This is a genomic window from Sphingobacterium prati, assembly GCF_013167215.1.
Classification (GTDB): Bacteria; Bacteroidota; Bacteroidia; order Sphingobacteriales; family Sphingobacteriaceae; genus Sphingobacterium; species Sphingobacterium prati.
Map to the genome: position 1 here is coordinate 1 of NZ_JABJWY010000033.1, position 87,541 is coordinate 87,541.

The 87,541-nt window shown below is 43.1% G+C and carries 63 protein-coding genes; 32 read left to right on the forward strand and 31 right to left on the reverse strand.

Translation table 11 applies throughout. The annotated features are described in order from the left end of the window. Positions 1–787: 787 nt before the first annotated feature. From lepB to HPC41_RS09695, 6 genes are all read right to left on the reverse strand, one after another. Positions 788–2,365 carry a signal peptidase I gene (gene lepB / locus HPC41_RS09670; RefSeq protein ID WP_172393818.1) on the reverse strand — a complete coding sequence of 526 codons (1,578 nt, stop codon included), beginning with the start codon at positions 2,363–2,365 and terminating at the stop codon, positions 788–790. Positions 2,366–2,400: 35 nt separating this feature from the next. Then, the gene (locus HPC41_RS09675; RefSeq protein WP_172393819.1) at positions 2,401–3,135 is read right to left on the reverse strand and encodes a hypothetical protein; all 735 of its coding nucleotides are present in this window, start codon (positions 3,133–3,135) and stop codon (positions 2,401–2,403) included. 297 nt (positions 3,136–3,432) lie between these two features. After that, positions 3,433–3,906, reverse strand: coding sequence for an LIC11966 family surface protein (locus HPC41_RS09680; protein ID WP_172393820.1), 474 nt, complete (start codon positions 3,904–3,906; stop codon positions 3,433–3,435). Between the two features lie 459 nt (positions 3,907–4,365). Next, the gene (locus tag HPC41_RS09685; protein WP_172393821.1) at positions 4,366–4,815 is read right to left on the reverse strand and encodes a PepSY-like domain-containing protein; all 450 of its coding nucleotides are present in this window, start codon (positions 4,813–4,815) and stop codon (positions 4,366–4,368) included. A 65-nt stretch (positions 4,816–4,880) separates the two neighbouring features. Continuing rightward, positions 4,881–6,167 carry a sensor histidine kinase gene (locus HPC41_RS09690; protein ID WP_172393822.1) on the reverse strand — a complete coding sequence of 429 codons (1,287 nt, stop codon included), beginning with the start codon at positions 6,165–6,167 and terminating at the stop codon, positions 4,881–4,883. Further along, on the reverse strand, positions 6,164–6,841 hold the full coding sequence (locus HPC41_RS09695) for a response regulator transcription factor (RefSeq protein ID WP_172393823.1): 678 nt from the start codon (positions 6,839–6,841) through the stop codon (positions 6,164–6,166). Before HPC41_RS09695 ends, HPC41_RS09690 begins: the two co-directional genes overlap by 4 nt. A gap of 234 nt (positions 6,842–7,075) precedes the next feature. Here HPC41_RS09695 and HPC41_RS09700 point away from each other — a divergent pair, with 234 nt between their 5' ends. Both HPC41_RS09700 and HPC41_RS09705 read left to right on the forward strand, forming a co-directional pair. Continuing rightward, positions 7,076–7,936 carry a helix-turn-helix domain-containing protein gene (locus HPC41_RS09700; RefSeq protein WP_172393824.1) on the forward strand — a complete coding sequence of 287 codons (861 nt, stop codon included), beginning with the start codon at positions 7,076–7,078 and terminating at the stop codon, positions 7,934–7,936. A gap of 114 nt (positions 7,937–8,050) precedes the next feature. Next, positions 8,051–9,400 (forward strand): amidohydrolase, encoded by a 1,350-nt coding sequence (locus tag HPC41_RS09705; protein WP_172393825.1) that lies wholly within the window; start codon positions 8,051–8,053, stop codon positions 9,398–9,400. Positions 9,401–9,601: 201 nt separating this feature from the next. Here the strand turns inward: HPC41_RS09705 and HPC41_RS09710 are convergent, their stop codons facing one another. Further along, on the reverse strand, positions 9,602–10,636 hold the full coding sequence (locus HPC41_RS09710) for an acyltransferase family protein (RefSeq protein ID WP_172393826.1): 1,035 nt from the start codon (positions 10,634–10,636) through the stop codon (positions 9,602–9,604). 210 nt (positions 10,637–10,846) lie between these two features. Here HPC41_RS09710 and HPC41_RS09715 point away from each other — a divergent pair, with 210 nt between their 5' ends. Genes HPC41_RS09715 through HPC41_RS09725 form a run of 3 tightly spaced genes read left to right on the forward strand, consistent with a single transcriptional unit; the run spans position 10,847 to position 13,569 of the window. Beyond that, entirely contained in the window at positions 10,847–11,365 is a 519-nt protein-coding gene (locus HPC41_RS09715) for a peptidoglycan-binding protein LysM (protein ID WP_172393827.1), read from the forward strand. Positions 11,366–11,390: 25 nt separating this feature from the next. Beyond that, a complete protein-coding gene (locus HPC41_RS09720; RefSeq protein WP_172393828.1) occupies positions 11,391–12,191 on the forward strand; it encodes a fimbrial biogenesis chaperone in 801 nt (266 codons plus the stop codon). Next, positions 12,166–13,569: a hypothetical protein gene (locus tag HPC41_RS09725; protein ID WP_172393829.1), complete on the forward strand. Its 1,404-nt coding sequence runs from the start codon at positions 12,166–12,168 to the stop codon at positions 13,567–13,569. The genes HPC41_RS09720 and HPC41_RS09725 overlap by 26 nt, the downstream gene beginning before the upstream one ends. Here HPC41_RS09725 and HPC41_RS09730 read toward each other — a convergent pair. The 7 genes from HPC41_RS09730 to HPC41_RS09760 all read right to left on the reverse strand — a co-directional run bounded on the left by HPC41_RS09730 (position 13,566) and on the right by HPC41_RS09760 (position 23,128). Beyond that, a complete protein-coding gene (locus HPC41_RS09730; protein ID WP_172393830.1) occupies positions 13,566–16,397 on the reverse strand; it encodes a hypothetical protein in 2,832 nt (943 codons plus the stop codon). The two genes, HPC41_RS09725 and HPC41_RS09730, sit on opposite strands and share 4 nt — an antisense overlap. A gap of 85 nt (positions 16,398–16,482) precedes the next feature. Beyond that, positions 16,483–17,085 (reverse strand): LuxR C-terminal-related transcriptional regulator, encoded by a 603-nt coding sequence (locus tag HPC41_RS09735; RefSeq protein ID WP_172393831.1) that lies wholly within the window; start codon positions 17,083–17,085, stop codon positions 16,483–16,485. A gap of 450 nt (positions 17,086–17,535) precedes the next feature. Then, entirely contained in the window at positions 17,536–18,396 is an 861-nt protein-coding gene (gene rfbA, locus HPC41_RS09740) for a glucose-1-phosphate thymidylyltransferase RfbA (protein ID WP_172393832.1), read from the reverse strand. Positions 18,397–18,419: 23 nt separating this feature from the next. Then, positions 18,420–19,277 carry a dTDP-4-dehydrorhamnose reductase gene (gene rfbD / locus HPC41_RS09745; RefSeq protein WP_172393833.1) on the reverse strand — a complete coding sequence of 286 codons (858 nt, stop codon included), beginning with the start codon at positions 19,275–19,277 and terminating at the stop codon, positions 18,420–18,422. An 80-nt stretch (positions 19,278–19,357) separates the two neighbouring features. Beyond that, positions 19,358–19,912, reverse strand: coding sequence for a dTDP-4-dehydrorhamnose 3,5-epimerase (rfbC, locus tag HPC41_RS09750; RefSeq protein ID WP_172393834.1), 555 nt, complete (start codon positions 19,910–19,912; stop codon positions 19,358–19,360). A 2-nt stretch (positions 19,913–19,914) separates the two neighbouring features. Beyond that, positions 19,915–20,970: a dTDP-glucose 4,6-dehydratase gene (gene rfbB, locus HPC41_RS09755; RefSeq protein WP_172393835.1), complete on the reverse strand. Its 1,056-nt coding sequence runs from the start codon at positions 20,968–20,970 to the stop codon at positions 19,915–19,917. Positions 20,971–21,151: 181 nt separating this feature from the next. After that, a complete protein-coding gene (locus HPC41_RS09760) occupies positions 21,152–23,128 on the reverse strand; it encodes a polysaccharide biosynthesis protein (RefSeq protein WP_246250563.1) in 1,977 nt (658 codons plus the stop codon). 393 nt (positions 23,129–23,521) lie between these two features. Between HPC41_RS09760 and HPC41_RS09765 the strand changes: the two genes are divergently transcribed. Next, the gene (locus HPC41_RS09765; protein ID WP_172393836.1) at positions 23,522–24,319 is read left to right on the forward strand and encodes a tyrosine-protein phosphatase; all 798 of its coding nucleotides are present in this window, start codon (positions 23,522–23,524) and stop codon (positions 24,317–24,319) included. A 150-nt stretch (positions 24,320–24,469) separates the two neighbouring features. Here the strand turns inward: HPC41_RS09765 and HPC41_RS09770 are convergent, their stop codons facing one another. Together HPC41_RS09770 and HPC41_RS09775 are read right to left on the reverse strand one after the other, a co-directional pair. Then, entirely contained in the window at positions 24,470–25,975 is a 1,506-nt protein-coding gene (locus HPC41_RS09770) for a FimB/Mfa2 family fimbrial subunit (RefSeq protein WP_172393837.1), read from the reverse strand. 43 nt (positions 25,976–26,018) lie between these two features. Next, positions 26,019–26,192, reverse strand: a complete 174-nt coding sequence (locus HPC41_RS09775; RefSeq protein WP_172393838.1) for a hypothetical protein — start codon at positions 26,190–26,192, stop codon at positions 26,019–26,021. A 1,199-nt stretch (positions 26,193–27,391) separates the two neighbouring features. On the opposite strand from HPC41_RS09775, the gene HPC41_RS09780 reads away from it, so the two are divergent. The 3 genes from HPC41_RS09780 to HPC41_RS09790 all read left to right on the forward strand — a co-directional run bounded on the left by HPC41_RS09780 (position 27,392) and on the right by HPC41_RS09790 (position 30,569). Beyond that, a complete protein-coding gene (locus HPC41_RS09780) occupies positions 27,392–27,538 on the forward strand; it encodes a hypothetical protein (RefSeq protein ID WP_172393839.1) in 147 nt (48 codons plus the stop codon). Between the two features lie 36 nt (positions 27,539–27,574). Continuing rightward, positions 27,575–29,521, forward strand: a complete 1,947-nt coding sequence (locus HPC41_RS09785) for a fimbrillin family protein (RefSeq protein ID WP_172393840.1) — start codon at positions 27,575–27,577, stop codon at positions 29,519–29,521. A gap of 427 nt (positions 29,522–29,948) precedes the next feature. Beyond that, positions 29,949–30,569: a helix-turn-helix domain-containing protein gene (locus HPC41_RS09790; RefSeq protein ID WP_172393841.1), complete on the forward strand. Its 621-nt coding sequence runs from the start codon at positions 29,949–29,951 to the stop codon at positions 30,567–30,569. Positions 30,570–30,708: 139 nt separating this feature from the next. On the opposite strand, the gene HPC41_RS09795 is transcribed toward HPC41_RS09790, so the two are convergent. Both HPC41_RS09795 and HPC41_RS09800 read right to left on the reverse strand, forming a co-directional pair. Further along, complete coding sequence (locus HPC41_RS09795) at positions 30,709–31,428, reverse strand: helix-turn-helix domain-containing protein (protein ID WP_172393842.1); 720 nt, start codon at positions 31,426–31,428, stop codon at positions 30,709–30,711. A 97-nt stretch (positions 31,429–31,525) separates the two neighbouring features. After that, positions 31,526–31,972 carry a response regulator gene (locus HPC41_RS09800; protein ID WP_172393843.1) on the reverse strand — a complete coding sequence of 149 codons (447 nt, stop codon included), beginning with the start codon at positions 31,970–31,972 and terminating at the stop codon, positions 31,526–31,528. Positions 31,973–32,496: 524 nt separating this feature from the next. Here HPC41_RS09800 and HPC41_RS09805 point away from each other — a divergent pair. Next, positions 32,497–33,744, forward strand: a complete 1,248-nt coding sequence (locus HPC41_RS09805; protein WP_172393844.1) for a tyrosine-type recombinase/integrase — start codon at positions 32,497–32,499, stop codon at positions 33,742–33,744. Between the two features lie 180 nt (positions 33,745–33,924). Here the strand turns inward: HPC41_RS09805 and HPC41_RS09810 are convergent, their stop codons facing one another. Genes HPC41_RS09810 through HPC41_RS09820 form a run of 3 tightly spaced genes read right to left on the reverse strand, consistent with a single transcriptional unit; the run spans position 33,925 to position 37,086 of the window. After that, a complete protein-coding gene (locus HPC41_RS09810) occupies positions 33,925–34,713 on the reverse strand; it encodes an HAEPLYID family protein (protein WP_172393845.1) in 789 nt (262 codons plus the stop codon). Between the two features lie 57 nt (positions 34,714–34,770). Next, positions 34,771–35,949: a C1 family peptidase gene (locus tag HPC41_RS09815; protein WP_172393846.1), complete on the reverse strand. Its 1,179-nt coding sequence runs from the start codon at positions 35,947–35,949 to the stop codon at positions 34,771–34,773. Positions 35,950–35,958: 9 nt separating this feature from the next. Then, entirely contained in the window at positions 35,959–37,086 is a 1,128-nt protein-coding gene (locus HPC41_RS09820; protein WP_216660721.1) for an acyltransferase family protein, read from the reverse strand. Between the two features lie 299 nt (positions 37,087–37,385). Here HPC41_RS09820 and HPC41_RS09825 point away from each other — a divergent pair, with 299 nt between their 5' ends. Then, positions 37,386–39,710, forward strand: a complete 2,325-nt coding sequence (locus HPC41_RS09825) for a TonB-dependent receptor (RefSeq protein WP_172393847.1) — start codon at positions 37,386–37,388, stop codon at positions 39,708–39,710. Between the two features lie 5 nt (positions 39,711–39,715). Next, on the forward strand, positions 39,716–40,498 hold the full coding sequence (locus HPC41_RS09830) for a DUF4249 domain-containing protein (RefSeq protein WP_172393848.1): 783 nt from the start codon (positions 39,716–39,718) through the stop codon (positions 40,496–40,498). Positions 40,499–40,522: 24 nt separating this feature from the next. Here the strand turns inward: HPC41_RS09830 and HPC41_RS09835 are convergent, their stop codons facing one another. Continuing rightward, entirely contained in the window at positions 40,523–41,593 is a 1,071-nt protein-coding gene (locus HPC41_RS09835) for an endonuclease/exonuclease/phosphatase family protein (protein WP_172393849.1), read from the reverse strand. Between the two features lie 90 nt (positions 41,594–41,683). Beyond that, the gene (locus HPC41_RS09840; protein WP_172393850.1) at positions 41,684–42,763 is read right to left on the reverse strand and encodes a mechanosensitive ion channel family protein; all 1,080 of its coding nucleotides are present in this window, start codon (positions 42,761–42,763) and stop codon (positions 41,684–41,686) included. A 308-nt stretch (positions 42,764–43,071) separates the two neighbouring features. Here HPC41_RS09840 and porL point away from each other — a divergent pair, with 308 nt between their 5' ends. The 7 genes from porL to HPC41_RS09875 all read left to right on the forward strand — a co-directional run bounded on the left by porL (position 43,072) and on the right by HPC41_RS09875 (position 53,944). Then, the gene (porL, locus tag HPC41_RS09845; protein ID WP_172393851.1) at positions 43,072–43,881 is read left to right on the forward strand and encodes a type IX secretion system motor protein PorL/GldL; all 810 of its coding nucleotides are present in this window, start codon (positions 43,072–43,074) and stop codon (positions 43,879–43,881) included. 30 nt (positions 43,882–43,911) lie between these two features. Then, complete coding sequence (porM, locus tag HPC41_RS09850) at positions 43,912–45,447, forward strand: type IX secretion system motor protein PorM/GldM (RefSeq protein WP_172393852.1); 1,536 nt, start codon at positions 43,912–43,914, stop codon at positions 45,445–45,447. Positions 45,448–45,719: 272 nt separating this feature from the next. Continuing rightward, positions 45,720–48,914, forward strand: coding sequence for a SusC/RagA family TonB-linked outer membrane protein (locus HPC41_RS09855; protein ID WP_172393853.1), 3,195 nt, complete (start codon positions 45,720–45,722; stop codon positions 48,912–48,914). Positions 48,915–48,925: 11 nt separating this feature from the next. Then, entirely contained in the window at positions 48,926–50,785 is a 1,860-nt protein-coding gene (locus HPC41_RS09860) for a RagB/SusD family nutrient uptake outer membrane protein (RefSeq protein ID WP_172393854.1), read from the forward strand. A 2-nt stretch (positions 50,786–50,787) separates the two neighbouring features. After that, positions 50,788–51,759, forward strand: coding sequence for a hypothetical protein (locus tag HPC41_RS09865; RefSeq protein ID WP_172393855.1), 972 nt, complete (start codon positions 50,788–50,790; stop codon positions 51,757–51,759). Positions 51,760–51,951: 192 nt separating this feature from the next. Next, a complete protein-coding gene (locus HPC41_RS09870; protein ID WP_172393856.1) occupies positions 51,952–53,112 on the forward strand; it encodes a homing endonuclease associated repeat-containing protein in 1,161 nt (386 codons plus the stop codon). A gap of 163 nt (positions 53,113–53,275) precedes the next feature. Beyond that, a complete protein-coding gene (locus tag HPC41_RS09875) occupies positions 53,276–53,944 on the forward strand; it encodes a hypothetical protein (RefSeq protein ID WP_172393857.1) in 669 nt (222 codons plus the stop codon). A gap of 33 nt (positions 53,945–53,977) precedes the next feature. Here HPC41_RS09875 and HPC41_RS09880 read toward each other — a convergent pair whose 3' ends face one another. After that, positions 53,978–58,033 carry a hybrid sensor histidine kinase/response regulator transcription factor gene (locus HPC41_RS09880; protein ID WP_172393858.1) on the reverse strand — a complete coding sequence of 1,352 codons (4,056 nt, stop codon included), beginning with the start codon at positions 58,031–58,033 and terminating at the stop codon, positions 53,978–53,980. A gap of 294 nt (positions 58,034–58,327) precedes the next feature. On the opposite strand from HPC41_RS09880, the gene HPC41_RS09885 reads away from it, so the two are divergent. The 6 genes from HPC41_RS09885 (at position 58,328) to HPC41_RS09910 (ending at position 69,003) form a co-directional block, all read left to right on the forward strand. Continuing rightward, positions 58,328–59,443, forward strand: a complete 1,116-nt coding sequence (locus tag HPC41_RS09885) for a glycoside hydrolase family 88/105 protein (protein WP_172393859.1) — start codon at positions 58,328–58,330, stop codon at positions 59,441–59,443. Positions 59,444–59,453: 10 nt separating this feature from the next. Further along, positions 59,454–60,695, forward strand: coding sequence for a DUF2264 domain-containing protein (locus tag HPC41_RS09890; RefSeq protein ID WP_172393860.1), 1,242 nt, complete (start codon positions 59,454–59,456; stop codon positions 60,693–60,695). A 131-nt stretch (positions 60,696–60,826) separates the two neighbouring features. Next, the gene (locus HPC41_RS09895; RefSeq protein ID WP_172393861.1) at positions 60,827–62,161 is read left to right on the forward strand and encodes a BNR repeat-containing protein; all 1,335 of its coding nucleotides are present in this window, start codon (positions 60,827–60,829) and stop codon (positions 62,159–62,161) included. Continuing rightward, the gene (locus tag HPC41_RS09900) at positions 62,158–64,167 is read left to right on the forward strand and encodes a DUF2264 domain-containing protein (RefSeq protein WP_172393862.1); all 2,010 of its coding nucleotides are present in this window, start codon (positions 62,158–62,160) and stop codon (positions 64,165–64,167) included. Before HPC41_RS09895 ends, HPC41_RS09900 begins: the two co-directional genes overlap by 4 nt. Positions 64,168–64,275: 108 nt before the next feature. Further along, positions 64,276–67,284, forward strand: a complete 3,009-nt coding sequence (locus HPC41_RS09905; protein WP_172393863.1) for a SusC/RagA family TonB-linked outer membrane protein — start codon at positions 64,276–64,278, stop codon at positions 67,282–67,284. A gap of 18 nt (positions 67,285–67,302) precedes the next feature. Further along, positions 67,303–69,003, forward strand: a complete 1,701-nt coding sequence (locus tag HPC41_RS09910) for a RagB/SusD family nutrient uptake outer membrane protein (RefSeq protein WP_172393864.1) — start codon at positions 67,303–67,305, stop codon at positions 69,001–69,003. Between the two features lie 234 nt (positions 69,004–69,237). Here the strand turns inward: HPC41_RS09910 and HPC41_RS09915 are convergent, their stop codons facing one another. The 3 genes from HPC41_RS09915 to HPC41_RS09925 form a co-directional block, all read right to left on the reverse strand. Continuing rightward, positions 69,238–70,338 (reverse strand): PAS domain-containing sensor histidine kinase, encoded by a 1,101-nt coding sequence (locus HPC41_RS09915; protein WP_172393865.1) that lies wholly within the window; start codon positions 70,336–70,338, stop codon positions 69,238–69,240. Between the two features lie 306 nt (positions 70,339–70,644). Further along, positions 70,645–72,327 (reverse strand): RagB/SusD family nutrient uptake outer membrane protein, encoded by a 1,683-nt coding sequence (locus tag HPC41_RS09920; RefSeq protein ID WP_172393866.1) that lies wholly within the window; start codon positions 72,325–72,327, stop codon positions 70,645–70,647. Positions 72,328–72,338: 11 nt separating this feature from the next. Further along, positions 72,339–75,317 (reverse strand): SusC/RagA family TonB-linked outer membrane protein, encoded by a 2,979-nt coding sequence (locus HPC41_RS09925; RefSeq protein WP_172393867.1) that lies wholly within the window; start codon positions 75,315–75,317, stop codon positions 72,339–72,341. Between the two features lie 363 nt (positions 75,318–75,680). Here HPC41_RS09925 and HPC41_RS09930 point away from each other — a divergent pair, with 363 nt between their 5' ends. From HPC41_RS09930 to panD, 3 genes are read left to right on the forward strand one after another with little or no spacing between them, the layout of a single operon-like run. Further along, entirely contained in the window at positions 75,681–76,649 is a 969-nt protein-coding gene (locus HPC41_RS09930; protein WP_172393868.1) for a PLP-dependent cysteine synthase family protein, read from the forward strand. Continuing rightward, on the forward strand, positions 76,642–77,709 hold the full coding sequence (locus HPC41_RS09935; RefSeq protein ID WP_172393869.1) for a DUF6695 family protein: 1,068 nt from the start codon (positions 76,642–76,644) through the stop codon (positions 77,707–77,709). The genes HPC41_RS09930 and HPC41_RS09935 overlap by 8 nt, the downstream gene beginning before the upstream one ends. A gap of 1 nt (position 77,710) precedes the next feature. After that, positions 77,711–78,079 (forward strand): aspartate 1-decarboxylase, encoded by a 369-nt coding sequence (gene panD / locus HPC41_RS09940; protein ID WP_172393870.1) that lies wholly within the window; start codon positions 77,711–77,713, stop codon positions 78,077–78,079. Between the two features lie 270 nt (positions 78,080–78,349). Here panD and HPC41_RS09945 read toward each other — a convergent pair whose 3' ends face one another. The 3 genes from HPC41_RS09945 to HPC41_RS09955 form a co-directional block, all read right to left on the reverse strand. Next, complete coding sequence (locus HPC41_RS09945) at positions 78,350–78,703, reverse strand: helix-turn-helix transcriptional regulator (protein ID WP_172393871.1); 354 nt, start codon at positions 78,701–78,703, stop codon at positions 78,350–78,352. A 747-nt stretch (positions 78,704–79,450) separates the two neighbouring features. Continuing rightward, positions 79,451–79,615 (reverse strand): hypothetical protein, encoded by a 165-nt coding sequence (locus HPC41_RS09950; protein WP_172393872.1) that lies wholly within the window; start codon positions 79,613–79,615, stop codon positions 79,451–79,453. Positions 79,616–79,671: 56 nt separating this feature from the next. Continuing rightward, positions 79,672–81,234, reverse strand: coding sequence for a hypothetical protein (locus HPC41_RS09955; RefSeq protein ID WP_172393873.1), 1,563 nt, complete (start codon positions 81,232–81,234; stop codon positions 79,672–79,674). Between the two features lie 642 nt (positions 81,235–81,876). On the opposite strand from HPC41_RS09955, the gene HPC41_RS09960 reads away from it, so the two are divergent. The 4 genes from HPC41_RS09960 to HPC41_RS09975 all read left to right on the forward strand — a co-directional run bounded on the left by HPC41_RS09960 (position 81,877) and on the right by HPC41_RS09975 (position 85,727). Then, complete coding sequence (locus HPC41_RS09960; protein WP_172393874.1) at positions 81,877–82,068, forward strand: hypothetical protein; 192 nt, start codon at positions 81,877–81,879, stop codon at positions 82,066–82,068. A 17-nt stretch (positions 82,069–82,085) separates the two neighbouring features. Then, positions 82,086–83,837: a hypothetical protein gene (locus HPC41_RS09965; protein ID WP_172393875.1), complete on the forward strand. Its 1,752-nt coding sequence runs from the start codon at positions 82,086–82,088 to the stop codon at positions 83,835–83,837. A gap of 227 nt (positions 83,838–84,064) precedes the next feature. Next, positions 84,065–84,670: a hypothetical protein gene (locus HPC41_RS09970; RefSeq protein WP_172393876.1), complete on the forward strand. Its 606-nt coding sequence runs from the start codon at positions 84,065–84,067 to the stop codon at positions 84,668–84,670. 58 nt (positions 84,671–84,728) lie between these two features. Further along, a complete protein-coding gene (locus tag HPC41_RS09975) occupies positions 84,729–85,727 on the forward strand; it encodes an OmpA family protein (protein ID WP_172393877.1) in 999 nt (332 codons plus the stop codon). A 55-nt stretch (positions 85,728–85,782) separates the two neighbouring features. On the opposite strand, the gene HPC41_RS09980 is transcribed toward HPC41_RS09975, so the two are convergent. After that, positions 85,783–87,099 carry a L,D-transpeptidase gene (locus HPC41_RS09980; protein ID WP_172393878.1) on the reverse strand — a complete coding sequence of 439 codons (1,317 nt, stop codon included), beginning with the start codon at positions 87,097–87,099 and terminating at the stop codon, positions 85,783–85,785. Positions 87,100–87,541: the final 442 nt, after the last annotated feature.

Here is an 87,541-nt window from a genome sequence, read left to right on the forward strand (position 1 = left end):
AATACCCTATACTTAAAATGGTGGCTTGATAGTCTAAAGGGCATGGTAGAACGATTGCTAGACATCACTTGTCTCAAGGACTATTTCGCATCTGGATTTTTCGTTGCCTTCAAATGAAGTTCATAGCTATACTCCCCTGGTTTAAAACGAATGTTTAATTTAACACATTGATCATAAGTTAATACTTCATATACGTTGGCGGGTCGCAATTTTTAGTATAAGCATAATCTATCGACTGAATCCATTTGGAGTGAATCCGATTAACAATTGATACCATTGATTGCGTATCCCAATACAATCTGGAAATCTCACCTACACATGGTCTTAGACACCGCTGTATCTGTCATTGTTATTTTATATGCGAAAGCGGCAAAGTCTTAAGGAAATCGTTACCAGCTGGGCTTCTATCAAATGCATTACCAGGAAAATGTGCACCATTTTTATCATATACTTTGAGAGCAATCTGATTTGGCTTGCATTTCAAATGCACTGGTTTGATTACTTGAAGTTGCAGTTTTTGCGCTATTTTTAATAAAAACCGTTACGCCAGCCAGTGGCCGGTTATTGTTTAAGATCTTTCCTGTTATCTTCGATTGCACAAAAGATAGTTGGAATAGCATTCGGCTAAACAGAAGCGGGATTATTAATATATCAAAACTACTATTGCAAGCTAAACAACACTTATGCCAACGCAATCGATTGTATTTTATTAAGTAACATTATGGTAAATTTATAGATCGATCCTCAATGTCAATTCACAGAACCAACTGTCGAGGGGTTCTCTCCCTTAATTTATACCCTTAAAAATTCGGTTCCACCGTATTTTAGAAAACCCTTTTCCATCTGTATTCCAGCTCATCCAGGTAAATAGGGCTTTACCGACAATATGGTCTTCGGGAACAAATCCCCAGTCTCTTGCATCGAGGGAATTGTGCCTATTATCTCCCATCATCCAATAGTAATCCATTTTAAACGTATAGGAATCTGACTTGCTCCCATTCAGATATATACCGTCCGCTCTCTTCTCTAAGCGGTTATTCTCATAAACACGGATAGCACGCTCATAAAGGGGCCAGGTTTGAGCGTTTAACGCTACTCTCATCCCTTTCTTTGGAATCACAAAAGGCCCAAAATTGTCGTAATTCCATTTATACTGTGGATCATTCGGAAATGTATTGGCCTCGGGTTCCCTCGCTTTGCGAATGTTCATCTGCATAGATTTGACGTTAGACCATGATTTGACCATGTCAACTTGCTCTTGTGTCAGAAACACGAGATAGACAGCAGGCTGGATTTGACTTATTTCTATGCCCATGTCTTTCATCCGTTGTTCATCCAGACCAGTCTCATCCGTTGTCACGATATAATCCATCTGGCTTTCCGGCGCAACAAACCCAGGCCGATCGTTGACGTACAATACAGCTTCCCGCATGCTTATTTTATCACCAGGCATGCCGACACAACGTTTGATCAAATGCTCCCGCTTGTCTACCGGACGTGTCTCAATCGTAAATTGTTGATGAACGGCCTCATAACCCATCGAGCGCACCAGATCGTAATAAGGTTGATCTTGATTCTCTACCGCAACAGTGTCTCCCGCAGGCGCATTAAATACGATGACATCATTCCGTTTAATCTCTTGAAAACCCGGCAACCGTTTGTAAGGAATTTTGATCAGCTCCGAAAACGCTTTTCCGCCTATAACAGGCATGGTGTGATGTGCAAAAGGAAAGGCAATGGGTGTATTTGGAATACGTGGTCCATAATTCAGCTTACTGACGAATAGATAGTCACCGATCAAAAGCGATTGTTGCATTGAACCTGAAGGGATCATAAAAGCTTCCAGCAAGAAACCGCGGATCAGCGTTGCGGCAACCGTCGCAAAGACAATGGCATCCGCCCACTCGCGAACCATGGATTTTTTATACGGATACTTGGTCTTAAATTCATTATACGATTCGTGCAGCAGTACCAGCCGATCATCTTTTGTCAATTCCTTATTTTCGGCAGTTGCTGTTTTCAACTTTTTTGCATACAGTCCATTCAGAAACTGGACATTCTTATCCCGTCCCCACAGTGGCAGCACAATAAATGGCAGTAATACCGCAGCACAGTTTTCCCAAAACCGCCTTTTGCCAAAACAATGGATGAAGTCAAGATACAGATTATAGAAAACAAAGACATTCACAATCGGAATGATCAACAATACAATATACCAAACAGGTCGATTGGTCATCTGTCCTTGGATCCATTGACTATAAATCGGTATGATACCCTCCCAGCCATGACGCCCAGCTTTTTCGAACAATAACCAAAAACCGTAGGCTGCGATAAAAGCCAGTATAATAAAAATAATAAGTACCATATTTTCTTTTTTATCGAAATGAGAATAGATAAATGTTAATAGATAAACAGTCTGGATTGGTCCGAAGGAGATTCTTTTGCCTGCTGTAGCTCATTATATCGCATAATGTATTTAATAAATACATCATAATTATACTTTTGCTCTTTTTCAAATTCAGCAAGTAACGCTGGCTCATCGCTGATTAACTGCGTGAAGGTAATCTGTCTTTTCTTTTTAGCATTGCTAAATAGGCCATTATTGTTGCTATTGATTTCAGCGACCTCGCCAGTCCCCTTTTTCAGTGCATATGCATATTTATTCTTATTAACCATTATAGTTGGCATCATTCCAGCACCACCGCCACTAACATTTACTGCGGCACCGCCACTAAATTTTAGTTCTGAAACATAATAGGCCATTATTTCACCATCGGCGAGCACTTCCGCAAAAGTTGGATCCTGATCTGTTCCCTTCTGTATGCGATACATTTTTGGGCTTGTTCCGGGGACCACTTCCAATCCTTTTTCTACATAGGATGGCGCATATACTTTCTTTTTGGTCTGCCAGTACGCACGGTACACCTGGTCAGGTGTAAAAGTCAACTTTTCTTTTTGTTGATTTTCAAATTTAAGTTTACGGTCTTTAACAGAAGAGATCTTCCCGTAAAGCGTATCAGCATTCATCAATATCAAATAATCTAACTTCTTTAGATCCCCCTGTGCCCAGAGCAATGTCGTTGAGAAAAAAAAACACAACATGAAAGCACTTGATAAAACCAATACAATTTTCATTACTTAATAATATATTAAATCATTCTTCGCCTGAATAGGGATTCTCCAAACCCATTCACAGGCATGATGGCACTCCCGCAACTATTCATGTATCGATCACACAGAGCAGGGCTTACATCAGCTTTTATTGCATAAATCTACATAAAAATACATATACAATGAAAAGTCCCTCAGCTTTAACATTTCATTTACATCTTTTTTATTTCTCTAGTTCCAAGCGAACCTGACTATTCCCCATAAAAAAAGAAGCCGTATCAAAATATGATACGACTCCTTTGATTATTAATGATATGGCGTTTATCCCTTATATTTACCTTCAAATTCGGTAGAGGCTTTGTTGACCCCATTACTCATATTTTCGAAGGCTTTGTTAATGTTGTCAAGCAGAGTTGATTCAGTAGCTGCATCAGGAGTCTTGCTTTTGCGCAACTCTATCAGCTTCGGATAATCTTCGGTTACGATTTTTTTATAACCATTGAGCCCATCAAGCACTGCTTTTTGGAAGCTTGCATCGCCTTTAAAATCACCGAGTTCCTCTACTTTTTTGATATCGTCGTGCAAGGATTTTTCCCAATCCGTACGGACCTGCTCAGCCTTGGCATAGTCAGAAGCATTCATGGCTGCATTCATGTCCGTAATATGCTTTTCACTTCCATTGATGACCGTAATAATTGAATTGTTATATGCTGCAGGATCTTTCGTTCCTGAGCCACAACTTGACATCGTTAGCACCGCTACAGTTAGGATGCCTGTAATTAATTGTTTGATCATTGTTGTTCTATTTAAAGTTTATTTGTACACTTTGTTATAAAAGTTCTTTTCTATCCATTCCTGATCAATCCGGAATGAACCGTATCAATTCAGCTTTAAATGACTTATCCAAAGATAGTTGAGCTTACAGTTTTTTTCAATCACTGATTTCAGGGATTTTATTGTCTCCAATTAACTTGCGGCTCAATTGCTTCTAAAATCTCTTTGCTGCTGTTTAACGGCTTAATTTCAATACATAATTCAAACTGTTCATGAAGAGACGCACGATTTCACGCTTCTATTTACTGTAAATTTACCCCTATCATCACAACAAAGATTACGCGAGAAGAATCTAACTTACAGACTACGCAACTCAATTTGCGCGATAAGACGTTCTTTAAAGGCAATCTATTAACAGAAAAAGCACCTTGCCAGTTCTGCTGACAAGATGCTTTTTCTAATCTAAACGAGCTATCTATCTTAATCTCTTCTTTTTCCCAAGATATTTCCTTGCGGATCGACAACAAGTTTCCATTCATCCGTACGACTTTTTATCTCGAATGCATATGTAACCTTTTGTTCCTCGGTGATTTTTTTCACATCTTCTATGCGATAGCCCGGAAAGTCCTTTTTCATTTTGATAATCACCTCTTTTGGCAAATCATTTTTGGCCAGTTCCTCTTTATGGCGCACAATTTTGCCGTTATTTTGAATCCAGACTTCATGGTCGGTTCCGAATAGGCCAGTTTCAAATTCAGCTTCATACAATCCCGCTTTCAATTCCCAATCTACCGCTTTAGCTTTTGGGAACTTCTGCTGCAAACTATTGACCACAACAGCTGGCACCTGATTTTGTGGAATATCCTGAGCAAAAGCTCCAATTGTTGAAAGTGCAAGGATACATGCACTTAATATCATGTTACGTTTCATATCTTTATTATCTTTAGTGTATTACAAAGTAAAGCTTTGATTCTGTAAAGATTTGGGAATGAAAGTTATACTTGGCGAAAATTTATTTTAAATGTATGCTGACTATCAGCATAATTGTATGAAATCGAAAATCCATATAGATTACAGATTGCTTGCACGATCGCGAGCCCTAGCCCAGAGCCTTTGGAGGAGGTATCCGATTTATAAAACCTTGAAAATACTTGCTCCGCATCCAAGGCCCCCTGTAAGCTTGTATTCGCTACCGCAAGTGAGTTTTCAGTGATCGCGATATTTACTTCTCCACCTTCTTTATTATGGAATAAGGCATTACGAATCAAATTAGATACGATGATATTGGCCAATGAACTATCTAATCGCAGGTTCAACTCCTGATGTTGATGAACCTTGATCACGATATTTTTAAATGCCGCAATCTCTTCAAGTTCATCGACGGCATGTGTCACCAGTTTATTGAGCGAAAGATCCTCGTTATTTAAGTACTGCCTATTCTCGATCTTGGTAAGCAACAATAGTGATTTATTCAAACGCACCAGTCTTTCTGCCGTGTTCAACACCTCTGCAATAGCATTTGACTGCTCAGGCTGCAAGCCTTCTGTTTCGGCCACCATTTCCAGTTTATTGATCATGATCGCCAAAGGAGTCTGCAGTTCATGTGAGGCATTCCCAATAAATTGCTTCTGTTGTTCGTACGTTTCCTCATTGTGGCGGATTAACGTACTTACAGCAAGCTGCAAATCCTTAAATTCCTGAATATTGGTATCCATAGCGGGTTTATCATCCGATTTTCCAAGGCGAAATTTTGTAAGCTGATCCAAAAAGCGATACAAAGGGCTCCATAATCGCTCAATAACCACTTTATTGAGCGAGACAATACTGACGACCAAAAGGATAAATAGAATGACAACAGAATAGAACAAGTTTTTGATCAGGTCACTTTCCTCAATCGTGGAATTGATTATCGAAAGCTCGTAATAATGTCCTTTATGCTCAAACGCTGTCGTCAGCATACGCACAGGTTCCAATTCGGGTTCAGGATCGTCATCATCCTGCATAAGCAGCATGGTATCTTTGTAGACATTCTGCATTTTGATCGCCTGTTCTTCGGAAATCTCACGTACCTTATAATTGTTCACCCCAAATTCCAAATCTGGGGATACAATCGTCTCAGAAGCCAATTCCTGAATAATTAAGCGCTTTTGATTCTCAAGTTCCTCATCGATATTATCATGGATCACCTCCAGCATAAATAAGTAAAAGATGGTCGACCACAGCGCAATGACGACCAGTACGGAAATAGAGAGATATTTGAGCGTCTGATTGGCTAATTTCATTTTTCAACAAGTTTATATCCTATTCCATAGACCGCCTCAAAATCCACATCTGCCTGTTTTGTCAAGAATTTCTTCCGTAAATTCTTTATCTGGGAATAGATAAAATCGAGGTTATCTGCCTGGTCCGTATTATCGCCCCAGACATGCTCTGCCAGCGCATTCTTACTGACAAGACGGTTCTTATTCAGTAAAAAGTAATGGAGGATGTCAAATTCTTTTCGATTCAGTGCGACCAATTCACCCGCAATCGAAAGCGACCGTTCATTCAGGTCAAGTACGATATTTCCCATATCCAATGTATTTTTGCCATCCTGTTGCTTTCTCCGCAACACAGCTTTAATACGAGCATTTAACTCTGCAATATGGAAAGGCTTGGTCAGGTAGTCATCCGCTCCAAGTTCCAGTCCCCGTAGCTTGTCATCCAAGGAATCCTTTGCGGAGATAATAATTACATTATCCGATTTGCCTTCCTTTTTTAGCAAATCCAGCACCTCTAGCCCACTCCCGCCCGGAAGCATAATATCCAGTAAAATACAATCGTAATTATATACCGAAACTTTATCCAGTGCCGATCTAAAGTCGTTTGCTGTCTCTATGATATAGCCTTCTTTGACAAGAGAGTCTTTCACGATTTCCCTTAATTCCGCCTCATCTTCGATTACAAGTACTTTCATTGGACAATTATTTTTTTAAATCAGATTTCACCCCTTTTCCCTACTTCAATTCTTCGCTATGCGTTACAAATGTATTCCGAATTTAGTAAAGAATTAGGAAAATGACTATTGTTAATTGCTGACAGTGAGACAGCGGGAATTGAATAACTGATCTATTTGACTATTACCTGAAATTTTAACCTATTGTCTAAAATGCTATCGGCTTTTCGTATTTTAGGTCTGACATATGCTACTATGGATAAACGAAATGCTAATAGTTGGGCGCCTAACATTGGACTGGACGGTTTCCGCAAAGAACAGACCGCGGGGCGCGAAGAACTTCTCTTCAATGAATTACATGGCGAAAGACTGATAGACAAGCCACATAAGCACGATTTTTTTATTATCAATTTATTTGATACAGCTTCCGGTACACATACAATTGATTCTATTGATTATACCATCAAAGATCATCAGATACATGTGTTATTCCCCGGCCAGATGCACAAATGGCATATCCATGCTGGTACAATTGGCTACCAATTGATGATCGAACGGTCATTTTTTGAGCATTTTGCGCCCTTTTTTCGTTTTTCCTTCACCAATTACCAAAACCATCCCGTGATTGATCTCACCAAAGAGGCGTTCCTACAGTTGCATTATGAATTTGAATCTATAAAAAAAGAATTGGAACGGGAGCATTCATTAATTCCTTTGATTACTGCACGTGCCGGAGTAATCGCCGCCATTGTCAGCCGGGAAGCAGAGCATGTATTTACCGAATTCAAAGTCTATCAATCCGTTCCCCGCCTTGCCAAATTCAACATGCTGATAGATGAATTTTTCAGAGAACAAAAACAAGTTGCTTTTTATGCGGAAAAACTTCACATCTCACCCAACTACCTCAATATTCTGTGTAAAAAATATTTGAAAATATCTGCCACCCAGCTTATTCATCAACGGATTTGTATTGAGGCAAAGCGTCTTCTCCAAAGCTCCGAATCATCCATTAAAGAAATTACATTTGAATTAGGTTTCGCAGATCAAGCCTATTTTTCTAATTTCTTTAAGCAACAGACCGGTGTAAGTCCAAGTGATTTTAGGGAAAAAAGATAAATCGCACAAGAAATAGCAGAAATTACCCAGTATTATTAAAGCTTTCAGTAGTTACTTTTGCAAAGGCCAGTCCATTTTATGGATCGCCTAGATCGCAACGTAAATAGGAATAAAATGAAACCAATAGCCCTTTCGCGCAAAGAATTTATACGTAACTCCGCTCTGGCACTTGCCGGAACAACATTGATCCCAAACATGCTTGTTGCAGAAGAGCGAAACGAACTTGCCTCTCATGAGCTGTTGGTTGGGCATCAAGGCAAAAAAAGTTATACCCTAAAGAATGTTTTATTAGAAACAAGCTTTGAATATGATGAAAATGGCAGTGTCATCGCGACAAAAACGGGTCTTTTCGCGGTGCAGATTGAAGCCGGAAAAATCAAAAAAATCGGACCCAATAGTACCGATGCGAACGCCATAGACGCGAAGGGAAGACTGATGCTTCCATCGTTTAGCGATATGCATATCCACCTAGACAAGACATTTTATGGCGAAAAATGGCAGGCTGTGCGCCGAGGTGCAGGTGGTGTCAAAGGCATGATTGCACTCGAGCAGCAGATCCTTCCTGAGCTGTTAAAAAATTCAACCTATAAAGCTGAAAAGCTGATAGAATTACTTCAATCCAAGGGGACAGCCTTTGCACGCAGCCACGTCAATATAGAGCCTACGTCTAAGTTAGATTCACTACACCACCTCCAACTTGCACTGGAAAATAAGAAAAATAGTTTCGGGGCCGAACTGGTTGCCTTCCCACAACATGGGGTATACTATACAGATTCCGTACCCTATCTTAAAGAAGCCGCGAAAACCAATATTAATTTTATCGGCGGCGTGGATCCTTTTACCATTGATGGTGCCATTGAGAAAACAATGGATTTCACCGTTCAATTGGCATTGGATCACAACAAAGGTATCGATATCCATTTACATGAGTCTGGTGAGTCCGGACTGAAAACAGTCGAGTACCTGATCAAAAAAGTAAATGAGAACCCCGCATTGAAAGGCAAAACCTACCTCAGTCATTGCTTTGTTCTGGCAAGACTGGAGAAAGCCAAACAACAGGAAATCGCAGAACAACTTGGTGCAGCACAGATCGGTATTGTTTCGACCATTCCTTTCGCCGGACTGATTATGCCTATTCCAACACTTCTGGAAAACAAAGTCACTGTGATGACCGGAAACGATAGTATTGTTGATCACTGGAATACATTCGGGTCAGGAAGTGTCCTGCAAAAAGCCAATCTGGCTGCCCAGGTATATGGACAGGTTACGGAGTATGGCCTATCACGTATGCTAAAACTAGCAACAGCAGGACCGATTCCATTGGACGACAAAGGGCAACAGCAATGGCCAAAACCTGGCGACGACGCAAACATCGTTCTCATCGATGCAAGTTGTTCGGCAGAAGCAATTTCACGGATTTCGCCAGTCGGATCTCTTATCTATCAAGGAAATATTGTCTACTAGGCTTCTGACAAACGAAGTACAGTAAAACAGACTTTTTTAATACAATGGCATTCAATTGCTTTTTCTAAGCTTTTGATTGCCATTGTGAAAACGTTGTGATGAATCAAAGGAAAATAACACCCCAACATTCTACCATGAAGAACAAAAAAGCTCAAGGTAAAAAGTGATGAGCTGATTGAAATTAGTATGTGATGGATTTCATCATCGTTTAAAGAGCCTCATTACACGTGGCTCTACCCACTCGCTCAAGATATAGGCAACAGCAAGCATTGACAGTGTAACTGCAGAAACAAGTACATATTTATTTAAATAGCCATGAAGTTGATTGAAAACGATGAATCCGATATGCTGATGAATGAGGTATAAAGGATAGGTCAGCATCCCAATTTTAATAAATTTGGGCGAGTTGAGGCATTGTAGCTTTTTGCAGGAAACAAGCAACATGAGGATATAAAATACAACGATGGTACCCCCAATAATATAGGGTGAAAAATCGCTATGAAAGGTCCTTGCCAACCAATGAATCCGGCCAATTGCCCCATCAATGGATAAATAGAGGCACCAAGGCAATAAAATCAAATGCTTTAACGCAGGTCCATGAATAAAAATTTGGCAAAACACCATTCCTGCGATAAAATAAGCACTCCAATCCAGAATAAAAAAGTGATGGATGGTATCATAGCTTGTTGAGGGGCCAACAAACAGACGCAAGCTCGACAAAAGTAGCCAAAAGTAGATCAGATAGTCTAGACTGAATTGTTTGAATCGGTTTATAATAAGAAATACCGCAATAATAAGATAAAATTTTAATTCAACATAGAGAGACCAATAGGCACCGTCAATATTCCCATGACCGAGGAACTCCTGCATCATGGTCAAGTTGGCTAAGAGCTGCTCGAAGCTGACAAGATAACGTGGTGCTCCAAAAAAATAAGTTACCACAAACGTGATAACTAAACAGGTCCAATACATTGGATACAGTCTTTTAAACCGAGAATAGCAAAATTTGGGCAGTGAGCGATGTTTTATGGAAAAGGCGATCACAAAACCGCTGATAATAAAAAAGAGGTCTACGCCAAGATAGCCATATTTGAAATATTCGCCAATTTCATCAAAACGTAAAAGCGACATATTACCCGCTTTGTACCCCCGATACAAATAATGGTAGAGCAATACAGCCGATGCCGCTATAAAGCGAAACAGATCGATTTGATAGATTCTTTTTGTCTGGGACATTTGAGCGCAAATATAGGCTGTTTCATTTACAGTTTCAGGTAAAGTCGTAAGAATGCTTTAAATGCTATCGTCTTCATGGCGAAATTGCTGCTAGGTTTGAAACCTAAAATATCCATCGAATTTATAACATCATTATGTGACTGTTACCCTATTGCCAATCAACACCAACCTTGCTAAATTTATGTTATACTAGTAAAAAACGAGGAAATTATGAGAAAGAACCTACTAATAGTCTTCATTGCCATCGCCGCCATATGCTTTGGTCATCACACGAAAGCTCAGACGGCTACTTCAGCTCCGGTCACTGTCAACATCAATTTGACAGACGCCATCTCGATAACGCTGGGGGCAACTCCAACTGTTGATTTTGTCTACGATGACGCTGCCGATTATGCTGCTTCTAAAACTGTCACAAAAGCGAGCCATTTCACAGTGGTCAGCAATAGGGCTTACGATATCACAGTCGCTGCGACCGCGGCATTTGCACCTGCCGGAGGTCCTGCGTTAAGCATCGTTACTGTCAATGTGGACCCTACAACTGCCAATGGCGGAACTTTGGTGGCTAATGTCCCGCTAAGTACCACGGCTGCTGCTTTGGTCAACGGCGCGACAGCCTCTACTGGAGCGGTATATAATGTTGATTACACTATTCCGGATGCTGCGCCATTATTGGACCTTCCGGCCGCCGCTTATAGCACGACCGTTACATATACAGCAACACAGTTATAAGATCCGATCAAAAATATTGTCATTGGTGAGATATTATCTAGCGATACTATTTACTTACATATGCAATACCCTAGCCATAGGTCAGGGTATTGCAGTTTCCCCTTCGCGCATATTTTTTACAGGTGCAGCAGGACAGACAACTAGTCAGGCGATCACATTCAGCAATACCTCGGCCAACGAATTTTATTTTGTAGCAAATATCAAAGATTGGGATCGTGATTCATTGGGGTTAAAACGGTACTATCCAACAGCTAATAAGCCCACGTCCAATGCTTCCTGGCTTTCCCTCTCGGATAATACTGTACGTTTAGCCCCAGGAGAAACCAAAAGCATTAATCTTACGATGACAGTTCCCCGCAGCGAACCAAGTCAATTGACCAATAGCATGTTATTTTTTACGCAAGTCAAGGAACAGAAAAAAGATCTCGCGCAGGGTCTGAACGTGAACGTATTGCTTGAGGTCGGCATCCAAATTTACCATACTCCGACCGGTTTAAGACCGGGCGATCTAGAATTTCTAGCATTTGAGGATAGGGGGATTATTAAAAACACGAATGGAATCGCTGTTCGTCGCATGGATGTAAAAGTCAAAAATACGGGCCAGATAAATAAAGATGCGTATGTCCGTTTTGAGTTGACCAATACCCAAACAGGAGAAGAAATACCAATTAAAGCTATTGCAATCGCGATGCTTCCCGAAGCCGAGCAATGGGTGCAGGTCGATCTCCCAGAGAAACTCTCCCCCGCTCCTTACCTCGCGGTTGCTATACTCGATGCCGGCAGCCAATATGATTTAAAAATTGCAGAGAAAGAGATTAAATATTAACTTGGCAATCCTATCGCTTGGCCTAGGTCTATGTGTTGATAATGCAGTGGCCCAGGTTATCATTTCGTTGCCTCAAGCAAATATTCAAAGTAGGGCCGACTACAACCAAATCTTTAATGTTGGCCAGTATACCAGCGTACTTACCTTATTGCCAACGTTTCGGGTTAAGGCCAATACCACGAGTTTTAGCAGCACCACAGGGGTCAGTGTCCCGCTCAGCATCGCTCATATTAAACTGAATTCAATTGGTAGTCTATCCTTACTCGGGACTAGCAGTGAAGTCACCCTATCGGTTAACAACGGAAATTTATATAGCTCGCTGGCGACGGTCTCTTCCGGAGCCATTACGGCCAACGTCCGTTTATCTTCCGGGAGCCAAACCTGGATTGCAGGAACTTATGATAGCAATCTGAGCTTTTCCACACAGGGTGTGTTGGCCGGTTCCATTACACCAACGACACTGCCTTTTAGCATTAGTGTTCCCGGGTTTATCAGTCCTCCAGCTCAGGTAGGTACGACAAGTATTCTGGTCAACAACCTAAGCTTTTATCGCTCTGTTAATGGCATCAGCACGGCGAAAGTAATTCCTTTGACAACGACGGTACCCTATATTCCCAGTTTAAAGACTACAAACACACAGTTTAGCTTCAACACAACTTTACCCTACAACACCTTGCCTACCGCTCCAGTTTCGGCGGTAAACGCTACATTAACAGGCATATCCACTGCTACCAATATCGCTTTATCTACGACCGACCAAGCAATGACCAATACGACGGGGATTGCAGTACCTTCCAATAATACGCAATCGCTAACAGCGAGCTACAGTATCAGTGCCAGCCAGTTGAAAACGAGCTTTATCCAAGCCGGCACCTATTCCGTCCCATTGGCTCACACCTGGAGTAAGTTGGCTACCGCATATCCCACAGGCACACTACAGGCACAAAGCAGTGGAAACCTTGAAATTGTCGTGAGTGATCTAGCCGAATTGGTTGCCAGCCAACAGGCCGTCAGCCTGGATTTCGGTACCACCGCCGATTATAAAAATGGCGTAAGCAAAGATATGCCTACTCACCTTCGTATCAGTAAGACAACACCCTATAATCTTTATGTACGTGCTTCCACCGCCTCCTTTATATCAGGTACAAACAGTATTCCCCTGAATGCGCTTCGTATTGGTCCCATGGCTAATCAGACAGGCATGAATACCATCACACTTTCCACAACTGCACAGCAGCTTATCCAAAGTGCGGATCCAGTAATCGACCGCAACCTCAATATACGTTACAGTATACCTGCGTCTGAGACCAGCAAACTTCTCAACAAGCCCGCAGGTACTTATTCTGCAACTATCGTCTTTAGCTTTGTAGCCCCCTAAAATCGCTTGATCCCAATCTTACGGCGTTCGTCCCTGTATCTAAAATGAGGAATTTCAGTTGTCTCACCTTCTTTCACTTCAATCTCACAACTTGGGTTTTCGATTGAAAATGACATTCCTTCAGTAACAACAGCAAGCTTGTAGTGCCCGGTTGGCAGATAAATCACATAATTTCCGTCTTCATTCGTTAATGTGCTGTATTCTTTACCTTGTAGGTCCCTTGCAATAATACGTATACCGCCAAGCTGAGGTGTTGTTTCCAGGTATTTATTTGTCACTGATTTTATGCGACCTTTTAAGGAACGGGTTATGATCAGTGGAATTTCCAGGGACTGATTCTTTGTCAGTACGACACTGATCGTGCCGCGAGAGACCCAGCCCCGGTTGTTTTCTACCTGAATACTATACGGTCCGGGATCCATATCAACAAACTTTACTCTTCCCCTGTCATCCGTCACCGCCGCCTCCTTTCCTATCTTAACCAATACCGATCTAGCCGGGGATTCATCGTTGTCCCGTACCCCATTGCTGTTGCGGTCTTCAAAAAAGAGCAATTGCAGCTTATGTCCCCGTCGACCTCCCCTACGCCCAAAGTTCTTTTCTATACCCAGCCGCAACTGCCTATTATTAAAAGCATAACTGGACGTCATATTTTGGTTAAGTTGAGGATCTGTTACCATAGCAAATACTAAATCTCCCCTAATCAATGTATAATAAAGATCAGCAGTAAGATTCCAGCCATTTTTCATTTGCCAACGTGCATTGCCTGTAACAGAAAAGTTATTGCTGCGCGAGAACCCGTAATAACTATACATGGTCGCAATCTGAACCTGCAGCCTGTTTTCAACCAGATTGAGCTGTGAGCTCGGTCCGAAGGAATATATCCTGTATTTGCCATTACCTGATGACGCCAATAAATCACTCAAGTAAAATGGATTGACCTGAATAAACGTATTAAAACCAACCCAGCGGTTGTTATAATTGCCTGTTATACGTAGCGAGTGAAAAGGAGCAATTGGTCTGTTTGATGTATTTCTATACGTATAACCGTAATCGGTCTGTATTGAAAAACGATGTGCAGCTGTAAAAAAATTCAGATCACCAACCATTCTAATGGAGCTTGACTTCCAGTTCACCTGCGAGTCCGAGAGTCCGAACCAATCCTGATAGGTACCCCGTTGTTCCATAAAATAGGGCCGAAGATCAAGCTGCAATTTTTCTTTTCCCGTATGGTAGCCAAACTCATAGATCTGAATACGGTTGGCATTATTAAAATAGTAATCCCGATCACCAGGTAGATATTTTGGATCATTATCCATATAACTTGCCCGGACGGATATACTTTTATTATTTTTCAACAATTTACTGATGCGTGTATCCGATTGTATCAATCCCCGACGTAAGCCCACGTAATATGGCGTACTATAATAGTTGATGCTGCTTATCTGATAGCGGTCATCGGCATAGTTATAGTTAAATCCTAACGCGCCAGCCATTTTTGCTGTCCCCTTTTGGAGTCGTTCCACACTGTATCCGCCCTCTATCCAAAGTTGTTGTTTGGGCCCGAGCTTCATAAATCCCTTACCGCTGATCAGGTCACTGTTCACAGCACGGTAGTCACTGTTCGTATGGAGGTAGCTTAAGCTACTTTCCTGGGGCAGATCCGAACGAAAGGTATATTTGGCGCCGATGATTTTCCCGCGGCTAAGCAAACTATTCATCTGGTTGATAAGCATATAACTATTTTCAACAGCATAAAGACTGATCGATCGTTCCTTATCCAATTTATAGCTTGCTTTTGCTCCGCGGCCGTTGATCGGCTGATCCAGATTTTCATAGATATTACCGATTTTGACTCCCCAGTCCTTCGCCTGATAATCTATGTACGTATCGTACACATTCAAAGCCTTTTGTTTTTGATAGTAATCCGTATTCAAGCGATAATTCAGCCTACGTCCTTTGGCCAGATCCATTTCGCCAAATGCCTGAGCCTGATAGATGGACATATCTTGTCCCATATTGAGGTAGCGCAAAGCAAGCAGATTATTGTAGGGAAGATTCTGTAGATCCAAGTCAGCTCCAAAACGCTTTACACTACCTACCGTCATCATACGGACCCTATTATTGGCCACGACCTTTCCGCCAGCTTCAATAGCTTGTAAAATTAAATCTACGTCTATCGCTGTTTTTTTTGAACGCATCGTTGCCGTGAAAGACAAGAGCGATTGTCCACCTGCCGCCAACGTTACAGGCAAAGTTTCCCCCCTTATTTCCAACTCGCCCGGCAAATTTGGGAAACGCACCTGAATGGTAAGCGGCACCAAACCAATATTGACTGCCCGCACCAGAAATTGTACCTGTCCCGTTGATTGATCAATGTAATACTCAGGCAGTTCGGTTTGCAAAAGTAAGGACTGCTCCTCATTTAGCCGCGTAGAGAAGGATTGTGGGGGCTGTATCTTTACAGTTGGATCGTCTGATTGAAACTCAATCGTAAATATCTGGTTACCTTTGACAATTGTACGACGATCGGCCATATATTTTAATGGAAAGCTTTTGGTTTCCTTAGCCATTAACGTAATCGATTGTGGTAATTTTATCAAGCCCAGCAGCGCAGGCGTATTATTAGCCCTCGGCTTTAGTTCAATTGTTTTATCGCTGTGATTTGTGATAACCAATTTATTAGCAAACGTTTTGGAAACAGCAATTGAGATTGTGTCGCGATCAAATTTAAAGGCAATATCGTACTGTTGCTGACTTTTCGCTTCGGATAACAAAACAGCAAAATAAAAAAGAAACAGGAAAATCCAGCGGCTTCTTATTGGCATATCATACGATTCAACTATCCATAAAAATCAGGCTTAATTCCGTGAGATAAAAATATACATCGTCACATTTTCATGTAACAAAATGTTAAGCAGTCAGTTGTGCAATCAGCTCCCCTTTGCTATTGATTTGAAGCTTTCGATAGATACGTTTTATGTAAATACGTACCGTATCCAATGAAATGGTATATTTTTGAGCAATCATTTTATAGCTCAATCCTTCTATAATTCCGTTTGCTACCTGAAGCTCCCGAGCAGTGAGCATATCCACGTATTTTTTTGAACTGAAGCTTTGATCAATCAGTGCTCTATTCACTCCTGGGCTCACAAAAGAGCCATCATTCAACGTAATACTGATCGCCGAAAGGAGTGAATTCATACAAGTTTGCTTTAACAAATAGCCCACAGCACCATGTCTAAAGCAAGCACGTACAGTCTTCACATCACAGATATTGGTCAATATCACAATATCTGTATTAGGAAAAATAGTTTTTACATGTTCGACAATTAATGGCTCCTGGTGTTCAATATCCATAATGATTACATCTGGAGCTACGGCGGCCTGGTCAATACGCTCTTTGCCCATCTCAAAAAGGACCTTAACTTTATGCATCGGCCCTTTTTCTTGAAGTACGCCTAAGGTAATCTGCCGTGCCTGTTCATTACTATCAATTATCCCTACAGTAATCATGCTTGTTATTATTTCGTGTAATAATCGGTCCTACTTCACTTATAGTTAGGTTACATTTTATTTCCACCGCAATTTCAGGCTTAATCGTACCATTATTAAAAAATGACAACCTCTATTTTATCAATCTACTTAAAGACAACTATTAAAAAACAATTGTTTTTAAAAAATAAAATTTTATCATAATTTAGTGTATTTTTTCCATAATATAGCATATATAACCTTATTAATGAAAATCATCTAAAGCTTCAGGAGGTATGCTGTTTATAAATTGAATTAATAAAATATGATGAAGGGAATAATATTATGTGCTGTGATTAATTACCTATTCGCAGACATGGGGTATATAAACAATGGCGTATATAAACAACAGCTTGGAGATGTTAATTATATACGCCCTGGATTTTAATAAAAAGGGTCGTTACGGTTTAGTGATTATAACGGAGAAAAATCTTATTTAACAATACGCTTCAGGTATTCACCATATCCTGACTTGCACAAAGGCTCCGCAATGGCATCCAGCTGCTCCCGGCTGATGTATCCCATACGATAAGCCACTTCCTCGATCGCGCCGATTTTCATTCCTTGGCGTTCTTCGATAACCTGTACAAATTGAGCGGCCTGCATCAATGACTGTATCGTGCCCGTATCCAACCAGGCAGTCCCCCGATCAAAAATCCCTACTTTTAGTTTCCCTTGACTTAAATATGCCTTGTTGATATCCGTAATCTCCAGTTCCCCCCGTGCCGAAGGTTCGATACTTTTCGCTATTCCAACGACAGCATTATCGTAAAAATAAATTCCCGGAACAGCATAGCTGGATTTTGGTTGGAGTGGTTTTTCTTCAATGGATACCACCCTTTTGCTTGCGTCAAATTCCACTACCCCATAGCGTTCGGGATCATGTACCGGATAAGCGAATACCACACCACCGTCAGGATCCGCGCAAGATTGCAGCAGTTTTGATAAGCCCGAGCCATAGAAAATATTATCGCCCAGAATAAGTGCTACTTTATCATCAGCAATAAACTCTTCGCCCAATATAAAAGCCTGTGCTAGCCCATCCGGGCTTGGCTGCTCCTTGTATTCAAACCGACAGCCCAATTGGGAGCCGTCTCCCAACAACTTTCTAAAGTTGGGCAAATCCTGTGGAGTCGATATAATCAATATCTCGCGAATACCCGCCAACATCAGCGTAGATAGCGGATAGTATATCATTGGTTTATCGTATACAGGCATTAATTGCTTACTCACGGCAAGCGTTAAAGGGTGTAAACGGGTTCCAGATCCTCCGGCCAATATAATTCCTTTCATTCGTATTAAGTATTAGCGATATTTTAGTTTTTAATTTCCTCTGCCAACATGTCCCCAAGACTTGTCTTCCAGTTTGGTACAGCTACATCAAAGGCTGCTTTAATTTTCGATTTGTCAAGCAGTGAATACTTTGGCCGTTGTGCTGGGGTTGGATAAGCAGACGTGGGAATTGGTCTTACCTGACAGTCAAATGAACGGAAATCCCGTATTGCTACAGCAAAGTCATACCAAGATATTTCCCCTTCATTGCTGTAGTTATAAATACCAGCTTTCCAAACCGGTGTATCAGCAATTTTTAAAATCGCGAGCGCCAGATCTTTTGCATAGGTTGGGCTACCAATCTGATCATTGATCACACTGATCTCATCACGTTCGGCCATGAGGCGACACATGGTCTTGACAAAATTCTTTCCATAAGCAGAGTATACCCAGGATGTCCGGATAATAATTGCCTCTGGACACCATTTTTGAATCGCCTTCTCTCCTGCGAGCTTGGTCTGTCCATAGACATTGATTGGCGCCGTAGCTGCATCCTCCGTTAGTGGAACAGCAGAATCACCATCAAACACATAATCGGTCGAAAGAGCAATCAGCTTTGCCCCATGTACATGACAATATAGCGCAATCTCTTCGCAGGCTAAATGATTGACCACATTAGCTGTTTCAGCATCTTCCTCCGCCTTATCCACGGCGGTATAAGCGCCAGTATGAATTATTAAATCAGGCTGATACATGGCCAAAATATCCTGAATCAGGAGAATCTGATCCAATGGTAATTGCTTACGATCCAGAAAATAACACTCCATTTCAGTGTCATTCATCAATAAATCATATAACTCGGACCCTAATTGTCCAGAAGCACCTGTAATGACAATTTTCATCAATATCTTTTTATGGTGGAAGCAATATGGTCTGCTTATAGTTCCAATGAGGCCTTAAGCAGGTCAAGCGCGCTATTTTATTATTTCAATTTATCAGATAATGCGGCGAAGCTTTGTGCCTCTTTATCCTTTTCTGACAAAATCATTTGATCTACCGGAATTTGCCAGTCAATCGCCAATTCAGCATCTAAAGGGTGTACACCATCCTCCGCTTCTTTGCTATAATTATTATCACATTTATAAGAGAATACCGCCTGCTCAGACAATACAGAGAAACCATGCAAAAATCCGCGTGGAATAAACATTTGCTTTTTATTATCGGAAGAAAGTTCCACGGCGACATGCTGTCCATAGGTCGGTGAATTCGGCCGAACATCTACAGCCACATCCAGCACACGGCCTTCGAGTACACGCACCAGTTTTGCCTGCGCATGCTCACCAGCTTGCATATGCAGCCCCCTGACAACAGCAAATTGGGATTTCGACTGATTATCCTGTACAAAATGAGGATTATGCCCCAATATCGCAGCCAATTTATTTTCATTATAAGACTCAAAGAAATAGCCTCTATCATCTTCAAACACGGCCGGTTCTAAAATAAAACAACCCGACAGTTTCGTTTCTGTATATTTCATATTTAAGCGCCGTTATATTGGTTGTCATAATAATGCTGATAATCACCGGAAGTCACATGATCCAGCCATTCCTGATTGGACAAAAACCAATCTATTGTCAGCGATAATCCCTCTTCAAATGTCACCAATGGTCTCCAGCCCAGCTCAGTATTTATTTTACTTGCATCAATCGCGTAGCGTAAATCATGACCGGGACGATCTTTGACAAAAGTAATCAGGGAAGCAGCTGTACCATCCTCCCTGCCTAATTTAGCATCCATCTGTCGGCAAAGTTCTTTGATCAAGTCAATATTCTGCCATTCATTAAAGCCACCTATATTGTAAGAATCACCATTTTTACCTTCATGAAAAACCAAGTCTATCGCTTTTGCATGATCGATCACAAAAAGCCAGTCCCGGGTATATTTTCCGTCACCATACACCGGCAATGGTTTATTATTTAAAATATTGTGAATACACAGTGGAATCAGCTTCTCAGGAAAATGATTGGGGCCGTAATTATTGGAACAATTGGTTAAGACAATCGGTAAGCCATAGGTATCGTGATAGGCCCGTACAAAATGGTCCGAACTTGCCTTGGAGGCCGAGTAGGGTGAATGCGGATCATATTTGGTATCCTCTGTAAAAAAGCCAGATTCGCCCAAGGCACCAAATACCTCATCCGTAGAAACATGGTGAAAACGTTTTCCCTCTAAATTATCCTTCCAGATTGCCCGGGCGGCATTTAACAAGTTTACGGTTCCAATTACATTGGTCAGGACAAATGCTGAAGGGTCTGCAATGGAACGGTCTACATGCGATTCCGCGGCTAAATGAATGATCCCGTCAGGTTGATATTGTTCGAATACCGAAGTTATCGCCGCCTGATCGGTAATATCCGCTTTGACAAAGCTGTAATTTGGACGATCCTCGATATCTTTCAAATTTTCAAGGTTGCCCGCATACGTCAGGGCATCCAGATTAATAACCTGATAATGCGGATATTTAGTAACAAACTCACGAACGACATGGGATCCAATAAACCCAGCCCCGCCAGTGATTAAGATTTTTTTATTCATATAATGTGCTTTTGACGGAAACCTTTTGCGTTAATCAGTCTAAATTATTTACTAAGAATTCGCTAAAATTAGCTTGATTTTTGCGAATTGGCAAGTTTTAAACGATGGAGAATGCATAATAAACGCAAAAATCCCATCAAGGGACTTTTGCGAAATAAATAGGGGTAAATTTTTGAGCCCCTTAAGCCTTTTTGACGATTGAATAAACAGGGACCTCGTCTACAAATTCCTGTTCGATCGCGTTGTCCAATGTCTCGTATTCCGAATTCTGAGATTTAAACTCCGGAACGATCCGTTTCATCGCAGCAACCAGGTCCATAAAATTGGGCAAATGCTGATCAGCATCTACAATTTGTTGACAGACAGCATTGATTCGCTCCGCTTTTAGGATCAAATCATCATGTCTTACTTTTGCGATCATGATTTTCGGATGATGCGTTTTGACGGTATTCTCGTTATTCGCCAACAGTTCCTCGTAGATCTTTTCGCCCGGGCGCAGGCCAACAATTTTGATATCAATATCTTCCGGATAGCGGTAACCTTTCAATTTGATCATCCGTTTTGCCAGGTCCATTATTTTAACCGACTTGCCCATATCGAAGACAAAAATCTCGCCGCCTTTCCCCATGACGCCGGCTTCCTGCACCAGCTGGCAAGCTTCAGGAATCGTCATAAAGAAACGTGTAATTTCAGGATGAGTCAGGGTCAGCGGGCCGCCGTTTGCCATTTGTTTTTCAAAGAGTGGTATGACGGAGCCATTAGAGCCGAGTACATTTCCAAAACGGGTAATGATAAAACTTGTTTCAGACCTACCGCTGCAGCTGCTTACGTAAATTTCAGCCATCCGTTTGGTGGCCCCCATCACATTGGTAGGGTTTACGGCCTTATCTGTCGAAACCATGACCATTTTCTTTGTACCATGCTGTATACAAAGATCGGCGATATTCTTACTTCCAAGCACATTTGTCTGAATGGATTCATACGGATTTGCCTCCATCAATGGCACATGTTTATATGCAGCCGCATGAAATACAAGCTCCGGTTTATACTGTGCAAATATATTCTGCATAAAGGCATAGTTGCGTACATCTCCGACAATACAATGGAGATGATCAGGCTGTGTTGCCTTGATCGACTGTTGGATATCATAGAGTGCAGACTCTGCCTGATCCACCAGAATCAATTTTTTATAATGGCGTCTTGCGATCTGACGGGCCAGTTCCGAACCAATTGAGCCTGCGGCACCGGTAATAAGAACCACTTTGTCCTTCATCTCCTCTTCAATCTCCGGATGGTCCAATTTAATTGGCTTACGACCAAGCAAATCCTCAATTTTTAATGGTCGGATCTCTCGCTTGACACCGGAGTTGAGCAAGATGCGGGCCGAAGGCATAATTTTAAGCTCGAGTCCAATGTTTTGAAACCAGTCAGACACATACTGTAGCCGCTCGGGATCATTATTTTCGACAGCAATAATGACCTGCGTAATTTGACATTTCTCAACAAATTCCTTCGTAATTTCTGTAATATCTCTAATTTTCAATCCCGCAAGCCGCTTGCCGATGCGTGATATCTTGTCCTCTACAAAGGCGACCACTTGGAATTTGATCCTTGGATCCTCCTTTAATAGGGAGAAAGCCACCAGCCCTGGGCGTGAAGCACCAAAGATCAGTACATTTTCGACTTTCCGTGCTGGCAAAAAAAGATACTCGTAGATGGTACGGTACACGACGCGCGCCCCTACCATTGTCACAATCAGGATACAAGCCTGCATGGTCAATATCCCGTATGACAGACGGAGAAAATCCTCTAGGGCTGTTCCTTTATCGACGGTAGCCTTGATAATAAAAGTAAATAGCATCAGCAGCAAATAGGCAGATGCAACAGTTTTAAAGATCTTGATTGTATCCCGTATTCCTGTCTGGCGAACGATACCTTTAAATGTATTGTAAAACAAGAACATAAGTAAATATACCGGCAACACCACTACCAGCTTTTTTAACATTAAAGAAACGTCAAAGACGCCCTTGAAATTATTGATGACATAATTTGAAAACACATAACTTGCAAATACAAACCACATATCGATCAATAGAATGACCCATCGTGGATTATCTTTACGCAAACGCTTTCTTAAATCCAATAGAGATCCCATCATAGCTTTCTTCCCTTTTCTTGTCGTTTATTGTTAATTATGCTGCATCCATATTTATATTGGACACAACAGCTATGGCCTTTTCGCATTTCATATAGAAAAGACCAAGATACTTAAAATTTAACAATGCTTTGTCCATTTAATTTAGATTTAAACAACAATAAGCATTGACTATATTATCAGCATACCATCGTGGACTAAGCAACTATTATACCGAAGTTGTTACAATCATCCATAAAATTTAAAAATTACAAACTCAAAAGTCATTCGATTGTATTATACTTGAATTAAACTTTTACCTGTCCACAGCATCTATTTCCCTTCAACATTAAAACTGGCATATTGTTTGTAAACATTTGGAAAGAAAGTAAATACCATGTACTTGAATTATATATTATGAATTTTTTGACCAATTTATTCAAACATAAAAAGTCATCATCCGTTAGACCTTTGGCGCAATTGGAATTTCTCGAAGTGGATATGCACAACCACCTTTTGCCCGGAATTGACGACGGAAGTAGTTCGGTAAAAAATTCGATCAATTATATTCAAGCATTACAACGGTTGGGGTTGAAGAAGTTTATCTGCACGCCACATATTATGGCCGGTGTACATCCAAATAACAAATCAACTATTGAAGAAGCACAGGTTGCTCTAGTTAAGGGATTAAAAGATAGCGGCAACGAAACCCCTATTTTTGCCGCGGCCGAACACATGATTGATGATGGCCTAAGCGCACTTATCCAACAAGACGAACTTTGTGTAATGCCCGGCGGTTATGTGCTAATCGAGATGTCCTATTTATCCGAATCCAAAGCCCTCTTTCATACTATTTTAGAGATTCAAAATCTCGGATACAAACCAATTCTTGCACATCCTGAACGTTACGGTTATTACCACAATAATTTTAATATCTATAAACAGATTAAGGATGCAGGCTGCCTATTACAACTCAATTTACTTTCCCTAAGTCGGTATTATGGAGTAGATACCAAAGCCATTGCAATGACCTTATTAAAATCAGGCATGTATGATTTTGTAGGAACGGACTTGCATCATGAACGTCATCTTGAAGCACTGCAGAAAATTGTAGAAAAATACCCAATTCGCGAAATGTTAAAGACCTCTCCCATCTTAAACCAAAGTTTGTCAGACTATTTCGACAATAGCAAATCACAGGGAATAGCTGGTTAAAAATAACTTACTGTCCTATTTTGTGTCCAACAAAGGAAAGATGACAGACCGTGAATACAAGAAATTGCATAAAAAACGCATTCCCCAAGCCGGGGAATGCGTTTCCATTAAATTTATGATCCAAATAAAATAGCTTTGATATTCAGCATGCTAGTTTCTTACACAACGGATCTGAAAAGCCTTTTCCTTGCTATCCACGCCCGATGCCGTACTAGGTTTATTGTATCCACCAAATTGCAAACTAACCGCCGTAGACATATCAGCGTCAGTAGAAATATTAGTTGACGTCCAATAAGGAGTTGTTCCACCTATGATTGACGGAAAGAATATGGATGCACTTGGATTAGCAGACATTGCCTGCAAATCGGTAGATCCATAGAAAACCCCTTCCACTCCGTTGTACTTATACTGCCAGTCAGTGGCCGCACCCGATGTCGCAAGCAATATGTTATATTCCGCTTGCGAAGGTGTCCGCCATTCGGCACTGACCAATTTACAAGGGTCTCTCTCTACTTTGTAATCAAGCATATCGTGATAAGTAGGCGCAACACCTGCTCCCTCCGGAGTCAGCCAGTTATAATACCAATTGTTACCTAATTGATTTGGAGCCGCAAAACTATATTTACCATTAGTGTACTGCAAGTTTCCAGGGGCCCAAATATATCCGCCACCATTTATACCACCCAATGGTGCCTTTAGTTTAAATTCCAATACATATTTTACGCCAGGTCTTAAGTTCCAATTACCGCTTGATATCGTTCTAGCTGCACTTCCACCAATAGAAACACCTGATAAAGAAATTTTTCCACTTGTTGTTGCCGCTGTAGCGATGAAAGTAGAATCCGAGTTGATGACAGTTCCATTTGTATTTTTCAAGTTGAATACTACTGGGCTTACGCTACCCTTATGAGTAAGTGCACTAGTCGCCAAATTCACATCTACAGCTGCATTAGAAGGTTCAATTGTTGCACCCGAAATACTGCTCACTGTTCCTATAGCTGAAGCGTCAAACTTCAATGTCACCTGTGTAAACAAGTGCTCTAAGTCAGCGTTCAATATATTCTGGCCATCTTTTACTTCAAAGACCACCTGATCAAGCATAAAGTCCTGATCAGCAGTCAGACCTTCAAAATTCACTTCACTCAATGTTGTACCGACAGCGATTGACGGTAGCGTTTTATTCGAACCCGACGCATAGATTACAAATGTGTATTTTCCTTTTTCAATGGCGAAATCCTGCACAGCATTCCCTTGGGTAAATGATTTAGTCTCTTTGTATCCACCTGCTGCGTCAAAAATTGCCACATAATAAATAGTCCCTTGTTTCAAGGTCTTTTGATCGGTACCTGTGGAAACAGTTGCCGCACGATTTGACGCTTTCAGCCCCGAAGCAGGCGCCAACTCAGCCGTTAAGGTTGCGACCAATGTATATTGATTATCAAAAGGAATCTCTAAAGTTTGCGTCGATGATGCGTACGTACGACCCACCGAAGCCGCTTTAGCAGGGTCAGTCTTTGCGAAAGCTTCACCAATATTCAAACGTACGGTTGTACCTTCAGATATCACAGCTTGTGTGTTATCCTTACTACATGAAGAGACAAATAATAGCAATGCAAGCATAGAAGCCAACCCAGATTTTATTGTAAACATTTTCATAAATGATTGTTTATTACACAAATTAATTAAACTACCTATAATACTACCACTCTACATCCTGACTTTGTGTCTCCGTCTGCCAAGATTCGGTCACCGAACTATTTACGGAACCAGCTGCAACGCTATATTCCAGTTCAACATGTTGCGTGTTCATGCAAGGAGATTCATAAGGTAATCGGCCATTTAGATTAGCCAAGTTTTCTTTGTTCGTTTTCATTTTTTATCTATTTAAAATACTCTAAGGCAATACTAAGTTCGTGTAACTATCACACGTCACATAAAAGACATTATTCAATTGATATAAAGACTTTTATAGCACAATAATATGACACTCCCTTATCAGAAGTTGCACGAAAGTAGAGAATATTTGAAAGGAGCCGAAGTAAATGAGGTGGTGTTTATTTTTCTGTAGCTATAGCACTACAAGTACACCCAAGAGGGATATTTTCGATGACATTCTCATGAAGATTAACACAAATATGGGCGCCAAACATACAACGAGAAGAAGTGACGATTGCTTTTTAATGTTTTTGAAGCGCAGTCAACCTTTTGGCTAAATACATATCATATGACTGGAATTGAAAAAGCTAATTAATTGCTTAAACAATTTAATTACAATATAATACAGAATTGCAAAACGAAAAAACAAACCAAATCAAAAACAGATATATTTTTTTTTAATAAGACAAATACAAAAAATGGTTATTATTTATCAATAAATTGTATATAGAAAACCACCAAAACATTCTACCAAGGATAGAATGGAATATTATTAAGAAATTAGCTATCACCTACACTATTACATCGCAATATAACGAAACATAAAAAACAAAACCTCCTCATCAAAATTGGCTCCTCAAAAACTACCTGTTCAAACATCTTAATTATAAAACAAATAATCATTAAAAAAATCATTAGCAGCTAAAACAAAACCCAAAGAACTTTGTTTAAGCCTAAGACTATTGTAAATAATAGTTTTGTAAAACTGATCAATAATTGCACATATTTTATATTAAAAGACAGCTATACGTTAATTATGAAATAATACAGAAATGAAAAGAAAATACATTTAAATATCAAGCGAATTTTATATAAAAAAATAATTTACAATTTTTTTTTGCACAAGTTGATATTTAGTCGTAATATTACAATTCGAATGGGATAAGTGTAGTTAGCCGAATATAGAAAAGAATATAGACATATATAATTTACATTACATTAACAGAAGTATAACATCAAAGTTGACACAGCGGTAACACAAAATTTTGTCTGTACGCAGAGACAAACAGTTTACCAAAACGTCAATTTTTAAATTTTAACAATGAAGTATTAAATTGTCCATTAAATTTTAAACCCCACGTTCGCAAAGCGTGGAATTATCCAAATAATATTATCATGAATAAGAACGCAAAAAAAATGTACGTTGCTCCGTCCATCAAGGAGAACGTAATCGAGCTTGAGCAAGGCATTGCTGCAGGCTCTCAAGCACAACCAGGCGCGACTCCACAATCAGGCGGCTGGGGAGCTGGAACGGATGAAACCAACAACGGTGAAGGATCTTAGGAAGTATTGTAATTATTAACAACAAGAAAAGCACAAATGAAATTTCTACAAAAAAAGGGAGCTCACTGGGTTGTTGCAATGGCAATACTTGCGCTACCGGCTACGTTAATAACGAGCTGCTCCAAAGATTCGAAAACAGAAATTGTTGACACAAAAAGCGACAAATTAACCATCGCCGTTGGTGGAATTAAAACAAACAACGACGAGGGAGTAAAGCGCATGGGCGTTTCCTCTTCCAATAAAACTGCACAGCCAAAAATTTATTCTTTTTCTGATGTTGACATGGCGGTTTCTACGGATAATACTGTTCCGGTAAAAACTACCAGTGCTAACGCCGCACGAGCAAACGGTACAGCTGCTGATGCTGCGCCTGGCGTTACAGAGAATATGGAACAAGACACTAAATATGTCGTGTACATTTACTCTGGAAGCACATTGGTTGCAGCTAAAGAATTGCAATCTGGCATAGCAGGTACTATTGAAGGACTTGATCCAGCTGGCTCCTACACCTGGGTAGCACTCTCTTACAATTCAAAGGATGATGCACCATCGTTAACCCCTGCTAGCGGAGCAATTTCACTTCCACAAAATAAGGATGTTCTATATGCTTCCGGAACGGTCGATTTAGCAACCAGCTCGAACATTAATATCCTTTTCAATCATGCGTTTTCACGCATTGGCATTGAATTAAACACTATCGGTGTTTTCGGTAATATCACTGGAGAACCGGTTTTATCTGTGTCAGGATTGAATTTAGCAACAGGTAGTATTGATCTACTGACTGGTGCGGTTACTGCAGGTGCAACATTTGCGCCAACACTAAGCTACGCTGATTTTAAAAATGTTGATCCATTGTATAACGATTCTAAAATTGCTTATGTGTATACAGCATCTGTTGCCACACAAAATGCGATTCAAGTAAGTCTAAAAGACTTGGATATTAGCCACGTGGATGGAAGCTTAGCTCGTCGATATTTTACAACGGCTACAAATTTTAATTTCACTGTTTCGCCAGAATTAGGCAAGAGCCATCACCTACTGTTAAATGTGGTCGAATCACCTTTGGTTACTAATTATGGCGGACGCCAAGTAAAATGGGGCCGTTCAAACTTATTTTACAGAGGTAACAATGGCGGAGGACGCAATTATGCTTTTTATGCAAATAATCAGCTAACTGCAAAAGCTAACGGGTATTTCGCATTTGGAAGTGTCGTGCCTGGACAATTTGCAACAACGACGACTAATAATGGAGATCCTTGCGCACTGGTATATCCTGCAGGTCTTTGGAAGCAACCAGCCAAGGCTGATTTCGCTAATATGGTACGCGGAGATATTAAAGCCGATGAACTTACAGGTGCATTAGGAGGGTTGGGCCAAGTAGTTGATGCTACAGGGTTAACCGGACTTGTAAATATCATTACAAATTTGTTGGGCAATGTCACTTCCGTCTTGGTTAATACACAAGCGCCAAATTCATCACTTGCACCAACTTCCCCTTATAACTTTGGGCAATACACACTTGCATCTGGTGCTAACGGTGCTCCAACAGCTGGTAACTCAAACGCTTTCGGTGATGTAAACAGTGCATCGAACAGATTGCGCTTTTATTATAACGGCCAAATCTCTAATGTAAATGTATTGCCTCTACTTGGCAACGGTGGTTTAGCTAATTTAGGCCTTAACGATATTAGTGTAGATATCGCTAATTTCCAAGTTGTTAATCTAAATCTTCCTCTTTTGGATAGTTATGGCAGAACAACTGCATTGTGGACAAATGAACAAGGTGCAAATATCCTTGGTTTAGCTGGCACAGGTACTTGGGCTTACAATGGAAATGCAGGCAGGTCATTCTCTTTGTTGGGATTAGGTTCCAGATTCCACATGGCAAATAACACGGGTGAACTATTAAACGGTGTAAGCGTATTGGGCGCTAATGTATTGAGCACTTCATTTAAAAACGTTCGTTGCGTACGCGCAAACTAAAAATAAACTGATATTTTTCAGTAATACTATTTCTAAGCGGCTAGATTTTATCTAGCCGCTTTTCTATTGTAGCTTATTCCCTACGAATCATTTTTTTCACATTTTTTAACACGATTATCGTCAATTTTCACACGGAAAGTTCCAATTATATTTTCTACTTTTGGAACATCAAGTCATTTTTTTTGCGTTCGACTTGATAATATTATTGGATAAAATGGAACGAAGGCGTTCGTTCCATTATTTTTTTTATTACTGATAATCAATTTGTTAGTACTAAAATCACTCTACCTAATGCCAGTCTCTGTACAATAAGAAGCTGACGATTTTTACCCAAAACACTTCTTAAAACATTGCTGACCAGCATTCAATCGTGGTGATCGTACAACAATTGAGCAGCTGCGCTACAGCATATCATTTATAGAATATTATGGGAAAAGTTAAAGACAATGCACTTGCTACATTGATTTCATCACGGATTACGGAGATTATGAATCAGAGCGGGCTTTCACTCAACGGGCTGGCCAGCTTCTCTGGGTTAACTGCAGGACCGCTTCGCAGCCATTACAATAAGACCCTTACGATCACTGTCGAACATGTTGCAAAAATATGTCAGCCTTTTTCCATCCCTCTTCCAGATTTTTTCAATCCTGAAATAGTACTCGTTATCGATATTGACAACGTTCCGGGCTTAAGCACGTTTAAGGAAACAACTTTCTCCCAAGAACAAAACCATCTATTAAAACATAAAATCGAACCAATCAGTGAATCTGTCAATGAAGATCTGAGACGCCAACGCGAGCTGATCGCCCATGTCGTGTATGCATCCGATTATTTTACTGAGCCCAAAACACTTGAACAGATGGCCGATGATTTCCAGGAAAATTATAATATAAATTTCAGCACCGAAAGGATCTATAGCTTGCTGCGGAAATATGTGGGCGGTGAAGTATTGCAACGCAAGCCTTTGCCAAGACCCAAATGTAAGGGTAGCATAAGCAGAAGACCCTTTTTATATTTTAAGTCAACTGTCGAAACCCAAAATCTATAAAATTTATTTCATCATAACTCGGCAACTGCGCTTTCCCTAAGATCAAGACTCTCCCCTACTATCTAAAACTCAAACGGCAAAAAAACTAACAGCTGACGCGATTCGCAGATCATAACCGAGCGTTATTTGCTAAAAAAATTCATTGCATCCGAAACACGCGAGGAATATGGCCCGTCTGTTTCTTGACAAAATTTCGGAAGTTGGACTCGTCATTAAATCCCATTTCATAGGATATCTGTGAAATAGACAAATTTGTATGTTTAATATACCGTACAGCTTGCTGTACCAAAACAGCTAAAATCATCGATTTTGCCGTTTTTCCAGTCGTTGCCAAACAGGCTTCCGTCAGTCTGCGCGCAGTGACGTGAAGTTGATCTGCATAAAACTGTACATGTGTATATTCTTTACAATATTTATGAACTAAAATCGAAAACTGATTTACCAAACCAATATCGGTAGCGCTCTTCAGTTGTAACTTACTATCAGCAGCAGCCTCATGATACGCATCCAATAAAAGTGATTCCACACAATGATGTGCAACAAGTTCAAATACACGGTCGCTCTGCATACGTGCCCGGCTAAGACGATCCACAATCAACTGGTTAAAAGCATCTTCTCCAAAACTAGCATCACCATACAACAGCGGGAACTCCCCAAAAAACAAGGGTGAATTAATGGTGGCCGCATCCTCAACCGAGCGTTCATAAAATGCAGCAGTAAAACAAATAGCATAGCCTTTACCCGCGTTTGTATTCGAAAGCTCAATGTATCTACCGGGACCTATAAAAATCATTTGGTCGTTCGTTAGATGATATTTTTCTGCGTCAATCCGCACATTAATCGGCTCAAAAGCCTTCATGATTGTGAAAAAATTTTGTTCGTTTTGTTCAATAGTTCGATCCACAAAGTTTCGAAAACTGAACAGTTGGAAGCCAACAGATGTTATATTGCCAAATTTACTGAGAGGTGTCATGCTGAGTTATTGAAATATTCTTTTTAACAATTGAAGGGCTGTTATATTGTCTCCCTTTTTTATCATAGCTGCCAATTACCTGCAACATATATTCAGGATTGCATTTTGAAAATACCTGCACTGCTCCGCTCCGCCTGAAATCATGTATTTCGATCAAACTCTCCGTTGCCGTGTATCCAAATATGTTAATGGTAGGAAACCGGCGGCTTACTTCACCAGCCGCACTTATCCCATTCATAACAGGCATATGTAAATCTAGTATGCAGGCTTGGGGAAGTACTTCACAGGAATCAAGATACTGCAACAATTCATTCCCGTTATTCGCTAAAAATTGCAAATCAAACAGATCGAATTGCTTTGAAAGCAGCGCAATAATTTTCTGTTGCAGTTTGCTGTCATCCGCAAAAACCAATTTTATCTTATTTTCCATGTACGCTTAGTTGCTGTTTGAGTTTGTAGAACACAGTTCTTAATCACTTCAGATCACGAGGGAAGCCGTTTCGCCCCTGTCGATCTATTATTGTTACAATTCTTTTGCATTCTTTTTTTGAGGGACTCTGGAAAAATATTACTCAAACAATTCTCCAATTCGACAAGTATTATGTCAACTTTCGGCTGAATATAATTTTGCTTGACTTTCATTATGTTGGTATTTATTAATTTTCCAAACGTTTTTTTAATAAGCGCTTGAGCTTAAATTATTAGTCTAATTCAGACTAGAAAAAAAATCTTCTCAACTGATTTTCAAATAGATAATTTTTAAACAATTTTGTCCAACGCTCATACAGTTACTAACCGCACCTTTTTTTAATTCTGCAGTGATTTTTAACGCAATCGTTTGCACGCTTTTAAAATAAAAATGATATATTTGATTAAGTGGAATTGTAGTCTGAATTAGACTAATTCGCGTATACTATTATCTTTATACTCAGATAATACTAAAAAGTATAAGCGATGACATTCAATTTTACCTTATTGAGTATGGGGTCAACTTCCTTAATAGCCCTAAAATTTATTGATGAACAACAAAAAGAGTTCACTATAAAAACCTCATTAAAGATCAATCCTGGCAAATGGAATACAGATAAACAGCGTCCAGAAAACATTTACCTAAAAATCTTTAAAAAGCTTAATGCGAAATTAGATTCCATCAAAATCGGCGTATCAAATTACCTAAAGGAGGTCGCCTCTAAACAACGTAAATTCTCCCTAAATGTTTTAACCCGGCTTATAAAAAAATGCTGTATTTTAAGCGAAAAACTATTTGCAGAAGGAAGCCTACTGGAAGCTACTCATAATTTTATTCAAAGCCGTCTACACCTCATATCCGGCAATACACATAGGCGCTACAACGTCTTTTTTAGCATGTTAAGACGTTTTGAAGGTTTTCAGCAAAAACACCTGATGATCAATGAAGTCAATAGCAACTTTGTGAAAGACTTCATTAAATTTGGAGAGCTAGAGGCTTATAGCAGTAGCACAATCTATCGCACTATTTATTTTGTCCGGACAATCCTTAACTTTTTAGAAAAGAGAGGAATACGCACATTCGTCTATGAACTTGAACTCCCTAAAGTAAAAAAACATAACCGTGTCATTAGTCTCACGGAGGATGAGCTCATCCGTATCAAAGAAACCGAAGTTCCATCACAACTGAAAGCGGCCAAAGACTGGTTGGTCATTAGCTGTTACACAGGCCAACGGGTTTCGGATTTTATGAATTTCAACCTCGATATGATGGAAATTCTCGATGGAAAACCCTGTCTATCATTTACACAGCAGAAAACGCAAAAGACAATTTTGCTTCCCCTCCATCCGACAGCTATACATATCATGTCGGATAATGGGAACAATTTTCCATCAAAACTTTCGGCCCAAAAATATAACGAACAGATTAAAGAGATAGCCCGTTTGGCTGGCATCAATAGCCTGATAAAAGTGCGCACAAGAACCGGTTTTAGATCGACCGAAAAACTCATCCAAAAATGGGAGGCTATTACCAGCCACATTGGCCGACGTAGTTTTGCTTCGAATTTTTATGGAAAAATACCCACGCCATTGCTTATGCAAGCAACTGGACATAGTACCGAACTTATGTTTCAACGTTATATCAGCAATACGGATACCGAACGCACCCGTTCGTTGGGGGCTTATCTTGATGAGGTTTACAAGAGTAAGTTTTTAGTCAAAAAAAAATGCTGATCACATTCACACAGCAAGAATTAAAAAAGCTATTTTAGGTAAAAAATACCGTTTTGCTTTTTCATAATTAGGAAGCATAATAAATCACTTTCTAAAAACAAGTTGCAAAAACAATTAAAACACATTGTAGTAATAAAATGCGTTCTACGGCCAATGATCATACTGCGGAACTTAGCACATTTACAACTGGTAAATCAAACGAAAAAATGAACTTATTGAATTTTCTTTTATCCCAACCGGAAACCCAATAGCCATACCGATAGCCAACTTATCGGTTAAGCCCAATTTCACCTGGGGACGAAGTGTTGTTTCCAGCCCCCCAGAGGCAATTTCCTGGTTGATTTCTAATCCTATAAAATGGTCGGTCTGTGGCAAGGTATAATGAAAGGAGGTATTGATCTGCCAATTCACTTCCGTTTTATGCGATTTATACCGATAGGCGATTTCTGGGCCGGAATAAATTAAGGTATGCCAGTTGCTATGCCAACTTTTTGCAGCCACGAAAAAAGGATTAAATGCTGTACCCCCTGCTACAAAATTAAAAATCTGCGTATAACCGACCGCTAAAGTTGTTGCATGTTTCTTGGACACAAAAAAGGAATACTGCGATGATAACCTCAACCGTTCGATCTCATTGCCGGAGGAAACATTGGCCATTTGACTTTTTGAATAAGCAAAGTCTGTTTCCACTTCCAAGCCCAGACGATCTATCGGCGCAAACTCATATTCCAATAAATAGCCGTATTCATCCATGTTCGGCATTTTTTTTATATCTGCTCCGATGTTAAACTCCTTTTCACCCTTCCTGGCCCCCAAGTCACGAACGAGATCATTATACAATGGTTCGGCATGGTGCACCTTATCCGGCAAGGGTTTAATTTCCTGCGCATTGACTGCATCTGTAAGAAATAAAATTCCAATCAATAAAAATATTCCAAATAGTCGTTTCGCGTGATTTTCATAGCTCATACGACAAATCACCTACACAATTATGGAAACATTTGGGAATTTCTAGGCAGTAGTCTTCTAAATTTTTAGCCTAGCTCGCAAGAGTGGGTTGAGTGCATCTTTATGCAGCATCAACGTAATCGTCTTGTACTTGACAAATTCTTTAGTGACATACATATACCCTCTAAACTCGTTGGCTTTACCCCAGGAATTTTTAGCAAGGTAGTATTCCTTCCCATGCTGATCTTTGGCAAGTCCAACGATATGCATGGCATGATCGTCTGTAGTACTCCAATTGTCGAAAGCTTGTTGCCTTTCCTCGGCCGTAACCTTCTTTTCAGCCGTTGGTCTTACAAACATGGTCTTTCTTTCTTCGTTCGACATGTTGTCAAATGGTTTTTCGGGAACATATGCAATTCCATAAGGCCAGGAGAATCCTTTTTCAGAAACATCCGTGGTCCAGGCGACCGTATACCCATGCTGCAATGCCCGATCAATAATGTCCGGTAGATCTTGCATGGGCACATTATAAAAGCTATCGAATGACCAGTTGTCCGGTACCATCAGCACAAATGGCTTATCATAGGGCTGATCTGTTACAGAAGCAAATCCAATGTAATTCTCCGGGTCAATGCCAATCACCTGATCGGCAAATGTGCGTGCCGTATAGGCTTTGCCCTTAAATTCAAATTCTTCGGGTACTTCCCCAAGATGTGCATCGAGCGTGCTACTGTAGGCTTGTTCCCAGTTGGGCTTTAACGGCCTGGTTTTGACCAGTACCTTGAGCATGGCATTGAGCATGGGGGTCATTTTCTTAAAATCATTGTAAGTTTGATTGCCCCGCAGGCCGGAATAAGCAGACCTGGGCATCGCACCGTACTTACGGAATACATTCAATACATCACGCAATTGTCCCCCTTCACCCATCGTCAGTCCCCCATGGAGGCGTACAAAGTTATGGGCTTTATCCAAATAGGCCTGCCGCGCAGTATACACCTGTGAGAGCTCCACGGGCTCTTTTCCCATCCGGATCATCTCCGACTCCAAAAATGAATTGCCGGTATATGACCAACAGGTATTCGACGCCCCCTGCTGCTTCACCGAAGTACAGCCCAGGTTGATAATAGCTGTAAACACATATTCCGTTTTGATCCGCTTGTACTTATTTTTATGGAGCATCTTGCGTCCATACATCACAAAGATTGCCCCAATAACCAATACAAAAATAATAACGACAAGCCTTTTATATTTTTTCATAATCTCCTATTAACGTCCACCACTGATGATTGCTGTAAACCGGGGCCAAAACTGCTTTGATAAGCTGTAAATCAACAAGCCCAATACAATAATGATAACCGGGCTGGCAAAATATAAAAATAGCAATAGCGCCTCAGATTGTGGGCGAAGTACCTTAAATAAAAATTTGATAACAAAGACTAAAGGTAATCGATGGTATGCGAATATAAAGAAACTGCTATTGGCTAAAAATGCGTTTGTAGCCCATCGTTCTTGGTCTATAAAATGAGCAGATACAGATACTACGGTAACAAGGCCTACAATAATTCCGGCACAGTATAAATCGGCCCACCAGCTTTGACCAAGAAAAAAAAGCTGTGCCACTACGAGCAGGACATATAGCGGTACAACGATCCCTAACATCGGCCGCATACTAATGACAAAATTTTTTGTGTTGATGCTAAAATAAGCCCCCGCGGTGAAAAAAAAGAAAGAGACGGTACTCAGCCCAGGCAAATAAAAAAAAGGATTACATACCCAGAGCAGGCCAAGTATAATGACCGCATACGTGCCTAACTTTTTGATCAGGAAATAGACAACCGGAGAAAAGAGCACCACCACCATCAAGTCACGGATAAACCAAAATGGCGAATTAATGGGCAGGGATTTATTCAAATGTGGGTTAACTTTAGAGGTATCCCAGAAGGACCATAACCAATCCATTAGACTATAATCCAATATTAGTTTATTTCTTCCAGAAACTAGGCTGCCTGATAGAAATGTTTGCGCAAGCAAAAGGAATATGATCACCAAGAGATTCCAGAAAATATAGGGGACCAAAAGCGATCGGACACGATTTTTTAATTTTTGCAAATAAATTTCTGTGGAAAAACCAGCGGTTTTATAAAAAAACAGGAACCCTGAAATAAAAAAGAAAAGTGGTACGCAGACCTCAAAAATAACTTTCGAAAACAAGAAAAAAACAGAAGAGAAAATGGGATAATCCCTAAAGCTGATCTGTTTTGCTCCGGCCATAACAATATCAGAAAAATCAGTATGGATAAATACCACACCCACAATCAGGGGAAAGCGCAAAAAATCAATGGTCATTGACTGCAGCTTATCTTCAGGCATTTTAAAATGATAATCTTTATCCATTAGTTAGATTTACAATATGAATTAGCGCCATTAAATTACACATTTATACGTAAATATCCCACACATTGTTTTTAATCCTACAGAACGATCTCATACATTAAGTTAACTTAACGCTTTAATAACAGGTTTCGAACAATATTTAATGTAGCAAAAGCGTTACATATTAACTAAACCAGCGAAAAAAATGAAACAATTATCAGTACAGCAGTGTTTAAACTACAGCAACAAATATTAACACAAGATTAATATAAAGTGCTTCATTCATTTATAAAAAAGATCATCCCAGACCAGTACTAAAAATGAGCTCAATCATTCCGTATATTTTTTCCCTCACTATTGTACTATCCCCTTTACTCGTTTCGGCACAGCAAACATTTTTAAGCGGTACTATCCGCGATGCCATGACCGGAAAGCCACTGAACGGAGCCATTATTAAAAGGGCTAAGGACAGCATCGGTACGACCACCAACCCACAGGGACATTATCACATCATGTTGCCCAAGGGCGTTCAGCAGTTAACGGTCAGTTACATCGGCTATCAGCAACAGACCGTTACGATAGAATTGCAGCAAGACCTTGCTAAGGACTTTGCATTAAAGCCCTTAGCCAACCGAATAGATGAGGTGGTTGTATCGGCCAAAGAAAAGGGCGAAGCCATCGACGACCCGCAGATGAGTACAGTTCATCTCAACATGAAAGATATTAAGGATGTCCCCGTACTTTTTGGAGAGAAAGACCTCGTCAAGACCATACAGCTATTACCAGGTGTACAAAGTGGTGGCGAAGGGTCTACCAGTTTCCATGTACGTGGTGGAGACGGCGGGCAAAATTTAATCTTGCTGGATCAGGCCACCGTATATAATGCCTCACATCTGCTTGGTTTTTTCTCCACCTTTAATTCCGATGCTATTAAGGATGTACAACTCTACAAGGGCGGTATACCAGCACAGTTTGGTGGACGCATATCTTCTGTATTAGACATTTCCATGTTGGATGGCAACAAAGAACGTTTTTCCGGTGAGGGTGGACTAGGGATTATTGCTTCCCGGCTCAAACTTGAGGGGCCAATTGCACAAGATAAGAGCTCCTTTCTATTCAGTGCTCGCCGCTCCTATGCGGATTCGTTTTTAAAACTGGCCAAAAGTAAAGATATGGACAACAATAGCCTGTATTTCTATGATTTGAATGCCAAGCTCAGTTTTAATCTGGGCAAGAAAACCAACCTCTACTTATCGGGCTATCATGGCAAAGACAAGTTAAAGTATAGCGACCTATTTAATATCGCTTGGGGCAATACCACGGCAACGGCACGGTTGCACCACCAATTCAGTGAAAAAATATCCAGCAACACTTCCCTTATTTACAGTGGTTTCCATTATCAGGCAGGTGTCTCCAGCGAACAGATCGATTTCCAGGTCGCGTCCAAAATCCGCAATGTCAATGCCAAGCAGGATTTTTCCTACTATGCGAATGCCAATAATACCATCCGACTGGGCATAGGCGCCTTGGCACAAGCTATCCGCCCAGCCAATCTTTCTTCCGATGAAAATCAGTCCGTCAATCCGACAGCGATTGAAAGTCAGCGTGGTGTCGATCTAGGCGGCTATGTATCCCATGAATGGAAGCCTACCGCAGGCCTTTCTATACACTATGGCATTCATGTCCATGATTTTATGGTCCTGGGCAAACGGACTTTCTATCAGTTTGACAAGAATGGCAACCCTATTTCCGAAAAACGGGATAACAGCCAGATTGCTAAACATTACATTAATTTAGAACCGCGCCTGTCTGCCAGTCTGATGCTTGATGAACGTAGCAGTCTTAAAGTCTCTTACAACCGCATCGTGCAGAACCTCCACCAGCTGACCAATACCACGGCAAGCCTTCCTACTGATCAGTATGTACTGAGTAGTCTCAACATTAAACCACAACGTGTGGACCAAGCTGTCTTAGGCTATTTTCGTACTTCCACCAATAAACAATATGACTTTTCGGTCGAGGCCTATTATAAACGCCTGGGCAATCAAATTGATGTGCGCAATGGCGCCACCTTGCAGGCCAATGCCCACTTTGAGGGAGAGCTGCTCTATGGCATCGGCCGGGCGTATGGACTGGAAGGCTACCTCCGCAAAAATAGCGGCCGCCTCAAGGGCTGGATCAGCTATACCCTATCCAAAAGCCGACGTAAGTTTAACGGCATCAACGAAGGGAAATGGTTCAATGCACGTCAGGACCGTACGCACGATCTTGCCATTGTAGCCAATTACGCACTGTCAAAAAGCTGGACACTCAGCGGCACATTTGTATTTAATACCGGAAATGCTGTTACCTTTCCAAGCGGGAAATACCTTGTCAATGGCAAATCAGTGTTTTACTATACTGAGCGAAATGGTTACCGCATGCCAGACTATCACCGCTTGGATTTATCAGCAACATATGACCCACATAAGACCAGCAAACGTTTTCATTCAAGCTGGACAATTGGCGTATACAATGCTTACAACCGCAAAAATGCCTATACCATTGACTTTCGGGAGAACGAGCACAATCCGAATCTGACCGAAGCTTACAAGATTGTATTATTCGGGATTATTCCCTCCGTCACCTGGAACTTTAAATTTTAAACAGCATGAATACTAGACAATATCTCCTTCTTTTCGGTCTCTCGCTGCTAATTTCATCCTGCGAGGAAAAAATGGACCTCGATCTCAACGAGGCCGCGGCACGTGTAGTCATTGATGCCCAGCTTTCTGATGCGAGTGCCGTTCAGCGCATCCGGATTTCACGGTCGGTCGGATTTGATGATCCCGTCAATACTTCGGGGATCAAAGGGGCAACAGTTTCCGTCAAAGACAATGAAAATAGAAGCTATTCCTTTCAATACGAGAAGGACGGTTATTACATCCATCGTAACTTTAAGCCCATGGCAGACCGGCGGTATACACTGGTGGCAAACGTGCAAAAAACGCTATATACATCTACCTGTCAGATGCCAGCCTATGTTGCCGTGGAATCCAGCGGCATTTCGGAGAAAAATATCGCTGGAGAAAACTATTTTTTTGCGACTTTGACCTTCCAGGATCCGGCCAAGGTCTCTAATTATTATATCTATACACTATCCATCAATGGCGGACCTTTTCGTTTTGCAAGAGCCGAGTCAGACCAGTTTAACGATGGGCTCAAAGTGACACACTATATCGCCGATCTGGATACAGACCTATCCCGCGGTGACAATGTCATTGTACGCCGCTACTGCGTAGACGAGAAAACTTACCAATATTGGAATGAATACCAAAACAACAACCTCAGCAATGCTGCGCCAAGCAATCCGAAATCCAATATCTCCAACAATGCACTGGGTTACTTCTCCGTTGCACCGGTAAAAGAGTATCCGTTCAAGATCGGGCAATAATGAAGAAAAACTTGCATCAAGAAGCTATTCGCGATTATCACTCTCTTCCTGACGACCTTCGTTAATAAGCTCGTCCACTTCAGCCATTTCACCCTGTTCGAGCTGTTCGATATCTTCGGCCTGTTCGTCCGAATAACGGTCAATAAAAAAGGTACAGCCCATCGGGAAATGGTCCGAACCTACCGACGGATAAATACACAACTTATCGATAAATACATTGGGGCTATGAAACAGCAAATCCAGGGGAACCCGAAAAAACCAATAGTTAGCATGGAAGGTCGATAAGATTCCCCGCCCAATGCGGGCATCAATCAGTTTACTGGTTTTCTTAAACAGGATAGAAGATCTGGCCCAAGCCACGTTGTTAAAGTCGCCCGTCACTACCACAGGCATTTTATAATCGCGTACACGTTTTGCAACGCTGAGCAGGTCACCATCCCGTTCTTTGGAATTCTCTTCCTCCGTCGGGCTCGGTGGCGGCGGATGTACAGCAAAAAAGATAAAACGATGACCATCCGCGGTTTCAAGTTGTGCCTCTATACTCGGGATATCCTCTGCCACGAAATAATGCACCTGACTTTTATTGACCTGCAATTTGGTATAGAAATGCATACCATATGTGTTATCTAAGGTAACCTTAATAACATTGGGGTAATCGGATTCCAATACGCGCAAAGCCTCCTCCCAGGCCGCGTCACTTTCCATTGTCAGAAAGATCTGCGGTTGTTCTTTCCGGATCAGATCGACAAAGCGGCTATATTCTTTATTGAACTGCAACACATTGCAGGATATAATTTTAATGCTATCCGAAGCATCTTTCCCTTTTTGATACTTTTCTTTGCGCCAAAACTTGGTATAGCGCACCAGGATGAATACATGATAACCGATCAGCAGCACCTGCGCAATCTGAATGCTCCAGATCCAGGGTGATTCTGCGACGAGGTAAAACCCCCAGGCCAACACCGGAACCTGAAAAACCAAAAGCTGTAGTTTGACAAACTCGGCCACACGAAACACCCAATGCTGGCTCCGGATAAACGGTAACAGACTGAGGACGATCAATAATCCTGATAAAATAAGAAAGAAAATTTGCATATAAATTTCAAAAGTGCACTACAAAGATATTGCTTAGGCAAGATATTTCCGTATCTAATAATTGATGGCGGAAAGATCCAATAAAGCTTGTTATGTTTTGGCTTCTTTTGCAGTAAAATCTACCCGCGTTTTGGACAACGCATCCGGAAAATAGTTTCGGATATACGCGATCATCTGTTCACGTATGTAACAGCGTAAGTCAAAAGCTTGCCCCGAATTGCGGCAACTCATCAGGCAACGAATTTCCATGGTATGCTCCTTAAGATCAGTAACCTGCAGTACATTTACTTTACCATCCCATAGGGGATGTCCAGTGAGCAAATCCGTCAGCTTGTCCCGAAGCTGCTGCACGGGGATGGTAAAATCGGTGTAGATAAAAACTGTTCCCAATATCTCGGCCGTTGTCCGGGTCCAGTTCTGAAAAGGCTTCTCGATAAAATAGGTAATTGGCAGTACCAAACGTCTTTTGTCCCATATATTCACCACCACATAGGTGAGATTAATTTCTTCTACCTTTCCCCATTCCCCTTCCACCACCAGCACATCATCCATCCGTATCGGCTGGGTGAAAGCAATCTGAAAACCGGCCAATAGATTGCCCAGCGATTTCTGAGCCGCAAAACCAATGATAATACCGCCCACACCGACACCGGTCAACAGCCCCGCACCGATCTTTTGCATGCTTTCAAAACTCAATAAAACAATCGCCAGTGCGACCACAATAATGATGGTCACCACCACTTTACGGATAAAAACAATCTGCGTTCTGACCTTCCGCTCCCGTAAGTTATTCTCTTTGTTGACATCAAACCGATGGTACAGATAATCTTCAAATACTTTGATGGTCTGAATCAAAGCCAAGGCAAAAAAGCTGACCAACAATATCTCGTTGATTTTGGTCACCACCTGTAATGTTCTCGCATTAAAATGCGCAAAAGGAAGTAAACTGTTAAAGACCAGCAATGGAATAAAAATACTCAATATCCTGTTGAATCGGCGAATAAATGAGCGAAACAGGGAATAAGAAGACTGCTCGATCGCCTGCCTTCGCAACAAGGGTATAAACAACATTTTTATGAGAATACCAATCAAGAATGAAAACAGGATTAATGCCATATTCCAGAGCCACGCAGGCCAATTCTGTGAAAGTTGGATTAATGCTTCAGTCATAACGCTATTTTTCTATTGCACTACATTTAAATTACTACTATGTATAACTGTTGGGCAACGGTAACGTTTGCTTTATTTTGAGAAAATACCATTTGCTATCACAAGTGGATCAGCAAAGGAAGTAAAATTTACATCAAGATTCATCTTTGGTATATTTTTTGAACAAAGCTGGTCGTTTCAACTAGACACTAAATCCGCTTGCGATATACGGCAGGTATATACTATTAAACAGACAAATCCGTTTTATACAAAAAAATGAACTAAAACTATCCAAAAATAGAATTAAACCAAACACACACATAACAACTATGAGCAAGAAAAAAGACAATTCAAGATGGCTGAATGTGGCCATATCCTGGGGTGCGAGTATCGTCATTATCGGCGTATTGTTCAAGATCCTCCACATTGGCGGCAGCACTGCCAATTACATGATCGGTATCGGACTTGGTGTTGAGGCACTCCTCTTCTTTCTGATGGGTTTCAATCCCCCACCACCGGAGCCTGACTGGAGCCGGGTCTATCCTGAATTGGACGATAATTTCAATGGTGAGCTTCCTGTTCGTGGTAAAACAGTGGTCGCACCCGCAGGGCCATCCGCTACCGCCGCCCTCGACAAAATGTTTGCCGATGCCCATATTGAGCCTGCAAGCATCGAAAACCTCGGCCGTGGATTACGTGATTTCAGCGAAAAAGTATCTGCTATTAACAAATTGTCGGATGTCTCGCTGGCGACAGACGAATTCACACAAAAATTGCGGACGGCAACCTCCAAATTTGACAACTTAAGTTTAGCCTTTGAAAAAGCGTCACAAAACCTTGTAGCGATGTCCAACACCTCCGGTGATACGGCGAGCTACCACGATCAGGTAAAAAACCTGACCAGCAACCTTGGTCAACTGAACGCTATGTATGAGCGCGAGTTACGCGATTCCGCTTCTCACCTGCAGTCCATGAATAAGTTTTATGAGAACTTAAGCTATACCATGCAAAACTTCAACGAATCGCTGGATGATTCCAAAGCGTTTAAAGAAGAAGTGGGCAAATTGGCTAAAAATCTGAACGCTTTAAATGCTATCTACGGCAATATGCTCAGCGCCATGAATCAGCCACGTGTATAATTTACTCTTGTATCACTTAAATTAAGAAAAATGGCATTAGGAAGAGAAACGCCAAGACAGCGGATGATCGGCATCCTCTATCTGGTCTTGCTTGCTTTATTGGCACTCAATGTACCGGATTCCATCTTGGATGCATTCAAAAATATCAACAATAGTCTCGAAACATCTAAGTCAAATGTCAACACCGCTGTGCAGCAGCTATTCACGGCATTTGAAAACACCAAATTAAAGGAAGAACCCGCGAGGGCCAAGCCTATTTACGATAAGGCTAAAAAAGCACAGGCCATTATCGGTGAGCTTGATAAATATATCCTCTCCCTGAAAGAAGAGTTGGCCAAACAAGGCGGTGGCTATGATGAAGAAAAGGGAGATCTGGTCAAAAGGGAAAATGAAGATATCTCCCCCAACTTGATGATCAACGAGAAAAAGGGAACCCTTCTCAAGGATAAGATTAATGATACGCGTGCGAAGCTATTGGCGCTATTAACACCCCAAGAACAAAAAATGGTTTCCTTTTCACTGGAAGCCAAGAATCCCGAAAAGTCAGTGAATGGCAAAAAATCTTGGGAAGAGATTAATTTCGGTAGTGGCACCCCATTGACCGCGGCAATGACCATCCTGACAAAAATCCAGACCGATGCCAAAAATGCAGAATCAGATGTCGTTAAGATTATTCTGGGCAAAATGGATCAGGCCGTAGTCAATCTCGATAAGTTTGCCGCTGTAGCCGTCGCACCGACCTCCTATCTGGTCCAAGGCCAACCTTACAAGGCCGAAGTCTTTTTGACAGCTTCCGATTCGAAATCCGAACCAGCGATTACCGTCAATGGATCAGCCCTACAGATTGTAGATGGTAAAGGTGTTTATTCCGTACCGACAAACCGCGAGGGTATTTTCTCTTGGACAGGGGTCATTAAAGTTAAACAGACTGACGGTTCCTATAAGGAATACCGTACACCACAACAGACCTACCAGGTGGCCCGTCCTTCGGCGGTGGTATCACCTGATAAAATGAATGTACTCTATATCGGTGTCAATAACCCGATTTCGGTTTCGGCTCCAGGCACGCCTACCGATAAAGTCCGTGTGAGCATGAGTGGCGGTAGCATATCCAGTGCCGGTGGTGGCAAATATAATGTGCGCGTAAGTTCACCGGGTACTGCCCGTATTGCCGTATCCGCCGAAGTGGCACCAGGCAAAACACAGACCTTGAGTTCGACCGAATTCCGTGTCAAAAGAATTCCAGATCCGATTGCCAAATTTGCAGGAAAGACAGGCGGCTCTATGGCTACTGTAGCCCTAAAAGCCCAAAATGCATTATTTGCGAAACTAGATAACTTCGATTTTGACGCCACCTTTAAAGTAACCAAGTTTACGATGATCATTGCCAAACCACGCGCAGATGCGATTGTACTATCCACCTCAGGCGGTCAGTTAAGTTCGAGCATGTCCTCAGCCCTGAAAGGTATAGTTCCGGGCACACGCGTCATTTTCGACAATATCGTTGCCGTTGGTCCTGATGGGACTTCCAGGCAGCTCAATGCTGTGGCATTGACAGCGAATTAATCAAAGCACCCTACCCTACCTTAATACATCAGGCCTTCTCCTTCATTGGAGAAGGCCTTTTTTTGGCACCTCACCAACAGTTCAGGACAGTTGAATAAAAATTTATTTTCATTATTGCACCATAAGCCTCTTATAAACGTATATCTCAGCACTACAGTCCTATCATTAGACCCATCGGTGTACCATACAGCAGGAGAGGCATTCGAATGACCAATTATTTTAAGCCGTAACGCCAATTTTATAAGACCTATTGTAAACATAACCATATACGCATGAATAATCGATTATTGACAAAATCACTTCTGAAAAGTAGTATTAAGTTGCTTTGTCCTTTGATGGCGCTCTCCCCCATCGCACTTTACGCCCACAGTTTCACCGAAAGACCTATTTTATTGACCACTAAGTATGCCGGTATAACAGGTCGTGTGCTCGACCCCGAAGGTAAACCTGTCTACGGTGCGACCATTCTGGTCAAAGGCAGTAAAGCCGGGGTCAAGACTGGCGAGGATGGGGTATTCCATATCAATCTCCCTGCCGACAATCAGGTCATTATTGTCAGCTACATTGGCTTTAAAGTACAGGAGATAGACATGACCGGAAGAACAAGCATCACGATCCGCCTTGAATCCAACACAAGTATCGATGAAGTCGTCGTGGTAGGCTATGGCACAAAAAAACGTGGTGAGGTACTGGGCGCCGTGGCTTCGGTCGATCCCAAAGAAATCCAGGATATTCCCGCAGCAAATATTGCTGCAGCACTACGTGACCGTGTCGCAGGCTTAGGTGTGAGTGAATCGTCCGGTCGACCAGGAGCAGCAGTTACCTTAAATGTCCGGAATGCCTTTGCTTCAGATCAGGCAAAATTACAGGGTGTTACCAATGAACCCCTATATGTTATCGATGGAATCATCTCTACTTCGGATGTATTTGAAAACCTCGACGCCTCCATGGTCGAAAATATATCGATCTTAAAAGATGCTTCAGCAGCTATTTATGGGGCTTCGGGTGCAAAGGGAGTTATTCTTGTCACCACCAAAAGGGGACAAGTCGGCAAGACCCAATTGAGCTATAACGGTTATATCGGTATCTCAGATGCCACCGTCAAACCCAAAATGCTCTCGGCCTATCAGCATGCCAAATTATTGAACGAAAGCTACGCCCTGAACAATGCGCAGCCCACTTCTTTCTTTTCGGATGAAGACCTCGCCTACCTCAAAACCAATCCCTACAAAAGCTGGTATGATGAACTGTGGAAATCCTCCAAAATGGAACGGCATAATCTATCTATTTCCGGGGGAAGTGAAAAAGTCACCTTTTTTGCCGGCGGCAGTTACCAAAAAGAAGATGGCAATTATGCTGGCATGAACCAGCAAAAATACTCTTTTCGATCCGGCTTCAATGCCGAAATCATCGATGGACTGAAAGCAGATGTAGCTTTTAACGTCAATAATACCAAAACCAACAGCCAAAATAGCCTGTCTGATGACCGAGACCAAAATTTCTACCAAACCCTGATTACCACCCCACAATGGGTACCTATTCAGATCGATGGTCTGCCCGTCAACTTTAATAACATCAACGCCAATAGCAACACCAATCCATTGGCCATTATTAATTCAGGTTATTATCAAAAGCAGAACAATTCAAACTATAGCATCAATGCCTCGCTAAATTATGCTCCGAAGGCCTTGAAAGGCTTTAATGCACGTATCCAGGTGTCACATTCCGGCACATCATCCAGTGGTCAGGAATACCTTCCGGCCTACGACCTATACGACTTTGTACGTTGGGGCAATAACAACTTGCTCTATACCAATACCGTCAATACCACCTTTCGTATGGATGGCAACAAAACAAAAATTGCTCCCTCACTGGGCAAGGGAAGCAGTTATCAGGGTAATCTCGTGTTACAATATGCCAATAGCTTCGGCGATCACAATATAGCTGTGCTGCTTGGCGCGGAGCAGTCAGCATCCAACTCCGAGGGATTATCGGCCTATTGGACCAACCAACAGCTATTGAATCTGGATGAATATTGGGCTTTCGACCAATCTACTTTTACCAATAATGGGCGCAACATTGAAGAAGCCGTAAAACGTTCTGTCTTTGGCCGCTTCAATTATGACTATAAGAAAAAATACCTCGTGGAGGTGATCACCCGCCTGGACGCATCCTCGCGTTTTGCCAAGGGCAATATCTGGGGCTTGTTTCCCACAGTCGCGACAGGCTGGGTAGTCAGCGAAGAAAACTTCTTTAAAGACCTGAACTACATCAGCTATCTTAAGGTGCGGGCCAATTACGGGCTTGTGGGCGAGGACCGTGTGACGGCGCGATTGTGGCAGGACCGCTTTAGTGTAGACCTGGTCAATACGGGTTACCTCTATGGCGAAACACCAGTGGCCTCCCTCAACCCGACCATCATTGCCAATCCGGATATCTCCTGGGAAAAGCACCGCACGTTTAACTTTGGTATTGAATCGCGCTGGTTTGATAATAAATTGAGCTTCGGATTCGAGTATTACTTCCGCGATTCTTACGATGTATTTGACAAAGGTAATGATGAAAACTTCCCCATGTATGCCGGATTCAAAGCGCCCGTCGTGAATTATCAAAAACGAAAAGGCTGGGGCACCGAGTTCTCCCTGGGTTACCAAAATACATTTTCCAACGGGCTTAAGCTATCCACCAACATGAACTTTGGCTACTCGGGCAGCTATACCACGCAGATGTACTTCAATAAATTCCAGCTATATGATTTCTCCTATCCCGACTGGAAGGTCGAAATGGGTACCGACTCCCGCAAATACAATACCGGCAATTATGGACTGATCTATGTGGATATGCTGCGTACACAACAGGATGTCGATAATTTTCTGGCTAAAAACCCCAACTATACCATCGACGGGAAAGTGCCACAGGTCGGCTGGACAGTATACGAAGATACCAATGGCGACGGAAAAATTACCGAGAAAGATCTCACCCCCATGTTTGAGAATACATCGCCTATTTTCTCTACGGGTGTTACCATCGGTTTAGCCTATAAATCTTTTTCACTGAACACCAACTTCCGTGCAGTTTTTGGCGGCAAAGCGTTTTATGAATCACAGGCTATGACTGCCCCTACCGATAAAGTCAATGTACCCAGCTTTTGGGAAGACCATTGGTCATTGGAGAATCCCGATGGCAGATTCCCCCGTTACGATGATGCGGCCATGATGAGAAAATGGAACTCAACATTCTGGGCGAAGGACGGGACGACGATCCGGATCAACAATATGGTGTTTAACTGGAGTGTACCCAAAAATTTTACCGATAAGATCAATGTACGTTCACTCAAGCTGATGCTATCCGGCAATAACCTATGGACGATCGTAGCCCCCTTTAAACACCGCGATCCCTATTCCTCATCCTTATACAACTATCCGACCATCCGGACGATATCCTTTGGTTTAAACTTTGGCATTTAACATACAAAGACATGAAAAGACATTTTAATTATATCATAGCCCTACTGATGGCATCCAGTACCGTCCTTATGACCCAAAGCTGTAAAGATGATTTTTTTGAGCTGGTCGATCACGGCGGTCTTGATGCCCGTATCTGGGACAACGAAGGCGCAATAGAATTCTATTTAGCAGGCACTTACGCCATGATTATGCCAACCCATCCCCATGAGATCACCCCCAATGACATGCAGATGCACTATGCCAGTGACGAAAACTATTTCTCGGGAACCAATGGCCCTAGCAAAAAAGTATTGGGATTAAGCGGTGAAATTACGCTCAATGATGTCAAATACATTGCAAGCAAATACCAGGGTACCAATGTGGGTGACAACCGTTATTTTGACATCGCCCGTTGCAACAATGCCATTGCCTATATCCCGACAGGCACACTGACCACTGATGTAAAGAAAAAATTTTTAGGTCAGTTTTATGCATTACGGGCCATGGTTTATTTTGAGCTCACCCGGCTGTACGGTGGTGTACCGTTGGTTCTTGACCCTCAAAACCCCGATAACCTGAAACTGGAAGGCCGAGCGTCGGCCAAGGCATGTTTTGGGCAGATCATAAACGATCTGGATTCGGCAATGGTCAATCTTGACGGTGTGTCGTGGGACGACGCCACAGGCCGCGGAAAAATAACAAAAGTCGCGGCAGCAGCGCTGAAAGCCAAAGCACTACTGTATTGGGCGAGCCCGCAGTTCAACCCTACGGATAACCCTACACACCCCTATGAGGCGCAACGCTGGGAAACAGCCCTGCAGGCCAGCAAAGAGGCCTATGAGCTATGCAAAGCCGCCGGCCGTGCGCTGTTGCCCAATTATAACGAGATCTTTCTAAAAGAAGGCATTGCAAATACTGAGGCCGTGATTGTCCGTTCCTACTCAGCGGCATCACCAAAGCGGTTCACGGTTGTTGAGCGCGCTTCACGCCCTGCATCCGAGGGCGGATCACCTGCAGATTATTATGTACCTACGACCCTATTGCTAGGCGCCTACCCCATGCAGGACGGCACCCCGGCCAACAGCAGCAATACAAGCTATGACGATGCACTATTTTGGAAAAACCGCGATCCCAGATTTAAACATACCATTGTTTATAACGGTGCCGAATGGCCTTTAAGTGGTAAGACGGGACGAAAACAATGGAATTACAGCAACGCCGCGGATGAATCCTCCATTAAATCTTTTTATTGTAAGAAATTTGTCAATCCGGCACTTTCGTCAGCAGCTGTTGGAATTGCCAACGATATGGGCGGCAATGGCATGGACTGGATCGAAATCCGTTTTGCTGAGGTGATGTTGGATTATGCTGAATCAGCCAACGAAACGGGCAATCTCTCCCTTGCCAAGGAGCTTGTCCGCAGCATTCGCCAGCGCGCCGGAATACAACAGGGAAACTTTGACTATGGCTTATCGCTGGCATCCAACAAAGAGCAGATGCGTGATCTTATGATGAACGAGCGGCAGATTGAATTTGCATTTGAAGGCAAACGCTATCATGACCTACGCCGGACACGGCGTATGCATACCTTACAGGGAACTATCCAGACCTATTTATTCGAAACAAAATCCGATGCTGCAAAAACGCACCTCGAATCGGAAAACGCGGCCGGTATTCGCCATCGGGAAAGCCTGGATATGAACAACCGCGATACGGTACTCACCTATTTTAAATATCCTTACAACCTGCGTGCAGAGAGTTCCAATGGCGCCTTTGCCTTCCGTGACTATTATTATTTCTATCCCCTTCCCAATACCTTTATGAACTCCTCCCCTTTGTTGGAGCAGACTATCGGTTATGAAGGCGGTACATTTGACCCATTAAATGATTAGTTATGAACCGTTCCTATTTAACAGCTATTCTACCTCATTATTTACAGATGAAAGCACATTACTTATTCGTTGTGCTCCTATTGAGCACATTACTTTGCTGTAAACGTGAAGGTGACAATATTTTCAATTTATTTGAAGATGTCTCCGTCACACTTCATATGGAAAACGAACACAATATCGGTACCTATAAGGATGTTGCCGTGGGCGACTCCATCTTCGTTGATTTTACCATCAGCTCCAAATCCAAAGACATGCATCAGGTCTGGATCTTTTATAATGGAGCAGGTGCCGCTGTCCTAAAAATACCTTTAGGCGAAACAGAAAAAAGAAGTTTTCGCTATGTATACAAGATCCGGGCTGATAAAGTCGGCGAGAGCACCTTCCGGATTATGGCCGTTGATAAAGAGGGCGTATTTATGGGAGATGGCTACACCTCTGTCACCTACAACGTGCTGTCCGATTATGTTCATCTCAACAACCGTGTGCTTTATATGCCTGATAGCGTAAACCGGAGCAGCGCTTGCTTTATTGATCTGGTAGAAGGTAAAACCTATACCTATGCTGAGGCCAAACTGCATCCGGAGAAAATAGACCTGGGTATGTACCGGACGTATACTGTGGAATCCAACGGAAATCTAACCTTTAAATACAACATCTATTCCCTTCAGGCCAGTCCCATACCATTTGGTGCCTTTGATTTTACCGACCTCGCAGGCAAAGGCCGCGCGACCTATTTTTCAGGCATCCAAAACAATCAGACAAGTGCATTTTTAAATACATTGACCTCCGGCGAAGTCATAAAAAATAATGCAATCTCGCGTAAAACCACTAATCTCAAATTAGACGACCTGAAGGTGGGAAGCCTGTTTTACTTCAAGACACCAGACGAAAAATATGGCGTCGTTATTGTCAATGCCCTGAGTGGTTTTGACAACAACCGTTACCTGAACATTAGTATCAAGCGTCAAAATTAAAGCTGATCCCTTTTTCCCTTAATAACTGGGGTACCACAGCGCTGTGTGTACCCCTTTCTTTTTATTGATGTGTCAACAGAATTCTTTGATCAGAACAACGGTTCGCCGATTTTGCTGTTATAGCGAAAATTATTATCTTTAATCGAATTTATCACAGCCAGGATAAACCAATACTATAGCTAATTTTAAGAAATGCAAGAAGAGCTTATTGAAAATGCCTTTTCTAAAGTCCGTGAATTTTACAGCAAACATGGCCGAACTCCAGTCCGCCGTGAAATGGAACAAGTCAATACCATAGCACGCCGCTATTTCGGTTCTTGGAACAATTTTATCAAAACGGCTGGGCTCAAACCCAATGTAAATAAAACAAAAGCTGAAGTGGAGACCGAGCTGTTCGCGCTCATAAAGGAGTTTTACCACACGCACGGACGCATTCCCATGCGCCGGGAATTTTCAGCAAAGTCAACCAGTATAAACAAGTATTTCGGATCGTGGAACAAGTTTATTGCCGCCGGAGGCTTTGAACCAAATGACCGCCGAATACCTTCCATTGGGAAGCTAAAAAATTCACTGGTTAAATTTTATATCAAACATGGACGGTCTCCCGCGATTTCAGATTGTATCAGCAAGAATGGCCTCTACAATCCACTATCCTATTACAGGCATTTTAATGTCAACAGCTGGGCTGATGTACTGGAACATGTGAAGTTAAAATCACATTTTCGGGTTACCACAATGACAGCATCTGAAGCTAAAGAAAAAGTGATCAAGCTGATCAAAAAGCATCGCATCAAATATTATAAAGATTACGAGCGGCTAAAGCCTGCCAATTACCCATCGAGCTGGTATCTCAAGGAAAAATTTGGCTGGAACAACCTCTGTTATCTTGCCGGCACGAAAATCCCCGTGACCAAATTCAGCATTAAAGATTATTACCTCAGTCTAGCAAGGGAACTCGGGAGAACACCGACGACGAAAGAACTGGAAGCCAAAATGGGTGTCACTTCCGGCGCTATGACCTGGAAAACCGGCCAGCGTTTAAATCATTTTATCCAATCTTTCGGCCAGACACCGGCCAATAGTACACCAGCGCGTTGCAAGCTCAGTAAAAAACAGCTGGCCGAAATCTATAAAGCCAAAAGTATCGAGCATGGTTATCCAAAAGGAATGCCCCGTGGTAAACTGAAACAACTTACCGGATACTCCAGGGAGGTATACGAATACCGCTTTTTCTCCATGAATGGCTTAAGGCTCTTCTGCGGGTTTCAATTGAATAAAAGAGGTAGTAAACAATATACTGAAGAACAATTACGTGAACTATTGAAAAAGCCAAAGCATGCCAAGAAACGGTAAAACGCCCACTCAGACTATACAACATTAACCGATTAAGCGCTATCTATCAGTATTTTATATAAAATGTTTTTAATTCAAAATAGTTAACAGAAATATATTATCTTTATATTAATATTTTCTTTACATTACTCAATAGTAGACCTATTTTATTAACATGCTATTTATGAAACAAATCCAAAAACACGAACTTTCGAAAGCGGTATCACAGCGTATTGATGAGATACTAAGCCTGACTAAACTTCCAATTCAGGAACTGTCCAATTTAACGGATATCAATCCCCGTTCATTAAATGGTTATCATTGGGGAACGCTCCCCATTAGCCTGGAGTCCGCGCTAAAAATTTGCGCGGCGCTATCACTTGACCTAAATACGTTCTGTGACTTTGACAAAAAGCTAAGTTTAAAAAAGCAACGATTTACGGTCAAAACTGCTGCAAAAAAGGAAAAAACCGAAAAACCATTGGATAAAAAAGCGGAGGCACTCCAACTCCAACAACGAGAAAAGAAGGAGAAGGATAGACAACTTCGCGACCAAATAATCACGCTTGTCCGCAGCAGCGATTATTTTCTATATCCCCGCACTCTGCCACAGATGGTCCTGGATTTTTCCAAAAATTATCAACTAAACGTAACCGAACAAAGGTTGCAAGCCATCCTGCAACGCTGCATAGCAGATGGGAGCATAAAAAGACAAACAACCCCATGGGATTATGGTATAGGTTACTATTTACCGAAACGCACTTGGGTCTATTTTAAAAATAAAAAAGATCTTGTAAATGATCCTAAGAAGATTTTTGGCTATGACTGGATCCGCAATAGCATCGTAGTATAGCAAACCATCGCGTGGAATAGCCCAATTTCCGTACTAAGGAGCCACTTTATGTGCATTTTTCTGAAACTCACTCGGTGTCATGCCAAATACTGCCTTGAAGCAAGTGGCAAAGTAGCGCGGATCCGTAAATCCGGTTTCATACGCGACTTCACTTACGGTGATCGACTTGTCCCGTTCCATCAATAAACAAGCATGTTTCAGCCTAATATTCTTGATAAACTCACTTGGGGAGATATTCAATAATACTTTTGTCTTTCTATACAAAGTGGACTTGGATAACCCAAGCAGGTCACCAAGCCGGAGTACATCAAATTGGTCATCGGCCAAATGTTGTTCAATGACGGTGACCATCTTCTGAATAAACTTTTCGTCCAGCGGCGTATAATCCAGCGCAGCAATATTGATCTGTGTATTGTTGTGAAAACTCAACTGTTTGCATCGCTTATTGATGATAAAGCTCTGGATCTTTGCTTCCAGCACCTTGATCTCAAAGGGTTTGCTGATGTAACCGTCCGCACCAGCCTGATAGCATTCGATACGATCTTCCAGACTACTTTTGGCGGTCAACAGCAGCACCGGAATATGATTATATTCGGCATTGGACTTGATGGCCCTGCACAAACTCAGCCCATCCATTTCGGGCATCATAATATCGCTGACGACGATGTCTATTTCCTCCTGCTGAATTTTTTCCAGCCCCTGTCTTCCATGTCCGGCCAGGTGCACATGATAGTTTCTGGAAAGGATATTGAACATGGTACTGCTCAGTTCTTCATTATCTTCTACAAGGAGCAGCCGAAGCTTGTTTTCTACTGTATCAGTATCTGGTATAACTGCATCTCCTTGCGCTGCTCCAAATGCGCTGTCCTGCAGGGAAGTGGAAAACGATCCATCGATAATCTGCATATCCTGATCGGCGTAGTAACTTCTGTTTACAGGTATGGCCACAGTAAACGTACTTCCCTGCTGCAGTATGCTTTCGACCGCAATATAACCATGATGAATATCGATGAGCTGCTTACTGACAGACAACCCTATCCCATTGCTTTCCACATGATTTGGGGACTTATTTGCATAAAAAGGGGTAAATATTTTTTCCAATTCTTCCGGGCGAATACCTTCGCCATTATCGCGCACAAAAATATAAAGAAAGTCATTACCTTTCTTCGGGGCAACATAATAAGACAGTGATACCGTTCCGCCGGGCATTGTATACTTAAATGCATTGGAAAGCAGGTTAAACAAGACTTTGTCCAATTTATCTTCATCATAGAAAACCGCAGCAGGGCATTCGCCATGCACAATTTCAAATTGTATATTTTTCTTTTTGGCAATGGGACTGAAATAAGCCCGCCCAAGCCGTTCCACAAAAGTGGGAAAATGAGCCTGACTGACCTGCAGTTTAATTGTATTGTGTTCTATTTTCCTGAAGTCGAGGATCTGCTGAAGCAGCCTCTTGAGACGGCTGAGGTTGAGCCGCATATTGTCAAACTGCGCCAGGTTATTTCTAGTCGTCATCTGTACATCATCCACCAGACAGGAGATAATCGTGAGCGGTGTCAGCAAATCATGGGATACATTGGTAAAATAGCTCAATTTGGACTGGGTCAGTTCGTCGGTTTTTTCTTTCTCTATCTGAGCGACTTTCAGGTCGCTACGCAGCCGGATGCGATTGAAGGAATAATTGATGAAAAAGAATAATACTGCTCCCACGATCAATGCATAACATACATAGGCAAGATTGCTCTCATAGAATGCTGGTATTTTTGTGATTTCAACAGCTGTAATGTCGTTGTTCCATTGATTATGGAGGTCGGTAGCTTTCACCAGAAAACGGTAACTTCCCTTACCCAAGTTATTATAGGTAGCAAATAAGCGGTCTCTGGGTGCCATGATCCAGTCCTTATCTACACCCTCCAGTTTGTACATATACCGGATCTTGTCGTGCTGTGTAAACGGCAGGGCCGAAAAGGATATCTCCAAATTTTGGTCTTCTGGCGCTAGGGTCAGCTGACGGAAATGCTGGTTAAACTTTTTACCCTTGGCTGCTAAAATCAACGACTTATTATTCACTTTGACATCTGCGATAAGTACCTTTTCTTTAAAGTTGCTGATCGTACTGTGATCGTCGACCCGTACCACACCATTATATCCACCAAAAAAAACAGCATGGCGTTTATCGTCAGCCGCAAACGCCCGTTTGGAGAACATGTTAACCTGTAGGCTATCAGAGGCCGAAAATTCAATAACATCTTTATTTAAAGGATTGATTTTATACAAATTACGCGTAGTCGAAAGCCAGGTATAATTGCGCAGGCAGACTATATCGAGTATTTGATTTTTACCGAAAAGGGCGGTGTTGGCAATTTCTTCGCCCATCTTGCTGGCGGTCCGATAGCATACCAGCCGGTTGCTTTTGGTGCCGATCCAAAGGTTTCCGTACCGATCGATGTCCATTGTTTCGATCTGGTCTGTCTTTAAGCCAGGTGTTTCCTTGCCAAGGTGTAGTGTTACCGACTGGCGCTCTTTATCGCGCAGGTAATATATTCCATTACTTTTTGTCGCTATCCAGATACCATGGTGATTGTCTTCGGCTATACTGATGGGTTCATCATGAATACTTGTCACCTGCTGGAGTCGTTCCATATGTGGCTTTTTACACAACAGCCCTTGGCTGGTGGCTACCCAAACGTATTGCGCGCTGTCTTTATAGAAAAACGAAGGTATCCCGCTGTGCGACAGTTGTTGCTGCAATTCAATTTTGTGCGACAATAGGATACCGTTTTGCGTGCGCTTAAATACGTTGATGGATGCTTCATAAGCGGAGCCTACCCACAACTGGTCTTGCACATCGATGGCCGCGGTCACTGCGCGTATCGAAATGAGATCCTTATAGGTGGAATTACTGTATGTGCTTAGGCCATTGCGGTCCAGCTGAAGACTTCCAAAGCCCAGACGTTCCAGGTTAAACCAGAGCGTTCCTTGCGGGTCATGATAAAGCATCTTGAGATTAGGTGTAATACTGTAGTTTTCTTTGATCTGGTTGAAGGCATAGCTTCTGATCAAAGGTCTGTCGAAATGCAGCAAGGACATCCCTTCCCCGCCAACAGCCAACCACAAGGTGCCGTTTCGATCGGCATAAATGTCGTTAAAGATATTCGTCGTATGATTGAAATAAGCCGATAGATCAACTTCCTCCAGGCGGTCACCGTTATACCGCAACGTCGAGATCCCCGAAAAGGACAATACCCATATATAATGACGGAGGGGATCCTGCATCACATTGTAAAACAAATCTTCCTTGTCAACCTGGCGCCGTTTATTCTTTATTTTGATTTCCTGATACGGATTGTTGGCTCGCTCGGGATGGAAGAGGTAGAGGCCGTCCCCCCAGGTACAGATCCATCGCTGTCCCCTGTCGTCCTGCATCAGCTTAAAAGGCGCATTACGTGCTCCAATCCGTGGGTAAGCTTTCAGCTTACGTTTGCCCGGAGCTAATTGAAATAGCCCCTGGTTCCAGACGCCAATCCAGATATTGCGTTCGTTATCTTCAAAAATCGTGTTGACCGTCAGCCCGCGCATATTTCGATCGAGGATCGTCCTGAGCTGATTATCTGACATCGGGTTGAGATTTTTATCATAGATAAATAACCCATCATCCGTGGCGATCCAAAGACGCTGGTGATGATCCACCAATAGGCTATGAATGCGCACCTGTTCCAACCGTCTGTCTTTGAGCGGGGTAATCATATAATCTCGCTTATCGAGGATATAGACACCTTCCTCGCCGCCTAATACCAGGTTGTGCCCATAAACGGCCATGGTCCGTATATTTTGGTCGGCGGCGGCTTTTCCCTCGGCATTTTTCAGCTTAAAGTTAAGAACATTATAAGCATCAAAACGGCTAAGCCCTTGAGTAGATGCAAACCAGATATAACCTTCTGCATCTTGTATGGTCTGATTAACGGTCAAGGATGGAAGTTCATAATTTTTAGCCATAGGGTTGAGGGCCATCTGCTGACCATAAGCCGATACAGCGGCAAAAATAGACAAGTAAAGTAAAATGAAAATTTGCGTTATACGTCCCATAGTCCCTCCGTTACCGCACTGGTTAAAATATTGGTTATCCTCCTGTTTAAAGATAAGGAATGTTTTGGATAGAATATATGTTTATTTTACATTTATACTTTCAGTTGTTCGCCATGCCAGTCAGTTCAGTTTATCGGTAACCGCGATACAGAATAACGCTTCTCGTTCATCAGGGACGGAAAAATGATCCGATTTTAGGTCATGAATAACCTTATTTTAAACATCGGCTGCCCACATAAAAAGTAGCTTTGTTTTTCTCGAAAAGAGATCACAGACATTTTTAAATCTAACAACATGCGTAGCTATTTTATTCTATGTTTATTCCTTATTGGGCAGCTGTCTTTCGCGCAGGACATCAAACAAAAGGCTGTACTTGACCAGCTCAATCTTGTCAATACGTACTGGCAGTCACAGCACAGGCCACAGGTATGGGCTTTCTGGGATCAGGCGGCCTATCATACCGGCAATATGGCCCTGTATCAGATCCAGCCGTCCAAAACCTATTTGAACTATACAGAAGATTGGGCCGAATTCAATTCCTGGAAAGGGGCAAAATCTAATGATAAGTCAAACTGGAAATATAGCTACGGTGAAACCGACGACCATGTCCTTTTCGGCGATTGGCAAATCTGTTTCCAGGTGTATATTGATCTTTACAATTTATCGCCCAAACCGCATAAGATCGCCCGTGCCAAGGAGGTCATGAATTATCAGATCCATACCGCCAATAACGATTATTGGTGGTGGGCGGATGGCCTGTATATGGTGATGCCCGTCATGACCAAAATGTTTAAGCTGACCAAAGACTCTTTATATCTGCACAAGTTATCCACTTATTTGTCCTACGCCGATAGCATCATGTATGACAAAACAGAAAAACTCTATTACCGTGATGCAAAATATGTGTATCCGAAACATAAAACCACATCGGGCAAAAAAGATTTTTGGGCCCGGGGCGATGGATGGGTATTTGCCGGGCTGGCCAAAGTGCTGCAGGAGCTGCCCCCCGACTCACCTCATTATGCCGATTACAAAACCCGGTTTGTAGAAATGGCCGCTGCCATCACCGCTTGCCAGCAGCCTGAGGGCTATTGGACCCGCAGTATGCTGGACCCCAATCATGCACCGGGACGGGAGACCAGCGGCACGGCATTCTTTACCTACGGCTTACTCTGGGGAATAAACCAGGGCCTACTGACTGCGCAGCCATATCATGATGCTGCGCTGCGTGGCTGGCAGTACCTCAGTGAGACGGCCGTACAGTCCGATGGACGGCTAGGCTATATACAGCCCATCGGTGAAAAAGCCATTCCGGGACAGGTTGTGGATGCCAGCTCCACAGCCCCCTTCGGCGTAGGCGCATACCTGCTGGCCGGAACAGAGATGTATCGTTATCTAGACCAAAAATAAACCCTAAAGGATGAAAAAGCGATTGTTCTACTTATGGTTATTCCTATTCCTGTGTAACACAGGATATACGCAAAACACGAAAAAACAAGCAGCTCAACTAACGGCAACCACGCGGGAATACTGGTTGCTGCAGATGGACCAATTGGTACGCCCTGTACTTCGGAGCCTGGCGCATGACAGCTTGCGCCTGACCATGCCCCAGACAACCGCACCGCAGGTGGATAATAAAGCACAACGGATCAAGGTGCAATATGTTGAAGTCCTGGGCCGTGTACTGGCCGGTATTGCCCCCTGGCTGGGGCAGGAAGATGGCTCAGCCGCTGAAATCAAGCTGCGCAGGCAGTATCGCGCCTGGACACTGGCAGGGTTAAAGAATGCCCTGGACAGCAATTCCCGTGATTTTATGCGCTTTGATGTTGGTGGACAGCAGCTGGTCGACGCCGCTTTTATCGCCTTGGCTTTTGTGCGCAGTCCCTGGCTTTGGGAGCACCTGGATGCCAACTCCAAAGAACGCCTGGTGGCCTCCATACGCAGCACCCGCCAGTTTCGCCCTGTCTTTTCCAACTGGCTGCTCTTTTCGGCCATGAATGAAGCTTTTCTGGCGAAATATGCCAGCGACTGGGATGTGATGCGCGTGGATTACGCGTTACAACAACTGGAACAATGGTACATCGGAGACGGTATGTATAAAGACGGCCCCCATTATGCCTTCGACTATTACAACAGCTACGTCATCCATCCTTTTCTCGCCGGCATCATGGACGTCATCCAGGACAAGACGAAAAGTTATGACGCCATGTTTGCCAAAATAAAGCTGCGCAACGAGCGCTATGCCATCATCCAAGAACGGTTAATCAATGCGGACGGAAGCTTCCCCCCTACTGGCCGCTCACTGATCTATCGCGCTGGCGCCTTTCATCATCTGGCCGACATGGCATTCAAAAAACGCCTACCAAAAGGGCTTACCGAAGGGCAGGTGCGGTCTGCACTATCTGCAGTATTGAAGAAAACAACGGAAAGTGCTGATACCTACCGCGACGGCTGGCTCAGCCTAGGGTTATATGGTGAACAGCCCGGCCTCACCGATTTTTACAATAATCAAGGAAGCCCCTACTTATGTAGTACGATATTTTTGCCCTTAGGCCTACCCGCCAACGACAGTTTTTGGACTGCCGGCCCACAGGACTGGAGCGCAAAGCGCATCTGGTCGGGTCAAGATTGGGCCAAGGACCATAGTGAGGCTATTCCATAACTAAAAAATTAGCAAAGCTATCCCTGCGCTGGACGAGAAACAATCCAACACATCGGGAATAAACACAATAGTATTTCAGGATCCAATGGACAAACCATCAGTATACTAAATTAGCGATGAACATACCCGCAATGATAACCCGAATTTTGATCTATGCCTGCTTTCTGCTTGGCGTACATCCGGCGGAAGCCCAACAACCGCAGGTCAAAACGCTATTCGTCGGGAATGGCTGGGCAAAAAACTCCGTGAATACTGCGGTATTCCGTAAAAACGCGTTGGTCAGCAATGACAAGTACCAATATATTGCATATTATGATGGCGAGGGCCACATGGTGCTGGGCAAGCGCTCATTATCCAGCAAGCATTGGGAAATCGTCCGGACAGCCTATCAAGGAAATGCCTCGGATGCCCACAATGTCATTAGCATCATGGTCGACAAGGCCGGCTATCTGCATGTCAGCTGGGATCAGCACAACAGCAAATTACGGTATGCCCGTACCCTGGCCCCCAACAGCTTGCTGCTTGGTCCAGAAAGGGCAATGACCGGCGACAACGAAACAGCAGTTACATACCCCGAATTCTTAAAATTGCCCAATGGTCAGTTGCTTTTTCTGTATCGCGACGGCGGATCAGGCAATGGCAACCTCGTCGTCAATAGTTATGATGTACAGCAGGATAAATGGAAGCGGCTGCACAATAACCTGATCGACGGTCAGGGAAAGCGGAATGCCTATTGGCAGAGCTGCGTAGACGACCGGGGGACCATCCACCTATCCTGGGTCTGGCGGGAGAGTCCCGATGTTGCCAGCAATCATGATATGGCCTATGCCTGTTCCAAAGATGGTGGACTGACCTGGCAAAACAGTGCCGGTGCAGACTATGCATTACCGATGAATGCAGCCACAGTAGAATATGCTGCCCATATCCCGCAAGGCCATGAATTGATCAACCAGACCTCCATGGCCGCCGACGAGCAAGGAAACCCCTACATAGCGACCTATTGGCGCGATGCCCACAGCCGCATTCCACAGTACAAGATTATCCATCTCCAGCAGGGAGCATGGCATACTCGATCATTTGATTTCAGGAAAACAGCATTTAGTCTAAATGGACATGGAACCAAAGAGATCCCCATTGCCCGCCCCCAATTGCTGGTATCGGGAAAAGGCGAACAACTGACCTTAACCTTGATCCTGAGAGATCAGGAACGCGGCTCGCGGCCCAGTATATTACAAGTAAAGGGACTAAATGACCTTACTGGAACACTTTATGACCTCAGTGAGACCAGCGTGGGATCCTGGGAGCCCAATTATGACAGCGAATTGTGGCGGCGGAAGCGCAAAATCGCCCTGTTTGTTCAGGTTACCCTGCAGAAGGACGGTGAGGGGCTCACGAGCAGTGCCCCCACGGCTGTAAACGTCATGGAGTGGACAGCAGATGAAACCAATAAGCTACAAAGAAGATGAAAAAACGCATACAATCGGCTATATGGGCCATCTTTCTGTCTATGCTGCTTGCCTTGCAGACCTCGGCTCAGGAGAAAAAGAAATCAGCTTTTGAGATCGTCAATCCGGATTTTAAGCAAAGCCCCTACACGGGGATGACGCGACAGCATTGGCTGGATGCGGCATCCTATCTGCTGGAAGGCGCGTTTTCGGTCGTTCAGGACCTCAACAGCCCTATGCAATTTGCCAAACAGCCAGGGCGGAGCTATCCGCGGGATGGCGTGCATACGGAGACCGAAAAACTGGAGGGGCTCTGCCGTACCCTTTTTGTCGCATTGCCACTGCTTAAGGAGGATCCCAACTATACAATCCGGGGTATTCGCGTCGGCGATTATTACCGGCATCAATTGCAACGCCTGCTCGACCCCAAAACAGACAGCTATATAGCCCCCTTAGCGGATAAGGGCGGACCTAGCCAAAAGCTTGTTGAGTTTGGTGGCCTGGCCGTGTCTCTTATCGCTGCCCCCGAAATCTTGTGGGATCCCCTACCGCAACCGGTAAAGGACAGCCTGGCACATACCATGCTGAGCTATGGACAAGGCCCCACCATCGAAATGAACTGGCGATTTTTCAATATCATGATCATGAGCTTCTTTAAGAGCCGTGGTTATGCCATATCCGAAAACTACCTCAAAGGCTTGCTCGAAAAAAGCCTTGGTGATTACAAAGGCGACGGCTGGTATAATGACAGTCCCTATTATGACTACTACAGCATGTGGGCCTTTCAGCTCTACGGTTCGCTTTGGGCCAAGTATTACGGTGCAACCATGTATCCTGAGTTTGCGGCACAATTTCGGTCCAATTTGCGCGATCTGGTAAAAAGTTATCCCTACCAATTCAGCAGGGACGGTGAAATGATCATGTGGGGACGCAGCATATCCTATCGGATGGGTGCAGCCGTACCTTTCGCTTTATTGGGTGAATTGGAAGATCCGAAGGTCAATTATGGCTGGATGCGGCGCATTGCCTCGGGCTGCCTGCTCCAATTTGTGCAACATCCGGATTTTCTCCAGGATGGCATACCCAGCTTGGGCTTTTACGGGGCATTTGATCCAGCAGTACAGGAGTACAGCTGCCGCGGCAGCGCCTATTGGTTGGGTAAATTTTTCCTTGGCTTGCTTATTTCTGATGACAGCAGTTTCTGGACCGCCTCGGAAAATCTGGGGGCATGGGAGAAAGAAATCCCTCAGAGTAAAGTATACAACACCTATGTCAGTGGCGCCGAACTCCTGATTACCGACTACGCAGGCATCGGTGCATCCGAGATCCGCTCCTGCAACAGCAGTAAGACAATTGGTTACTATCAAGGCACCGAGAATTACAACAAATTGGCTTACAACAGTGCTTTTCCCTGGCAGGCAGACGGAAAGAACGGCCTGGTGTCAATGAACTATGCTTTTGAAATCAAAACCGGTGAATGGGAATCCCTACGCCGTTACCAATTCAAAGGTTATAAGGCGCAGGTCTATAGCCGGACGGGTTGTCTCGCAGGGGATTCCACTGTGCAGATCGAGCTGCATGAAAAACCGTTGCCGCAGGGCATTTTGCGCTGCGACAGGTTGCACAGTAGCCGTCCGATTGCACTGCGTTTGGGACACTATGCACTCCCCAAATGGAATAATATACCGATCAAAACATCCGAACGTCGTTATAAAGGTCTAAAAGCAACTATCATAGATAATGGACAATACCAATTGGCCATGGTCCCTTTGTTGGGCTGGCAATACCTGGAAGATATCGCCTGCGAAGGGCTCCACCCTGCTGCTGCGGAAAGCACAGTCCTCAGCAGCTACCTGAACACTAGCCCGCTGTCCCAACCCTGGCTCGTCACGCTGCAGCTTTGGAAAAAATCCGGGGAACACTGGTCCAATGAAGAACTGTTTCCAACGGTAAAACAAAGCCATGGCAGCATTCAAGTGCTTTGGAAAGGAAAGGGAAAAAACCTATTTGACACCAATTTCAACTGAATTGACCCCTAATTAAACACGTTAATTTTCATTCTCGACGACCTTTGTATGAGGCTTTACACCACGTATAGCCCAAAGAATATTTACCAATCAATTATAAAATCTATTATGTTACAGCATTACTACAGCAAGTATGCCAGAAAAGGCCTTTTATTAAATAGTCTTTTTTTAATTGCCCTGTCCAGTTATGGACAGGAGTCTGGCCTGAAAGGTACTGTCCGGGATGGGGCCGGTAAAGGCATTGCCGGTGTCACCATCCGTGTAAAAGGCGGTACCGCAAGCGTACAGACCAACGCACAGGGCAGCTTTTCAATTCAGGCACCAACCGGCAGCACCCTGATTATCACATCGGTCGGCTATCAGGAGAAACAGCTGACTGTCGGAGCACAGAAAACGATTGACATTGCCTTGGTGCCAGCAGATAATGTACTGGAAGAGCTTGTCGTCGTTGGCTATGGCAGCCAAAAGCGTTCCGATATTACCGGTTCGGTCGCTTCGGTGCCCAAGGATCGTTTATCCAAAATTCCGGTCAACAATGTTATGCAGGCGATCCAGGGTGCGGTGTCGAATGTGACCGTATCGCAGGCATCATCCATTCCAGGCGATGCCCCCTCGGCACAAGTACGCGGCAAAAATTCGATCAATGCAAACTCTGAGCCCTACATCGTAGTCGATGGTATTCCGCTGACCCGCACAGATGGATCCATCAACGATATTAATCCCAACGATATTGAATCGGTAGAGGTCCTTAAAGATCCTTCTGCTGTAGCCATCTATGGGGTAAATGGTTCTAACGGCATTATCCTGATCACCACCAAGCGTGGTACTACGGGCAAACCATCCATCCGCTATAGCGGTTATGCCGGCGTGGAGCAGGCCACCCGTATCCCCGAACCCGTATCCGGCGAAGAATTGCTCAAGCGCTATGCCGAATACTCCCGTATTACCAATACCCCCCTATTCAGCGGCGGCCCCGTACGCAATGAATATGAGTACGACAATTACAAAAATGGCGTGACCACCGACTGGCTGGATGCCGTGATGCAGACGGGCGTGGTGCAGAACCATAATGTCAGCCTATCCGGGGGGAGTGAAAACGCCAAATATTTTGTATCGGGCGACTACCTGGACCAAAAAGGCGTGGTAAAAGGTTACAATTACAAACGCTATTCCTTCCGGACCAATACCGACTTTAAAGCCACCAGGTATCTGTCTGTCGGTACATCCTCCTTTATCGTGGCGCACAATAAAGACGGCGGTCGGGCCAATCTATTACAGGCATTGGCCATGAGCCCCTATGCACGCATGTACAACGCCGATGGCACGCTGACGCAATATCCGATGTATTCCGAGCAACTCTGGGCCAATCCATTGCTGCCAACGACATTGGATCCCCAGCGCCGGCAGTTCAATATTTCGTTGAACGGCTATGCTGAACTGAATTTTGGCGAGCTCTTTAAGCCGCTTGCCGGATTAAAATATAAACTAAACGCAGGATACTCCTATGTGCCAGTGCGGGAAAATGAATACCAAGGCGAATCGGTCTATAACTTTGCCGGACTGGGCCGCATTACCAACCGCGAGACCCAATCCTATACCGTAGAAAACATTTTGACCTATAGCAAAGATATCGACAAGCACCATTTCGATTTTACGGGTCTCTATGCCGCCAAAAGCAAGTACTGGCAAGAAGCCATTGCCACGGGGGAGGTCTTTCCGAACGATGCACTGGGATGGGGTAATCTGGGTGCTGCGAACACGCAAAAGGTCAGTTCACGCGCCGATCTGTACCGGACTATCTCCCAGATGGGGCGGCTCAATTATGGCTATGACAGCCGGTATATGCTGACCTTCACGGTACGTAGGGACGGTTCGTCCGTCTTCGGCCGCAACAATAAATATGGCGTTTTCCCATCCGCAGCTGCAGCCTGGAATATCCACAACGAATCGTTTATGGAAAATAGCAAAGATGTGGTCAGCAACCTGAAATGGCGTATCTCCTATGGACTATCCGGAAATGAAGCGATCAGTATCTATCAGACCCAATTTTTGATGAACTCCTACCCGATGGCGATGAACGGGCTATCCAATACTGCACTGCAAATCCGCACGCAGATGGGCAACGACGACCTACAATGGGAGAAAACCAAAGGTCTGAATACCGGTGTCGACTTCGGACTGTTGAACAACCGTATCTCAGGTAGTGTTGATGTGTATAAATCGAGTACATACGATATGCTGCTCAGACAGCTGCTACCCAAATTGACTGGATTTGTAGACGTATTCTCCAACATGGGCAAACTCGAAAATACCGGTATCGACCTGACACTCAATACCAAAAATATTGTAAAAGAAAACTTTAACTGGTCATCTACCTTGGTTTTCTCGCGCAATAAAAATAAAATCAAGGAAGTCTACGGCAATGGGCAGGAAGACTTGGGCAACCGCTGGTTTATCGGTCAGCCGGTAGGCGTTATTTACGATTATACGAAGGTCGGCATCTGGCAGGAAGACGAGATCGCTTCAGGCGCCAATAAGGGCTGGGATGATGCCGCACAAGCCGGAGACCTTAAACTCGCCGACCTGAACGGTGATGGAAAGATCAGTGATGCAGACCGCTCTGTATTGGGGCAGACGGCACCAAAATGGACTGCCGGGTTGACCAATACTTTTAGCTATAAAGATTTTACACTCAATATTTTTATCAATACGGTACAGGGCGCACTTCGCAACAATCCGCAGATCGGCGCGGCTTCGGACGAAATGGGCCGCCGGAGCACACCAGCAGCATTGGGCTATTGGACTCCAGAGAATAAAAGCAATGAATGGCGCTCCCTAGGCAACCACTCCAACGTGTATGGTTATGGCTTCCCTTCCAAAGCAAGCTTTACCCGCCTGAAAGATGTGACGCTGAGCTACAGCATGCCACAGCAACTGGCCAGTAAGCTGGGCGTCGGAGGGCTCACCGTGTATGCCAGCGGCCGCAACCTGTACACCTGGACCAATTGGCTAGGCTGGGATCCAGAAGCCCGCGACGTTACACGTGGATCAGAAAATGATGCGATCAATTACCCTATGGTACGTACCTATGTTTTAGGTGTTAACCTTAATTTTTAACGATTAAAGAAAAAGACGATGAAAAAATATACCATGATCTATTCGCTACTGGCGATGGCTACGCTAGGAGCCAGTTCCTGTGGCAAAGACTATCTGACCGAAAAACCCTATTCCAATTATGACGCCAATACAGTGGACCCTACGACAGTAGAAAATAGGCTATTGGGCCTACATTATAACTTTGGGCAATTGTGGGGCATGAGCAGCCGGCAGGGATTCCTTTCCTGCTGGCAGATCGGCACAGATATTACCAATGCGGGCTCTACGGAGGGCGTGGAAAATCCCTTCTACCAATATGCGGATTTAAATTCAGAAAATGGCGGCGTCAATTATCTATGGGAACGTTGTTATGCTTTTATCAATAATGCCAACCTCATCATCGATGGTGTCGGTGACAGCAATCCACAGGCCAGTGCCGAGGCGCGTTTTTTCCGTGCATACGCCTACAATATACTGGTCACCCTCTGGGGCGATGTCCCTTTGCTGACCAGCTCGATCAAAGTACCTACTTTTAACTATACGCGTACCGCTGTGGCTGAGGTCGACAAATTAATTGCAGCAGATTTAGCATATGCCGTTAAAGAGCTGCCTGATCAGGGCAAAGCTGCTGCCCCAAGCCGTATCAACAAAGATATGGCCCGACAGCTTGCGGCCGAAGCCTATTTACGGATGGGCATGCGTGATGCGGAGTACCTGACCCAGGCTGAGGCCATGGCCACCGCTATCATTGACGGAAGCAATTATAAATTGGTGGATACCCGCTATGGCAAGTATCTCGCCGAAGGCGGTGACTACTATCGGGACATGTTCCGGCAAGGCAATATGCGCCGAAACCAGGGGAATACCGAAGCGATCTGGATCTTTGAGGTCGAGTTTAACCGGTCTATCAATGGCGGTACGATCGACAATCCACAGCATCGCCGGGTATGGCAGCCCGCCTACCATAAATGGGATGGGATGGTGAATGCAGACTCCTTGGGCGGACGTGGCAATGGCCGGTTACGGCTGAGCAATTTTATGAAGTATACAGTCTGGAAAGGTCTCAATGGTGATATCCGGAACAGCAATTTTAATATACGACGAACCACAAACTACAATAGGCCCGGCTTTAGCAAAACCATCGGCGTTGACGCTGACGGATACCGCGTAGCGGAAGGTGCCGGTGTGAAGAATATTACGATAAAAACCGGAGATAAGGTCATCCCTTTCCGTAATGATAGTCTCGAAGTCTGGTATCCATTTCCAACGAAATGGGGTGGATACGATCCGATCGACGATTTTGGCTATGCACTCGTCAAGGACTGGCCGGTAATGCGGTTGGGCGAAACCTACCTGCTACGCGCCGAGGCACGATTGCGTAAGGGGAATGTAGCTGCTGCGGCTGATGACATCAACAAACTGCGGGACCGTTCGTTCAAATCTGCCCGTGCCGAATCCGGAAACAGCACATTAGGCCGCGTAAGCACAAGCGATTTATCCATTGACTTTATTCTGGATGAACGTGCCCGGGAACTGCTGTCGGAAGAAAACCGTCGAATGACCCTGGTACGCATGAATAAGCTGAAAGAGCGTATCTCACTAAATGGAGATGCCGGCCCCGCCAATAAGATTATCACAGGCTTCCAGGACCACAACGTCCTGTTGCCTATCCCATTAACGGAAATCCAGCTGAACAACAAAGAGGGCGAACCGTTGAAACAAAATCCCGGGTATAAATAGGTTGTAAAAATTAATTGGAGAAGAACCGATTGCAACAGGGGTAATAATTGCCTCTGTGTTCTAAACAGGAAAGGGCCTCTGCACAAACAGAAGCCCTTTTCCTTATCTGCGTTTAACGAGCCACTGTAATATTGGGCTCAGTAGAAAGCTCAGCAGTGTACCGACTACTGCGATGAGCGCCCAAAGCCGGACAAACTGGAAAAAAATAATTCTGATTTAAACGGGAATGACACCTTAGCTTCCAGCACAGGTAGCCGGAAAAAATAAACGCACGATTGTACCTTTGCCCAGCTCACTGGACAAGTTGATTGTCCCACCCATGCGTTCCATCAGCCGTTTGACCAAAGTCAGCCCTATTCCGGAGCCTGAAGCGGGCTCGGTGTTGCTACCGCGTTCATTTGCCAGAAAGACCTGGAGCAGTTCATCTTCTGGAATCCCGATCCCATTATCTTCGATAAAATAGACTGTCCCCTTATCAATTTTTTCACTATAAATTTTTAGAATTGCCTTTTCGGTTCTTTTTGCATATTTAACAGCATTTCCGATCAGATTCATAAAAATCTGATAAACGGCCCCCCGTTCTGCATACAATGCATGCAAATCGCCTAGCTCAAATGCGACAGCCTGATCCGGATAAATTAGTTTGACCTCATCAATACAATTTGCGATCTTCTTATCCATGGCGATGCATTCGGTCAGCGTACTGGCACTACGTATCCGGCCGAGTTGCAATGTCTGATTGATAATAGATTCTATATTCACTATAGCTGCGCGGATTGTATCGAACCACCTTTGGCTTATATTGACTTGTAGATCAATATTTCTACTCAAAAAATCACTACCCATTTTTAAGACCGCAAGCGGATTTTTTATATCGTGGGCAAGCGTATTTGCCAGCAAGTCCAGCTCATTGTTAAAGGAAAGTTGCTCCTCCTGTTGTTTTAAACGTGTGCGCGCGAGATAGTGCTCTGTCACATCACTCGCTGTATGAAGGATAGCGTAGGTATTTCCCGTTTCATCAACCAATGCTTTATATTCAAAATTAAAATACCGTAATGTTTTGGTTTCTTGGTCTATAATGTTCGCCGGCGTATCTGTTGCACGATAGGTAATCCCGGTTTTCCATACATTTTTTAAAATGGAAGAAAAGCCCTCCGCTTTGAAACCCGGGAAACAGGCACAAAAAGTACGCCCCAGGATTGAACTGTCTGCACACCACATCTCCAACATGGCCTGATTTGCGAAGGCAATATTTAGATCAGCACTGTCATAAATTGCCGTCGCATGCGGCGACTGCTGGAGAACGGACAACAAAAAACTTTCACGTACTTTCATTGATTCTTTAAGAAAAAAATAGTTGGAAATAGCTCCTGGTATTGTAAGAATTGAACTGTATCAATAACATAAATGATGCCAGTTTTTCATTAAACTTAAATTAGTTCTTCGGGGTTAATTCGTGCTATGCTATTCGTTGAGCGCGATCTTGGCAAGCTATTCTAATGAAAATAAAGTTGTTATGCAATGGACGTAGTGGGATGTTTTGGCTCAGCGAAAAGGGGGCACCACATGGGATTTTTAAGGAGGAAGCATGAGAGTGTAAAATATAGGTCACCTTCTGAAGAAAGTGACCTATATTGTCTGTTAATAACCTGGATTTTGTGTCAGGTTGCTATTACCCGCAATGGCTTTATTGGGTACTGGAAAACGATTTAGATGCGTAGCGTTGCTGGGCTTATGGTCCCACCATTCTTCCGTTATAAACGCTTTCCACCGGATCAGGTCTGTACGGCGACGCCCTTCACCGATAAATTCAATGCTCCACTCGTCCAAGATACGATATTTGTCGATGGATGCTGCAGTCACTGGATTTGGGTCTACGTTATTGGCAAAATTACGTTTACGCACTGCGTTAAACAGCTCAGCAGCTCGCTGCTTGTCCCCTAGCCTATAGTTACATTCTGCTAGGATATAGTAAATTTCTGCAAGGCGAATAGCCGGAAGATCTGCGCCCCATCGCAATTCATTATTGGCAAGATTCGGGATTGGCACCTTCACCAGCCGTATGCCCGTATTTTCTTCCCCCTCGGACATCTTGGAAGGGAGCTGATCGATTGAACTGTATTTTTTCTTCGGACCAACATCTGAAAAACGGGCTACCTGATCTACAAAATTCAGTGGTAAACCATTATATTCTTCGCCGCCGACAATGGTCTCGCCCTCAGGCGTCTTATGCGGGCCAACGATAAACATGCCATCGTATTGGTCTGTACCATGATAAACATAAGGTGCTTTGCGTAGATCACCCTTGTCAAACGTTTCAAAAGGAGCGCCTAATTTGAAGTCAGCCGTGTAGAGCGCACCATTGGGCTTGCGCGATGGCGTCAAGTGTGCACCATTATTTCCATCCATATCCTGATCAAAAAATTGACGGGTATTATAATGGTAGAAGTCCGCATAAAACCAGTTATACTCCAACTTTTTAAATTCAGAGGGCATGGACCAGATAATTTCGGGTGATAAATTATTTTTAAATCCGTGCACGCCATTCCATTTGCTGTCGAGTGCATAGTCACCATAGACCTTATCGATGATATCTTGTGCAATTTTACGGCTTTCCGCGTACATCGGTTTCCCGATATACGATTCCGCATTAAAGTAAAGCTGAGCGAGCATTGCCGCCGCTGCAGCTTTCCGTATTGCTCCTTCCTCTTTGTCGTCCGCTTTTTTTGCCGGCAGGTTTTCGATCGCAGCTTTGAGCAGCTTTTCGGTATGATCAAAGAGCTCTTGGTCACTATTGCGGGGTAACGACTCTTGTTCCAAGGATTCAAAGATGGGCATTCCCCCAAAATAGTCCAGTCCACGTAAATAAAAGAATGCGACTAATGCATCTAACTGGGCAAGATCCGCAGCCTTCCGTTCAGCCGTCAAGGCGAATTTGGTATAGTCCAGTTTGTCCAGGTCGCTTTTTGCATCGAGGGTCAATGCTATACCCATTAGCGTCCCCCGCCAGCTTTCCCAGATCCAATTGTCGTCTGGCGTCCAGCGGTGATAGTGAAAACGCTCATTTTCTCCGCCGTTGTACCAATGGCGGCCTTTGGTCGTCACGGCAAAATTATCTGCGGTATATTCCTGTAGGCGCCAACGGTCTTCACCTAAATACCACTTGGCATGTGTGAATGGCCTAAACAGCGCAGCTTTAATGTCTTTTTCACTTTTAAAAAAAGTATCCGGTGTGACCGAACTATAGAATTCCTGGTCTAATTTAGTGCAGCCTGACACCAGCAATGCCAGGCATATTGTTGCTATAGTGCTATATTTTTTCATGTTATTAACAGTTAAAAGTTTACTTGAAGTCCCATCATAAAAGTCCTTGTCTTAGGGTAGACATTGCGTTCCTCAAAGCCGGGTTCCAGTCCGTTGATATTCACTTCCGGATCCAGGCCACTGTAGTTGGTAAAAACAAAAAGATCGCGTGCCGTCGCATAAACCCGCATCGATTTAAGTGGTTTGATCCAATGTTGATTGAACCGGTAGCCTATATTGAGCGCATCGACTTTGAGGAACGTACCTTTTTCAAGCCAGTAGTCGCTCAGTTCTTTTTCACCTTTGATATTTTTATGCTTATCATAAGCTTCTTCTAGCACATTTTGGCCTGTCACATTGGGAAGACTGTAATACATATTGATCATATTAAAGACATCATGCCCGATCCAGCTACGCATATAGATGCTGGCATCCCAGTTTTTATAAGTAAACTGGTTATTCCAGGAGAGTTGAAGCGTGGGTATCGCATTACCCACAAAGGACTTATCTTCAAGGGTTTTACTACGATCTCTTACATCAAAAGCATTCCCATCTTTGTCGTAGAGTTTCCAATAGCCATCATCCGTGAACCCTGCAAATTTCCAGATGAAGAATTGCCCGATATCCTGACCGGGGTATAATCTAACAGCCGAGCCCGGGGAACCCGGCGCCGGAAAATTCTTAAGGTCGGTAAATGTCTGACTTCCCCACAGGGTATTGAGCCTACTTTTATTATGTGACCCTACAATGCTGGTCGTATAGCTAAAATTGTCATTTTCGACCGCCCTGAAATTAAGCTCAAACTCATACCCAGTATTCTGCATGCTGCCCACGTTCATTGTTGTTTTGTCGTGGATGGCAGGCGGCTGCGATACACTGATATCATAAATAAGGTCATCTATTTTTCGTTTGTAGACATCAAAACGGCCGCTCAATCGGTTATTCAGCACAGCAAAGTCCAGTCCGAGGTTGTATTCCTTTTTGACTTCCCATTTGATATCCGGATTTTGGTTGTGCATGACGCCATAGGTTTTGAACCATTTGCCATCCTGCAGAAACCAGGTGTCGGCACTGTACATCCGTGTAGCCACCTTGGCATCAAAACCTTCATTGCCCGTCTCACCATAGCCCGCACGTAGTTTAAGGTCATTGATAAACTGGATATCCTTTAGGAAAGGTTCCTGCGAGACACGCCATCCCGCAGATAGACCAGGGAAAAATCCCCATCTATTTTTAGGGGCAAATTTACTCGAACCTTCGTAACGTGCCGTGGCTGTCAGGATATAACGATCGAGATAGGAATAGTTAACACGGCCAAAGAAGGCGGCAAGTTTGACCCAGGGGTTTTTCCATGACCCCAATCCAGCACGTCCGTCAGAAAGATAAGTTCCGCTGTTCATATCATGTTCATTAATCCCGTCGACAGGAAAATTGGAGTTTTCCGCTGAAAATCCCTGTCCATTAAAGTCCTGATAACTATACCCCACGACAGCATTGAGGGAATGCCTGTCCCAACGGTTGGTATAGTTGGCCGTCCATTCAAACACACGGTCATTGAATCTGCTGTAATATTGTTTGGCAAATCCGTCCACGCTATTCTTTCTAGAGAGGCGATGCTGAGCAGATCGGTAATAGTTGCCGTGCTCCGTATTATTTTTTATGCCAATCGTCGCACTCGTGGTCAGGTGATCGGTCAGATTCAGCTTTAATGTCGTGTTGGCCAATAGATATTTAAACTGCTTCTGATCCGATCGCAATCGTGCCTCCGCAACAGGGTTCCAAATATCATAACCATCTTCAATCACATTATATCCACTGACATCATTCGCGTCATAAGGCGTTTCGGTCGGATTCATCACCAATGCCATATTGAAGATATCGTTGTTGTTAAAGATATCGCCGTTGGCACCAAAGGCTTTCACCTCATTGTAGCTTACATTGGTATTTAATTCGGCAAAACCATCAAAAAATTTGAAGGCACTGTTGATACGTCCACCGATCTCATCCCTTTTGGACGTGATGGCCATACCGTTGGCATTTCTTTTGGTAAATGTCGTATAGACATTAGCATTCTCCGAACCACCACTGATATTAACCACCTGCCGATGGCTAAATGGATTGTTGTTGGTCACTTCGTCATACCAATCTGTCCGGTGCCCCAGATCTTTGCCCAGGCCATATTCCACAAATTTCTCCGCAGAAAGTACTTCCGGCCGTTTTCGGATGCTTTCGATAAAATATTCAGACGTAAAATTGACTTGGGCCTTACCTACCTGAGGACGTTTTGTCGTGATCAGGATGACCCCACCCGAAGCCCTTGTACCATAGATTGCTGCTGCCGAAGCGTCGCGTAGTACGTTGATCGATTCAATATCCTCTTTAGCGACCGAATTAATATCGCCGCCAGGCACACCATCAATAACGACCAAAGGGCCCTGTGAAGCATTGACCGAATTGACACCGCGCAATTGCAAGGATACACCAGCATTGGGATCCGTACCATTTGTAGAGACGACGCTAAGACCTGGAACTTTACCCTGAATGGCAAGCAGCGGTGAGACCGCTCCGGATACCATGTCCTTTTGCTTGATACTGGTCACAACACTGGTTACTTCCCGCTTCTCTAGCGAGCCATAACCGACCACAACAGCCTCTTCCAGGTTTTGCGTATCTGATATAACCTGTATTGACATTGTGGTCCCCCCACTGTAGACAACTTCTTTGCTGACGAACCCGATCATACGAACGACAAGAACATCGTTTTTCTTAACATTTGGTAGACTAAAACTGCCGTTGGCATCCGTAGATGTGCTGGTAGGGCTACCTTTGACGGATACCGTGGCGCCAACGACGGGGCTGCCCTGCTCGTCCTTGACCGTACCTTTTAGGCTGGGCTGTGCTTCCTGCGCATAAAGCGTAGTCGGCATAGCCAAAGTGGCTCCAGCAGCGAGACTGCTACTGAATAGCAATAATTTAGTAGCCACTTTAAAACTGTTGATTTTAAAATTCATGAGCTAAATGTTTATTAAGGGATATTGATTGTATATAAAGGCGTACTAAAAGAGTACCTGAAGAGACGCTGTCAATTGCCTATGGCGCCAAAAAAAATTGAAATAGTTATTTTCCCGATACTGCATATAATTGGTGTGATTGATCCGGGTAAAATTAAAATATTCTATCACTTTAAATTAACACTGAGACAATTTGATGATATTTTGAGACGGATTGGAATCTAATTAAACAGCATATGACAACCTAGGGCGCTTATGTAAATTGGATGTGACATGCCCGTTCGCCACGCGCATTTCATACTAATCCGGATATAAAAACCGTTTAATAGGTAGTGAATTAATTTGTAAACTTACTTTATACGATTGAATACATCTATTTTCGGGAATACACCACTACATCGATGCGACTATCTTTCAAGCAAATACCAGTGTCAAATCTCTATTAAAAAGGAATATTTTAATCCAAATCAAACAGCAAAAGATCGAGCGGCCTGGTATATGGTAAAAGATGCAATTGCCAAAAAGCTAATAAAACCCGATGATATCCTCGTCGAAGCAAGCAGTGGCAATACCGGGATTGGAATTGCCTATCTGGCGAAACAATTAGGGTACAGGTCTTGTATATTCGTCACACAAAATTGTTCCAAAGAAAAGCTCAGGAGTTTGGAAAACTTGGGCGCAAAGATTGTACACTGCGACAATTCCAATGGTCTGCTGGATAAAAATTCCACACAATATCGGGCATGGTCATTCGCGCAAATGAACCGTAACAGCTACTATACCGATCAGTATAACAATCCTGAAAACAGCCGTGCGCACTATGAAACAACAGGGCCAGAAATATGGCAGCAGACATCCGGAAAGATAACACACTTTTTTGCGGGGCTCGGCACTACCGGTACGGTATCAGGAATTGGGAAATATTTAAAAGAAAAAGATAATGGCATTAAAGTATTGGGGATTGAACCAAAGGGTTCCATTCTCGCTCCATATAAAGCAACAGGCAAAGTACCCACATCAGACACCGTAATGGAGAAAATCGAAGGAATAGGGCGCAAATTTGTACCCGGTATTTTTGATACCATGGCTGTAGACCAGATTCTTCAAGTCGAACGTAGCCCTACGGTGCAAACAGCTTTAGCCTATTATCAGCATACAGGAATGCTAACCGGTTTTTCCAGTGCAGCAATCCTGGCAGGATTGGAAGATTATTGTAGGAACAACACCGTTGACATGCGCGATCATATTGTGCTATTATTTGCTGATTATGGCGATCGTTATCTGCATAGTTTATACCATTCATTGACTACTAAAAACAGCGTGTATGACTAAGGATTTTCATGATTTCGCTATTCCATTGGCCTGGCCGGATGTCACTGCCTATGGAGACGAAAAATGGATGAGTTTTTTAAAACGTTGCGGACTGGTAAAGAACCTGAACTTCAAAGTAGGTCATGCAGCCATCTTACTGGTGTCACAGCGTACAGGAGAGGTCTCATACTATGATTTTGGCCGTTATGTCTGTCCACGTGGTTTTGGCCGTGCCCGTTCAAAAGATTTTGATCCCAGGCTAACCATCCAGACATCGGCTATCTTTGACCCTTCGTATTCCACCATCACCAATATCAAGGAAATATTACGGGATTTGACAACTATTGAACATGTTACACATGGCGGTGGACGCTTATTATTTTCCATCGTACCCGATGTGGATCATGAGCTAGCCACGGCGTATGCAAAAGAGCTCTGTAGCATGGGACCGATCCCCTACGGCGCACTAGCTGCCGGAAACAACAGCTGTTCCCGCTTTGTCGCCCAGATGCTCAAAGCCGGCATGCAGTCAACAGATAGACGTATAAGAAAGATATGCATTCCTGAGACCATCATTCCCAGTCCAACAAGTAATATCGTCAATACCCATCAAAATAAACAGATATACTGTTATGAAGACGGACAGTTAACAAGTTGGAACATGGACCGCACACAATCTTTAACGTTCCAATGGCGTTTACTTAAAGAGAATTTAAACAGCAGATCGGCTTCAACATTAGGATGTGACCTGACCAAAGGCCACTTGGAGATGCCTTTAAGACCGTCCAATGTCCCAATAGACGCACAATGGTTGGGTGGAATAGGCGAAGGCATGTGGTTTCATCTTGCAGCCTGTACCGTACAAGATGCTCAGTACATCATGTCCAGCTATAGCTATACTGGAGAAAATATAAACCAAGTTTGGACATCATGTCCCCAGCAACGATTTATTATCAACGCCCCTTTTGAGGTCTTAACGCAGATGGACGGCACATATTTCACCTTACTACAGGATAATCAAAAATTCCTGTTCAAGAAAATCGCACACACACATTTAAACCAATCAGCAAAAGCAATTTAACATGGAAATAACACTATTAAAAGCTAAGATACATACGGTCACCGTGACGGAAGCTAACGTCGCCTATAATGGGTCTATTACCATCGATGCCGCATTACTGGAAGCCGCAGGAATAAAGAAATATGAGCAGGTATATATTAATAATGCGGTCAATGGCAGCAGGATAATGACATACGTACTACCCGGGACAAGGGGCGGCGGCGAGGTGTGTATGAACGGAGGTGCGGCACTTCATGCACAAGTTGGCGATACCGTCCATATTCTATCTTTTGTAACGATGTCTCCTGAAGAAGCTGATCAACATCAGCCGACTTTGGTCTTCACCGAAGGCAATAACCAGATCAAGTCCATAGCGAAATATGAATATTAATTGCGATCAGCTACATTGGGATTTACTATCGCAGGATTAGATAATCTTTTCGCTGCGCCGGTAAAGAAGTTATAAAAGAGAATCCCCGGTACTAAAATGTACCGGGGATCTTTCTAATGGGCTTTTAGCGGCCCTTGATCAACTGTAGGTTAATAAAATGATAATCGGCATTTGTACCACCGTTATCATTATTTTTTTATGCGTAATCCGTTATGGATTCAATGGTAAATGTTGCTATCTATCTAAAAACTAAACCTCTATCAATCAGTATTAAAATATAGTCTCCAATGGGCCTTGTTCCGGTTTAGCAACTGCATTACGTTGCGTTTGTTCACGCATCCAGTTGTTAAAATCAATATCCGAAGCGATATTAAATTTTTTGCGCAATCTGTTTTTGCGCACCTGCACAGCACGTATCGTGACGGAAGTGTATTCAGCAATATTTTTGGTCGAAAAATTCAGAAAGGTCATGGCACAGAATTCCAGCTCACTGCTCCGGATTTTGGGATTTATAGCCTTTAATGATTCAACAAATTCAGGATACAACTCGTTGAATAAAGTCAAAAATTCTGCATTATTGTTCTTAGCCAAAGTGATTAAGTTATTGAATTTATCGGTTTCCATTTTGCATATCGTTTTTCAGTAAATTGTTATTTCTAATTCTGTCTTTCGCTCATAGGTGTCACTGCTAGCAAGCAGAAGATTATATTCATTTTTTAATGGAATATGAACTGCTACCAATTAAACTCGATGGGGTTTAAACTGTCCCATCGAGTAATCCAAATATATTATCATAGAACCTTCACGCAAATTGGGCCCCATCGACAATTCAGTAAAATCCAGTTTTTAAATTTCTTCACAAAAACAACTCCACCATGCTTTTGCTCCAATAACTTCTCAACCAGAATATCTTACCTATCTTGCTGACAAATATTGTCATTTGAAGAAAGAATAAAGAAAAAGCGCATTTCACATTGATATCACATCTTTACAATGAGCTGAAAAACAATTATTTACAACAGTACGACCCTAACATTATGCCGAACGTAAGGATGAAGATTAGGAAATCCTCAAGTTAATTAAACTGTATTTTTACTCGTATCTAGCTATTAGATTCACCGTCCAAAGAAAATGATTCACCACTTTTGCGCGAACAACGCGCAGCCGACTTGGTATAATCAGCATTATTTTTATCAGAAAAAAATAAGATCCTCTTAATTCAAAGTTCCAATTATGTGCTTCGAATTTTAGGGACAAGGTAGCTGAGCGTGGCAGTACATTCGGATCATATTTGGCTAAAAAAAACTCGACAGGCATATCGCCTGTCGAGCAACTGCTACCTATAAATTGCAGCAAATGTAATCGGATAAATTACCAGTTAATCGTACGGTTGTCATCATCCGCTTGTTCCCAAGACTGTTGAGGATCATTGCTAATGGTATTTGCAGAACCTGCAGCAATACCTTGCTCCAATTCTACATTTGTGGCCTCAATCTTTGGGCTTGTATATATTTTTTTTGACTGATTAGTTTTCATATCTTAATTTTTAGACGCTATTATTTTCAATTCATTGCGAAATTTTACAATGATTATTATGGACAAGCAACTTTTTTTCTACCGCTTCCTGATCCCACCATTTTGGTTGCTCCCTGAACAACTTGTGTAATTTTCACGTTATTGTCCGTCGTAGACCATTGAACAGTATTGAAAGAACCTTGTGTCAGTACCAATGGATACAATGCTCCACCAGAGCTTTTGCTACCAAACATTGTCACTTTACCATCACGGCTAATAACCACACGGATAATTGGGTTTGCTGCAGTACCTGTCATACTGTAGATCTGAGGCACATTAGCACCGCCCTCTGTATTGACACCATTATATATACTTCCATCCTCAAACTGTACATTCCTAGGCGCAATTGCAATACCTGATTCAAACTGGATTTCCTGAGTTGCCAATTTCACACCATTTATCTCCATATTAAAGGAGTTGTCCAATTGAAGAATATCAAATACAAACCCATAGTCTGCTCCCGGAGCAGTAAGGTCTTTCTCCACGACACCACCTGCTGGTACGACCACTCCGTCTACCACCGCGCCGCCACCAGAAGCAGCATAGTTCCAGTTAAGATCCGCTCCACCAGTAACGGGTTGCGTACAGGTTTTGAAGTTCAGGTTTAAGTTGTAACGTTGTCCGGGCAATATTTGTAAACCGACAACAGAAACATTTGTTTTCGTCTCACCATCGATCGTGATCGAGCCAAAGTTGAACGAGCCGTTTGTTTCTCCTGGATGAATCAATAAAGTAGGAACGCTTGATACGCTGCGCAAACCAGCTCCTAATAGCGGGAATTGTACCGTAGCAGTTGAAGTCGTACCGTTATAGCTTATCGTACCATCTGCCAATTTTAAATTTGCGCTAGGATGCGTAGGACTTATCGTTGGGGAAACCAAACTTGTTATCGCTCCAGTCATTTCGGTTGCCATGCTCAGGTTGGTGGTTACTTCACTGTATTTATGTTTTAAGACAACATCCAGATTATTATCGCCAGAATGTACCGTTAGATCTTTCTTGAAATACATCAGGTCAGCACTGATGTTATCAAGACTGGCATTACTTAGGGTGGTTTGGGCCGTTACAGTTGGGACCGACGCTGTACTGTTTACAGAATAAGCAACAAATGTATACGTCTGTTCAGCATCCAACGCGATCTCATCACTATTGGTGCTCGAATTTGTATAGGTTTTCTCGGTTACATACTCCCCATTGCTGTTATAAACAACGATTTTATACTTAACGTTTGCAGCTAAAGGCGTTATCTCTTCTGTTACAGCAGCGCGGCTACCGGATGATGCACGCAACAGGTTGCCACTTGTTGCAGACGATCCGTTCGTCAACGTTGCTTCAAAAGAACTTGTACGGGTAAAAGGTACAACGACTGTCTGTGCTGTAGTCGAAGAACTAGTTCCATTACCCGCTTTCTTGGTTGTTACCACTGGGTTTTCAACCCCAAGCAACTGAATGTTAACGCTAGCCTTGCCGCTGGTCGCTACACTATCCTTACTTTCTTTACAGGAATACAAAGATCCGCAAATCAGAGTTGATAGCGCCAGAGCGCTCCAACTTTTCTTTATTTGCACTTGTAGAATCATTTCTTTAATTAGTTTGAAGATGAATAAATATTTTAATTGGCAGCAAATATTGTGATAATTTCTCATAACGAAATTACACATAGATATCACAGATGTATCACATCCAAGTTTCAAGTAAAATTTCCATATAAAATAAATAAATCATAAAAACAGAAAATAATTATCAATTAGTAATACAAAACACACCTTATACGACATGATACCTGAAAAGGAATTAACTTTCTCAGTAAATAAAGAATGGAATAAAAAGTTTAAAGAAAAGCTTTAAGAATAACAATAAAAACCTATATATCAATCAATTACAAAAGTGTGATATCAATGTGATAGCTGTATTTTAAGGATTCTTTCTGTTCTCCACTATCTTTGACAGAGGAAATACGATATGTTACAATGTATCAAGGCTCTACATTATCAATGTAATGAATAATCAAAACAACGGATAATTATTTTTACAGTACAAGCCAAGACTAAAATGAAGAGAAATATAAATCAAAGCACTAATTTTTTAATCGTAGGGATTCAACAACAGCATTAGGAGGAAATCAACGAGGAACTTATTACTAGCTCCTGCTGGTTGTAATCTACTAATAATTTAGACTTATACTAACGTACAGACAAGATAAACCAAATAGTAAAATACACATGAAAAAAAGAACTGAAAAAAACATTTACCTAAAACCTGCCATCGAGCGGTTACAGGTAGAGATGGAACAAGGTATTGCCGCTGGCTCGGCCGCAAATCCAGGCGTAGACGACGGTGGATTCACGCCAGGCGGCAGTGAGATCAAAGATCCGAATGCAGGCACAGATAATGGCGAATGGTGGACTCCATAATTTTAATAACCTTACACATGAAAAGAACAATGTTTAAATTTACAAGAACAACAATATCATTCGCTATGGTTCTCTTATTGATAGCCTCTTCCTGCAGTAAGGACAGCGAATCTACGCCAGTCGAAAACAAGACAGACGGTATCACTTTTAAAGCTTTAGGTGCCGAATTTGCACCAAGTTCCGTTACCAAAGCGCAGAATAACCGGACAAGCAGTCCAATAATAGCCGTTGAAGAAATTCAATCCGGTCCGTTTACAATCACTGCTGAACTATCTGAAGACCTAAGCGCTACTTCACAGCCTTCGTTAAAAGCGGGTACGAATGTGAAAGCCGCTGTACCATTTGCCACCGAGGTAAAATATCGGGTTGTCGCTTACCAACTTGATGGAACTTACATCGACCAGGCCATCGGCAGCAGCGCCCAGCCAGACGCCGTAATGTTTGCCGGACAGCTGACTGCAGGACAAACTTACAAGTTTGTGATTTATTCGCTAGGTTCTGCAACGGATGCACCACCAGCGGCACCAACATCAAACATCAATGCCGCGGGCGACCTAAGCAAAGCACTGACATTGACCTTTGACTCGTTCGAAGAGCAAGGTGCCGATTTTATGTATGCGCTTGTGGAAAAAGAAATCGAAGCAACCGGGCAACCTACAGCTTTAGCGGCTACTTTGCAGCATAAATTTTCCAAAGTAAGCATTCAGCTGCACACGGCAGATGCAACAGGTACATTTGGCACAAGCAACTATGTCAGGGGAGGATACCTATCCGAGACCCCTGTAAATGCTGAAGTATCCAATGCGGGCGGTTTAAACAAAAATTCATCTATAGACCTCAGCACAGGAGCTGTCATTGGTGGCGAGGCCGCGACACCTTTCCGCGTTTCAGGTATTAATGCAACGGCCAAGTCGTATATCCTGAATACAGCTGCGACCACCGGCACAACCAGTTTTGCAGTAGCAATTGACGCAGGAAGTATTAAAATAGGACATGATGTCAATACAAGAGTCACTCCTTTTGAATTTACAGCGAGCACATTAGAACCGGGAAAAGCTTATACACTACGCATCCGTTTGAACAGCGACCGTTATGTCAATGCGGCCAATGAGACAAGAAGCGCTACGGCAGCTGATGCCCGCTACGCTGTGATCGGCGGTTACCGTTGGGATCGCTACAACCTGGGCGTAACAAATGTAAACCCGGCGACCAATAATCCGGATGCCGTTCCTTCTGTACAAGCGCTATACGGTAATTACTATCAATGGGGCCGCCAAGTACCTGTAGCAAATGCATACAGCGGTGATGGTGCCATCGCAGGCTGGAATACGACACCTGCTGCTGATGGTTCATGGAACAGTGGTACTGCAGCCGCTCCTGTCAAAGCAGCATTGGATCCATGTGGCTTGAATGACAGACTGCCTAGTCAGGCGGAGTACACTGCTTTGGGAAGCAATACCCGCCACACATCGATCGGAAACTGGATTCCATTTTCAGGGACGTCAGCAGGCCTTTCCGACTTTACAGCAGCGCACATCATGACCAGTAAAAAGAGTAGTGATGTTCAATTAAGTTTTCCTGCAGCTGGTCATCGAAGTTCTGTAAATGGAGTCCAAGTTGTCAGACAAAGTTCGGCAATCTATTGGCTAAATACGGAAGTCGGCGGTAATGATAGAGCACTCCAAGGCCGTGGCTTTCAATCTTCTTGGGATACTTCAAATTACTTTAAAATTGCTGGCTACCCAGTACGTTGTATCCAAAATAAATAATTACTAAAAAAATATGGCTTCTACCACTTGATTCGGTAGAAGTCATCTTTTTCACGTATTTCCTTTTAGACGGCATGTCCCTTTGCCGGTCTTTGTTTTTAATATCAGCTCGATTTCGGGCTCAGCAATTAGTAGGAACCTATTTATATACCTAAATCTATAATAGCAAACAGATCACTCGTATCTGATACGATCGATCGACAAACCAAACACAAGAATTGAAAAATATGGGAAAGATAACGGATCATGATGTGGCCGCACTTATAGCAAGAAGGATAGTGGAACTTATTGATTTAACAGGATTACCATTGGAAGGTTTAGCAAATTTTACGGGATTATCCTTTTCAACCCTACGAAGCGCACTCAAAAAGTCCTCATCACTCTCCATTGATAGTTTCGCAAGGCTCTGCACACCGCTCTCCATATCACTTTCGGATTTTTTCAATCCGAAAAAACAATTACCTCCCCATACAAAGGACCTACCAAACTTGGTCAAGTTTAAGGTTATATTTCTGTCTTCTTTCGAGCAACCGCGTCATAAGGAAAGGCCGGGATCCAAGCCAGATGGTATCAATGCCGACCTTAGGCATCAACGCAAATTTCTTGCACAGCTGATCTATTCTTCAGACTACTTTTTAACCGCACGGACGATTGATCAAATCGCAATTGACCTGGAGGTAACACATCATATTGTGATTAGGCCCGAGCGTCTGTATGCACTACTCAAGAAATATGTCGGTCTTGAGCTCTTGGAGAAAAAAGTTTTACCGAGAACAGCGCGCAAACCGGACGATTCGCGCAGGCCGTATCTCTATTATAAGAAGGGCGCATAGTTTTATTTATCCTTTAGGCATAAAATTTGTCCATGCAAAAAGAGAAAAAAAACGGATCATGAAAAGAACAGTACTATTATTTGCACTCGCAGCGGTTATGGGTTCCTGTAATCAAAAACCAAAAGAAACCACAACAGCTCCCATTCAACAAGATACTTCAGCAGCGAAGGAGCCTGCACAAATCGATACATCAACGACGTTCGACCTCGCCAGTATCCCCTATTCAGATGCGGATATCGGTGTATTTCCCTTTTTTACTCCTCCAAAAGGATATAAAGAAATGAACCAACCCATCAATAAGGATTTCGATGTCTGTTATTTTGCGATCAATGGTGTGATGAAACCCTACGAAGGAAAACTCTACAAAGCCAATATCACCAACGAACAGGGGACACAGTTTTCACAACGCTACTTTGAAAAGAGTATGGAAGATTATCTGGCCTCCATTGGTGCCGTGAAAATTTTCGATGGCAGCATCACTTCCGAAGAATACGAGCGTTACCATAAACAAGACCCCTACAAAGGTGATGAGGGCGACATCGGATATGCCGATCAGCAGATCCGCGTATACGTGATCCGCAGTAAAAATCAGGGCAATATTTTTATTCAATATACAGCGGATAATGCAGGTGCCAAGCTCAACATACTACAGGAAAATAATTTTAAACAGACGATCCGCAAAATCACGGCAGATGATATTAGCAAGGATCTTTCAGAAACAGGAAAATCAATTGTCTACATCACCTTTGATACAGACAAATCCAGTATTACCACAGCAGGAACAGACCTGGTCATTCAGATTGCAGAAGCCTTGAAAAACAATCCTACGCTCAAAATTGCCATTGAAGGACATACGGACAATACTGGCGACGCAGCACATAATAAAAAACTTTCTGATGAACGCGCACATGCCGTACTCAACGCCCTGGTGGGGCAAAAAATTGACAAATCACGTTTGACAGCGAAAGGTTATGGGGCTGAACGGCCTCTTGTTGCCAACGATTCAGAAGATAACAGAGCTAAAAACCGCCGTGTAGAATTGGTTAAGGTCAAATAAAATCAGACTATACAGCGCCTTACTCGATAGAAAACGCTGTATAGTCGTAAAAGCCTTAATTACCAGTATTATATGCTATGGGAGCTGGATAGCCCTTATCCTTGAGCGCTGCTATCGGCACAGCAATATCCTGCTGTCCAAGGACTTTCCGGGTGACCTGGCCCTTTTCCTTACGGTTCTCTTTGGCGGCCTCTCTTTTCTGGGCACTATCCTCTGCAGGGCCCTGATCTGGGTGATCAGCCCCCGCAATCTTATTGCCACGCGCGTCCTGATTCATCTCATTCAGAGCCTGTGTCAGGTTGCTTTTTTCCTGCTCGCTGAGTTTCTCAAATTTAACCCCGTAGGCGTCAAGCACACGGGTCGCATTCTCAATAGTATTGGTACCCCGTTCGTATACATCGCGATAGATATGCAGCTGGCCATCCTGCGCGACAATGGTTTCGTAGCGCAGCTCCACCAACACCGGTTGTTTTAATTTGACCGATTCAGTTTTCGTATTTTTCTTTTCGTAGTCAGCGATTTCTTCAGCTGAAATTGGACTGCCCGCTACCTGGGTCAGTACTTTGGTAAAATCCTGCACCTGCGCATCCGTCAGGCCCACACAACCGTGGGACGCAAAGGCCCCTAGCTTGGACGCGTCTTTTCCGCCATGAATCAACGAAGGCATGCCAATAGGAATTTTGATTGGACCCAAGGGATTTAATTTGCTCCCGGCTGGCACCTTCTCCCCAGGCGTTACCTTACCTTTTACCCATGGTTCATCTGGTGGCGTCCAGGTAGGATTAAAGATTACGTTGGTCGCCTTCCGCACGCCCGTTGGCAAAGGAAATTCAGGATAACCGACGCCGATCTTATAGGTTTTGATCAGCTTTCCCTGCTGAAATACATCCATCCGAAAAGCTGGTGCATTGACAACGATCCGTGTATCTTCGGGGACCTGATTAGGCTGCAAGGGCAGCTTGTTCTGCTCATCCGCGTACCGTGCTGCTATAAAATGAAAGAATTGTCCGGCTTTTTGTTCGCCCAGGATCCGCACAATTTCTGTCGTCGCCTGTTTGATGGACGCTTTAAACGATTTGGTCGAGGCTTCCTCGTCCTCACTTAACTCCCCGACAGCCGCACTGGCCGCCGCCTTTAGGGCAGTGACCTGTTCTTTATTGAGCTGCAGATCTGATTTTAATGTGCGCTCAAAATCTTCTTCGTAGAATAGCGCATTGAGCCAGGCCAGCGTAAAATCGGTATTTTCAGCCTGCTCGGTCAGGTCCGCCTCCCTATCGCTTGCTGATTGCGTTTTTGCGTTGCGGTCACGGCAACCTGTTAATATAAGTGCTGCCAACAAGATTCCGAATAAATAAGTGTTGATGTATTTCATATACCTTATCAACAAGTCTGCGATAGAAAAAGTTTAGCAGCAGGACTCTTTGTAGTCTACAAATGCTTGCGCTTGTACTGAAGTGAAAATATTACAAAACATTGACAGGAAACCAATATTTTTAATCATTTTAGGGCAGAACACGCTAAAAAAACAAATATACTTTTAAATATTAAACAAATTCATTGAAAAACTCAAGACAAAAACAATAAAACACCCATAAATAAATAAAAAATGAACGAATAACCAGAAAATAAAATCAAAATAATACCAAAAAATATCATAAAACATGATTTTCATCATATTATTCATAATAAAATGTTAAATTTGTATTAAAAACAGAATTTAATTGACAAAAATTTAGGAAATAACAATAAAAGAAATTATATTTGCAATACCTTATTAGGTTTATAATTGGTTATTGAAGGTTTTCATTCTCCCC

What these genes read in the sequence shown, in the direction of transcription:
- HPC41_RS09955 (WP_172393873.1), bottom strand. Translation starts at nt 81,234, where the DNA reads ATGATTCTACAAGTGCAAATAAAGAAAAGTTGGAGCGCTCTGGCGCTA.
- HPC41_RS09870 (WP_172393856.1), top strand. Translation starts at nt 51,952, where the DNA reads ATGCAAGAAGAGCTTATTGAAAATGCCTTTTCTAAAGTCCGTGAATTT.
- HPC41_RS09700 (WP_172393824.1), top strand. Translation starts at nt 7,076, where the DNA reads ATGGATAAACGAAATGCTAATAGTTGGGCGCCTAACATTGGACTGGAC.
- HPC41_RS09825 (WP_172393847.1), top strand. Translation starts at nt 37,386, where the DNA reads ATGAGCTCAATCATTCCGTATATTTTTTCCCTCACTATTGTACTATCC.
- panD (WP_172393870.1), top strand. Translation starts at nt 77,711, where the DNA reads ATGGAAATAACACTATTAAAAGCTAAGATACATACGGTCACCGTGACG.
- HPC41_RS09815 (WP_172393846.1), bottom strand. Translation starts at nt 35,949, where the DNA reads ATGAAAAAATATAAAAGGCTTGTCGTTATTATTTTTGTATTGGTTATT.
- HPC41_RS09780 (WP_172393839.1), top strand. Translation starts at nt 27,392, where the DNA reads ATGTACGTTGCTCCGTCCATCAAGGAGAACGTAATCGAGCTTGAGCAA.
- HPC41_RS09900 (WP_172393862.1), top strand. Translation starts at nt 62,158, where the DNA reads ATGAAAAAACGCATACAATCGGCTATATGGGCCATCTTTCTGTCTATG.
- HPC41_RS09680 (WP_172393820.1), bottom strand. Translation starts at nt 3,906, where the DNA reads ATGATCAAACAATTAATTACAGGCATCCTAACTGTAGCGGTGCTAACG.
- HPC41_RS09770 (WP_172393837.1), bottom strand. Translation starts at nt 25,975, where the DNA reads ATGAAAATGTTTACAATAAAATCTGGGTTGGCTTCTATGCTTGCATTG.
- HPC41_RS09890 (WP_172393860.1), top strand. Translation starts at nt 59,454, where the DNA reads ATGAAAAAGCGATTGTTCTACTTATGGTTATTCCTATTCCTGTGTAAC.
- HPC41_RS09710 (WP_172393826.1), bottom strand. Translation starts at nt 10,636, where the DNA reads ATGTCCCAGACAAAAAGAATCTATCAAATCGATCTGTTTCGCTTTATA.
- HPC41_RS09715 (WP_172393827.1), top strand. Translation starts at nt 10,847, where the DNA reads ATGAGAAAGAACCTACTAATAGTCTTCATTGCCATCGCCGCCATATGC.
- HPC41_RS09765 (WP_172393836.1), top strand. Translation starts at nt 23,522, where the DNA reads ATGAATTTTTTGACCAATTTATTCAAACATAAAAAGTCATCATCCGTT.
- HPC41_RS09945 (WP_172393871.1), bottom strand. Translation starts at nt 78,703, where the DNA reads ATGGAAACCGATAAATTCAATAACTTAATCACTTTGGCTAAGAACAAT.
- rfbD (WP_172393833.1), bottom strand. Translation starts at nt 19,277, where the DNA reads ATGAAAATTGTCATTACAGGTGCTTCTGGACAATTAGGGTCCGAGTTA.
- HPC41_RS09965 (WP_172393875.1), top strand. Translation starts at nt 82,086, where the DNA reads ATGAAAAGAACAATGTTTAAATTTACAAGAACAACAATATCATTCGCT.
- HPC41_RS09735 (WP_172393831.1), bottom strand. Translation starts at nt 17,085, where the DNA reads ATGATTACTGTAGGGATAATTGATAGTAATGAACAGGCACGGCAGATT.
- HPC41_RS09820 (WP_216660721.1), bottom strand. Translation starts at nt 37,086, where the DNA reads ATGGATAAAGATTATCATTTTAAAATGCCTGAAGATAAGCTGCAGTCA.
- HPC41_RS09685 (WP_172393821.1), bottom strand. Translation starts at nt 4,815, where the DNA reads ATGAAACGTAACATGATATTAAGTGCATGTATCCTTGCACTTTCAACA.
- HPC41_RS09810 (WP_172393845.1), bottom strand. Translation starts at nt 34,713, where the DNA reads ATGAGCTATGAAAATCACGCGAAACGACTATTTGGAATATTTTTATTG.
- porM (WP_172393852.1), top strand. Translation starts at nt 43,912, where the DNA reads ATGGCATTAGGAAGAGAAACGCCAAGACAGCGGATGATCGGCATCCTC.
- rfbA (WP_172393832.1), bottom strand. Translation starts at nt 18,396, where the DNA reads ATGAAAGGAATTATATTGGCCGGAGGATCTGGAACCCGTTTACACCCT.
- HPC41_RS09675 (WP_172393819.1), bottom strand. Translation starts at nt 3,135, where the DNA reads ATGAAAATTGTATTGGTTTTATCAAGTGCTTTCATGTTGTGTTTTTTT.
- HPC41_RS09790 (WP_172393841.1), top strand. Translation starts at nt 29,949, where the DNA reads ATGGGAAAAGTTAAAGACAATGCACTTGCTACATTGATTTCATCACGG.
- HPC41_RS09860 (WP_172393854.1), top strand. Translation starts at nt 48,926, where the DNA reads ATGAAAAGACATTTTAATTATATCATAGCCCTACTGATGGCATCCAGT.
- HPC41_RS09905 (WP_172393863.1), top strand. Translation starts at nt 64,276, where the DNA reads ATGTTACAGCATTACTACAGCAAGTATGCCAGAAAAGGCCTTTTATTA.
- HPC41_RS09865 (WP_172393855.1), top strand. Translation starts at nt 50,788, where the DNA reads ATGAACCGTTCCTATTTAACAGCTATTCTACCTCATTATTTACAGATG.
- HPC41_RS09855 (WP_172393853.1), top strand. Translation starts at nt 45,720, where the DNA reads ATGAATAATCGATTATTGACAAAATCACTTCTGAAAAGTAGTATTAAG.
- rfbB (WP_172393835.1), bottom strand. Translation starts at nt 20,970, where the DNA reads ATGAATAAAAAAATCTTAATCACTGGCGGGGCTGGGTTTATTGGATCC.
- HPC41_RS09785 (WP_172393840.1), top strand. Translation starts at nt 27,575, where the DNA reads ATGAAATTTCTACAAAAAAAGGGAGCTCACTGGGTTGTTGCAATGGCA.
- HPC41_RS09960 (WP_172393874.1), top strand. Translation starts at nt 81,877, where the DNA reads ATGAAAAAAAGAACTGAAAAAAACATTTACCTAAAACCTGCCATCGAG.
- HPC41_RS09970 (WP_172393876.1), top strand. Translation starts at nt 84,065, where the DNA reads ATGGGAAAGATAACGGATCATGATGTGGCCGCACTTATAGCAAGAAGG.
- HPC41_RS09895 (WP_172393861.1), top strand. Translation starts at nt 60,827, where the DNA reads ATGATAACCCGAATTTTGATCTATGCCTGCTTTCTGCTTGGCGTACAT.
- HPC41_RS09980 (WP_172393878.1), bottom strand. Translation starts at nt 87,099, where the DNA reads ATGAAATACATCAACACTTATTTATTCGGAATCTTGTTGGCAGCACTT.
- HPC41_RS09935 (WP_172393869.1), top strand. Translation starts at nt 76,642, where the DNA reads ATGACTAAGGATTTTCATGATTTCGCTATTCCATTGGCCTGGCCGGAT.
- HPC41_RS09800 (WP_172393843.1), bottom strand. Translation starts at nt 31,972, where the DNA reads ATGGAAAATAAGATAAAATTGGTTTTTGCGGATGACAGCAAACTGCAA.
- HPC41_RS09805 (WP_172393844.1), top strand. Translation starts at nt 32,497, where the DNA reads ATGACATTCAATTTTACCTTATTGAGTATGGGGTCAACTTCCTTAATA.
- HPC41_RS09875 (WP_172393857.1), top strand. Translation starts at nt 53,276, where the DNA reads ATGAAACAAATCCAAAAACACGAACTTTCGAAAGCGGTATCACAGCGT.
- HPC41_RS09835 (WP_172393849.1), bottom strand. Translation starts at nt 41,593, where the DNA reads ATGCAAATTTTCTTTCTTATTTTATCAGGATTATTGATCGTCCTCAGT.
- HPC41_RS09885 (WP_172393859.1), top strand. Translation starts at nt 58,328, where the DNA reads ATGCGTAGCTATTTTATTCTATGTTTATTCCTTATTGGGCAGCTGTCT.
- HPC41_RS09695 (WP_172393823.1), bottom strand. Translation starts at nt 6,841, where the DNA reads ATGAAAGTACTTGTAATCGAAGATGAGGCGGAATTAAGGGAAATCGTG.
- rfbC (WP_172393834.1), bottom strand. Translation starts at nt 19,912, where the DNA reads ATGAAATATACAGAAACGAAACTGTCGGGTTGTTTTATTTTAGAACCG.
- lepB (WP_172393818.1), bottom strand. Translation starts at nt 2,365, where the DNA reads ATGGTACTTATTATTTTTATTATACTGGCTTTTATCGCAGCCTACGGT.
- HPC41_RS09920 (WP_172393866.1), bottom strand. Translation starts at nt 72,327, where the DNA reads ATGAAAAAATATAGCACTATAGCAACAATATGCCTGGCATTGCTGGTG.
- HPC41_RS09760 (WP_246250563.1), bottom strand. Translation starts at nt 23,128, where the DNA reads ATGATGGGATCTCTATTGGATTTAAGAAAGCGTTTGCGTAAAGATAAT.
- HPC41_RS09910 (WP_172393864.1), top strand. Translation starts at nt 67,303, where the DNA reads ATGAAAAAATATACCATGATCTATTCGCTACTGGCGATGGCTACGCTA.
- porL (WP_172393851.1), top strand. Translation starts at nt 43,072, where the DNA reads ATGAGCAAGAAAAAAGACAATTCAAGATGGCTGAATGTGGCCATATCC.
- HPC41_RS09880 (WP_172393858.1), bottom strand. Translation starts at nt 58,033, where the DNA reads ATGGGACGTATAACGCAAATTTTCATTTTACTTTACTTGTCTATTTTT.
- HPC41_RS09705 (WP_172393825.1), top strand. Translation starts at nt 8,051, where the DNA reads ATGAAACCAATAGCCCTTTCGCGCAAAGAATTTATACGTAACTCCGCT.
- HPC41_RS09730 (WP_172393830.1), bottom strand. Translation starts at nt 16,397, where the DNA reads ATGCCAATAAGAAGCCGCTGGATTTTCCTGTTTCTTTTTTATTTTGCT.
- HPC41_RS09795 (WP_172393842.1), bottom strand. Translation starts at nt 31,428, where the DNA reads ATGAAGGCTTTTGAGCCGATTAATGTGCGGATTGACGCAGAAAAATAT.
- HPC41_RS09775 (WP_172393838.1), bottom strand. Translation starts at nt 26,192, where the DNA reads ATGAAAACGAACAAAGAAAACTTGGCTAATCTAAATGGCCGATTACCT.
- HPC41_RS09950 (WP_172393872.1), bottom strand. Translation starts at nt 79,615, where the DNA reads ATGAAAACTAATCAGTCAAAAAAAATATATACAAGCCCAAAGATTGAG.
- HPC41_RS09925 (WP_172393867.1), bottom strand. Translation starts at nt 75,317, where the DNA reads ATGAATTTTAAAATCAACAGTTTTAAAGTGGCTACTAAATTATTGCTA.
- HPC41_RS09915 (WP_172393865.1), bottom strand. Translation starts at nt 70,338, where the DNA reads ATGAAAGTACGTGAAAGTTTTTTGTTGTCCGTTCTCCAGCAGTCGCCG.
- HPC41_RS09830 (WP_172393848.1), top strand. Translation starts at nt 39,716, where the DNA reads ATGAATACTAGACAATATCTCCTTCTTTTCGGTCTCTCGCTGCTAATT.
- HPC41_RS09840 (WP_172393850.1), bottom strand. Translation starts at nt 42,763, where the DNA reads ATGACTGAAGCATTAATCCAACTTTCACAGAATTGGCCTGCGTGGCTC.
- HPC41_RS09975 (WP_172393877.1), top strand. Translation starts at nt 84,729, where the DNA reads ATGAAAAGAACAGTACTATTATTTGCACTCGCAGCGGTTATGGGTTCC.
- HPC41_RS09690 (WP_172393822.1), bottom strand. Translation starts at nt 6,167, where the DNA reads ATGAAATTAGCCAATCAGACGCTCAAATATCTCTCTATTTCCGTACTG.